102 protein-coding genes and 1 tRNA gene (1 of these 103 only partly in view) are annotated in these 112,745 nt (G+C 70.5%); 61 read left to right on the forward strand and 42 right to left on the reverse strand.

All coding sequences use genetic code 11. The annotated features are described in order from the left end of the window. Nucleotides 1-637, forward strand: the 3' portion of a protein-coding gene (locus AC1ROY_RS18420) for an ABC transporter ATP-binding protein (protein ID WP_493150318.1). Its footprint begins 320 nt before the window's first position; 637 of the gene's 957 nt are visible here — the last part of the coding sequence; the start codon falls outside the window, past its left edge; its stop codon occupies nucleotides 635-637. Next, nucleotides 634-1,770 (forward strand): ABC transporter permease, encoded by a 1,137-nt coding sequence (locus AC1ROY_RS18425; RefSeq protein ID WP_493150319.1) that lies wholly within the window; start codon nucleotides 634-636, stop codon nucleotides 1,768-1,770. Before AC1ROY_RS18420 ends, AC1ROY_RS18425 begins: the two co-directional genes overlap by 4 nt. Nucleotides 1,771-2,372: 602 nt before the next feature. Here the strand turns inward: AC1ROY_RS18425 and AC1ROY_RS18430 are convergent. From AC1ROY_RS18430 to AC1ROY_RS18440, 3 genes are all read right to left on the reverse strand, one after another. Beyond that, nucleotides 2,373-3,446, reverse strand: a complete 1,074-nt coding sequence (locus AC1ROY_RS18430; RefSeq protein ID WP_493150320.1) for an alkene reductase — start codon at nucleotides 3,444-3,446, stop codon at nucleotides 2,373-2,375. A 58-nt stretch (nucleotides 3,447-3,504) separates the two neighbouring features. Continuing rightward, a complete protein-coding gene (locus tag AC1ROY_RS18435; RefSeq protein ID WP_493150321.1) occupies nucleotides 3,505-3,846 on the reverse strand; it encodes a winged helix-turn-helix transcriptional regulator in 342 nt (113 codons plus the stop codon). A gap of 72 nt (nucleotides 3,847-3,918) precedes the next feature. Then, nucleotides 3,919-4,578, reverse strand: coding sequence for a TetR/AcrR family transcriptional regulator (locus AC1ROY_RS18440; RefSeq protein ID WP_493150322.1), 660 nt, complete (start codon nucleotides 4,576-4,578; stop codon nucleotides 3,919-3,921). Between the two features lie 166 nt (nucleotides 4,579-4,744). On the opposite strand from AC1ROY_RS18440, the gene AC1ROY_RS18445 reads away from it, so the two are divergent. Both AC1ROY_RS18445 and AC1ROY_RS18450 read left to right on the forward strand, forming a co-directional pair. After that, nucleotides 4,745-5,929, forward strand: coding sequence for an HlyD family secretion protein (locus AC1ROY_RS18445; RefSeq protein WP_493150323.1), 1,185 nt, complete (start codon nucleotides 4,745-4,747; stop codon nucleotides 5,927-5,929). Between the two features lie 23 nt (nucleotides 5,930-5,952). Beyond that, nucleotides 5,953-7,548 carry a DHA2 family efflux MFS transporter permease subunit gene (locus tag AC1ROY_RS18450; RefSeq protein WP_493150324.1) on the forward strand — a complete coding sequence of 532 codons (1,596 nt, stop codon included), beginning with the start codon at nucleotides 5,953-5,955 and terminating at the stop codon, nucleotides 7,546-7,548. Nucleotides 7,549-7,569: 21 nt separating this feature from the next. Here AC1ROY_RS18450 and AC1ROY_RS18455 read toward each other — a convergent pair whose 3' ends face one another. After that, nucleotides 7,570-8,277 (reverse strand): substrate-binding domain-containing protein, encoded by a 708-nt coding sequence (locus AC1ROY_RS18455; protein WP_493150325.1) that lies wholly within the window; start codon nucleotides 8,275-8,277, stop codon nucleotides 7,570-7,572. Between the two features lie 136 nt (nucleotides 8,278-8,413). Here AC1ROY_RS18455 and AC1ROY_RS18460 point away from each other — a divergent pair, with 136 nt between their 5' ends. Then, on the forward strand, nucleotides 8,414-9,079 hold the full coding sequence (locus AC1ROY_RS18460) for an aspartate/glutamate racemase family protein (protein WP_493150326.1): 666 nt from the start codon (nucleotides 8,414-8,416) through the stop codon (nucleotides 9,077-9,079). 55 nt (nucleotides 9,080-9,134) lie between these two features. Here the strand turns inward: AC1ROY_RS18460 and vapC are convergent, their stop codons facing one another. The 5 genes from vapC to ispH all read right to left on the reverse strand — a co-directional run bounded on the left by vapC (nucleotide 9,135) and on the right by ispH (nucleotide 12,292). Next, nucleotides 9,135-9,536, reverse strand: a complete 402-nt coding sequence (gene vapC / locus AC1ROY_RS18465) for a type II toxin-antitoxin system VapC family toxin (protein ID WP_493150327.1) — start codon at nucleotides 9,534-9,536, stop codon at nucleotides 9,135-9,137. Next, nucleotides 9,533-9,775 carry a type II toxin-antitoxin system VapB family antitoxin gene (locus tag AC1ROY_RS18470; protein ID WP_493150328.1) on the reverse strand — a complete coding sequence of 81 codons (243 nt, stop codon included), beginning with the start codon at nucleotides 9,773-9,775 and terminating at the stop codon, nucleotides 9,533-9,535. Before AC1ROY_RS18470 ends, vapC begins: the two co-directional genes overlap by 4 nt. Nucleotides 9,776-9,905: 130 nt before the next feature. Next, complete coding sequence (gene rnhA / locus AC1ROY_RS18475; RefSeq protein ID WP_493150329.1) at nucleotides 9,906-10,355, reverse strand: ribonuclease HI; 450 nt, start codon at nucleotides 10,353-10,355, stop codon at nucleotides 9,906-9,908. Beyond that, the gene (locus tag AC1ROY_RS18480; protein ID WP_493150330.1) at nucleotides 10,348-11,325 is read right to left on the reverse strand and encodes a homoserine kinase; all 978 of its coding nucleotides are present in this window, start codon (nucleotides 11,323-11,325) and stop codon (nucleotides 10,348-10,350) included. The genes rnhA and AC1ROY_RS18480 overlap by 8 nt, the downstream gene beginning before the upstream one ends. A 4-nt stretch (nucleotides 11,326-11,329) precedes the next feature. Further along, the gene (ispH, locus tag AC1ROY_RS18485; RefSeq protein ID WP_493150331.1) at nucleotides 11,330-12,292 is read right to left on the reverse strand and encodes a 4-hydroxy-3-methylbut-2-enyl diphosphate reductase; all 963 of its coding nucleotides are present in this window, start codon (nucleotides 12,290-12,292) and stop codon (nucleotides 11,330-11,332) included. An 89-nt stretch (nucleotides 12,293-12,381) separates the two neighbouring features. Here ispH and AC1ROY_RS18490 point away from each other — a divergent pair, with 89 nt between their 5' ends. After that, entirely contained in the window at nucleotides 12,382-12,918 is a 537-nt protein-coding gene (locus AC1ROY_RS18490) for a hypothetical protein (RefSeq protein ID WP_493150332.1), read from the forward strand. Nucleotides 12,919-13,029: 111 nt separating this feature from the next. Further along, complete coding sequence (locus AC1ROY_RS18495) at nucleotides 13,030-13,812, forward strand: Fic family protein (protein ID WP_493150333.1); 783 nt, start codon at nucleotides 13,030-13,032, stop codon at nucleotides 13,810-13,812. Between the two features lie 24 nt (nucleotides 13,813-13,836). On the opposite strand, the gene AC1ROY_RS18500 is transcribed toward AC1ROY_RS18495, so the two are convergent. Beyond that, nucleotides 13,837-14,565 carry a DsbA family protein gene (locus AC1ROY_RS18500; protein ID WP_493150334.1) on the reverse strand — a complete coding sequence of 243 codons (729 nt, stop codon included), beginning with the start codon at nucleotides 14,563-14,565 and terminating at the stop codon, nucleotides 13,837-13,839. 154 nt (nucleotides 14,566-14,719) lie between these two features. Between AC1ROY_RS18500 and AC1ROY_RS18505 the strand changes: the two genes are divergently transcribed. Next, nucleotides 14,720-16,195 (forward strand): gamma-glutamyltransferase, encoded by a 1,476-nt coding sequence (locus tag AC1ROY_RS18505; protein WP_493150335.1) that lies wholly within the window; start codon nucleotides 14,720-14,722, stop codon nucleotides 16,193-16,195. Next, a complete protein-coding gene (locus AC1ROY_RS18510) occupies nucleotides 16,192-17,361 on the forward strand; it encodes a pyridoxal phosphate-dependent aminotransferase (protein WP_493150336.1) in 1,170 nt (389 codons plus the stop codon). Before AC1ROY_RS18505 ends, AC1ROY_RS18510 begins: the two co-directional genes overlap by 4 nt. Before the next feature lie 6 nt (nucleotides 17,362-17,367). Here AC1ROY_RS18510 and AC1ROY_RS18515 read toward each other — a convergent pair whose 3' ends face one another. Then, nucleotides 17,368-20,808: an autotransporter domain-containing protein gene (locus tag AC1ROY_RS18515; protein WP_493150337.1), complete on the reverse strand. Its 3,441-nt coding sequence runs from the start codon at nucleotides 20,806-20,808 to the stop codon at nucleotides 17,368-17,370. Between AC1ROY_RS18515 and AC1ROY_RS18520 the strand changes: the two genes are divergently transcribed. Beyond that, nucleotides 20,807-21,043 carry a hypothetical protein gene (locus AC1ROY_RS18520; protein WP_493150338.1) on the forward strand — a complete coding sequence of 79 codons (237 nt, stop codon included), beginning with the start codon at nucleotides 20,807-20,809 and terminating at the stop codon, nucleotides 21,041-21,043. The genes AC1ROY_RS18515 and AC1ROY_RS18520 overlap by 2 nt on opposite strands. Nucleotides 21,044-21,331: 288 nt before the next feature. Here the strand turns inward: AC1ROY_RS18520 and AC1ROY_RS18525 are convergent, their stop codons facing one another. Continuing rightward, nucleotides 21,332-21,982 (reverse strand): MlaC/ttg2D family ABC transporter substrate-binding protein, encoded by a 651-nt coding sequence (locus tag AC1ROY_RS18525; protein ID WP_493150339.1) that lies wholly within the window; start codon nucleotides 21,980-21,982, stop codon nucleotides 21,332-21,334. Nucleotides 21,983-21,990: 8 nt separating this feature from the next. After that, nucleotides 21,991-22,800, reverse strand: coding sequence for an MlaA family lipoprotein (locus AC1ROY_RS18530; protein ID WP_493150340.1), 810 nt, complete (start codon nucleotides 22,798-22,800; stop codon nucleotides 21,991-21,993). Nucleotides 22,801-22,994: 194 nt separating this feature from the next. Here AC1ROY_RS18530 and metF point away from each other — a divergent pair, with 194 nt between their 5' ends. Continuing rightward, nucleotides 22,995-23,933 (forward strand): methylenetetrahydrofolate reductase [NAD(P)H], encoded by a 939-nt coding sequence (gene metF, locus AC1ROY_RS18535; protein WP_493150341.1) that lies wholly within the window; start codon nucleotides 22,995-22,997, stop codon nucleotides 23,931-23,933. 9 nt (nucleotides 23,934-23,942) lie between these two features. Here metF and AC1ROY_RS18540 read toward each other — a convergent pair whose 3' ends face one another. Genes AC1ROY_RS18540 through AC1ROY_RS18550 form a run of 3 tightly spaced genes read right to left on the reverse strand, consistent with a single transcriptional unit; the run spans nucleotide 23,943 to nucleotide 25,544 of the window. Beyond that, entirely contained in the window at nucleotides 23,943-24,299 is a 357-nt protein-coding gene (locus AC1ROY_RS18540) for a VOC family protein (protein WP_493150342.1), read from the reverse strand. 30 nt (nucleotides 24,300-24,329) lie between these two features. Further along, entirely contained in the window at nucleotides 24,330-25,169 is an 840-nt protein-coding gene (locus AC1ROY_RS18545; RefSeq protein WP_493150343.1) for a helix-turn-helix transcriptional regulator, read from the reverse strand. A 51-nt stretch (nucleotides 25,170-25,220) separates the two neighbouring features. Further along, nucleotides 25,221-25,544, reverse strand: coding sequence for a hypothetical protein (locus tag AC1ROY_RS18550; protein ID WP_493150344.1), 324 nt, complete (start codon nucleotides 25,542-25,544; stop codon nucleotides 25,221-25,223). A 413-nt stretch (nucleotides 25,545-25,957) separates the two neighbouring features. Here AC1ROY_RS18550 and AC1ROY_RS18555 point away from each other — a divergent pair, with 413 nt between their 5' ends. Together AC1ROY_RS18555 and AC1ROY_RS18560 are read left to right on the forward strand one after the other, a co-directional pair. Beyond that, nucleotides 25,958-26,446 (forward strand): hypothetical protein, encoded by a 489-nt coding sequence (locus tag AC1ROY_RS18555; RefSeq protein ID WP_493150345.1) that lies wholly within the window; start codon nucleotides 25,958-25,960, stop codon nucleotides 26,444-26,446. Nucleotides 26,447-26,676: 230 nt separating this feature from the next. Then, the gene (locus tag AC1ROY_RS18560) at nucleotides 26,677-27,159 is read left to right on the forward strand and encodes an anthrone oxygenase family protein (RefSeq protein ID WP_493150346.1); all 483 of its coding nucleotides are present in this window, start codon (nucleotides 26,677-26,679) and stop codon (nucleotides 27,157-27,159) included. On the opposite strand, the gene radC is transcribed toward AC1ROY_RS18560, so the two are convergent. The 4 genes from radC to AC1ROY_RS18580 all read right to left on the reverse strand — a co-directional run bounded on the left by radC (nucleotide 27,160) and on the right by AC1ROY_RS18580 (nucleotide 30,616). Beyond that, nucleotides 27,160-27,894: a RadC family protein gene (gene radC / locus AC1ROY_RS18565; protein ID WP_493150347.1), complete on the reverse strand. Its 735-nt coding sequence runs from the start codon at nucleotides 27,892-27,894 to the stop codon at nucleotides 27,160-27,162. A gap of 36 nt (nucleotides 27,895-27,930) precedes the next feature. Next, nucleotides 27,931-28,815, reverse strand: coding sequence for a LysR family transcriptional regulator (locus AC1ROY_RS18570; RefSeq protein ID WP_493150348.1), 885 nt, complete (start codon nucleotides 28,813-28,815; stop codon nucleotides 27,931-27,933). 53 nt (nucleotides 28,816-28,868) lie between these two features. Continuing rightward, the gene (gene map, locus AC1ROY_RS18575) at nucleotides 28,869-29,675 is read right to left on the reverse strand and encodes a type I methionyl aminopeptidase (protein ID WP_493150503.1); all 807 of its coding nucleotides are present in this window, start codon (nucleotides 29,673-29,675) and stop codon (nucleotides 28,869-28,871) included. A 62-nt stretch (nucleotides 29,676-29,737) separates the two neighbouring features. Beyond that, nucleotides 29,738-30,616, reverse strand: a complete 879-nt coding sequence (locus tag AC1ROY_RS18580; protein ID WP_493150349.1) for a methyltransferase domain-containing protein — start codon at nucleotides 30,614-30,616, stop codon at nucleotides 29,738-29,740. A 64-nt stretch (nucleotides 30,617-30,680) separates the two neighbouring features. Between AC1ROY_RS18580 and AC1ROY_RS18585 the strand changes: the two genes are divergently transcribed. The 19 genes from AC1ROY_RS18585 (at nucleotide 30,681) to AC1ROY_RS18675 (ending at nucleotide 50,164) form a co-directional block, all read left to right on the forward strand. Then, nucleotides 30,681-31,295, forward strand: a complete 615-nt coding sequence (locus tag AC1ROY_RS18585; RefSeq protein WP_493150350.1) for a cysteine dioxygenase family protein — start codon at nucleotides 30,681-30,683, stop codon at nucleotides 31,293-31,295. Continuing rightward, nucleotides 31,295-32,830, forward strand: a complete 1,536-nt coding sequence (locus AC1ROY_RS18590; RefSeq protein WP_493150351.1) for a rhodanese-like domain-containing protein — start codon at nucleotides 31,295-31,297, stop codon at nucleotides 32,828-32,830. The genes AC1ROY_RS18585 and AC1ROY_RS18590 overlap by 1 nt, the downstream gene beginning before the upstream one ends. 176 nt (nucleotides 32,831-33,006) lie before the next feature. After that, on the forward strand, nucleotides 33,007-33,765 hold the full coding sequence (locus AC1ROY_RS18595) for a ComF family protein (protein WP_493150352.1): 759 nt from the start codon (nucleotides 33,007-33,009) through the stop codon (nucleotides 33,763-33,765). A gap of 51 nt (nucleotides 33,766-33,816) precedes the next feature. Then, nucleotides 33,817-33,954: a hypothetical protein gene (locus AC1ROY_RS18600; protein ID WP_493150353.1), complete on the forward strand. Its 138-nt coding sequence runs from the start codon at nucleotides 33,817-33,819 to the stop codon at nucleotides 33,952-33,954. Nucleotides 33,955-33,991: 37 nt separating this feature from the next. Continuing rightward, entirely contained in the window at nucleotides 33,992-34,249 is a 258-nt protein-coding gene (gene grxC / locus AC1ROY_RS18605; RefSeq protein WP_493150354.1) for a glutaredoxin 3, read from the forward strand. 94 nt (nucleotides 34,250-34,343) lie between these two features. Then, nucleotides 34,344-34,826, forward strand: coding sequence for a DUF1178 family protein (locus AC1ROY_RS18610; protein ID WP_493150355.1), 483 nt, complete (start codon nucleotides 34,344-34,346; stop codon nucleotides 34,824-34,826). Further along, a complete protein-coding gene (locus tag AC1ROY_RS18615) occupies nucleotides 34,823-35,758 on the forward strand; it encodes a DnaJ C-terminal domain-containing protein (RefSeq protein WP_493150504.1) in 936 nt (311 codons plus the stop codon). Before AC1ROY_RS18610 ends, AC1ROY_RS18615 begins: the two co-directional genes overlap by 4 nt. Beyond that, nucleotides 35,755-36,021 carry a chaperone modulator CbpM gene (locus AC1ROY_RS18620; RefSeq protein ID WP_493150356.1) on the forward strand — a complete coding sequence of 89 codons (267 nt, stop codon included), beginning with the start codon at nucleotides 35,755-35,757 and terminating at the stop codon, nucleotides 36,019-36,021. The genes AC1ROY_RS18615 and AC1ROY_RS18620 overlap by 4 nt, the downstream gene beginning before the upstream one ends. Before the next feature lie 114 nt (nucleotides 36,022-36,135). Further along, nucleotides 36,136-36,681: an ANTAR domain-containing response regulator gene (locus AC1ROY_RS18625; protein WP_493150357.1), complete on the forward strand. Its 546-nt coding sequence runs from the start codon at nucleotides 36,136-36,138 to the stop codon at nucleotides 36,679-36,681. 184 nt (nucleotides 36,682-36,865) lie between these two features. Then, entirely contained in the window at nucleotides 36,866-37,897 is a 1,032-nt protein-coding gene (locus AC1ROY_RS18630; protein WP_493150358.1) for a CmpA/NrtA family ABC transporter substrate-binding protein, read from the forward strand. After that, nucleotides 37,894-39,144: a CmpA/NrtA family ABC transporter substrate-binding protein gene (locus AC1ROY_RS18635; protein ID WP_493150359.1), complete on the forward strand. Its 1,251-nt coding sequence runs from the start codon at nucleotides 37,894-37,896 to the stop codon at nucleotides 39,142-39,144. Before AC1ROY_RS18630 ends, AC1ROY_RS18635 begins: the two co-directional genes overlap by 4 nt. A gap of 3 nt (nucleotides 39,145-39,147) precedes the next feature. Continuing rightward, nucleotides 39,148-40,011, forward strand: coding sequence for a nitrate ABC transporter permease (gene ntrB / locus AC1ROY_RS18640; protein WP_493150360.1), 864 nt, complete (start codon nucleotides 39,148-39,150; stop codon nucleotides 40,009-40,011). Nucleotides 40,012-40,024: 13 nt separating this feature from the next. Continuing rightward, nucleotides 40,025-40,813, forward strand: coding sequence for an ABC transporter ATP-binding protein (locus AC1ROY_RS18645; protein WP_493150361.1), 789 nt, complete (start codon nucleotides 40,025-40,027; stop codon nucleotides 40,811-40,813). Continuing rightward, nucleotides 40,813-42,009: an NAD(P)/FAD-dependent oxidoreductase gene (locus tag AC1ROY_RS18650; RefSeq protein WP_493150362.1), complete on the forward strand. Its 1,197-nt coding sequence runs from the start codon at nucleotides 40,813-40,815 to the stop codon at nucleotides 42,007-42,009. Before AC1ROY_RS18645 ends, AC1ROY_RS18650 begins: the two co-directional genes overlap by 1 nt. Beyond that, nucleotides 42,009-43,715 carry a NirA family protein gene (locus tag AC1ROY_RS18655; protein WP_493150363.1) on the forward strand — a complete coding sequence of 569 codons (1,707 nt, stop codon included), beginning with the start codon at nucleotides 42,009-42,011 and terminating at the stop codon, nucleotides 43,713-43,715. Before AC1ROY_RS18650 ends, AC1ROY_RS18655 begins: the two co-directional genes overlap by 1 nt. Next, a complete protein-coding gene (locus AC1ROY_RS18660) occupies nucleotides 43,712-45,226 on the forward strand; it encodes a sulfite reductase subunit alpha (RefSeq protein WP_493150364.1) in 1,515 nt (504 codons plus the stop codon). The genes AC1ROY_RS18655 and AC1ROY_RS18660 overlap by 4 nt, the downstream gene beginning before the upstream one ends. A gap of 58 nt (nucleotides 45,227-45,284) precedes the next feature. Beyond that, nucleotides 45,285-47,834, forward strand: coding sequence for a nitrate reductase (locus tag AC1ROY_RS18665; RefSeq protein WP_493150505.1), 2,550 nt, complete (start codon nucleotides 45,285-45,287; stop codon nucleotides 47,832-47,834). Then, a complete protein-coding gene (gene cysG, locus AC1ROY_RS18670) occupies nucleotides 47,804-49,159 on the forward strand; it encodes a siroheme synthase CysG (RefSeq protein WP_493150365.1) in 1,356 nt (451 codons plus the stop codon). Before AC1ROY_RS18665 ends, cysG begins: the two co-directional genes overlap by 31 nt. A 54-nt stretch (nucleotides 49,160-49,213) precedes the next feature. After that, entirely contained in the window at nucleotides 49,214-50,164 is a 951-nt protein-coding gene (locus tag AC1ROY_RS18675; RefSeq protein ID WP_493150366.1) for a Bug family tripartite tricarboxylate transporter substrate binding protein, read from the forward strand. A 23-nt stretch (nucleotides 50,165-50,187) separates the two neighbouring features. Here AC1ROY_RS18675 and AC1ROY_RS18680 read toward each other — a convergent pair whose 3' ends face one another. From AC1ROY_RS18680 to AC1ROY_RS18695, 4 genes are all read right to left on the reverse strand, one after another. Continuing rightward, nucleotides 50,188-50,628 carry a DNA polymerase III subunit chi gene (locus tag AC1ROY_RS18680; RefSeq protein ID WP_493150367.1) on the reverse strand — a complete coding sequence of 147 codons (441 nt, stop codon included), beginning with the start codon at nucleotides 50,626-50,628 and terminating at the stop codon, nucleotides 50,188-50,190. Between the two features lie 54 nt (nucleotides 50,629-50,682). Then, entirely contained in the window at nucleotides 50,683-51,663 is a 981-nt protein-coding gene (locus AC1ROY_RS18685; RefSeq protein ID WP_493150368.1) for an NADPH:quinone reductase, read from the reverse strand. Nucleotides 51,664-51,731: 68 nt separating this feature from the next. Beyond that, nucleotides 51,732-53,117, reverse strand: coding sequence for a leucyl aminopeptidase family protein (locus tag AC1ROY_RS18690; protein ID WP_493150369.1), 1,386 nt, complete (start codon nucleotides 53,115-53,117; stop codon nucleotides 51,732-51,734). 4 nt (nucleotides 53,118-53,121) lie between these two features. Next, complete coding sequence (locus AC1ROY_RS18695) at nucleotides 53,122-54,594, reverse strand: leucyl aminopeptidase (RefSeq protein ID WP_493150370.1); 1,473 nt, start codon at nucleotides 54,592-54,594, stop codon at nucleotides 53,122-53,124. A gap of 90 nt (nucleotides 54,595-54,684) precedes the next feature. On the opposite strand from AC1ROY_RS18695, the gene AC1ROY_RS18700 reads away from it, so the two are divergent. Together AC1ROY_RS18700 and AC1ROY_RS18705 are read left to right on the forward strand one after the other, a co-directional pair. Continuing rightward, nucleotides 54,685-55,458: a 3'(2'),5'-bisphosphate nucleotidase CysQ family protein gene (locus AC1ROY_RS18700; protein ID WP_493150371.1), complete on the forward strand. Its 774-nt coding sequence runs from the start codon at nucleotides 54,685-54,687 to the stop codon at nucleotides 55,456-55,458. 52 nt (nucleotides 55,459-55,510) lie between these two features. Then, a complete protein-coding gene (locus AC1ROY_RS18705) occupies nucleotides 55,511-56,467 on the forward strand; it encodes an L-threonylcarbamoyladenylate synthase (protein ID WP_493150372.1) in 957 nt (318 codons plus the stop codon). Between the two features lie 52 nt (nucleotides 56,468-56,519). Here the strand turns inward: AC1ROY_RS18705 and AC1ROY_RS18710 are convergent, their stop codons facing one another. Then, nucleotides 56,520-56,825: a hypothetical protein gene (locus AC1ROY_RS18710; protein ID WP_493150373.1), complete on the reverse strand. Its 306-nt coding sequence runs from the start codon at nucleotides 56,823-56,825 to the stop codon at nucleotides 56,520-56,522. Nucleotides 56,826-56,973: 148 nt separating this feature from the next. On the opposite strand from AC1ROY_RS18710, the gene AC1ROY_RS18715 reads away from it, so the two are divergent. The 13 genes from AC1ROY_RS18715 to AC1ROY_RS18775 all read left to right on the forward strand — a co-directional run bounded on the left by AC1ROY_RS18715 (nucleotide 56,974) and on the right by AC1ROY_RS18775 (nucleotide 71,497). Then, complete coding sequence (locus AC1ROY_RS18715) at nucleotides 56,974-58,401, forward strand: FAD-binding oxidoreductase (RefSeq protein WP_493150374.1); 1,428 nt, start codon at nucleotides 56,974-56,976, stop codon at nucleotides 58,399-58,401. Nucleotides 58,402-58,432: 31 nt separating this feature from the next. Beyond that, complete coding sequence (gene lptF / locus AC1ROY_RS18720; RefSeq protein WP_493150375.1) at nucleotides 58,433-59,563, forward strand: LPS export ABC transporter permease LptF; 1,131 nt, start codon at nucleotides 58,433-58,435, stop codon at nucleotides 59,561-59,563. After that, a complete protein-coding gene (gene lptG, locus AC1ROY_RS18725; RefSeq protein WP_493150376.1) occupies nucleotides 59,560-60,684 on the forward strand; it encodes an LPS export ABC transporter permease LptG in 1,125 nt (374 codons plus the stop codon). Before lptF ends, lptG begins: the two co-directional genes overlap by 4 nt. Nucleotides 60,685-60,763: 79 nt before the next feature. Then, nucleotides 60,764-63,163: an LPS-assembly protein LptD gene (locus AC1ROY_RS18730; protein ID WP_493150377.1), complete on the forward strand. Its 2,400-nt coding sequence runs from the start codon at nucleotides 60,764-60,766 to the stop codon at nucleotides 63,161-63,163. Nucleotides 63,164-63,246: 83 nt separating this feature from the next. Continuing rightward, a complete protein-coding gene (locus AC1ROY_RS18735) occupies nucleotides 63,247-64,587 on the forward strand; it encodes a peptidylprolyl isomerase (RefSeq protein ID WP_493150378.1) in 1,341 nt (446 codons plus the stop codon). Beyond that, nucleotides 64,580-65,437 carry a 16S rRNA (adenine(1518)-N(6)/adenine(1519)-N(6))-dimethyltransferase RsmA gene (rsmA, locus tag AC1ROY_RS18740; protein ID WP_493150379.1) on the forward strand — a complete coding sequence of 286 codons (858 nt, stop codon included), beginning with the start codon at nucleotides 64,580-64,582 and terminating at the stop codon, nucleotides 65,435-65,437. The genes AC1ROY_RS18735 and rsmA overlap by 8 nt, the downstream gene beginning before the upstream one ends. A 13-nt stretch (nucleotides 65,438-65,450) precedes the next feature. Beyond that, complete coding sequence (locus AC1ROY_RS18745; protein ID WP_493150380.1) at nucleotides 65,451-66,332, forward strand: MBL fold metallo-hydrolase; 882 nt, start codon at nucleotides 65,451-65,453, stop codon at nucleotides 66,330-66,332. A 237-nt stretch (nucleotides 66,333-66,569) separates the two neighbouring features. Next, nucleotides 66,570-66,863 carry a hypothetical protein gene (locus AC1ROY_RS18750; protein ID WP_493150381.1) on the forward strand — a complete coding sequence of 98 codons (294 nt, stop codon included), beginning with the start codon at nucleotides 66,570-66,572 and terminating at the stop codon, nucleotides 66,861-66,863. A gap of 1 nt (nucleotide 66,864) precedes the next feature. Further along, a complete protein-coding gene (locus AC1ROY_RS18755) occupies nucleotides 66,865-67,086 on the forward strand; it encodes a hypothetical protein (RefSeq protein ID WP_493150382.1) in 222 nt (73 codons plus the stop codon). Nucleotides 67,087-67,156: 70 nt separating this feature from the next. Next, entirely contained in the window at nucleotides 67,157-68,128 is a 972-nt protein-coding gene (locus tag AC1ROY_RS18760) for an RluA family pseudouridine synthase (protein WP_493150383.1), read from the forward strand. Further along, entirely contained in the window at nucleotides 68,125-70,509 is a 2,385-nt protein-coding gene (locus tag AC1ROY_RS18765) for an AsmA family protein (RefSeq protein ID WP_493150384.1), read from the forward strand. Before AC1ROY_RS18760 ends, AC1ROY_RS18765 begins: the two co-directional genes overlap by 4 nt. Nucleotides 70,510-70,526: 17 nt before the next feature. After that, nucleotides 70,527-71,225 carry an ATP12 family chaperone protein gene (locus AC1ROY_RS18770; protein ID WP_493150385.1) on the forward strand — a complete coding sequence of 233 codons (699 nt, stop codon included), beginning with the start codon at nucleotides 70,527-70,529 and terminating at the stop codon, nucleotides 71,223-71,225. Continuing rightward, entirely contained in the window at nucleotides 71,222-71,497 is a 276-nt protein-coding gene (locus AC1ROY_RS18775; protein ID WP_493150386.1) for an acylphosphatase, read from the forward strand. Before AC1ROY_RS18770 ends, AC1ROY_RS18775 begins: the two co-directional genes overlap by 4 nt. Here AC1ROY_RS18775 and AC1ROY_RS18780 read toward each other — a convergent pair. After that, nucleotides 71,494-72,462, reverse strand: a complete 969-nt coding sequence (locus tag AC1ROY_RS18780) for a Bug family tripartite tricarboxylate transporter substrate binding protein (RefSeq protein ID WP_493150387.1) — start codon at nucleotides 72,460-72,462, stop codon at nucleotides 71,494-71,496. The genes AC1ROY_RS18775 and AC1ROY_RS18780 overlap by 4 nt on opposite strands. 148 nt (nucleotides 72,463-72,610) lie before the next feature. Here AC1ROY_RS18780 and AC1ROY_RS18785 point away from each other — a divergent pair, with 148 nt between their 5' ends. After that, nucleotides 72,611-73,867, forward strand: coding sequence for a M20/M25/M40 family metallo-hydrolase (locus AC1ROY_RS18785; protein WP_493150388.1), 1,257 nt, complete (start codon nucleotides 72,611-72,613; stop codon nucleotides 73,865-73,867). Here AC1ROY_RS18785 and AC1ROY_RS18790 read toward each other — a convergent pair. Then, on the reverse strand, nucleotides 73,849-75,597 hold the full coding sequence (locus AC1ROY_RS18790) for an ABC transporter ATP-binding protein (RefSeq protein WP_493150389.1): 1,749 nt from the start codon (nucleotides 75,595-75,597) through the stop codon (nucleotides 73,849-73,851). The genes AC1ROY_RS18785 and AC1ROY_RS18790 overlap by 19 nt on opposite strands. Nucleotides 75,598-75,878: 281 nt before the next feature. Here AC1ROY_RS18790 and AC1ROY_RS18795 point away from each other — a divergent pair, with 281 nt between their 5' ends. After that, entirely contained in the window at nucleotides 75,879-77,276 is a 1,398-nt protein-coding gene (locus AC1ROY_RS18795; RefSeq protein WP_493150390.1) for a DEAD/DEAH box helicase, read from the forward strand. Nucleotides 77,277-77,331: 55 nt separating this feature from the next. Here AC1ROY_RS18795 and AC1ROY_RS18800 read toward each other — a convergent pair whose 3' ends face one another. Further along, complete coding sequence (locus AC1ROY_RS18800; protein ID WP_493150391.1) at nucleotides 77,332-78,282, reverse strand: tripartite tricarboxylate transporter substrate binding protein; 951 nt, start codon at nucleotides 78,280-78,282, stop codon at nucleotides 77,332-77,334. A gap of 125 nt (nucleotides 78,283-78,407) precedes the next feature. On the opposite strand from AC1ROY_RS18800, the gene AC1ROY_RS18805 reads away from it, so the two are divergent. Then, nucleotides 78,408-79,571, forward strand: a complete 1,164-nt coding sequence (locus AC1ROY_RS18805) for a mandelate racemase/muconate lactonizing enzyme family protein (protein WP_493150392.1) — start codon at nucleotides 78,408-78,410, stop codon at nucleotides 79,569-79,571. On the opposite strand, the gene AC1ROY_RS18810 is transcribed toward AC1ROY_RS18805, so the two are convergent. Continuing rightward, nucleotides 79,568-80,491, reverse strand: a complete 924-nt coding sequence (locus tag AC1ROY_RS18810) for a cation diffusion facilitator family transporter (protein WP_493150393.1) — start codon at nucleotides 80,489-80,491, stop codon at nucleotides 79,568-79,570. The two genes, AC1ROY_RS18805 and AC1ROY_RS18810, sit on opposite strands and share 4 nt — an antisense overlap. 65 nt (nucleotides 80,492-80,556) lie before the next feature. Next, entirely contained in the window at nucleotides 80,557-81,276 is a 720-nt protein-coding gene (gene lipB / locus AC1ROY_RS18815; protein WP_493150394.1) for a lipoyl(octanoyl) transferase LipB, read from the reverse strand. A gap of 20 nt (nucleotides 81,277-81,296) precedes the next feature. Here lipB and AC1ROY_RS18820 point away from each other — a divergent pair. Continuing rightward, nucleotides 81,297-81,382, forward strand: a tRNA-Leu gene (locus tag AC1ROY_RS18820). A 207-nt stretch (nucleotides 81,383-81,589) separates the two neighbouring features. Here AC1ROY_RS18820 and AC1ROY_RS18825 read toward each other — a convergent pair. The 6 genes from AC1ROY_RS18825 to AC1ROY_RS18850 form a co-directional block, all read right to left on the reverse strand. Next, nucleotides 81,590-82,513: an ABC transporter permease gene (locus AC1ROY_RS18825; RefSeq protein WP_493150395.1), complete on the reverse strand. Its 924-nt coding sequence runs from the start codon at nucleotides 82,511-82,513 to the stop codon at nucleotides 81,590-81,592. Further along, nucleotides 82,479-83,438 (reverse strand): ABC transporter permease, encoded by a 960-nt coding sequence (locus AC1ROY_RS18830; RefSeq protein ID WP_493150396.1) that lies wholly within the window; start codon nucleotides 83,436-83,438, stop codon nucleotides 82,479-82,481. The genes AC1ROY_RS18825 and AC1ROY_RS18830 overlap by 35 nt, the downstream gene beginning before the upstream one ends. Nucleotides 83,439-83,451: 13 nt before the next feature. Then, nucleotides 83,452-85,254, reverse strand: a complete 1,803-nt coding sequence (locus AC1ROY_RS18835; protein WP_493150397.1) for a peptide ABC transporter substrate-binding protein — start codon at nucleotides 85,252-85,254, stop codon at nucleotides 83,452-83,454. A 166-nt stretch (nucleotides 85,255-85,420) separates the two neighbouring features. Then, complete coding sequence (locus tag AC1ROY_RS18840; RefSeq protein WP_493150398.1) at nucleotides 85,421-86,767, reverse strand: LLM class flavin-dependent oxidoreductase; 1,347 nt, start codon at nucleotides 86,765-86,767, stop codon at nucleotides 85,421-85,423. 11 nt (nucleotides 86,768-86,778) lie between these two features. Then, complete coding sequence (locus AC1ROY_RS18845) at nucleotides 86,779-88,137, reverse strand: LLM class flavin-dependent oxidoreductase (RefSeq protein WP_493150399.1); 1,359 nt, start codon at nucleotides 88,135-88,137, stop codon at nucleotides 86,779-86,781. A gap of 166 nt (nucleotides 88,138-88,303) precedes the next feature. Next, nucleotides 88,304-89,224, reverse strand: coding sequence for a LysR substrate-binding domain-containing protein (locus AC1ROY_RS18850; protein ID WP_493150400.1), 921 nt, complete (start codon nucleotides 89,222-89,224; stop codon nucleotides 88,304-88,306). A 350-nt stretch (nucleotides 89,225-89,574) separates the two neighbouring features. Here AC1ROY_RS18850 and AC1ROY_RS18855 point away from each other — a divergent pair, with 350 nt between their 5' ends. The 8 genes from AC1ROY_RS18855 (at nucleotide 89,575) to AC1ROY_RS18890 (ending at nucleotide 99,226) form a co-directional block, all read left to right on the forward strand. After that, on the forward strand, nucleotides 89,575-90,543 hold the full coding sequence (locus AC1ROY_RS18855) for an ABC transporter permease (protein ID WP_493150401.1): 969 nt from the start codon (nucleotides 89,575-89,577) through the stop codon (nucleotides 90,541-90,543). Nucleotide 90,544: 1 nt separating this feature from the next. Further along, entirely contained in the window at nucleotides 90,545-91,504 is a 960-nt protein-coding gene (locus tag AC1ROY_RS18860) for an ABC transporter permease (protein ID WP_493150402.1), read from the forward strand. Then, nucleotides 91,476-92,519, forward strand: coding sequence for an ABC transporter ATP-binding protein (locus AC1ROY_RS18865; protein WP_493150403.1), 1,044 nt, complete (start codon nucleotides 91,476-91,478; stop codon nucleotides 92,517-92,519). The genes AC1ROY_RS18860 and AC1ROY_RS18865 overlap by 29 nt, the downstream gene beginning before the upstream one ends. Further along, a complete protein-coding gene (locus AC1ROY_RS18870; protein WP_493150404.1) occupies nucleotides 92,516-93,502 on the forward strand; it encodes an ABC transporter ATP-binding protein in 987 nt (328 codons plus the stop codon). Before AC1ROY_RS18865 ends, AC1ROY_RS18870 begins: the two co-directional genes overlap by 4 nt. Before the next feature lie 19 nt (nucleotides 93,503-93,521). Then, a complete protein-coding gene (locus AC1ROY_RS18875) occupies nucleotides 93,522-95,246 on the forward strand; it encodes an ABC transporter substrate-binding protein (protein ID WP_493150405.1) in 1,725 nt (574 codons plus the stop codon). 61 nt (nucleotides 95,247-95,307) lie between these two features. Further along, a complete protein-coding gene (locus AC1ROY_RS18880; RefSeq protein WP_493150406.1) occupies nucleotides 95,308-96,651 on the forward strand; it encodes an LLM class flavin-dependent oxidoreductase in 1,344 nt (447 codons plus the stop codon). Next, a complete protein-coding gene (locus tag AC1ROY_RS18885; protein WP_493150407.1) occupies nucleotides 96,648-96,878 on the forward strand; it encodes a type II toxin-antitoxin system HicB family antitoxin in 231 nt (76 codons plus the stop codon). Before AC1ROY_RS18880 ends, AC1ROY_RS18885 begins: the two co-directional genes overlap by 4 nt. An 80-nt stretch (nucleotides 96,879-96,958) precedes the next feature. Beyond that, on the forward strand, nucleotides 96,959-99,226 hold the full coding sequence (locus AC1ROY_RS18890; RefSeq protein WP_493150408.1) for an NADP-dependent malic enzyme: 2,268 nt from the start codon (nucleotides 96,959-96,961) through the stop codon (nucleotides 99,224-99,226). A gap of 3 nt (nucleotides 99,227-99,229) precedes the next feature. Here AC1ROY_RS18890 and AC1ROY_RS18895 read toward each other — a convergent pair whose 3' ends face one another. The 5 genes from AC1ROY_RS18895 to AC1ROY_RS18915 form a co-directional block, all read right to left on the reverse strand. After that, entirely contained in the window at nucleotides 99,230-100,285 is a 1,056-nt protein-coding gene (locus AC1ROY_RS18895; protein ID WP_493150409.1) for an extracellular catalytic domain type 1 short-chain-length polyhydroxyalkanoate depolymerase, read from the reverse strand. Between the two features lie 115 nt (nucleotides 100,286-100,400). Next, nucleotides 100,401-101,165 (reverse strand): hypothetical protein, encoded by a 765-nt coding sequence (locus AC1ROY_RS18900; RefSeq protein ID WP_493150410.1) that lies wholly within the window; start codon nucleotides 101,163-101,165, stop codon nucleotides 100,401-100,403. A gap of 10 nt (nucleotides 101,166-101,175) precedes the next feature. After that, nucleotides 101,176-104,079, reverse strand: coding sequence for a CHAT domain-containing protein (locus AC1ROY_RS18905; RefSeq protein WP_493150411.1), 2,904 nt, complete (start codon nucleotides 104,077-104,079; stop codon nucleotides 101,176-101,178). Nucleotides 104,080-104,083: 4 nt separating this feature from the next. Beyond that, nucleotides 104,084-108,871 (reverse strand): beta strand repeat-containing protein, encoded by a 4,788-nt coding sequence (locus AC1ROY_RS18910; RefSeq protein ID WP_493150412.1) that lies wholly within the window; start codon nucleotides 108,869-108,871, stop codon nucleotides 104,084-104,086. 16 nt (nucleotides 108,872-108,887) lie between these two features. Further along, nucleotides 108,888-110,567 carry a ShlB/FhaC/HecB family hemolysin secretion/activation protein gene (locus tag AC1ROY_RS18915; protein WP_493150413.1) on the reverse strand — a complete coding sequence of 560 codons (1,680 nt, stop codon included), beginning with the start codon at nucleotides 110,565-110,567 and terminating at the stop codon, nucleotides 108,888-108,890. Nucleotides 110,568-110,857: 290 nt separating this feature from the next. On the opposite strand from AC1ROY_RS18915, the gene cnbZ reads away from it, so the two are divergent. Beyond that, nucleotides 110,858-111,625: a 2-amino-5-chloromuconate deaminase CnbZ gene (gene cnbZ / locus AC1ROY_RS18920; protein WP_493150414.1), complete on the forward strand. Its 768-nt coding sequence runs from the start codon at nucleotides 110,858-110,860 to the stop codon at nucleotides 111,623-111,625. A gap of 49 nt (nucleotides 111,626-111,674) precedes the next feature. After that, nucleotides 111,675-112,334: a PAQR family membrane homeostasis protein TrhA gene (trhA, locus tag AC1ROY_RS18925; protein WP_493150415.1), complete on the forward strand. Its 660-nt coding sequence runs from the start codon at nucleotides 111,675-111,677 to the stop codon at nucleotides 112,332-112,334. 7 nt (nucleotides 112,335-112,341) lie between these two features. Here the strand turns inward: trhA and AC1ROY_RS18930 are convergent, their stop codons facing one another. Beyond that, the gene (locus tag AC1ROY_RS18930) at nucleotides 112,342-112,536 is read right to left on the reverse strand and encodes a hypothetical protein (RefSeq protein WP_493150416.1); all 195 of its coding nucleotides are present in this window, start codon (nucleotides 112,534-112,536) and stop codon (nucleotides 112,342-112,344) included. Nucleotides 112,537-112,745: the final 209 nt, after the last annotated feature.

Raw genomic sequence — 112,745 nt, forward strand, 5'->3', positions numbered from 1 at the left:
GCGGCTCTACGGCCTGCCGGACCGGAAAGCGAAGGTGACGCGGGCGCTGGACCGGCTCGGCCTCGCGGATCGGCGGAACCAGCTGGCGGGCTCGCTCTCCGGCGGCTGGAAGCAACGGCTGGCGCTGGCCGCCTGCATCCTCCATGAGCCCGACCTGCTGCTGCTCGACGAGCCCACCGCCGGCGTGGACCCCAAGGCTCGCCGCGCCTTCTGGGACGAGATCCATGAGCTCGCCGCCGGCGGCATGACCGTGCTGGTCAGCACCCACTACATGGACGAGGCCGAGCGCTGCCACCGCATCGCCTATCTCGCCTACGGCAAGCTCATGGCCAACGGCACGGTGGAGGAGGTGGTGCAGGGCGCCGGCCTCTCGACCTGGCACGTCTCCGGGCCGTCGCGCCGCATCGCGACGCTGGCGCAGGAGCTCGACGGCCGGGACGGCGTGGAGATGGTGGCGCCCTTCGGCGCGACGCTGCACGTCAGCGGTTCGTACGGCGAAAAACTCGACGCCGCGGTCGCGCCCTATAAGGACGAGGCCGGGCTGGAGTGGAGCCGGGGCGAGCCCTCGCTCGAGGACGCCTTCATCCATCTGATGGACCGGTCGCAGGACAATTTCGCCCCGGAGAACCGCGCGTGATCCCGCGCTTCTCGCTGGCCCGCATGGGCGCGATGATCCTGAAGGAATTCATCCAGATGAAGCGGGACCGGCTGACCTTCGCCATGATGGTCGGCATCCCCATCATCCAGCTCACGCTCTTCGGCTATGCGATCAACGCCGATCCGCGCCAGCTGCCGACCGCCGTGCTGGGCTACGAGAACGGGCCGGCCAGCCGCGCCATCGTGGCTGCACTGCAGAACAGCACCTATTTCCGCGTGACCGTGCTCGCGCAGGACACGGCGGAGGTGGACCGGCTGCTGGACCGCGGCCAGGTGCAGTTCGCCGTTGAGATTCCCACCACCTTCGAGCGCGACTTTCTCCGGGGCGAGCGGCCCGCGCTGCTGGTCATGGCCGATGCGACGGATCCGGCGGCGACGGGGCCCTCCGTCGGCGCGCTGCAGGTCATCGTGGACAACGCGCTGGCGCCGCTGCTGGACGGCACGCTCTCGGGCCTCGCGCCCGGTGCCGCGGCGGCCGAGGTGCGCATCCATCGCCGCTACAACCCGGAGGGGATCACCCAGTACAACATCGTGCCGGGGCTGATGGGCACCATCCTTACCATGACGATGATCATCATGACCGCGCTCGCCATGACGCGCGAGCGCGAGCGCGGGACGATGGAGAACCTGCTCGCCATGCCGGTGCGGCCGATCGAGGTGATGGTGGGCAAGCTCGTGCCCTTCATCGCGGTGGGCATGGTGCAGGTGGGCGTGATCCTGACGGCGGCGCGGCTGCTGTTCCACGTGCCGATGATGGGCAACCCGGCCGTGCTGGCGGCGGGGCTGCTGGTCTTCATCGTCGCGAACCTGGCGGTGGGATTCCTCTTCTCGACGGTGGCGAAGAATCAGCTCCAGGCCATGCAGATGAGCTTCTTCTTCTTTCTGCCCTCGATCCTGATGTCGGGCTTCATGTTCCCCTTCCGCGGCATGCCGGACTGGGCGCAGGTGATCGGCGAAGGGCTGCCGCTGACGCATTTTCTGCGCGTCGTACGCGGGGTGATGCTGAAGGGGATCGGCATCGCGGACGCATGGACGGATGTGTGGCCGATGCTGGCGTTTTTGCTGGCCGTGTCGGTGCTGGCGATGCTGCGATACCGGCAGACGCTGGATTGAGCGGTCCAGGAACGCATCGCGGCTGGTTGGGGCGAGGACGTTGAAAGGCCGCTAACCAGCCATTGACGCACCGTTCGGTATCCTCCCTACGAATTCGGCAGGGAATGCAATGAATACCGCCAACCGCGTGCTGCGCTTGCGGTGCCGCCTCCATACGCTGTCGGGGTGATTCATGGTCTATCTCGCGATCGGCGGTGCGCTCGGCTTTGGCGTGATGCGCCCCCAGACCGATGAGCCGACCTGCCTGCCTTACCGGGAGGTCTTCGGCCTGATCACTTCGAATTGCCCGCTGCAGGCGGTGGACTTCTTTTGGAGCGCGGTGATTGGATTTCCGTATCTCCTGCTGCTCCTCCCGGCCGCGGCCTTCGCTATGTTCGGATCCGCGATCAGCCAGCCCAGCAATCTGCTGGACGGCTTCGTCTGGCTATTCTGGTCGATTCCTCTGGGGCTGATTTTTGTGGGCGGGCTTTCGATACTGGCTGCCACGGCGGCGGATGGTCGCATGGATCACCGCCGCCGCCATAGGATTGCAAATCATCATTATCGGCCTGCTCCTGTGAGCCTCAGGAGGCGGAGCCCATCGAGGATTGTCCGGGCTTGGCTCAGGCTGTCGCAGCGAGCGACAGCACTGGGTAGTCGTTGTACCCCGTCGCATCCGGGCTATAGATCGTCTCGCTCACGAGCGGATTCAGCGGCGCGTTTCGCCGGAAGCGCTCCACCAGGTCCGGATTGGCGATGAAGAGCCGCCCGAAGGACGCCGCATCGGCCTCGCCCCGCTCGATGGCCGCCTCCGCCGCCTCCTGCGTCAGCCCCTCGTTGATGATGTAGGCGCCCTTGAAGATCTTCCGCACGACCGGCCCGATGGCCGCGTCGCCGCGATCCAGCGCCTCGCGCCCGAAGATGAAGGCGAGCTTCCGGGCGTTCAGCTGCTCGGCGACATAGGCGAAGAGCGCGCGCGGGTCACTGTCCTTCATCGAGTGCGAGCTCGACATCAGGTTTAGGTGCACGCCCACGCGGTCGGCCGGCCAGACCTCGAGGATCGCGTCCACCGCCTCCAGCAGCAGGCGCGCGCGGTTCTCGATGGAGCCGCCATAGCGGTCGGTGCGCTTGTTCGACCCGTCATGCAGGAACTGGTCGAAGAGGTAGCCATTGGCCCCGTGCAGCTCCACGCCGTCGAAGCCGGCGCGCCTGGCGTTCTCCGCACCCTTGCGCACGTCCGCGACGATGCCGGGGATCTCGTCGGTCTCCAATGCGTGGGGCACCGGGAAGGGCCGCACGGGCCGCAGCACGTTGACGTTGCCCTCGGCCGCGATGGCGCTGGGCGCGACCGGCGGATGCCCGTCATGGAAGCTGGGGTCGGAGATCCGCCCGACATGCCAGAGCTGCGAGACGATGCGTCCGCCCGCCGCATGCACGGCCCGGGTGACCTCGGTCCAGCCCTGCACCTGCTGCTCGGACCAGATCCCGGGCGTGTTCGGATAGCCCACGCCCTGCGGACTGACCGAGGTGGCCTCGGTGAGGATCAGACCGGCGCTCGCGCGGGCGGCATAGTGCTCGGCCTGCATAGGGCCGACGGCGCGCTGGTCGAAGGCGCGCATCCGGGTGAGCGGCGCCATGACGATGCGGTTGGGCAGATGGAGCGCGCCGATCTGCACGGGGTCGAATAGGCTGGGCATGGGAATTCTCCGTTGCGCTGCCCGAATGGCGGCGCCTGGTGCTGGGGAAGGGTTGGATTCAGTCGGCCTCGGACTGGGGCGGCCCCTGGGCATGCTGGCGGCCCCAGGTGTTGAAGGCCTGCAGGACCGGCTCGAAATCCCGGCCCGCCTGCGTCAGCACGTATTCATGGCGCGGCGGCTTATCCGAGTAGGGCCGCCGCTCCAGCAGCCCTTGCTCCACGAGCCAGTTGAGGCGTCGCGTCAGGGTGTTGGTACCGATGCCCAGGCTCTTCTGGAACTCGTCGAAGCGCGTCATGCCCCGATGGGCCTCGTGCAGGATGAGGATGCTCCACCACTCGCCCACCATCTCCAGGCTGCGGGCGATCGAGCACGGCATGTCCTTGAAGCAGGTACGGTGCATCAGGCGGCCGGGGTTTCGGGAGTTACTTCCATGATGGAAGTAGATAGGTCGGCCCGGGCCAGCGACAAGGACTCACGCCTCCAGCGCTCGACGGCACCCGTCGAGGAACAGGCGCGCACAGGCCCTGGCCCGCGCGGCGATCTCGGCCGTATCCGGCGCGGCCCGCTCGCCCATCATGACGGCCCGCTGCGGCTCCATGAGCATCATGCCGCGCAGCATGCCCGTCGCCGCCGGGAGGTCGTCGAGCGCGATCAGGCCGCGTTCGCGCTGCATCCGCAGCCATCCCTCCATGGCCTCCGTCGTCCGGCGGACGGCGGCGTCGTGGAAGGTGGCGGCGATCTCCGGGAAGCGGTCGCTCTCGCTGAGCACCAGCCGGTAGATCGCGATGGTCTCCTCGTCCAGCGTGAGGGTCCCGAAGGCGAGGAGCACGCGCTCCAGCGCCTCTCCGACCGGCAGGGTCTCGAAGGCCGCCTCGTCGAGCTCCAGGATGAAGCGCGAGATCCGCTCGGACACGACGCTGCGGAACAGCTCCGCCTTGGTCGGGATGAGGCGGTACATGGTCTTGGTCGAGACACCGGCGCGCTGCGCCACCGCGGACATGCTGGCCCCGGCATAGCCGCTCGCGTGGAATTCTTGGCGCGCCGCCTCGATCACCAGCCGCCGGGTCTCGTCGTCGGGGCGGAGCTGAGGCCGCCCGCGAGAGCGTCGGGGCGCCTCCACATTTTCGCTCACCGGCATTTTCCCAATTCCATTGACAGATCCGTCCGCCGAACCACATTGGGAAAATAGGAATTTTCCTATCTTAATTCAACTCTCATCGCCGCGACCACTTCGTCCAAGGCCCGCCGCGGCGGCTTCGCTAAGTCCCACCCCGGATGCGCGCAGAAGGAAGCGGATCATGAGTCAGCATCAGGATGTCCTCGCCGAGCAGGCGCCCGGAACCCGGCCGGAGCTTCTGACCCTCCGGGCCTACCGGGACGCCTCCACGCCGACGGAGCAGGCGCCTGCGCCGACCGGATGGCGCCGGTTCCGCCCGCTGATCCTCGCCGGCATGGGCTTCCTGGCCCTAGCCGGCGCGGGCGCCCTCGGCTGGAAGTACTGGACCGACTGGCGCTTCCAGGTCTCGACGGACGACGCCTATGTCCAGGCGGACAACACCACCATCGCGCCGAAGGTGGCCGGCTATCTCTCCGCCGTGCTGGTCGCCGACAACGAGGCGGTGCGCGCCGGCCAGGTCCTGGCCCGGATCGACGACCGCGATTTCCGGGTCGCGCTCGACCAGGCCAAGGCCGGCGTCGAGGCCGCCGAGGCCAATGTCGCCATCAAGCAGGCCTCGATCTCCGCCCAGCAGGCTGCGATCGACGCCGCCCGCGCCACCATCACCGTCGACCAGGCGAACCAGAGCTATGCCGAGCAGCAGGACCGGCGCTATTCGGCCCTCGCCACCTCGGGCTTCGGCAGCGTCCAGAACGCGCAGCAGGCGGCGGCCGGCATCGCCTCCGCCCGCGCGACGGTGACGCGCGACACCGCGGCGCTCAACAGCGCCACGCAGCAGCTCGGCGTGCTGCAGGCCGAGCTCCGGCAGGCCCAGGCGGCGCTCGACAATGCGCGCGCCGCTCAGGCGCAGGCCGAGCTGAACCTCTCCTACACCACCATCACCTCGCCCATCGACGGCGTGGTCGGCAACCGCACGCTGCGGCTCGGCCAGTACGTCCAGGCGGGCACGCAACTGATGGCCGTGGTGCCGGCGGCAGCGGCCTATATCGTCGCGAACTACAAGGAGACGCAGCTGACCGAGGTGCGCGCCGGCCAGACGGTGAGCATCAGCGTCGACATGTTTCCCGGCCGGGTCTTCCATGGGCGCGTCGACAGCCTGGCGCCGGCCAGCGGGCAAGAATTCGCGCTGCTGCCGCCGGACAACGCCACCGGCAACTTCACCAAGATCGTCCAGCGCATCCCGGTGAAGATCGTCCTCGACCGCGCCTCGCCGGAAACCCTCGTGCTGCGGCCGGGCATGTCCGTCATCCCCTCGATCGACACCCGCACCGAAGCCAGCGCCCCCGCCCTCGTGCCGTCGCACTGAGCCCGGGCGGCGAGGAGGCTGCCATGTCCGCCACCACATTCGATGCCGTGCCGGCGCCGGCTCAGACTCCTGGCGAGCGGGCGAGCCGCACCGCCTGGATCGCCGTGGGCGCCAGCATGATCGGCGCCTTCATGGCGATCCTGAACATCCAGATCACCAACGCCTCGCTGCTCAACATCGAGGGCGGCATCGGCACCGGCGTCGACAACGGCGCCTGGATCTCGACCTCCTACCTGATCGGCGAGATCATCGTGATCCCGCTGACCGACTACCTCAGCAAGGTCTTCTCCTTCCGGCGCTACATGCTGGTCAACGCCATCCTGTTTCCCCTCTTCTCGATGGCTTGCGCCTTCACGCACGACCTCGGCTCGATGATCCTGATGCGCGGTCTGCAGGGCTTCGCCGGCGGCATCCTCATCCCGATGGCCTTCACTTTGGTGCTGACCAAGCTGCCCAAGCCGCAGCAGCCGATCGGCCTCGCGCTCTTCGCGCTCTCCGTCACCTTCGCGCCGGCCATCGGCCCGACCATCGGCGGCTACCTGACCGAGAACTACGGCTGGCAGACCATCTTCTTCGTCAACACGCCGCCCAGCATCATCATGGTGATCGCGCTCTTCCTCACGCTGGAGAAGCAGCCGATGCGGCTCTCGCTGCTGAAGGAGGGCGACTGGGCCGGCATCGTGACCATGGCGATCGGCTTGGCCTCGCTGCAAACCGTGCTCGAGGAGGGCAACAAGGACGACTGGTTCGGCTCGCCCTTCATCACCGAGCTCGCCATCGTCGCGGCGGTGTTCCTCACCGCCTTCATCGCCATCGAGCTGACGGTGCAGAAGCCGCTGGTGAACCTGCGGCTGCTGAAGCGGCGGAACTTCGGCGTGGGCGTCTTCGTCAACGTGCTGGTCGGCTTCGCCCTGTTCGGGACGGTCTATATCCTGCCGCAGTATCTCGGCCAGGCGCAGGGCTACAACGCCGAGCAGATCGGCAACGTGCTCGCCTGGACCGGCCTGCCGCAGCTCCTGCTGATCCCGCTGGTGCCGATGCTGATGCGACGCTTCGACGCGCGCTACATCGGCGCCTTCGGCATCGCGATCTTCGCCGCCAGCTGCTTCATGAACACCACGCTCTCGGGGAACAGCGCGGGCGACCAGTTCCTGATCCCGAACATCGTGCGCGCCATCGGCCAGGCGCTGGTGCTGACGCCGATCAGCGCCATCTCCACCGCCGGCATCGCGCCGAGCGAGGCCGGCGCCGCATCGGGCCTGTCGAACATGCTGCGCAACCTCGGCGGCGCCGTGGGCACCGCGACGCTCGCGACCATCCTGACCAAGCGCGAGCAGTTCCATTCGAACATCATCGGCCAGTCGGTTACGCTCACCCGCGATGAGGTCCGCCAGCGGATCGAGCAGCTGACCCAGTACTTCACGTCGCATGGCGTGACGGACCCGGCGCTGGCCCAGCACAAGGCGATCGCGGCGATCGGCGCGCGGGTGCACCAGCAGGCGCTCATCATGGGCTTCAGCGACACCTTCGCCGTGATCGGCGTGCTGCTGGCGATCGCGGCCGTGGCGCTGCTGTTCGCGCAGAAGGTGAAGGGCGGGGCGGGCGGCGGCGCGCACTGACGCGCGCCGCTCCCCCTGCGATCAGGCCGGGTCGACGCCGCTCTTCAGATAGGCCGCATTCGCCTGCTCGCCGCGCAACCCCGCCAGGAACGCCTCCGCCGCAGCGCGCTGCGTCGAGGCCGCCATCATCGCCGCCGAGAAGGAGGAGACCTGCTGCAGCTCCTCCGGGTACTTTCCCACGACCTCGATCCCATCGACGACCAGCAGCTCGCTCACCTGCTGCACGGCGAGATCCGCCTCGCCGGTCGCCAGCTTCTCGGCCGTGAATCCGGCCGGGATCACCGTGGCCTTCCGGCGGACCTCGTCGGCGATGCCGAGCTTCTCGATGATCGACTCGAAGTGGATGCCGCTGGCGCCGGCGCGCGAATAGGCGACGGAGCGCGCGCCCAGCAGCGCCGCCCGGAACTCCTCGACCGTGCCCACCGGCGGATGCGCCGCGCCCCGCGGCACGGCCACGCCGAGGCGGGAATGCGCCACCTCCACCCGTGTCGCCGGATCGACCTTGCCTTCCGCGATCAGCTTGTCCATCGCGTCCCGGATGAGGACGAGCACGTCCGCCTGCTCGCCCGCCGCGACCTTCGTCATGATCAGCGTCGTCGGCACCCAGGCGACGTCCACCTTGCTGCCGGTCCGCGCCTCGTAATCCGCGATGATCCCGCCCTCGAAGGCGCCACGCACGGCGAGGCCGGACAGGATCCGGAGCGTCACGCCGGATGTGGGGATTGCCATGTGTCTGTCGCCTCCGAGGGATGATCTGGCCCCCGACGATCCACAGGCGCCATCATCGGTCAAGCCGAGCGCTTTCAGGTCTGGGTGTTTGGCGCCATAAATGGGCATCGAAACGTCCTCAACGCGAAGGTCGCCCATGCCCCGCATCGTGCTCCTCCACGCGACTCCCGTCGCCATGCAGCCGATCCAGTCCGCCTTCGCCGAGCGCTGGCCCGAGGCGGAGACGGTCAACCTGCTGGATGACGGCCTCTCGATCGACCGCGCGCGCGACCCTGACCTGACGGAGGCGATGATCGAGCGCTTCGTGGCCTTCGGGACCTACGGCTACCGCATGGGCGCGGACGGCATCCTCGTGACCTGCTCCGCCTTCGGCCCGGCCATCGACCGCCTGATCGCCGCTCTGCCGATCCCCGTGCTGAAGCCGAACGAGGCCATGTTCCAGGCGGCGATCGCCCAGGGAACACGGGTCGGCATGCTGGCCACCTTCGCGCCCTCCGTCGGCACCATGACCGACGAGTTCGACGAGTTCGTCGCGCGCAGCGGCAAGCCGGCGAGCCTCGACACGATCTTGGTGGCGGATGCGATCGCCCTGCTGAAAGGGGGCGACGTGGAGTCGCACAACCGCCTTGTCGCCGCGCGGGCGCCGGAGCTCGGGGAGCATGACGCCATCATGCTCGCGCACTTCTCCACCTCCCGCGCTGCCGAGGCAGTCCGCGCGGTGGTCGGTGTTCCCGTGCTGACGGCGCCGCACGCGGCCGTGGACCGCATGCGCGAGATGGTCGAGGCGCGGAAGGCGGCCTGACGGCGTCGCCCGCCACCGCCCTGCCGAAGATCTATCGTCGCCGGCGAAATGAGTTTCAGGGCAGGGCCACGATCCGCAGATCCAGGTGCTGCGCGATGTGACCGAAGTCGCGATCGGCGTGCAGCAAGCTGTATCCGTTCACAATGCAGAAGCTTGCAATGATCATGTCGATCGTCTTCCGCACGGTGACGCCGTGGCTGCGCAGAAAGCGGTAATGCCCGGCAGCCTGATAGGCTAGGTCGGCGCCGCCCATGGGTAGGACGGTGAACTGGTTGAGCAGGGAGTGGTAGAGGGTGGCTCTGCTCTCCGACGCCGCGCCCTGAAGCAGTTCCATCATCACCAGGTCGCCCACGACGATGTCCTCGACCCCGAAGAAGGCGCGGAGCTTCCGGACATGGGCGAGATTGCCTTGGTCACGCCAATGGTCGATCCAGACCGAGGTATCGACCACGATCACGCGGGCTTGTCGTTCCTCACCTCACGGGCGGCACGCATCTCCGCGAGATCGCCGTCCCATCCGATTCCGGCCATGGCCTCGCCGGCCGTCTTCTGGCGCGCCAGGCGAACGGCGGTGCGCAGGGCGGCCTCGACGGTTGCGCGCTGTGTGGTCTGACCGGTGGCCGCCATGGCCTCCTTCATCAGCTCCTGATCGATCTCGATGTTCGTGCGGGTTACGGTCCCCACTTGCACCTCCATGTGTATCGATGCGAAATATATACACCGCGCCGCGGTGCTTCAAGGACGCCAGCCTCTTCCGCGGCGATCACCACTCCAGGCGGCCGTCGGAATCAGTGCCACGCGCGGCCAGCCTTCAGCGGGTGCGGGCCTAAACCCGCAGCGACTCCCGCGCCTGCGTCGCCAGCACGTCCGCCCGCTCGTTCATCGGGTGCCCCGAATGGCCCTTCACCCAGAGCCACTCCACCTCATGCGGCTTGGCCGCCGCCAGCAGCCGCTGCCAGAGCTCGTGGTTCTTCACGGGCTCCTTGGCCGAGTTGCGCCAGCTGTTGCGCACCCAGCCCTTGATCCAGCGCTCCATCCCGTTGCGCACGTATTCGCTGTCCGTGTGCAGGGCCACGCGGCAGGGGCGCTTCAGCGCCTCCAGCGCCTCGCAGGCGGCGGTCAGCTCCATGCGGTTGTTGGTCGTGGCCGGCTCGGCGCCGGTCAGCTCCTTCTCGACCGAGCCGAAGCGCAGGATGGCCGCCCAGCCGCCCGGCCCCGGATTGGGCTTGCACCCGCCATCGGTGAAGATCTCGACGAAGTCGCGGCTGTCAGGCACCGATCGCCTCCGGTCCCGTGGCCAGCGCGAAGAAGCGCAGCTTGTAGAGATATTCCAGCGGGTCCTTGCGCGTGACCATGGCGCCCTTCGGCGTATTCACCCAGTCGTAGAGCCGCGTCAGCAGGAAGCGTATCGCGGCCCCCCGGCACAGCACCGGCAGTGCCGCCCGCTCGGCCTCGCTCATCGGCCTTCGCGCCGCATATTCCCGCAGCAGCGCCCGTGCCTTCGTGACGTTGAAGCTGCGGTCGGCCTCGAAGCACCAGGCGTTCAGGCAGACGGCCACGTCATAGGCCAGCAACTCGGTGCAGGCGAAGTAGAAGTCGATCAGGCCGGAGACGTGCGGCCTGCCGCCCTCTTCCAGGAAGAAGACGTTGTCCGGGAAGAGATCCGCATGGATCTGCCCGACCGGCAGGGTTCCCTCGGCCGGCCATGCCGCGAGGATGCCGGCAAGCGCCGCATCCAGTTCCGCGATCAGGCCGGGCTGTACGCCCTCGCCATCCGTGCGGCAGGCGTCGAGCAGCGGCGCCCAGGCCGCGACGCCGAGGCTGTTGGGCCGGGGCGCCGCATAATCCTCCCCGGCGACGTGCAGCCCGGCCAGCGCCGCGCCGAGTGGCCCGCAATGCTCCACCCGCACCCGCCGCGGCCAGACGCCCGGCAAAAACGTGCAGATCGCCGCCGGCCGGCCCGCGAGCTCGCGCAGCGCCGCGCCGTCGCGCCCCGGCACTGGCATCGGCGCCGAGAGCCCGCGCGCCACCAAATGCTGCATCAGGTTGAGGAACCAGGGCAGCTCCTTCGGATCCACGCGCTTCTCGTAGAGGGTGAGGATGTAGTCCCCCTCCGTCGTCTTCAGCGCGTAGTTGGAGTTCTCCACCCCCTCCGCGATGCCACGGAAGGCCAGCAGGTCGCCCAGGGGATAGTCCGCGAGGAACGCGCGCAGCGCCTCGTCCGAAACCTCGGTGTAGACGGCCAAGGGACTATACGGTCGCCGGCGTGGCTAGGGCGGCGGGCAGCTTGAAGATGATCTTCTCCTCCGCCACCACGATCTCCTCGATCTCGAGCGTGTAGCGCTCGCGCAGGCGCGCCAGCACCTCCTCGACGAGGACCTCCGGCGCGCTGGCGCCGGCCGTGATGCCGACGCGCGAGATGCCGTCCAGCGTGGAAAGATCCAGGTCGCGCCCGCGCTGCACCATCACCGCCTTCGCGCTGCTGGCCCGGCCCGCCACCTCGACCAGCCGCACCGAGTTGGAGGAGTTCGGCGCGCCCACGACGATCATCATCTCGACCTTGGGCGCGATCTCCTTCACCGCGGCCTGGCGGTTGGTGGTCGCGTAGCAGATGTCCTCCTTCGCGGGCGCCGCGATATGGGGGAAGCGGTTCTGCAGGATCGCGACGATCTCCGCCGTGTCGTCCACGGAGAGGGTCGTCTGGGTGATGAAGGCGAGCGGCCGGTCGGCCGGCGGCTCGACCGTGCGGGCCTGCTCCTCGTCCTCCACCAGCGTGACGGCGCCGGGCGGCAGCTGGCCCATGGTGCCGATCACCTCGGGATGGCGGGCATGGCCGATCAGGATCAGGTGCCGGTCGCGCGTGAAGTGGTGCTCGGCCTCGCGATGGACCTTGCTGACCAGCGGGCAGGTGGCGTCGAGGAAGAACATCTCGCGCCGCTCGGCCTCGGCCGGGATCGACTTGGGCACGCCATGCGCGGAGAAGACCACGGGCTGGCCGTCGTTGGGGATCTCGTCGAGCTCCTCCACGAAGACCGCGCCCTGGCGCTCAAGAGCCTCGACGACGAAGCGGTTGTGGACGATCTCGTGGCGCACGTAGACCGGCGCGCCGTAGCGCTTCAGCGCCTCTTCGACGATCTTGATGGCCCGGTCCACGCCGGCGCAAAATCCGCGCGGGCCGGCGAGAAACACGTGAAGGGGGGGCTTAACGGCCATGCGGTGCGGAATCCCAGGCGAGGTGCTGGCCCCCAGACTATCGCTTCGGCCCGATCGGTGCCAGACGGAGCGCGAATGGAGGGGTAAGCATGCGTCTGGCCTATGTGGCGCCGCTGTTCCTGGCGGCAATGGGGGTGTCCGGCTGTCAGCCGACCCGGATCGAGGACCTGCTGGTGTCCTGTCCCACCCTGACCCTGCCGGCGGACCTTGCCGACCTGACGCGCTACCGCGAGGGCTCGCCGCCCGACCTTTCGAGCGTGGTGCTGGACGCCAAGGTGACGGCGGTGGACGCCAATTGCCGCCGCGGCCGCCGCGACCAGAGCGTGGACGCGACGATTTCCATGCGATTCCAATTGGATCGAGGCCCGGCGGCGCCGACGCGCGCGGTGCAGATCCCCTGGTTCATCGCGCTGCTGGACAATGACAATAATGTCATCAACCGGCAGACCTTCATCCTGCCGGCGCAGTTCGGCGCCAACACGACACGCGCCGCTGTAAGCTCGCGGCCGGTGGAGATCAGCTTCCCGGTGGGGCAGGAGCGCCGGGCGCAGGACTACCGGATCATGGTGGGCTTCCAGCTGACCGAGGAAGAACTGGCGCTGAACCGACGAAGAGGGCCGCGCTGAGCGCGGGACAATTCAAGCGCCGATCCTGGCCTCTCCCATCGAGGCGTGGGGGCGGAAGCCGAGTGAATATTTCTCGAGCAATTCGTCCAGATTGAGCGAAATTCGTCCCTTATGGCCCATCGTTCCGACCACGACATCCTGACGCGCATTGCCGCGAAGAAGGCCGAGCTGGACCAGCTTCGCGCCCGGACCCCCACGCGCCCGACCAATTTCGAGCACAGCCAGGATCTTGAGCTCACCTACACGTCCAACGCCATCGAGGGGAACACCCTGACGGCGGGCGAGACGGCGCTGGTCGTCGAGAAGGGCATCACCATTGCGGGCAAGCCGCTCAAGGATCACCTCGAAGCCGTCGATCACTTCGAGGCGCTGCGCTACGTCCGGGAACTGGCCGGGCGCCACGTGCCGCTCACGGAAATGGATGTCCGCGGCCTGCACCGGCTGGTGATGCTGCGCTCGGCGCCGGAGATCGCAGGGCGCTACGCGGATCAGGGTCGCTATGTCCTGACGGATTCGGGCCGTCATGCCTTTCCGTCGCCGGCGGAGGTTCCGGCGCTGATGGGGGATTTCGCCGCCTGGCTGGGTGCGGCCGGCGCTTCGCCGGCCACGGCCTTCGCCGCGCATCTCCGCCTCGTCGGGATCCACCCGTTCAACGACGGCAACGGCCGGACGGCACGGCTTCTGATGAATCTGGTTCTGATTCGGGGCGAGTATCCGCCCGTCGCCGTGCGCCCGGTCGATCGTCCCCCCTACATCGCGGCCTTGCAACAGGCGCAGGCGCGCGGCGACGACGCCGGCTTCAACCGGCTGCTGCACGAGCGGCTGGAGGCGAGTCTCGACGAGTATGTCGACGCCTTCCGCGAGGCGCTCCCGGCTCCAGGCGCCCCTGAGTGAGATGCTGCCCCGCGGCGGCGGGCGCTAACCCCGTGCCGCGGCCGTCAGCCGCTGCAGCTCGGCGAGATCCACCGCGCCCGGCACCAGCGTCGTCCCGATGATCAGCGCCGGCGTGCCCTGGATGTCCAGCGCGCGCGCCAGCTCCAGGTTCCGCCCGATCCGCGCCTGGATCGATGGGTCGTCCATGTCGCGCCGCAGCCGCGTCCAGTCGATCCGCACGCGCTCCGCCTCGCGGCGCAGCACCGTCTCCGTCGGCTCCTCGCGCAGCCGCATCAGCGCGTCGTAGAGCGGCACGTAGAGGCTCTGCCGCTGCGCCGCCATCAGCGCCCGTGAGGCCACCACCGAGCTCGGCCCCAGGATCGGCAGGTCCTTCAGCACCACGCGCACGTCGCGCTCGCGCTGGAGCAGCTGGTCCATGGCCGGATGCAATTGCTTGCAATAGCCGCAGCGGGCGTCGAAGAACTCGACGAAGGTGACGCGCCCCTGCGGGTTGCCCTTCACGGCGTCCGACGGGTCGCGGAACAGTTGCTCGGCACGCGCGTTGATCGCGGTCGCCAGGACGGAGCTCCGCTCGGCCTGCTCGGCCTGCTCCAGGCTGGCCATGGCGTCGCGCAGGATGCTGGGATCCTCGCGCAGCGCCTGGCGCAGGAGCTGCAGCACCTCGGCCCGCTGTTCGGGGCTCAGCGTCTGGGCCATCGCGGCCCCCGGCAGCAGGGCGGCGCCCAGCGCCACAAGTCCACGTCGCGTCATCATTCGCCTCTCGCGCAGCGGCGCCAACATCCTCTCTCCGGACGCCCGAGGCAATTCCTGGCCCGCGGCGCGGCCTCGGTTGCCCGGGGGGACGAAGGCGTCTAATCCCCGTCGACCGGCCGGAATGCCGCCATCGAGGGAATCGAGCGCCACCCGCATGAACACGACCGCCAGGACCGCCACGCCCCGCCGCCCGACCCTCGGGAAGGCCCTCGCACTGGTCGTCGCCGGGCTCTCCCTCACCGCCTGCGAGACGGCAGGGAACCTTGCTTCCGGCATCGTCGGCAGCAGCATCCAGGCGGGCACGCCCGGCTTCGTCTCCGGCTTCCTGGGCGGCGCCGCCGGCGAGGAGCCGGTCGCCGTGGCCACCGCCCGCAACGTCCTCTCCGCCGGCGGCAATGCGGCGGACGCGGCCGTGGCGGCGGCCTTCGTCATGGCCGTGACGCTGCCGTCCCGCGTCGGCCTGGGCGGCGGCGGGGCCTGCCTCGTCTACAATCGCCTGCGCAACGATGTGGAAGCGATCTCCTTCCCGCCCGGCGCCCGCGCCAGCACCCCGGTCAACGCCGACCGCCCGGCCGCCGTTCCCCTCTTCGCCCGTGGCCTCTTCGCGCTCCAGACGCGCCTGCCGAACGGCCGCCCCTTCGAGGAGCTGATCGGCCCGGCCGAGCAGGCCGCCCGCTTCGGCATTCCCATGTCGCGCGCGCTGTACTCGGACCTGACCGCCGTGCAGGCGCCGCTCTTTGCCGATCCCGAGGTCCGGGCCGTCTTCGGGCGGGGCGGCAGGGTCATCCCGGTCGGCGACAACTTCCAGAACCCGCCGCTGGGCGGGACGCTTGCCGCGCTGCGCATCTCCGGCGTGGGCGACCTGCACCAGGGCGGGCTGGCGCGCCGGCTCGAGGAGGCCTCGGGCCAGATCGGCGCCGGCACCATCACGGTCGCCGAGCTGCGTGCCGCCCTGCCGCAGCTCCTCCGCCCGGTCATCGTGAACGGCCGCAGCGGCGACCGCATCGCCTTCCTGCCGCCGCCGGCCGATGGCGGCCTGGCCGCCGCCGCGGCCTTCCAGTCGCTCCAGGCGGGCCAGTCGCCGGACGCCGCCCAGGCGCGGGCGATGGCCGTGGCCTCGGCGATCCGCGCCCGCGGGGGCGACCCGATGGCCATCCTCGCCGCGACCGACCTCCCGGGCGGCGGGCTCGGTGACCTGCCGGCCAGCGCTGGCCTCATGGTCTACGACCGCAACGGCAATGCGGTGACCTGCGCCTTCACCATGAACAACCTCTTCGGCACGGGCCGCATCATGCCGGGGATGGGCTTCCTGGGCGCCGCGGCGCCCAATCTCGGCCGCGTCCAGCCGCCGCTGCTCTCGGCCGCGATCGGCTGGAGCCCGAACCTCCGCGCCTTCCGCATGGCCGTCGCCGGCTCGGGCCAGCAGGCCGCGCCGATGGCGGTCGCCGGCCCGGTCGCGGCGCAGATGCTGCGCGATGCCGGACCGGACACGGTGATGCAGACGGTGCCAGATCCGGGGCGGGCGCAGGTCGGCATGTGCCCGCGCTACCTGCCGGGCTATCAGGCCCTCTGCACCACGCTGACCGATCCGCGCGGCACCGGCGTGGCGCTCGGCGCCACCGACCGGTGACCCTCAAGACGGGGAGGGGGGCCGAGGCCCCGCCCTTCATCGTCATGGACGTGATCGCGGCCGCCAATGCGAGGGCCGCGAGCCTGCCGCCCTCCGCGCCCGGCATCCTGCGCATGGAGGTGGGCCAGCCCGGCTCCGGCGCGCCGGCCGGCGCCATCGCGGCGGCCATGGCGGCGCTGCAGTCCGGCCACCCACTCGGCTACACCGAGGCTTTCGGCCTGCCGCCGCTGCGGGCCCGGATCGCGCGGCACTATCTCGAGCATTACGGCGTCACCGTCCCGCCCGCGCGCATCGCGGTGACGGTCGGCGCCTCGGGCGCCTTCCCGTTGGCCTTCCTCGCCGCCTTCGACCGCGGCGACCGGGTGGCCATGGCCGCGCCCTTCTACCCGCCCTATGCCAATATCCTGACGGCGCTCGGCATGGAGCCGGTGCTGCTGGAATGCGGGCCGGAGACACGCTTCCAGCCGAGCCTGGCCATGCTGGAGGCGCTCGATCCGCTGCCCGACGGCCTCGTGGTCGCGAGCCCATGCAACCCCGCCGGCACCATGCTGACGCCCGACGAGCTCGCCGCCATCGCCCGTTGGTGCCACGCGAAGGGCGTTCGGCTGGTCTCGGACGAGATCTACCATGGCCTCTCCTGGGGCACGGTCGCCGAGAGCACGGCCGCCGCCTTCAGCGACAGCGCGATCGTCGTCAACAGCTTCAGCAAGTACTGGTGCATGACGGGTTGGCGCATCGGCTGGCTGCTGCTGCCGGAGGACCTCGTCCGCCCGGTCGAGTGCCTGGCGCAGAACATGTTCATCTCCGCGCCGCACGTGGCCCAGGTGGCGGCCGAGGCGGCGATGGACTGCATGGAGGAGTTGGAGGCGAAGAAGGCCGCCTATGCCCGCAGCCGCGCCCGCCTGCTGGAAGGCCTGCCCAAGGCCGGCTTCGACCGGATCGCCGCGGCCGACGGCGCCTTTTACCTGTGGTGCGACGTCTCGCACCTCACCAATGACAGTGTGCAGTTCACCGCGCGCATGCTGGAGGGCGCGGGTATCGCTGCGACGCCGGGCGTGGATTTCGACCGCGCGCGTGGCGGCCGCTTCCTGCGCTTCAGCTATTGCGGCGCCGAGGCGGACATGGCCCAGGCGCCGGAGCGGCTCGCGGCCTGGCTCGGGCGGTAGCCTCCCTTACCAGGTGAAGCGCAGGCCGCCCGTGACCGCCTGGACGGAGCCGGATTCCCGGATGTCCGCGGCGTAGTTCACGAAGACCGCCAGGTTGTGCGGCAGCTTCACCGTGGCACCGGCGCCGGCCAGCAACACGTCGCGGCCGGGCCGCGCGCTGGTCACGCGATATCCCGCGGAAGGCGCCCCGAGGAAGGCCGCATTCGTGATCGCGGTGGCGTCGCCGAAGTCGTGCGCGTAGCCGAGCCGCAGCGACGGAGCCACCGAGATCCCCTCCGAAAGAGCGATCTCGCGGTCCACCCGGATGCTGGCCGAGGTGCGGACCGCATCGATGCTGGTCCGGTTCACGGCCAGGCCGAGCCCTCCGGCGCCGGTCTCGGCCAGAGCGTCGCGGCCGGTGTGGTCGAGGCGGACCGCCACCGAGGGCTCCAGCCGCCAGCCCTGAAGCATGTAGGCGGTGCCGAGCCGCGCCTGGGCGGAGACGCCCGACCCATCCACCCGGCCACGGGCGCCGACGCCGAAGATGCCGAGGTCGCGCCGCGTCGTGTCGCCCGTCATGTGGCCGCCGAGCTGGCCGTCCAGGAAGTAGCGCCCCAGCGAGAGGCTGCCATAGGCGATGAGATGAACCGCGTCGGTGTCGGTCTTGGCGCTGGTCCCGCGCGAGGTGAACCTCCCGTCGGTATGCCCCACGGCCAGGCCGAGGACGGCATTCTCGACGCGCATGTCGGCGCCCGCGATGAAGCCGGCAGTGTTGCCGGAGAAGCCAGGCGCGGCGCCGGAATAGACACGCTGGTTCTGCCCCAGCGCGCGGATCCAGGCGGTGCGGCCCCGCCCGTCGGCCAGGGTGGTCGCCCGCCCGCCGGAGGTGTCGCCGCCGCCTCGCAGGCCGGAGAGCTGGTCGTCCACCGCGCCCCCCACGAGGCGCTGGGTCTCCCGGTCGGCCAGGATCTGGTCGCCGTAGGCTGTGCCGGCGAGCCGGTCGAGCGTGGGCGCGATGGCGGCGCCGGAGAGCTGGTACAGCCGGCCGAAGGCGTCGCCGAGGCCGGCGCCCGGACGGACACCGGGGATGGGGCGCAGCGCGTCGAGCGCCGCGCCGACCGCCACCTGGTTGTCGGTCTGTCCGAGGCCGAGCGCCGCATAGGAGCTCGGCGCCAGCGCCAGGGAGACGGTCTGTGCCGTGTAGACGGCCTCGAAACGTGTCCCGGCCGGGAGGCCGGCGCCCGGCTGCGCGATGCCCGAGAAGGAGCCGAGCGCGCCGCCCTGCGCCTGAACCACGGTGAAGGTCTGGCCGAGGCTCGGCGTGAAGCTGTTGGTGGCGGAGCCGGTGATGCCGCGGAGCATGGGCTGGATCGTCCCTGCCGCCGTGAAGCTGTTGCCCGCGCCCTGCACGATCACGCGGCCGTAATTGCCGGCGCCGCTGCCCGTGCCGGTGCCGTCGATGTCCAGCGCGAGGGTGGAGCCCGGCTGCATCGTCACCGGCGCGTTGAAGGTCAGGGTGCCGGGCGAGTTGCCGGGGTAGAGCGTGCCGGAGACGAAGGTCGGCGCGTTCACGATGCCCGAGCCGCGCAGCACGCCGCCGGGCTGGACCTGGATCTGCTGGGCCGAGACCACGCCGTTGTTGGCGAAGGTGCCGTTGCCGACCACCAGCGTGCCGTTCACCTCGGCGTCACTGGAGAAGAGCACGTTGCCGGCGCCGGTCTTGCTCAGCTGGCCGTTCAGCGTGATCGGTCCGAGCAGCGAGACCAGGAAGCCGTTGGTGTCGATGAGGCCGCCGCCGCTCGTGACGAGGATGGGCCGGTTGGAGGTGATGTCGGCCAGCGCCTGCAGCGTGCCGTTGTCGAAGGTCAGGCTGCCGGTGCTGGCGCCGAGCGCCGCGTCGTCGGCGATCCGGAGGGTGGCGCCGCGGATGACGGTGCCGCCGCTATGGGTGTTGGCGCCGGTCAGGGTCAGCGCGCCGCCACCGGTGACGACCAGGCTGCCGGAGCCGCTGATCGTGCCCGCATAGGTCCCGGCCGAGCCCTGGTTGAAGACCAGGGTGGCGTTGTTGACGATCGATTGGCCGCGGATCGTGGAGGTATCTCCAATCAGGGTGCCGCTCTGGATGCTCCAGTTCTGGTCGGCGAGCCCGCCGCCGCTGCCGGAGGTCAGGGTCCAGGTGCCGTCGCCGGTCTTGGTGAAGAGGCTGAAGCCCTGGTACTGGCCCGCGGCCGCGCTCGCGGTGCCGACATAGGCGGTGCCGTTGAAGGAAAGCCCGCGCTGCGCCGGGGTGCGGTCGATCTGGCTGACGTCGAAGCTCGCGCTGCCGGAGCCGCCGAGGGTCAAAGTGTTGGTGCCGATGGTCGACAGGCCGTCCCCGGAGGTGCCGCCGGTCACCAGCCCGGTGATGGAGGAGCCCGGCAGCACGATCAGCGTGCTGTTGCCCGTGCCGAACCGGATGGCGGTGCCTCCGCCGGTGGTGGCGATGCTGCCGGAGTTGGTGAGGGTCGCGGCGGCGGCGCCGGTCACGATGGCGGCGCCGGTCGCGGTGATGCTGCCCGTGTTGCCGATGGAGACGCTGCCGGAGGCGGCGTCGGCGGTGATGCCCATGGCGCCCGACAGGCTGCCGGCGTTCTGGACGGAGACCAGCCCCCGCTGCGTCCAGGCATAGATGGCGGAGTCGTTGGGAGCGATGATCGTCCCGGTCGCGGTATTGGTGACCGTGACGTTCCCCCAGCCGGCCTCGCCCGTGTCGAAGCCGGCCTGGGCGTTGATGCCCTGGTAGGAACCGCCCGGGGTCGCGAGGCGCGTCTCGATGCGGCCGCTGTTGGTGGCCGTGGCGTTGCCGGTCTGCGACGCGGCCTGCATGCCGATGTTGTTCAGCGCCAGCAGCGAGCCGCTGTTGCTTGTGACGACGTCGCCGTTGTTCGACCAGGCGATGGCCGCTTGCTTCGTCGTCGAGGTGACCGAGCCCGAGTTCACGATGGTCGCGGTGCCGTTGTAGTCGATGGCCCGGATGCCCGCGAGATAGGCCGACACCGTGCCGCTGTTGGTGATCGTGACCGGAACCGGCGAGGTGTTGCTGAACCCGCCATCGGCATAGAGGCCGCGGTTGTCGGTGGAGGTCACGAGGCCTGAATTGGTCAGGCTGACGGAGCCGTTGTTGGTCGTGGCCGTCAGGCCGTCGGCACCGGTCGCGGTCACCGTGGCGGCGCTGTTGACCACGATGTTCCCGCCCCACTCGTTCCGCACCCAGAGGCCGCCGAAGCCGCCGTTGGAGATCAGCGTCACGTCGGGGCCGAGCGTGACCGAGACGTCGACGACGGGCCCGCCCGGGATCGTGGAGGCGACGACGATCGCGCTGTAGCTCGGCGAGTCGATGGTCGTGTTGTTGACGATCAGCGTCTCGGTGAGGGGACCAGTCGAGGGGTCGGCGGGGACCAGGTTCAGGTAGCCGCCCGAGACGTTCATGTCGCTGATGATGGCGGTGACGCTGCCGGAGCTCGGCCGGATGTCGATCGTGCCGCTGTTGCAGCTGATCAGGGCGTCACCGGGGGTGACCTCGCAGCCGGCCTGGACCGTTTCGGGCGCCGCGAGGCAAGCGGCGGCCAGGACGACAAGACTCGCCTTGGGGGAGCGTTTACTCCGAATTCGATGCCGGCGACCGCAATTCAAGGCAAGTTTCGGCATGTCGGAATTCTTCTGACCCGCGTTGTTTCGTCCCGGGTATAAGTCGTAAAGCTTAAAATATTATGATCAAGAGGGGTTTGTTACGATATTTTCGAATTTTGGCGGATATATATTTCGTCCTCATGGAGGGCGAAGAAATATATAACTGGTAAAATTATGAAGGACGGTTGGAGAAAAATCCCCGTCCAGACGACGACGCGCCTCGGCACCTGGCACCTGTCCGGCGCTGGCCACGACGATTTGAAGCGGAGAGGAGGCGACGGCGCCGTTGGCCCGGCCGGGGATCGACGCCGAAGGGCTGGCCTCAGGACCGCTGCTGGAGCTGCTGCAGCTGGTTCCGCATCGCCGTCAGCAGCGCCGAGACCTGGTTCCCGCCGCGCTGGATCACCGCGCTGTACTCGCTGCGCTGCGTGAGCCGGAGCGATGTCCCCTCCGCCACGAGGTCCACGATGCGCGGCTGGCCGCCCACATCGGCCACGCGCCAGTCGAGGTTCATGGCCGCGCTGTTCGGCCGCTCCACGACGGTGGTGACCAGCGTGTCGTCCTCGGTGCGCTGCTGGCTGCGGCCGAGCGCGAAGCGCACGCCCTGGTACTCGCCGAAGCGGGCGGCCAGGTTGCGGATCAGCGTCTCCTCGAAGAGCCGCAGGTATTCCTGCTGCTCGGCCGGGGAGGCGACGCGCCACCAGCGGCCCAGGATGAAGCGCCCGGTGCCCTCCATGTCCACGGCCTGGCGCAGGATGTTCGCCACGCGCTCACGCCGCTGCGGCGGGGTCATGGTGGGGTTGTTGAGCACGCCGACCAGGGCGTCGCCCGTCGTCTGGATGAAGGCGGTGGCGCGGCCGGTATCCATCTGCGCGGCCGCCGCGAAGGTCCTGGCGAAGGGCAGGGCCGCCAGGAGGGCCAGCAGGGCGCGGCGCGTCGGGCGCGCCTCGTGCCGGAAAGCTGTCTTGGTCATTTCAGGCCTCAGGGGGCAGTTGGGTTGCGCGGAGGCACGGGGACGCCCACGCCGATGCCGTAGCCGGTGCCGCCGGCGGCGTCAGGCGCCGTGAAGCCGGTGCCGTGGATCTCGGCATTGCGGCGCTGGCGATAGGCGCTGCGCAGCGTCGAATAGGGATCGAGCGAGGAGCGGTTCAGCTCGTCCAGCGCATCCAGCACGCCCTCGCGCGCATCGATGAGGGCGATGCCGGCATGCGCCCAGCGCAGCGCCTCGACCACGCTGCCCTGGCCGAACCAGAACCAGGGGCTCGCCACCGCATCCACGCCGAAGCCGAACAGGTCGCGCGGGTTGGACGGGCCGAGGACGGGCAGGAAGAGGTAGGGCCCCTCGCCGACGCCCCAGACCGCGAGGGTCTGGCCGAAATCCTCGCTATGGCCGGGGATGCCGAACTGCCAGTCCGCGACGTCGATCAGCCCACCGATGCCGAGCGTCGAGTTGATGAGGAAGCGCGCGGCGGTGTGGGCCCCGCGGTCCACATTGCCCTGCAGCACGTCGTTCATCAGGATGGTCGGTGCGCGCAGGTTGCCGAGCGCGTTGCGCACGCTGGTACGGACCGGCTGCGGGAGCACGAACCGGTAGGCCTGCGCGGCGGGCCGCAGCGCCACCGTGTCGATGGCGTCGTTCACCGAATACATCGCCCGGTTGAAGGGCTCGATCGGGTCGTTGTTCGCGCGGAATTCCTCCAGCGCCTCGGGGTCGCTGGCTGGCGGGCGCGCCGCGCAGCCTGCCAGCCCGACGAGCAGGATCGCTGAAGCCAGGAGGGGAGCAAAGCGCATGGGCGAAACGGGACCTTTCAGAGCGAGCTTCCTAACCCGGACGAAGTCATGCCGTTTCAGCTTCATGCACATTTTCGCGAGCCACAGCAAGTTGCTCAACATGAAGGCCTAAAGGACGCGCCCCCCGTCCGGAGCCTGTCCCTGACATGGCGAGCCCCTTGCATTAAGGAAGGGGGGACGCCAAAGCTTCGTTCATGGACGCCTCGCCCCCCAACACCCTGGAACGCTGGCTGACCGGACCCCGGGTCGGTACGCTGCCCTCGCCGTCGAGCCTGCCGGCGCCCAAGCTCTCCTTCGAGTTCTTCCCGCCGAAGAACGAGAAGCTGGAGGCCGACCTCTGGACCTGCATCCGGCGGCTGGAGCCGCTGGCGCCGCGATTCGTCTCCGTCACCTATGGCGCGGGCGGCTCCACACGGTCCCGCACGCACGACACGGTGGCGCGTCTCGCGAAGGAGACCTCGCTGACACCGGCCGCGCACCTCACCTGCGTGGGCGCCACGCGCGACGAGGTGGACGAGGTGGCGCGCGCCTATTGGGACGCGGGCGTTCGGCATATCGTCGCCCTGCGCGGCGACCCGCCGGCCGGCGCCTCCACCTACGAGCCTCATCCGGGCGGCTATGCCCAGGCGGAGGATCTGGTCCGCGGTCTGCGCCGGATCGGCGATTTCGACATCAGCGTCGGCGCCTATCCGGAGGTCCATCCGGCCGCGACCTCCGCCGTGGCCGATCTCGACTTCCTGAAGCGGAAGATCGACGCGGGCGCGAACCGCGCCGTTACACAATATTTCTTCGACACCGACGTCTACCTGCGCTTCCTGGACCGCTGCCACGCGGCCGGCATCAGCGCGCCGATCGTGCCGGGCATCATGCCGGTCACGAACTTCGCCAGCGTGAAGCGCTTCTCCGCGATGTGCGGCGCCTCGGTGCCGGGCTGGCTGGCGAAGCTCTTCGAGGGGCTGGACGAGGATGCCGACACCCGCCGGCTGGTGGCCGCGACGGTCGCGGCCGAGCAGGTCCGCATCCTGCAGGCCAACGGCGTGGACGAGTTCCACTTCTACACGCTGAACCGACCGGACCTGACCTACGCCATCGCGCATATCCTGGGTGCCCGGCCGGTCGCCGCCACGGCCTGAGGCCGCGGATCAGCCGGCCTTCATGCAGACCGCCTCGACGTTGTTGCCGTCGGGATCGATCAGGAAGGCGGCGTAGTAGGCCGGTCCGTAGTTGGGCCGGGGTCCCGGGGCGCCATTGTCCTTGCCGCCCGCCGCGAGCCCGGCCGCGTGGAAGCGATGGACGGCCTCGTGGTCCGCCGCCTTGAAGGCGACATGGGCGCCGCCCGCCGCCGCCTCGTCCTCGCTCAGCCAGAGCGCCTCGTCGCCCGAGCCGTAGCCCGTGCCGTCCTCGGCCAGGGATTTGTGCCCGAGCGCGCCCATGACGGCTCCATAGAACCGCGCGGCGGCGGCGGTGTCGCGGACCTTCAGTCCCACATGATCGTACATGGCAGATGCCTCCTCGTTGCTGGGGAGGGGTTAGATCGCCCTGGACGAAGGAACTTGGTAAATCTTGCGATCGGCGCTCCGCCGGAAGGCGCGGGGCGACATGCCGGCCGCACGGCCGAAGGCGCGCACGAAGTTGGAGAGGTCGGCATAGCCGGCCTCGAAGGCCACCTCCGTCACCGGCATCTCCGTCTCGCCCAGGAGCTTTGCCGCCCGGTCCAGCCGCACGCGCAGCAGGTACTGGTGCGGCGTGACGCCGAGGGTGCGGGAGAAGATCCGCAGGAAATGGAAGGGGCTGAGCCCGGCCTGGGAGGCGGCATCGCCAAGGCTCGCTTCCTCGCCGGCCTGCGCCTCCAGCCAGAGCGCGGCCGAGACGGCGAGGCGCCGCTCGCGGGGGCTGGGCGCGCGGCGGGCCGAGCGGCCGCGGCGGCTCAGCTGCCGGAAGCGCGCGACGGCGAGCAGGGCGGCCTCCTCCAGCCCGAAGCGGTCGCGCTGACGGGCGCGGGCCTCGACGAGGCGGCCGAGCACGGGCATCTCCGCCGTCGGCGGCAGGGTGCCGATGCCCCATTCCGCCTCGCCCAGCATGTCGATGGTGCCCAGCGCGATCTGCACGGAGAGGCAGCGGTCGCCATGCGGGTGGTGGACATGGCTGCAGGTGAAGGCGCGCCCGGGCGCGCCCACCAGCACCGAGCCGCGGACCAGGTCGAAATCCTCCCGGCCGCAGCGGCAGGAGAAGCTGCCAGCACGGACGAAGGCGAGCGAATGATGCGTGTGATGCTCGACCACCGCCGGCGAATCCGCCCCCGCCGCGCAGAGCACGTCCACGACCTGGACCAGGTCGGTGCGGAGCAGGGGCATGGCGGTCAGCGTCAAGGGGGCGGCCTCTCCCGAAGGGCCGATTCTAGAGCTTCGGTGTGCTTCGAGTCAGCCCTGTTCTTCGGCATTCACCAGGATGGAGAGCACCTGGACGCGCTCCGGCAGCTCGATCAGGAACTCCTCGTCGCGCGGCAGGTGGTGGATGCGCGTTGGGTCGTCGCCGGCGAAGACGGACATGGCGCCGATGCTTTCCCAATAGGAGATGGTGACGAACTCTGTCTCTGTCGCGCGGTCCTCCCGGAAGAGCTGGACGGCCAGCGCCTTCTCCTCGAGCGGCGCGATGCCGGCCTCGCGCAGATAGGGCTCATAGGCGTCGGCCTTCGCGCGCGTGGTGCGGCCGCGCCAGATGCGGGCGATGGTGGCTTCCGTCACGTGGCTTCCCTCCTCGCGGGGCTGGAGGGCCTGGCGTCGGCGGAACATGGGGAGGACTGGTTGACGAATATACATCGGCTAGTCCCGGTCCGTTGGAGACATGCGTGGCATCTCGTTCCCCTTTCGGCGCCCTGGAAGCGGGCATGGCAAATAGGTTAACGGGCCGGGAAAGAAGGCGTTGCTGCGCCCTGTGAACGGATCAAAGCCCGGTTTCCACGGCAGGTGATGCAGCGCGGCCGGGAAATGCCCGTGCTCGCCCGACCGCTTCACGCAGGCCTCACGGGGATTTTACGGGCGCCTCCTATTCATCCGTTCGCATGATCTCCGGGTCCTTGCCGTCGATGGCCAGCGCCATCGACGGCATTTCGTCCTTCCTTGAGGCGAGGCCGGCCCGGTGACGGATGGAGGAACCCATGATGCCCAGCCGCCACACCCTGCCTGCCCGCGCGACGCCACCCATGCCGATCATGCGGCGGATGGGCTTTTTCGTTGGCCTGTCCCTCTGCATCCATATCGCCTGGATCGCTTCGGCCGCGGCGCAGAATCGCGCCAGGCTCGAGGATGCCGCCCGTTGGGCCGTGCGATCGGCGATCCCGGATGGGGTCGATGACTGGCCAGTCTTCACCGACATGCGCCTCCAGCCCCGGGTCGATTCCGCCGGGCGGGCGGTTGTCGTGGTCTGCGGCACCCTGGAATTCGCTGATCCCTTGGCGGGGCGGACATACTTCGTGGTCCTGCTCGCCCCGGATGCCCGCGAATGGCGGGAATCCCTCGGGCCGCCCGTCTTCTTCGGGCCTCTTCGCGCCGAGGGTTCCGTGCCGATCGCGGTGCTTTGCGACGGGGCTGGACCCCAGCCACCCTCGGACGCCGATCTGCACACCGCCGTGGCTGCCCCGCCGTAACCCCGGGATCAGGGCCGCTCGTCGGGTAGTGGCAGCGATGGCTCGCAACTGCCGGAGCAAACCGGTCGTTTGGGGATCGGGCCGTCCGCGTATGGAGACGAGGCGGGAACTCGATCCCCTTTTTCGAGGCGTCTTGGGACACGCATTGCAATGGGTTAACGAGCGGGCCGGGCGCAGGTTGTCCGAAGGCGAACGGTGTCCGGAACGAAAAGGCGGGGAAACGCGCATCGATGAACCATCTCGTTATCATCCTGCTCTGGTTCTCCGTCCTGGGCTGCGGGGTCTTGGCGGGGGTCTATTTCACCTTCTCTGGCTTCGTCATGGCGGCGCTCGGCCGGCTCGAACCAGCCGCGGCGGTGGCGGCGATGGTCTCGATCAACCGGACGATCCTGCGCTCGGCCTTCATGCCACTTTTTCTGGCGACGACGGGCTCGGCCGTGGCGCTGGCCGTGCTGGCACCCTTCCACTGGGACGAGCCGGAAACCCTGCCGATGCTCTTGGGGGGCCTGATCTACGTGACCGGGATGTTCGCCTGCACGGTCGCCTTCAACCTGCCACTGAACGATGCGCTGGCCGAGGCCGATCCCAAGGGTTCCGGGGCCGGCGCCGCCTGGGCTGGCTACCGGCGAGACTGGACGCGATGGAACCACGTGCGGACGGCGTCGGCTGCGATTGCGACCGCCTGCTTCGTCGCCGCGCTCAGGGCGGCCTGATCAGAGGAGCCCCTGGGCCCGCATCGAGAAGGGCATGCCGCGGCCGATGACGAGATGGTCGTGCAGCGCGATCCCCAGCGCGGCCGCCGCGGCCTTGATGTCGCGCGTCATGGCGATGTCGGCATGGCTCGGCGTCGGGTCGCCGGAGGGGTGGTTGTGCGCCAGGATCAGCGAGGAGGCGTGCAGCTCCAGCGCGCGGCGCACCACCTCGCGCGGATAGGCCGGCGTGTGGTCCACGGTGCCGCGGCCCATCACCTCGTCGGCGATCAGGCGGTTCTTCACGTCGAGGAAGAGGACGCGGAAGTGCTCCGTGCGCTCGCGCGCCATGGCGGCGGTGAGATAGGCGACCAGGCTGGCGCTGTCGCTCAGCACGGGCTGGCTTTTCACCACCGCCTCGCCCAGCCGCAGCGCCGCGGCCTGCACCGTGCGCAGCGCGGCGATCCCGGCCTCTCCAAGCCCTTCGATGCTGCGGAGCTCGGCCGTGGTCGCGCTGAGCGCGCCGGCGAAGCTGCCGAAGCGGGCGAGCAGCATCTTCGCGATGGGCTTGGTGTCGCGCCGGGGAAGGGCCAGGAAGAGCACCATCTCGATGAGCTCGTGGTCGAGCAGCGCCGAGGGGCCGGCCTCGATCAGCTTCTTCCGCATCCGCGCGCGATGGCCCTCGGCGCCAGGCGATGCGTTCGGCGCCTCGATCGGGAAGAGGCCCCCGGCCTCGTCGAGGCCCCGTTTCGCGGACATGCGGTCGATTCCTGACGAGTCAGGGAAAGGATCGCATCAGGCCCGCATCGCTTCAATCACCGCGCGCAGCCCGGCCGACATGTTCCTTCGGCTCGGATAGTAGAGGTGGAACCAGTCCTCCGGCGCGCACCACTCGTCGAGGCAGCGGATCAGCGTGCCATCGCGCAGCTCGCGCTCGGCACGGTTCTCCCAGACATAGGCCAGCGCCCCGCCGGACAACGCGACCTGGACCATGAGCTCGTGGTCGTCAAGCGAGACCGGGCCGGTGGGGTGGAAGGCGAGGGCCTCGCCGTTGCGGGCGAACTCCCAGGCGTAGGGCGTGCCGTTCGGGTAGATGTTGCGGATGCAGGCGTGCCCTTCCAGCTCGCGCGGGGTCTTCGGCGCGGGGCGGCGGGAAAAGTAGTCCGGCGAGCCCACCACGGCGAAGCGCAGCCGCGGCTTGATCCGGATGGCGATCATCCCCTCGCGCAGGCTCTCGCCGAGGCGGATGCCGGCGTCGAAGCCCTCCTCGACGATGTCCACCAGCCGGTCGGTCGCGACCACCTCGATCTCCAGCCGCGGATTGTCGCGGATGAGGGGGCCGATGATGCCGCCGATCAGGAAGGGCGCGATGGAGTTCGGCACGTTGATCCGCACCTTGCCGAAGGGCGTGTCGCGGAAGCGGTTCAGCGCGTCCAGCGCTGCGCCGATCTCGCCGAAGGCCGGGGAGAGCTGGGCGTGCAGCATGCCGCCCGCATCGGTCAGCGAGACGCTGCGGGTGGTCCGGTTCAGCAGCCGGAGGCCGACGCGCTCCTCCAGGTTGCTGACCGCATGGCTGATGGCCGACGCCGTGACGCCCCGCTCCTCCGCCGCGCGGCGAAAGCTGCGGTGTCGGGCGACGGCGTCGAAGGCTGCCAGCTCGGAAAGGTCCGTCGCGCGCATTGCTGAATCCTACTCACCTTCCGGCGGAGGATTGGCAGCTTAGCGCGCGGCAATCAGATCGCGTAGGGCGGCTTGGTCAGCCCGCCGGGCGAGAGGGTGAAGATCTCGCAGCCCGTCTCGGTGATGCCGACCATGTGCTCGAACTGCGCCGAGAGGCTGCGGTCGCGCGTCACGGCGGTCCAGCCGTCGTCGAGGATCTTCACCTCGGGGCGGCCGGCATTCACCATCGGCTCGATGGTGAAGAACATGCCCGGCGCCAGCTTCGGGCCTTCGCCCGGGCGGCCGAAGTGCAGCACGTTCGGCGGCTCGTGGAATTTCCGGCCGATGCCGTGGCCGCAGAAGTCGCGGACGATCGAGAAGCGGTGCTTCTCCGCATAGACCTGGATGGCGTGGCCGATGTCGCCGAAGGTGTTGCCCGGCTTGGCCATGGCGATGCCGCGCATCATCGCCTCGTAGGTCACGTCCATCAGCAGCCGCGCCTTGGTGCTGGCGGCGCCGGCCACGTACATGCGGCTGGAATCGCCGTGCCAGCCGTCGAGCAGCGCGGTCACGTCGATGTTGAGGATGTCGCCGTCCAGCAGCACGCGCTCGCCCGGGATCCCGTGGCAGACCACGTGGTTGATCGAGATGCAGGAGGACTTGGTGTAGCCGCGATAGCCCAGCGTGGCAGGTACGGCGCCGCGCTCCACCATGTAGTCGTGGCAGAGCTGATCGAGCTGGCCGGTGGTCACGCCCGGGCGCACATGCTCGGTGATCATGTCGAGACAGGCGGCCGCCAGCGCGCCGGCGCGGCGGGCGCCCTCGAAATCCTCGGGCGTGTGGCGGGTGATGCGGCGCGATTCGGCGCCCTGGTTGTCCATCTCGAAAAGGTCCGGCGTGTACTCTGGTTGCAATGCAAAGATGCGCCCCGGGGGCGCCCGGTTCAACCCGGTTTCTCGCCGGCCTTGATCTCGACGCTGCCAAGGGCCTCCGCGAGGCGGGCATTGGCGCTGCCGGGACGGGCCGGCTTCTGCTGGCTCTCGTGGGGGCTCCATCCGGTCATCACCAGGAGGCGGAGCTCCATGTCGAGGTCGAGGCGCGAGAAGGCGAGGGGGAAGAATTCGCGCGGCGGAATGCGGGAATCCCGTGCGTTGACGGCATTGCTCTCCCCCGCTGCGCGCAGGTCGGAGACCAGGGCCAGGGGGTTCCGATAGATCATCGGCAGCCGATCCTGGTCCGCGACGGGGATCGCGAAGCCGGCGCGCTGCAGCAGCCCGGCGAGGTCGCGCAGCTCCGGGAAGGGGGAGACGCGGGGCGAGACGCCGCCGCGGGTCTCGGCCTCGGCGGCGTTCAGTGCCTCGCGCAGGCCCTGCAAGGTGCCTAGCCCGGGGAGGGAGGCGAGGAAGAGCCCGTCCGGAGCAAGCGCCTGGCGGATCTGGATCAGCGCGCCAGGCAGGTCGTTCACCCAGTGCAGGCTGAGGCTGGCCACGATCAGGTCGAAGCTGCCGGGCGCGAAGGGCAGCCATTCCTCGTCACCGGCGACGGCCAGGCCGCCGGCGCGGCGTGCCATGGCGGAGGAGAGGTCCATCGAGACGACGAAGGGGATGCCGCGCGCGCGCAGCGCCGGTGCTACCGCGCCGCGCCCGCCCAGATCCAGCGCCCGGGAGAAGCGGTGGGTGGTGTCGTCCAGCCGGTCGAGCAGGCTCACGGCCGCCGCGTCCAGCACGGGCGAGACCTTGCCGATGGTGGCGGCCGCCCGCTCGCGGCGAAGGGCCACCAGGGCGCGGTCGAAGATGTCGGGCGGGTTTTCCACGTCCCTCATCTGCGACTGGTGGCGCGGGGACGCAAGCGGGACTATCGTTCCCGGAATTCCGGAGGAGCCTCAGATGAACACGATGGATGTGAAGGCGGCCCGCACCGCCGCCGTGGCCGCGACGATTGGCCGCATTCGTGAGATCGAGTCGAGCATGGGCGTCACCCGCCCGGCCCTGGAGCGCATCCGCGCGGAGCTGATGACGCTTGCCGCGCAGGAGCATCTCTTCCCCAGCGCCGAGTTCCCGCCGCCGCCGAACGGCGAGAAGGGCAGCAACCGATACATGCTGCAGGAGGACGAGAACAACCGCTTCGCCCTCTACATGAACGCGCTGAACCCCGGCAATTCGACCAAGCCGCACGACCACACCACCTGGGCCTGCGTCGTGGCCGTGGACGGGCAGGAGCTGAACAAGGTCTACGAGCGCCTGGACGACGGCAAGGATCCGGAGCGCTGCGAGATGCGCGTGAAGGAGGAGATCATGGTGGAGCCGGGCCGCGGCATCTGCCTGATGCCGGAGGACATCCACTCCATCCACACCACGGGTGACCGGCCGACCCGGCACCTGCACATGTACGGGCTGGCGCTGGAGAAGCTCGACGGCCGCCGGGCCTTCGACGACCAGACCGGCGTGGTCTCCTACTACAACAAGAACTTCATGAAGCCGACCTCGGGCGCGAAGGCCTGATGCGTTTCGTCACGGCGGCCGACCTCAAGGCCTGGATTTCCCGCGGCGGCGAGCTCGCGATCCTCGACGCGCGCGAGGAGGGCGAGTTCGGCCATGGCCATCTCTTCTGGGCCGTGCCCTGCCCGCTCTCGAAGAAGGAGCTGCGCGCTCGCGCCCTGCTCCCGCGCAAGGCCACCCGCTTGGTCTGCGTGGACGGCGGCGAGGGGCATGCGGCCAAGCTGGCAGAGTACCTCACTTCCATCGGCTACACCGACGTCCATGTGCTGAAGGGCGGCACGCCGGCCTGGAAGGCGGCGGGTTACATCGTCTTCACCGGAGTCCACGTGCCGTCCAAGGCCTTCGGCGAATGGGTCGAGCACCATTACGGCACCGAGAGCCTCGACCCGCCCGAGCTCCAGGCGCTGGTCGATTCCGGCAAGCCGATGGTCATCCTCGACAGCCGTCCGATGGATGAATACGTGAAGATGACCATCCCCGGCGCCGTGAACGTCCCGGGCGGCGAGCTGGCCTACCGCATCGGCGACCTCGTGCCCGATGCGGGCACCACCATCGTGGTGAACTGCGCCGGCCGCACCCGCAGCATCATGGGCGCCGAGAGCCTGCGCCGCGCCGGCGTGCCCAACCGCATCGTCGCGCTGCGCAACGGCACCATGGGCTGGGAGCTGGCCGGCTTCACCGTCGAGCGCGGCCAGACCCGGACCTATGATCCCGGCACGCCGAAGAGCGCCGATCTGGCCCTGCGCCGCGCCTCTGCCTTTGCCTCCGAGAACGGCGTGAAGGTGATCAGCCGCGCCGCCGCCGAGGCCATGCTGGCCGACGACAGCCGTACCACCTATGCGCTCGACGTCCGTGCGGCCGAGGAATACGCGGCCGGCCATATCCCCGGCTTCCGCCACGCGCCGGGCGGGCAGCTCGTGCAGGCGACGGACCAGTGGGTCGCGGTCCGTGGCGCCCGCGTGATCCTCGCCGACGACGACACGGTCCGCGCCCGCATGTCGGCCGCCTGGCTGCGCCAGATGGGCGGCTGGGAGGTCTATGTCGTGCAGGACGCGATGAAGGGCGCCACCGTCTCCGGCGCCTGGAAGCCCGAGGCGCCAGAGGTGAAGCCGGCCCCGACGGTCACGCCCCAGGCCCTGGCTGCCGAGACGGGCGTGACGGTGGTGGACCTGGCCCGCTCCATCGACTTTCGGGCCGGGCACATCCCGGGCTCGGTCTGGGCGGTGCGCGGGCGCATCCCGAAGATCGACGGGCCGGTGGTGATCACCGCGCCGGATCCGATGGTGGCGCATCTCGCCGCCGCCGAGGTGCCGAGCGCGCGCGTGTTGGAGGGCGGCGTCGCCGCCTGGAAGGCTGCCGGTCTGCCCGTCGCCGCCGATCGCCAGACCCCGCCGGACGAGGCCTGCGTCGACTGGTACCTCCGCCCCTATGACCGGAATTCCGGCATCGAGGCGGCCATGCACGAGTACCTCTCCTGGGAGATCGATCTCGTCCACGAGGTCGAGCGCGACGGCGATTCGCGCTTCGGCGCCTGGTAGCCGCGTCCGATGATCGGAGCGCGGCTTCGCGCGGAGGTCTGAATCGGCCGCGCCGCGAACCCTCGTCCGATGATCGGAGCGCGGCTTCGCGCGGAAGTCTGAATCGGCCGCGCGGCGAACCCTCGTCCGATGACGGGAGCGCGGCTTGGCGCGAAGGTCTGGATCGGTCGCGCCGCGTGCTCAAGCGTCTGGGCGCCGGGCTTCTCAACGCCCTGCTGCCGCCCATCTGCCTCACCTGCGATACCCCGGTCGGCGAGCAGGGCGGGCTGTGCCCCGCCTGCTTCTCCCGCCTTTCCTTCGTGACCGCGCCGCTCTGCGAGGTCTGCGGCGTGCCCTTTCCGCATGACGGCACCGGGTCGCGTCAGCCGGAGGGCTTCTGGTGCGAGGCCTGCGTGGCTGCGCCGCCGGCCTTCTCCGCCGCCCGGGCCGCGCTGCGCTACGACGACGGCGCCAAGGCGCTGATCCTCCCCTTCAAGCACCGCGACCGCACCGAATTGGCCCGCCCGCTCGCCCGCCACATGGCCCGCGCCGGCGCCGATCTGCTCCGCACCGCCGACCTGCTGGTCCCGGTCCCGCTGCACCGCTGGCGGCTGTTCCGGCGCCGGCACAACCAGGCGGCGCTGCTGGCCGCGCAACTCGCGCGGATGTCGGGCAAGCGCTTCGATCCCATGCTGCTGCGGCGCGTGCGCGCCACGAAGCCGCTCGGCGAGCTGGGCGCGCGCCAGCGCGAGGTGGCGCTGGTCGGTGCCTTCGGGCTGGCGCCCAGGGCAGGGCGGAAGCTCGCGGGCCGCCGCGTCTTGCTGATCGACGACGTGCTGACCAGCGGCGCGACGGCCGATGCCTGCGCGCGGGTGCTGCTGCAGGGCGGGGCGGCCGCGGTGGCGGTGCTGGCCGCAGCGCGCGTGCCGGATCCCAGGATCGAGCGGCCGTCTTAATCGCCGATTAACCTCTCTCTGCCAGTCTGGTGGCGGCAACAGGAGGCGTTCATGCCCTTCGACGGAAAAACTCCGCCGCCGCGCTCCCAAGGGCGCAACCACGATTGGCGCGGCTTCCTGATCGGGCTCTTCGGCGTGCTGGGCTTCGCCTTCGGCATGGCCGTCCTGACGCAGGAGCTTGCGTGGTGACTTGAAACTCCCGCCCGGCAGATCTCTTATAACACGCATGGCACAGGTTGAAATCTACACCCAGGACTTCTGCCCCTATTGCGACCGGGCTCGCGCCCTGCTCGAGCGAAAGGGCGTCGAGTTCCGGGAAATCGACGCCCCGCGCGGCAGTCAGGCCCGCAAGGACGCGACCGAGCGCTCGGGCGGCCGCACCACCGTCCCGCAGATCTTCGTCAACGGGCAGTCCATCGGCGGCTCGGACGAGCTCTCGGCGCTGGATCGCGCCGGCAAGCTGGACGCCCTGCTGGCGGCGTGAAAAACGCCCATCTTGTCAGGCATGTATATGCCTCCCCATGTGGAGAGCAGATGACCGATTGCCATTCCGGCCTTTCCGGTCGAGGTTCCAGGGAATGATCCGCTTTTCTCTCCGTTGCGAGAACGACCACCAGTTCGAGAGCTGGTTCAAGGACGGCGCCGCCTATGACCGCATGGCCGAGGTGGGCCTCGTCGAATGCCCGGTCTGCGGCGACGCGCATGTCTCCAAGGCGCTCATGACGCCCGCCGTCGCCAAGGCGCCCGGCGTGAAGGGCCGTCCCGAGGTCGAGGCGCCCGCGAAGGTCCCCGCGCCCACGCCGCCCGCCGATGGTCCGCGCCACGCCGCCGGTCCCATGCCCGCGCAGGTCATGGCCCTCCTGCAGCGCATGCGCCAGGAGATCGAGACGAACTGCGACTATGTCGGCCCTGAGTTTGCCAAGGAGGCCCGCCGCATCCATGACGGCGAGGTCGAGGCGCGCGGCATCTACGGCGAGGCCAGCGACGAGGAGGCGGAGGCGCTCCGCGACGATGGCATCGACATCGCGCGGCTGCCCTGGGTTCCGCGCTCGGACGGCTGATGGCGGAAGATCCTTACAAGGTTCTCGGGGTTCCGCGCGACGCGACGCCGGAGGCGATCAAATCCGCCTACCGCAAGCTCGCGCGCAAGCACCATCCCGACCTGAACCCCGGCAAGCCTGAGGCCGAGGAGAGGTTCAAGGCCGCCTCGGCCGCGAACGACCTCCTTTCCGACCCGGAGCGTCGCGCCCGTTACGACCGCGGCGAGATCGACGCCGAGGGCCAGGAGAAGGCGCCGCCCGGCTTCAACGCGGGCGGCGGCTATCGGCGTTACGCCGAGGAGCCCCACGGGGCGCGCTACGGCGCGGCGCCGGAAGGCATGGACCCCGGCATGTTCGAGGACATCTTCGCCGATATCTTCGAGGCGCGGCGTCGTGCCGAGGCAGGACCGCGCCGCGGCATGGACGAATCCTACCGGCTGAACGTCGCCTTCCTCGACGCGGTCAGCGGCGCCACGCGCCAGCTCACCCTGCCGGACGGCAAGGCGCTCAGCGTGAAGATCCCGCCCGGCGTGGTGTCCGGCCAGGTGCTGCGCCTGCGCGGCCAGGGCCAGCCCGGCCGCAACGGCGGCCCGGCCGGCGACGCGCTCATCGAGCTGGAGGTCGCGGAGCACGAATTCCTCAGGCGCGACGGCAACGATCTGCGCATGGACCTGCCGGTGACGCTGAAGGAGGCGGTGCTCGGCGGCCCGGTGGTGGTGCCGACGCCTCACGGCTCGCTGCGCGTGAACCTGCCCGCGGGAAGCGACAGCGGCCGCACCATCCGGCTGCGCGGCAAGGGCGTCGCCGAGCACGGCAAGCGCCCGGCCGGCGATCTCTTCCTCACCCTGCGCGTGACGATCGGCAAGCCCGACGCCGCGCTGGAGGATTTCCTGCGCGGCTGGGAGCCGGAAAACCCGGAGGACCCCCGCGCCGGCATGGAGTTCGGGGAATGATCACCCTCGACATCCTCTGCGCCCGCTTCGTCACGCTCCGCGAGGACGATCTCCGGCGCTGGATCGGTGAGGGCCATGTCCGCGCCGAGCGGCGCGAGGGCGACCTCGTCTTCGAGGAGATCGACGCCGAGCGCGTGCGCCTCATCCTCGAGCTGCGCGACGTGATGCAGGTGAACGAGGAGGCGCTGCCCGTCGTCCTCTCCCTGCTGGACCAGCTCTACGCCCTGCGTCGCCGCCTGCGCACCCTTGGCGCGCTGGACTGACCTTCCCCGTCTGGCCCTTCCCCTGCCTGGCCCCGACGTTGCATGTTGCACCGCGGGGGAATGTCGGACGGCGTGGCTTTCTGACCGGGGGCATGGGCGCTGCGGGTCCTGTTGGTGGATGGTGAGCCTGAGCGCGCGGAGGCGGTGCGCCTGGGTCTGGAGGCGGCCGGCTGCACTGTCGTGGCGATCGCGCCCGACGTGGCGGAGCTGACGGCGCGCGTCCGAGCCAGCCAGGCCGACGTCATCGTCTGCGATCTCGACGACCCCCAGCGCGACGCCCTCGAATCCATGCGCGCCCTGAACCGCGACGAGCCGCGGCCGGTCGTCCTCTTCGCCGAGCGTGGCGATCCCGAGCAGATCGAGGCGGCGCTGGAGGCCGGTGTCGCCGCCTATGTGGTGGAGGGGCTGGCCCCGGCCCGGGTGCGGCCCGTGCTGGAGGTCGCGATCCGCCGCTTCCGGGCCCACGAGGCGCTGCGGGCCGAGCTGGCCGAGGCGCGCGCCACCCTGGAGGAGCGCGACCTGATCGGCCGGGCCAAGCGCCAGCTCATCCGGGACGAGGGGCTGTCCGAGCCCGAGGCGCACCGCCGGCTCCAGCGCATGGCCATGGAGCGACGGCTGAAGCTGGGCGCGATGGCCGCCGCCTATCTGTCCAAAAAATAGGCAATAAGGCGGACATCGAGCCCGTTCGTGCCGAAGCGCCCAATCGGCGTGCAAGATTCCGCTTGATCGATCCCCGCGCGCCGGATATCTGCCGAGACACGGGCGGGATGCAATGGCGCATCCCAGGCAAGCCCTCCTTCCCACCGACGGTCCATGACGGCCCGTCCGAGTTGCGGATTCGAGCTTGCCCAACGCGCCCGACCTCTCCGTCTCCCGGCTCCGCTCGCCCGCGCGCGTCATGCGCCTCGGCTTCGTGCGCCTGTTCGACGCGGCACCGCTGGTCGTTGCCGAGGAGCTGGGGCTCTTCGATGCCGTCGGCATCCGCGTGGCGGTCACGCCCGAGCGCTCCTGGTCCGCGGTGCGCGACAAGCTGGCCTTCGGTGCGCTGGATGGCGCGCAGCTCCTCGGCCCCATGCCGATCGCGCTGGCCGCGGGGCTGGGCGGCGTCGAGGCCCGGGTGCACATCGCCTGCGGCCTGTCCCGCAACGGCAACGGCATCACCCTCTCCACCGCGCTGGCCGCCGAGCCCGACCTCGCGGCCGCGCTGAAGACGCGCGCGGCGGCGGGCAGGCCAGCCACCTTCGCCGTCGTCTTCTCCTACTCCGCCCAGCACTACCTGCTGCGCCGCTGGCTGGTGAAGCAGGGTGTCGACCCCGAGGCGGATGTCCGCTTCACCGTGATCCCGCCGCCGCGCATGGCCGCGACCCTGCTTCAGGGCGAGATCGACGGCTTCTGTGCCGCCGCCCCCTGGGGCGCCGCGGCCACGCTCATGGGCGCGGGCCGCACCGTCGCCGGCACGGCCGAGGTCTGGCCGAACCATCCGGAAAAGCTCTTCGGCTTCGGCGACGAGTACCTCAGCCGCCACCGCGAGGAGGTCGTCGCCGCGACCGCCGCCGTCATCGCCGCCGCGCGCTGGCTGGACGACCCTGATAACCGCGAGGCGGCACTCGACATGCTCTCGCAGCGCGAGCTCTGGGACCTCGACCGCGCGACGGTCGCCAGTGCCTTCGACCCGATCCACCGCATGCATTTCCGCGCTGCCACGATGCCGCGCCGCGAGGAGGCGGCCTGGTGGCTGCGCGAGATGCGCGCACTCGGCCACATCCCCGCCGAGGTGCCCGACGCGGCCGCGCTGGCCCCCTTCGGCGACGAGCTCTGGCACGAGGCCGCCGCCCGACTCAACGAACCCGAACCTGCCCTGGAGCCCATCCCATGAGCGTCACCCGTCGTTCCACTCTTGCCGCCACCGCGCTGCTGGCTGCCGCGCCGCGCGGCGTCTTCGCCCAGGGCTCGACCACGCCGGAGGTGCGCAAGGCGACCCTCGGATACATCGCGCTGACCGACGCCGCGCCGTTGATCGTCGCGAAGGAGAAGGGCCTGTTCGCCAAATACGGCATGCCCGATGTCGAGGTCGCCAAGCAGGCGAGCTGGGGCGCCACACGCGACAACATGGTCCTGGGCGGCGGTTCCGGCGGCATCGACGGTGCGCATCTGCTCACGCCCATGGCCTATCTGCTGCACACCGGTCGCATCGTGCAGAACAACCAGCCCGTGCCCATGGCGATCATGGCGCGGCTGAACGTGAACGGGCAGGCGATCTCGGTCGCGGAGAAGCACAAGGCCCTCGGCGCCCGGCTCGACGCCACGCCCCTGAAGCGCGTCTTCACCCCCGAGAGCAAGGTCGCCATGACCTTCCGCGGCGGCACGCACGATCTGTGGATCCGCTACTGGCTGGCCGCCGCCGGCATCGATCCCGACCGTGATGTCTCCAACATCGTCGTGCCGCCGCCGCAGATGGTGGCGAACATGCGCGTGGGCACGATGGACGCCTTCTGCGTGGGCGAGCCCTGGAATGCGCAGCTGATCAACCAGCGCCTCGGCTATTCCGCGCTGATCACGGGCGAGCTCTGGAAGGATCATCCCGAGAAGTGCTTCGCGCTGCGCGCCGATTTCGTCGAGCGCAATCCGAACGCCACGCGCGCCATGCTGGCCGCCGTCATCGAGGCGGCGCAGTGGTGCGACGTCGCGGCCAACCAGCCCGAGCTGGCTGCCATCCTCGGTCGCCGCGCCTGGTTCAACGTGCCGCCGGCCGACATCCTGCCGCGCATGCAGGGCATCGTCGATTTCGGCGATGGCCGCACGATCACCAGCACCGACCTGACCATGAAGTTCTGGCGCGACCATGCCAGCTACCCCTTCATGAGCCATGACCTCTGGTTCCTCACCGAGGACATCCGCTGGGGCGTGCTGCCGCCGGACACCGACACGGCGGCGCTGGTCGGCCAGGTCAACAAGGAAGCGATCTGGCGCGAGGCGGCGGCGCGCGCCGGCGTCGCGCAGGGCGACATGCCGCGCGGCACGAGCCGCGGCCGCGAGACCTTCTTCGACGGCAAGGTCTTCGATCCCGAGAACCCGCAGGCCTATCTGCAAAGCCAGTCCATCAAGCGCATGGGAGGCGCCTGAGCCATGAACGCCGGAGCCAAGCCGCTTCCCGCCCCACCCGCGATCTCCCGGCCGGTACCGGTCCTCTTCAAGGAGGACAGCCGTCTCGTCACCATGGCGCGCAACGTGCTGCCGCCGCTGGTGGTGATCGTGGTGCTGGGCCTCGTCTGGCAGGTCGTGATGAGCATGCCGGGCGCAGCCCTGCCCTCGCCCACCAGGGTCTGGGCGGATGCGCACGAGCTGATCCTCGACCCTTTCTTCGACAATGGCGGGCTGGACAAGGGGCTGTTCTGGCACCTCATCGCCTCGCTCTCGCGCGTGGGGCTGGGCTTCGCGCTGGCGGCCGTCGCGGGCGTGCTGACGGGGCTGCTGATCGGCACCTCACAGCTCGCGATGCGCGGGCTGGACCCGCTCTTCCAGGTGCTGCGCACGGTGCCGCCCCTGGCCTGGCTGCCGCTCTCGCTGGCCGCCTTCCGCGAGGCGCAGCCCTCGGCGATCTTCGTCATCTTCATCACCAGCGTCTGGCCGATCATCATCAACACGGCAGTCGGCGTGCGGAACGTACCGCAGGACTACCGCAACGTAGCGGCGGTGATCCGGCTCAAGGGCCCGTCCTACTTCCTGCGGATCGTGCTGCCGGCGGCGGCGCCCTTCATCTTCACGGGGCTGCGCATCGGCGTCGGGCTTTCGTGGCTCGCCATCGTTGCTGCGGAAATGCTGATCGGTGGCGTCGGCATCGGCTTCTTCATCTGGGACGCGTGGAACAGCTCCAACCTCTCCGACATCATCGTGGCGCTGATCTATGTGGGCCTGACCGGCTTCATCCTCGACCGCCTCGTGGCGGTGGCGGGGCGCATCGTCACCCGCGGCACTTCCGCGGCGACCTGAGGGGATCACGGACATGAACGCGAATTTCCTCGAGATCTCCAGCCTTTCCGTCGCCTTCCCGCGGGCGCCGATGCCGGTGCTGAACTCGGTCGAGCTGCGCATCGCGGAGGGCGAGTACGTCGCCGTCATCGGCCATTCCGGCTGCGGCAAGTCGACGCTGCTCAACGTCATCGCGGGTCTGCTGCCGGCGACGATGGGCGGCGTAGTGCTGGAAGGACGCGAGGTGTCCGAGCCCGGTCCGGATCGCGCCGTGGTGTTCCAGAACCATTCGCTGCTGCCCTGGCTCACGGCCTACGAGAACATCCGGCTTGCCGTGGACCAGACACTGTCGAAGACCATGAGCCGCGCGGAGCGGCATGGCTGGACGCTGCACAACCTCGCGCTCGTGCGCATGGACCACGCGAAGGACAAGCGGCCCGCCGAGATCTCCGGCGGCATGAAGCAGCGCGTGGGCATCGCGCGCGCTCTGGCGATGAAGCCCAAGGTGCTGCTGCTGGACGAGCCCTTTGGCGCGCTGGATGCGCTGACGCGCGCGCACCTTCAGGACGAGGTGATGCGCATCCATGCCGCGCTCGGCACGACGGTTGTGATGATCACGCATGACGTGGACGAGGCGGTGCTGCTCTCGGACCGCATCGTGATGATGACCAACGGGCCGAACGCCACGATCGGCGAGATCCTGGACGTCGACCTGGAGCGGCCGCGCGAGCGTCTGAAGCTCGCGCATGATCCGCGCTTCATCGAGTTGCGGGCCTCCGTGCTGGAGTTTCTGCACGCGCGGCATGCGCAGCCGGCGCTCTGATGAAGATCCTGGTCATAGGGGCGGGGCCGGCCGGCACGCGATGCGCTGTGCGCGTCGCGGAGCGGGATCCGGCGGCGGAGGTCACGCTCTGCGGGGCCGAGGCAGCGCTGCCCTATGACCGGGTCGGATTGTCGAACCTCCTGGCGAACGAGAAGACGGTGCCGGACCTGATCACCCATGACCTCATGGGCCTGCGCGAGCGGCGCATCCATTTCCGGCCCGCGACGCCGATCGCGGCACTGGACCGCGAAGCGCACGAAGCCGTGACCCTCAGCGGCGAGCGCATTCCCTATGACCGCGCGGTGATCGCGACCGGCTCGCGCGCCGTCCGGCTCCCGGTGCCGGGCGCGGAGCTTCCCGGCGTGCTGACCTACCGCACGATGAACGATGTCCGCGCCATGCTGGCGGCGGCGCGGCGCGGCGGCTCCGCGGTGGTCGTCGGCGGCGGGCTGTTGGGCCTCGAGGCCGCGGCTGGCCTCGCGCTGCGCGGCATGAAGGTGACCGTGCTGCATGTGATGGACTGGGTGATGGAGCGGCAGCTCGATGCCGGCGCCGGCGCGCTGGTGGCGCGGCGCATGGGGCTGCGCGGAATCTCCTTCGCCATGCCGGCGCAGCTGGCCGCCATCGAGGGCGAAGAGCGCGTGACGGACGTGCGGCTCGCGGATGGCCGCGTGATCAAGGCGAGCATTGTCGTCATGGCCGTCGGCATCCGGCCGGACACGGCGATGGCCAAGGTCTCCGGCCTCGAGGTGAATCGCGGAATCGTCGTGGACGGATGCATGCGCAGCTCGGACCCCGACGTGCTCGCCATTGGCGAATGCGCGGAGGTGGAGGGCCGCATCATCGGCCTCGTCGCGCCCGCGCTGGATCAGGCGGAGATCGCGGCGGCGAGCCTCGCCGGGGAGAGCCGGCGCTGGTCGGCGCGCGCCGATGTCGCGGCGCTGAAGGTCTCGGGCACCGCCGTCTGGTCCGCGGGCGAGATCGGCGGCGAGGGCGAGACCATCACGCTGCGCGACGAGGAGGAGGATTGCTACCGCCGCCTCACCCTGCGCGACGATCGGCTCGTCGGCGCCGTGCTCTATGGCGACGTTGCGGACAGCGGCTTCTACCTGGACCTCATCGCGTCCCAGCGTCCGATCGGCCGCCTGCGCGCGGCGCTGGCGCTGGGGCCCGCCTTTGCCGGAGGGCTTTCCTGATGGAAGGCCCCGGCTTCTCGCCCGAGCAGCAGAACTACCTCAAGGGATTCATGGCCGGCGTCGAGGCGCGGCGTGGCGCGCTCGCGCCCCAGGGCGAGGGAGGCGCTCCGCCGGATGCGCTGCGCGCCGCACAGGACCGCACGATGGCCGAGGGCGGCACGCTGGTGCCGCAGGAGGAGGTGAAGCGCGAGAAGCACCCGCTCGACCGCTGGGACGAGGTGACGAAGCGTGCCGAGGCCGGGGTCTTTCCGAAGCCGATGGAGGATTTCGTCGGCCGCTATCACGGGCTCTTCTTCGTGGGCCCGGCCGAGAACGCCTTCATGTGCCGGCTGCGGATTCCGGGCGGCATCGTGACGGCCCACCAGGCGCGCGAGGTCGCCGCGATCGCGGAGGAATGCGGCGGCGGATACGTGGACGTCACCACCCGCGCCAACCTGCAGATCCGCATGATCCCGGCCGGCAGGGCCGCGGAGGTCGTGATGCGTCTCGGCGAAATCGGCCTGCTGCCGCGCGGCACGGGGGCGGACAACATCCGCAACATCACGGCCTCGCCGACGGTGGGCATCGACCGGAACGAGTGGGTGGACACGCGGCCCATCCTGCGCGCGCTGCACCACCACATCCTGAACACGCGCGACCTCTTCGGCCTGCCGCGAAAATTCAACATCAGCATCGACGGCGGCGGCTCCATCGGCGTGCTGGAGGAGACGAACGACATCGCGCTGAGCGTGGTGCGGATCGGCGAGGAGCTCCGGTTCCGCCTCGGCCTCGGCGGGATCACGGGGCATCACGATCTGGCGACGAGCAGCGACGTGGCGCTGCTGCCTTCCGAGATCGTGAAGGCCTGCGACGCGATCCTGCGGACCTTCATCGCGCATGGCGATCGGACCGACCGCAAGAAGGCGCGGCTGAAGTACCTGCTCGACAGGTGGGGCCATGCCCGCTTCCTCGAGGAGGTCGAGAATGTCCTCGGTGCGAAGCTGCCGCGCTTCGACGTGGCGTCCATGCAGCGCCCTCCGGCGACGGACCGGCTCGCGCATGTCGGCGTGCATGCGCAGCGGCAGGAGGGGATGCACTATCTGGGCGTCGTGGTGCCGGCGGCGCGGATCGGCGCGGACCAGCTGCGTGGGCTTGCCGACCTTGCGCAGCGCCAGGGCCATGGCGAGCTGCGGCTGACGGTCTGGCAGAACCTGCTGATCCCGGGCGTCGCGGATGTGCCGGCGGCGCTGGAGGCGCTGGCTGCGATCGGCTTCACCACCGATGCGTCCAGCCTGCGCGCCGGCCTGGTCGCCTGCACGGGCAGCGTCGGCTGCAAGTTCGCGGCGGCCGATACCAAGGGTGACGGCCAGAAGATCCTCGCCTGGCTGGAGGAGCGCATCGCGCTCGACGTGCCGCTGAACATCCACCTCACCGGCTGCCACCACTCCTGCGCGCAGCACTACATCGCCGATCTCGGCCTGCTCGGCGCGAAGGTGGAGCGCGGCGAGGACATGCTGCCGGGCTACGACATCCATGTCGGCGGCGGCTCGGGCGCGGAGGCGAAGATCGGGCGGCTGATCCGCCCCGCGGTCGTGGCGGAGGAGGTGCCGCCGTTGCTGCTGAACCTGCTGCGTCACTTTCGGGAGGAGCGCGAGCCCGGTGAGGGCTTCCAGGCCTTCTGCGCGCGGCACGAGGACGCCGTTCTCAACGGGATGCTTGAGGCATGAACGCGATCTCGCAGAGCTTCGGGCCGCCCGGCATTCCCGTGATTCCGGAGAGCGCCCCCTTCAGCGCCGAGCAGCGTGCCTGGCTCAACGGCTTCTTCGCCGGCCTCTACGGGGGTTCTTCCGCGCCGGCCCATGCCTCGCCCGCGCCCGCCGCGCCGGCGGAGGACTTCCCCTGGCACGATCCCGCGTTGGAGCTGAAGGAGCGGCTGGACCTCGCCGAGGGCCGCTCGCTGCCGCGCCGGCTCATGTCCGCCATGGCGCAGCTGGATTGCGGGCAGTGCGGCTATGTCTGCAAGACCTACGCGGAAGCGCTGGCCGAGGGCCGCGAGAGCTCCACGGCCCTCTGCCAGCCCGGCGGCAAGCCGACGCGCGAGGCGATCAAGGTGCTGATGGCCGACGCGAAGCCGGCCGCGGCGCCTGCCGCGCCGGTGGCGGTGAAGCCGTTCGGCGAGCCCGCGCGCGTGCTGCTCTCGGAGCGGCTGACGGGCGAGGGCAGCGGCAAGGATGTCCGCCGCATCGTGATCGACCTGTCGGGCACCTCCGTGACTTACGAGCCGGGTGATTCGCTGGGTGTGGTGGTGCGCAACGATCCGGCGCTGGTGGAGGCCTGCCTCGCCGAGCTCGGCGTATCCGGCGACGAGGCGCTGCGCGAAATGCTCGCGGCCGAGCGCGACATCGCGCGGCCGCTCGACCGCACGCTCGACCTGCTGGCGGGTGCGGCGAGGGAGCCGAAGCAGGCGGCCGCCCTGCGCGCGCTCGCCGATGGCGACGACGGCGCGGAACCCGATGCGGCGGACCTGCTGGACCTGCTGCGGAGCTTCCCGTCGGCGCGCCCGCCGGTTGCCGATCTCGTCGCCTCACTGCCGACGCTGAAGCCGCGGCTCTACTCCATCGCCTCCTCGCCGCGCGCCGTGCCCGGCCGCGTGGAGCTCTGCGTCGGCGTGGTGCGCGATGAGCGGGGCGGCCGTGTGCGGGACGGCGTCGCCTCCTGCCACCTGGCCTTCCGCGCGGAGATGGTGCCGACCTACGGCCAGACCTCCCACTTCCGCCTGCCCGAGCGGCCCGAGACGGCTGTCATCATGGTCGGCCCCGGCACCGGCATCGCGCCCTTTCGCGCCTTCCTGCAGGAGCGCGCGGTGCGAGGCCTCAAGGGCCGGAGCTGGCTCTTCTTCGGCGACCGCCACGCCGCCACGGACTTTCTCTTCCAGGACGAGATCGAGGCCTGGAAGAACGACGGCACGCTGGCGCGGCTCTCGCTCGCCTGGTCGCGCGACGGCAAGGCCAAGGACTACGTGCAGCACCGCATGATCGAGGAATCCGTCGACCTCTGGCGCTGGCTGCAGGACGGCGCGCATTTCTACGTCTGCGGCGACGCCAGCCGCATGGCGAAGGACGTGGACGCGGCGCTGCGTCAGGTCGCCATGCGCGAAGGCAACATGGACGCCGACCAGGCGCGCGACTGGATCGTGGCCCTGGCGAAGCAGGGCCGCTACCAGCGGGACGTATACTGATGCTGGCGGGGCAATTCACGCTTCGAGGCTTCGCCGCTCCAAGATCGGGCCGGGCGTGATGGATGGCACGCTGCGTCCTGCCACGCGCACGACCTGCCCCTATTGCGGGGTGGGTTGCGGTGTCCTCGCGACGCCGGAAGGCAGCGTGCGCGGCGACCCGGAGCACCCCGCCAACCAGGGCCGTCTGTGCAGCAAGGGTACGGCGCTCGGCGAGACGATCGGGCTGGAAGGCCGCCTGCTGCACCCGATGGTGCGCGGCAAGCGCGCAAGCTGGGACGCCGCGCTGGATGTCGTTGCTGAAGGATTTCGGACGGCACTCACCGAGCACGGGCCGGAGGGCGTCGCCCTCTACGTCTCGGGACAGCTGCTGACCGAGGACTACTACGCCGCCAACAAGCTCGCGAAAGGCTTCCTGGGCACCGGCAACATCGACAGCAACTCGCGCCTCTGCATGGCGAGCGCCGTCGCCGGCCATCGCCGTGCCTTCGGCGAGGACCTCGTGCCCGGCGTCTACGACGACCTGGAGCAGGCGGATCTGGTCGTGCTGGTCGGCAGCAACCTCGCCTGGTGCCATCCCGTGCTGCACCAGCGCCTGCTGACGGCCAAGGCGCTGCGGCCCGCGATGCGCATCGTCGTCGTGGACCCGCGCCGCACCAGCAGCTGCGAGTCGGCCGACCTGCATCTCGCGCTGCGGCCGGGCAGCGACGTTGCGCTCTTCCTCGGCCTGCTCGCGCATCTCGATGGCGTGGGCTTCCCGGTGCCGTCGGCCGTGCGACACACCGTCGACGTGCCGGGGCTGACCGGCCTCGGCCCCGATCTCCTCGCGCGCTTCTACGCGGATTTCGCGCGCACCGAGCGCGTGGTGACGCTCTGGAGCCAGGGCGCCAACCAGTCCAGCGCCGGCACGGACAAGGCCAACGCCATCATCAACTGCCACCTCGCCACCGGCCGCATCGGCCGCCCTGGCATGGGCCCCTTCAGCATCACTGGCCAGCCCAACGCCATGGGCGGGCGCGAGGTGGGCGCGCTGGCCAACATGCTCGCCGGCCATCTCGATGCCGAGAATCCGGCCGAGGTCCAGGCCCTGCGCGATTTCTGGGCCGCGCCGAACCTCGCGACGAAGCCGGGCCTCAAGGCCGTGGATCTCTTCCGCGCCGCCGAGGCCGGCCGCATCGGCGCGATGTGGGTGATGGCGACGAACCCGGCGATCTCGCTGCCCGATTCCGCCATGGCGCGTCGCGCCCTCTCGCGCGTCCCGATGCTCGCCGTCTCCGACTGCCACGCCGGCACCGACACGGCGGAGTATTCCCATGTCCTGCTCCCTGCGCTCGGCTGGGGCGAGAAGGACGGCACGGTCACCAACAGCGAGCGCGTCATCAGCCGCCAGCGTGGATTTCTGGCGCATCCGGGCGAGGCGAAACCCGATTGGTGGATCATCGCGCAGGTCGCGAAGCGCCTCGGATGGGGCGAGCACTTCGCTTGGTCGAAACCTGCCGAGATCTTTCGCGAGCACGCCGCCGTCACATCGCTCGCGCGCCCGGCGAAGCGCGTCTTCGACCTCTCCGGCCTGACCGATCTCGGCGACGCCGAGTATGCGGCCATGGCGCCCATCCAATGGCCCGTGCCGCGCGAGGGCGCCTCGGGCGGCCGCATCTCGCCGCCCTTGCAGCGCCTCGTTCCCACGCCCTTCCGGGCGCCGGCCGGCGACGGTGCGATGATCCTGATGACCGGCCGCCTGCGCGACCAGTGGCACACCATGACGCGCACCGGCCGCGTGCCGCGCCTCATGTCGCACGTGCCGGAGCCCCTGCTCAGCCTCAACCCGTCCGACGCGGACGGCATGGAGGACGGCGCCCTGGTGCGCGTCGTCAGCGCATGGGGCGAGGCCGTGCTGCGCCTCTCCCTCGACGCCGGCATTGCGCGGGGCACCTGCTTCGCGCCCATGCACTGGACCGGCGCCTTCTCGCCGCGCGCCCGCATCAACGCCGCCGTGACGCCGGCCGTGGACCCGATCAGCGGCCAGCCCGAGCTCAAGCTCACCCCCGTCACCCTCGCGCCCTTCACGCCGCGCTGGCACGGCTTCCTGCTGGCGCGGAAGGCCCTCGGCGCAGGGCTCGGCGACTGGTGCGCGGTGGCGCCGGTGGGCGAGGGGGTCTGGCGCCACGAGATCGCCGGCAGCGATCCCGATGCCTTCGCGGGCCTGGTCGCGACGCTGGGCGAGGGCGCGCCCACCCTCGCGCTGCATGCCGATCTCGCCGGCGAGCACCGCGCCGCCTGGATCCGCGGCGGCGCGCTGGTCGCGGCGCTCTTCCTCGGCCCGGACCATCTTCTGCCGCCGCGCGAATGGCTCATCTCGCTCTTCGCCGCCGAGGCGATCGGCGGCGCCGCGCGGCGGGCCCTGCTGGCCGGGGTGCTGCCCGACGGGCCGCTGCCGTCGCCCACCATTTGCGTCTGTCACGGGGTGAACGCGGCTACGATCCTGGCCGCCATCGAGGCCGGAGCCCAGGATGTCGCGGCCATCGGCGCCGCCACCCGGGCCGGCACGGGCTGCGGCAGTTGCAGGCCGGAATTGACCGCATGCCTCGCGAAGCCGAAAATCCCCGCCTGATGCGCCATTTCCCCGCCTTTCTGAATCTTGCGGGCCGGCCGGTGCTCCTCCTGGGACAGGGCGAGGCGCTGGCCGCCAAATCCGCGTTGCTGCACGCCGCCGGCGCGGAGCTGCGCGAGGCCGTGCGCTTCACGGAAGTCTCGCTGGACGGCTGCGCCCTGGCCGTCGCCGCCGGCGCGCCGGAGGAGGATCTGCGCGCCCTGCACGCGGCCTGCCTGCGCCGCGGCATCCCCGTGAATGTGGTGGACCGGCCGGAGCTCTGCAGCTTCATCACGCCCGCCATCGTCACGCGCGACGACATCACCATCGGCATCTCCACCGGCGGCGCGGCGCCCGTTCTCGCGCGGCTGATCCGCCAGAAGGTGGAGGCCGCGCTGCCGCCGCTCATCGGGCGCGTCGCCGCGCTGGGCCGGCGCTTCCAGCAATCCGTCCGCGCGCGCCTGCCGAGCCTGCCCGCCCGCCGCAGCTTCATGGAGCGCGCCCTGACCGGCGAGCCCGCGGAACTCGCCCTCAGCGGCAGGCAGGGCGAGGCCGAATCGGTTTTCGCCCGGATGCTGGAGCAGGCCGACGCCACGCCGCGCGGCTTCGTCCAGCTCGTCGGCGCCGGGCCGGGCGCGGCGGACCTCCTGACGCTGCGCGCCCTCCGCGCCTTGGGCGAGGCCGACGTCATCGTCCACGACCGCCTCGTCAGCGCCGAGGTGCTGGACCTCGCCCGCCGCGACGCGCGCCGCATCTTCGTCGGCAAGAAGCGCGCGGCGCATTGCGTGCCGCAGGAGGGCATCAACACCCTCCTCGTCGAGCTGGCGCGCGAGGGGCTGCGCGTGGTGCGCCTCAAGGGCGGCGACCCCTTCGTCTTCGGCCGTGGCGGCGAGGAGGCCCAGGCCCTGGCCGCCGCCGGCATCCCCTTCGAGGTCGTGCCCGGCGTCACCGCGGCGCTCGGCTGCGCGGCCCAGGCCGGCATCCCCCTGACCCATCGCGACGCCGCGCAGATGCTCACCTTCGTCACCGGCCATACGCGCGAGGGCCGGCTGGACCTCGACTTCGCCGCGCTGGCCCGCTCGCGCCAGACACTCGCCGTCTATATGGGCCTGACGACGCTGACGGCGCTGCGCGACGGCCTGGCGCGCGAGGGCTTCGATCTCGCCACGCCGGCCGCCCTGATCGAGCGCGGCGGCTCGCCGCAGCAGCGGGAATTGCGCGGCAGCCTCGCCGAGGTCGTGGCCCAGGCCCCCGGCTGGGCAGGCGACGGCCCGATCCTGCTGCTGCTCGGCGAGGCGGTGGCGATGGGCGCGCTGCCCATGTCCCAGGCCGCCGCGAAGGTCTGACGCCCCCCTGCGCGCCCGCGAGGATCGGGCCTATAGAGGGCGCGGGAGGAACTCATGAAGCGTCGCCTGTTCACCGCCGGACTGCTGTCCGCGCCCGCCATCGCCCGCGCACAGACCGCGCCCTTGCGCCTCATCGTCCCGGCTCCGCCCGGCGGCAGCACCGACATCCTGGCGCGCGTGCTCGGCGAGCGGGCCGGGGCGCTGCTGCACCAGCCGGTCGTGGTGGACAATCGCGGCGGCGCCGGCGGCATCATCGGCACCGAGGCGGCGGCGCGCGCGGCCGCCGACGGCAACACGATCATCCTCGGCCACAACCAGACCCACGCCTCCAACCAGTGGATGACGCGCAGCCTGCCCTATAACGTGGTGGACAGCTTTTCGCCGATCGCGCGGCTGGCGACGGTGCATCACGCCACGGTGGTGCCGGCCAATTCCCCGGCGCGGGACATGGATGGGCTGATCGCACTGGGGCGCGGCGGGCGGCGGGCCTCCTACGCCTCCTCGCAGGCCGGCTCGGCGAGCCATGTGATCGCCGAGACCTTCGTGCGGCGCTCCGGGATGGACGCGGTGCACGTGCCCTATCGTGGCGGCGGGCCGGCCACGACGGACACGGTGGCGGGCGTGGTGGATTTCTACGTCTCGACCTGGCCGGGGGTGGTGGCGCTGGTGCGCGAGGGGCGGCTGCGGGCGCTCTCCATCGGAGCGCCGGCACGGCTCCCGGATTTTCCGGATGTGCCGACGGTGGCGGAGGCGGGCGTGCCCTACATGGCGGTGGATGCCTGGTTCGGCCTCTTCGCGCCGCGCGGCGTGGAGCCTGGGCGGATCACGCGGCTGTCGCTGGCCTTCCTCGACGCCCTGTCCCAGCCCGACGTGGCCGCGCGCGCGGTGCAGGCGGGGCTGAACGCGGCGCCGATGGGGCCGGTGGATTTCGCGGTCTTCCAGCTGGAGGAGGTGCGCCGCTGGCAGGAGATGGCGACGCTCACCGGGATCATGATGGAGAGCTGAGGCTCCGATCGGCGGAAGGCGGACTACGCCTTCTTCTCCCAGCCCTTCGGGGTCTGCTGCCAGTAGGCGAGCGTGTGGCCCGCCTCCTTGGCGGCCTTCCAGCGGCGGCGTGCCGCCGCGACGGCGTTCTCGTCGCCGCCGTCGAACAGGTCGAAGGCCCGCGCGTAGTCGCCGAGATGCGTGCTCTCCGTGCCCTCGGTCAGGAAGAGATGCGCGGCGCCGTTCGCCGGCGGCCCGTCATGGACGGTCAGGAAGATCGGCTGGTCGGCCGGTTCGCGCGTGCCGTGCGGCAGCCAGTCGGGCTCGGGGCTGAGCCAGAGCGCATCGTCCAGCGACTTCATCCGCTCCTCGCTTGCGCAGAGCACCTGCGCGCGCGCCGGAATCGCCAGCACGCGGCCGAGCAGGCGGGGCAGCGCCTGCTCCAGCGTGCTGCGGGTGAGGTGGTAGAAGCCGATCTCTGTCACGCTCTTCTCCGCGCGGTCGGGAGGGTTGGTGTGGCGGCTGCCGACCGCGCGCGGTCAATCCAGCTTGAGTACCACATTCCCCATCACGGTGCCCGCCTGCACCAGGTCATGCGCCGCTGCGCATTCCGAAAGCGGCAGGGTCGCGGCGACCTTGTGCTGCAGCCCGCCCTCCGCGAAGAAGCGCGCCAGCAGCGCCTCGCACTCCGCGCGCGGGCCGGCGGACAGCTCGTAGACGATGAAGAAGCGGATCGCGTATCCGCCCAGGATCATCGGGCCGAAATTCACCGGGACCTCACGCTCGTTCGAGCCATAGGCGACGCAGATCCCGTCCGTCGCGAGGATCGCCGGCAGCAGCGCGATATTGCCCGAGAGGTCCACCTCCACCACGCGGTCCACGCCGCGGCCGCCGGTCAGTTCCTTCACGCGTGCCGCGACGTCTTCGCGGCGGTAGTCGATGGTGGCATCGGCGCCGGCGCCGCGGGCGTGCTCGGCTTTCGCGTCCGAGCTGACCGTCGTGAGCACCTGCGACGCGCCGAGCCGCTTGGCGAACTGGATCGCGTAGTGCCCCACGGCCCCCGCGCCGCCGGCGACCAGCACGGACTTGCCGGCCACGCCGCCATCCGTCGTGACGGCGCGCAGTGCCGTGAGCGCGGGAATGCCGAGGCAGGCGCCAGCCCCGAAGCTCAGCGAATCCGGCATGGCCACGGCCTGCGCGGAGGGCAGCGCGATATACTCCGCCGCCGTGCCGAAGGGCCGCTTCCACTGCCCGTTCCAGATCCACACGCGCTGGCCGAGGCGCGACGCATCCACCCCGGCGCCGAGCTTCTCGATCACGCCCGCGCCGTCGCTGTGCGGGATGACCCGTGGCGCGGCCATCGGGCGCGAGCCGGCGCGCGTCTTCCAGTCCGAGGGGTTCACGCCGGAAACATGGACGCGCACCAGCACCTCGCCCGCGGCGGGCTCCGGAGCGGGCATCTCGCCATAGGCGAGGACCTCGCGCGCAGGCCCGTTCCGCTCGTACCAGACCGCCTTCATGTGCCTTCTCCCTTTGCAAGACCGAATTCACGCACGGGGTCGAAGCGACCCCGCGCGACCAGCCTCGATCAGACCCGGTGGGGGTCCTCGAAATGTCGTTCCACCAGCGCGTCCAGCAGGCGCACGCCGAAGCCGGTCGGCATGCCCTTGGCCGCGAGCAGATCATCCGTCTCTGCCGTGTCCATGCCCGCGATGTCGAGATGCGCCCAGGGCAGCGTGCCGACGAACTCGCGCAGGAAGGCCGCCGCATTGGAGGCGTCCGAGACGAAGCGGGTTCCACCCGGCACGCATTGCTTCAGGTCGGCGATGTCGCTGTTCAGCTCCTCGCGGTGCCGCTCGCCGATGGGCAGGGGCCAGAGCCGCTCGCCCACCGCCTCGCCGGCCGCCGCGACGGCCGCGCCCAGCGCCGCGTCGTTGTGGAACAGCCCGCCGCGGTGATGGCCGAGCGCGGTGATCACGCTGCCGGTGAGCGTCGCAAGGTCCAGCACCGCCTGCGGCCGATAGCGCGTGGCGGCGAGGTGCAGCGCGTCGGCCAGCACGAGGCGGCCTTCGGCATCCGTGTCCACGACCTCGACGGTGCGGCCGCTCATCATGCGCAGCACGTCACCGGGCCGGTAGCTCGATCCGCTGGTCATGTTCTCCGCGATGGCGAGGATCGCGACGGCCGGGCAGGGCGAGTTCCGCCGCGCGAGCGCCAGCATCGCCCCCGCGCAGGCCGCCGCGCCCGCCATGTCGGCGCGCATCGCCTCCATGCCGGCCGCTGATTTGATCGAGATGCCGCCGGTGTCGAAGCACAGCCCCTTGCCGACGAAGGCCACCGGCGGCGCGCGGAAGTCGCCCTTCCAGCGCAGGATCACGATCCGCGGCGGTACGGCGCTGCCGCCGCCCACGGCCAGGATCCCGCCCGCGCCGAGCTTTCTCAGCGCGGACCGGCCGAGCTCCTCGACCTCGATTCCCTCGCCCTCCAGCCGGCGCAGCCGCTTCGCGAATTCCCGGGGCGTGAGGCGGTTGGCCGGCTCGGCCACCAGCTCGCGCGCCAGCAGCACGCCGGACAGGCCGGCCGCGGCCCGCGCCCAGGTGGCGGCAAAGGCCTCGGGATCCTCGACCAGCAGGTCCAGCCGGCGCGGTCCGGGCGAGCGGTGCGACTTCAGCCGCTCGAAGCGCCAGGCGCGCAGCACGGCGCCGACGCCGAGGCCCACTGCGAACTGCGCCGGCAGCCCGCGCGCATCCAGCGCCACGCGCGTCGGCGAGCCCGCCGCCGCGATGCAGGCGGCACCCACGCCCTCCCACTCCGCGGAAGTGGCGGCGTGATTCGCGCCCACCCATCGCTCCTGCGGCGAGAGTTCCAGCACCTCGTCGCGCCGGCCCGAAAAGCCGGAGGGATGCGGCGTGCCCTCGGCGATCGGGCGCAGCAGGACGGCGCCCTTCGATGGCTCGCGCCGCAGCTTCAACAAGGGGTCAGCCCTCGTAGTGATCCGCGACCAGGCGATCCAGCATCCGCACGCCGTAGGCCGTGGCGCCCTTGGGGATGGTCGGCGCGTCCTTGCTGCTCCAGGCGGTGCCGGCGATGTCGAGATGCGCCCAGGGCCGGCCCTGCACGAAGCGCTGGATGAACTGCGCCGCCGTGATCGAGCCGCCGGCCCGCCCGCCGCCGACATTCTTCATGTCGGCGATGTCCGACTTGATCTGCTTGTCGTAGGCCTCGCCCAGCGGCATGCGCCAGGCGGCCTCGCCCGTCGCGGTGCCGGCCGCGAGGATGCGCTGCGCCAGCTCCTCGTCGTTCGAGAAGAGGCCCGCATGCTCGTGGCCGAGCGCCACGATGATGGCGCCGGTCAGCGTGGCCAGGTCCACCATGAACTTCGGATCGTACTTCTCGATCGCGTAGTGGATCACGTCGGCCAGCACGAGGCGGCCTTCCGCGTCGGTGTTGATCACCTCGATGGTCTGGCCCGAGGCGGAGGTCACCACGTCGCCGGGGCGCTGGGCGTTGTCGCCGGGCATGTTCTCGACGAGGCCGATGAGTCCCACCGCGTCCACCTTCGCCTTGCGGCCGGCCAGGGCGGCCATGAGGCCCGTCACGGTGCCGGCGCCGGCCATGTCCCACTTCATGTCCTCCATGCCGCCGGCCGGCTTGATGGAGATGCCGCCGGTGTCGAAGGTCACGCCCTTGCCGATGAAGCAGACCGGCTTCTCCGCCTTCTTCTTCCCGCCGGTGAGGCCGTTCCAGCGCATCACCACCATGCGCGCCTCGTTGATGCTGCCCTGCGCGACGCCGAGCAGCGCGCCGAAGCCGAGCTTCCTCATCTCCTTGGGGCCGAGCACGTCGACATCGAGGCCGAGCTTCGTCAGCTCCTTGCAGCGGTCGGCGAACTCGGCGGGGAACAGCACGTTCGGCGGCTCGGAGACGAGGTCGCGGGTGATGAAGATGCCCTGCGCCACGGCCTTCATCGGCGCATAGGCCGCCTTGGCCTCGCCATGGCCGGCCGTCGCGATGGTGATCTTCTCCAGCTTCGGCTTGTCCTCGGGCTTCTCCGTCGTGCGGTAGCGGTCGAAGCGGTAGGCGCGCAGCGCGGCGCCCATGCCGAGGGAGGCCGCCTGCGTCGCGGTCAGCCCGTCGGCCGCGACGGTGCAATGCGCCTCGCCCGAGACCTGGGGCCACAGGCCGCCGCCCAGCTTCTCCGCATCGATGCCGGCGGCGGGGCCCATGCCCATCACCAGCAGCTTGGTCACGGTGACGACGGGCGCCCAGAGCGTGACCGTCTGGCCCTTCTTGCCCTTGAAGCCCGCGGCATCCAGCGCGCGGGTCAGGCCCCCCTCCATCTCGGTGTCCAGCTGCGCGGCGAGGCCGGCCGGGGCGGCGCCTTCGGGGATCAGCAGGACGAGCGCGCCGGCCTTCGGGAGGGCCGGCTTGGCGAAGGCGATGTCGAGCATGGGGCGGTTCCACGACTTTCCAGTGTCGTAACCGACAATAGGGTCGCCCTCGCCTTGCGTCATCCCATGCCGCGGCGATAGACCCGGGAGATGGATCTGACCGCCCTGCTCGAGCTCGCCGCGGGACTCGCCCGCGATGCGGGCGGGGCCATCGAGGCCGTGCGCCGCGCCGGCTTCGTCATCGAGCGCAAGGGCGACGCCAGCCCCGTGACCGCGGCCGACCGCCTGGCCGAGGGCGTCATCACCGAGGGGCTGCGTCAGGCCCGGCCGGGCTGGCTGGTGGTCGGCGAGGAGGCCTGCGCCGAATCGGGCATGCCCGCGCCGGAGGAGACCTTCTGGCTGGTGGATCCGCTGGACGGGACCCGCGAGTTCGCCGACGGCCGGGACGAGTACGTGACCTGCATTGCGCTGATCGCCGCGCGGCGACCGTTGCTGGGCGTGGTCGGCGTGCCCTCGAAGGGCGATATCTATGCCGGGATCGTCGGGCAGGGGGCCTGGGTAGAGCGCGGCGGCGAGCGCCGTCCCATCGCCGCCCGGTCCCCGCCGGCGGAAGGCCTGCACCTGCTCGACAGCCGCTCGCACCGCGACGACGCGGCGACCGCGGCCTTCTGCCGGGATCTGCATATCGCGCGGACGACGCGGATGGGCTCGGCGCTGAAATTCGCCTGGATGGCGGAGGGCCGGGCGGATGTGATGCCGCGGCTCAGCTCCGGCATCATGGAATGGGACACGGCGGCGGGGCAGGCCCTGCTGGAAGCGGCGGGTGGTCGGGTGGTGGATGCCGCCGGCGAGCCGCTGGCCTATGGCAAGCCGGGCTACCGGAACCCGGGCTTCGTCGCCTGGGGCGCGATGCCGCGGGTATGAAGCGCCGCCGGTTCACGCTTCCGCGCTTTGCCCTTTGGCGATCGGAGGCGATGTGACGGTGCTCCTCGACGACCCGCTGGACGCCGCGGCGCTGATCCGCGCCGGGGAACTCGTCGCCTTCGCGACCGAGACGGTCTACGGCCTCGGCGCCGACGCGCGGAACGGCCGGGCGGTGGCCGGCATCTTCGAGGCCAAGGGCCGGCCGCACTTCAACCCGCTGATCTGCCACTTCCCCGACGCGGAAGCCGCCTGGGCCGAGGTCCGTCCGGACGATCGCGCCCGCGCCCTCGCCGAGGCCTTCTGGCCCGGTCCCCTCACCCTTGTCCTGCCGCGCCGGGCGGATTGCCGGGTCGACCTGCTGGCCGGGGCCGGGCTCGACACGCTGGCCGTGCGGGTGCCGGCTCATGAGGGCGCGCTGGCGATGCTGCGCGCGGCGGGAACGCCGGTGGCCGGGCCTTCGGCCAACCGATCCGGCCGGGTAAGCCCGACCACGTCGGCGCATGTGATGGAGGAACTCTCCGGCCGGATCGCCGCCGTGCTGGAGGGAGGCGACTGCGAGGTCGGCGTGGAATCCACCGTGCTGGACCTGGCGGCCGGCGGGGCGGCGCTGCTGCGCCCTGGCGGGGTGCCCGTCGAGGCCATCGAGGCGGTGATCGGGCCCGTGGGCCGGGCCATCCCGCTCAGCGCGGCGGCCGGGCGCTCGCTGCGCAGCCCGGGGATGATGCTGTCGCATTACGCGCCCGTGCTGCCGGTGCGGCTGGACGCCACCGAGGTCAGGCCGAACGAGGCGCTGCTGGCCTTCGGCCCGCCTTTGGCTGGGGCGGGAACGGTCTATCAGCTCTCCGCGACGGGGGATCTCCGCGAGGCGGCCTCGCGGCTCTTCTCGGGGCTGCGGGCGCTGGACGTCTCGGGGATGAGTGGCATCGCCGCCATGCCGATCCCATCCGAGGGGCTGGGTGCGGCCATCCGGGACCGCCTGGCCCGCGCCGCCGCGCCCCGCGACGCCTGACAGGATATCACCAAAAAGGTGAAGCGCTCGCCCGGCCGGATCCGGGCGTCAACTATCGCGTGACGGCGCGGTAGTGCTCCTGCGGGTCGTTGGCGCAGTCGCGCTTGAGCGGACGCAGGCGTTCCGCGTTGTAGGCGTGGCCTATCCGGGTCTGCAGCGCGATGGCTTCGTCGATCGACTGGTTAAAGCCCTCGCAGCCTTCCAGGCGGTTGATCACGCGGGGATCGTTGGACGACTGGTAGTAGCTGTTGCCCTGGGCCGGGCCGCGGGGCTTCTGCCACCAGTTCACCACCGCGAAGCCGCCCGCCGCGAAGACGACGAAGACGACGAGAATGCCGATGAGGCGTCCGGGGGCCATGACGATTTGTTTCAATCCGAGGATGCGTCTGACTTTTTTAGCAACTCCGGGGCCGCCTGCAATCCCGAAAACCATGCCATCGCGGATTGTCACGCACCGTCACCACGGGGAGGATGGAGTGATCCCCGCGCCCGGCTATAACCCCCCGATGCCCGACGACCTCCGCCCCCCCGGATTGCTCGACGCCTTCCGCGCCATCCTCGGCCCCAACGGAATGCTGACCGCCGATTCCGACCTGGAGCCCTATCTCGCCGACTGGCGCGGCCTCTACCGCGGCCAGGCCATGGCCCTGCTGCGCCCGGCCAGCACCGAGGAGGTCTCGGCCTGCGTGCGGCTCTGCGCGGAGCACGGCATTGCCATCGTGCCCCAGGGCGGCAACACCTCCATGGTCGGAGGCGCCACGCCGGAGGCGCGCCCCGGCCAGGTGATCCTCAGCCTCGCCCGCATGAACCGCGTGCGCGACGTCGACACGGCCGACATGACCATGACGGTGGAGGCCGGCCTCGTGCTGGCCAAGGCGCAGCAGGTGGCGGCCGAGCACGGCACGCTCTTCCCGCTCAGCCTGGGCGCCGAGGGATCCGCGATGATCGGCGGGTTGCTCTCCACCAATGCCGGCGGCAACACCACGGTGCGCTACGGCAATGCGCGCGAGCTGATGCTGGGTCTCGAGGTCGTGCTGCCCGACGGCGGCGTGATCAACGGGCTCCGCCGCCTGCGCAAGGACAATACGGGCTACGCGCTGCGCCATCTCTTCGTGGGGGCGGAGGGCACGCTCGGCATCATCACGGCGGCCGTGCTGCGGCTCTTCCCGGCCGCGAAGGAGACGGCGACGGCCCTTTGCGCCGTGCCCTCCGAGGACGCCGCGCTGGCGCTGTTCCGCCGCTTCCGCGCCGCCGACGAGGGCGCCGTGCGCGCCTTCGAGTACATGTCGGGCATCGGCATGGGGTTGGTGATGGACAACATCGAGGGCGCGACCCTGCCCGTCGCCGCCGGCTTCGGGCATTTCGTGCTGGTGGACCTCTCCGCCTCCCGCGAGGGCGCCGGGTTGCGCGCGCTGATGGAGCAGGTGCTTGAGGCAGCCCTGGAGGCGGGCGAGGTGCTGGATGCCGCGCTGGCGGAATCCGAGGCCCAGCGCGCCGCCATCTGGCGCCTGCGCGAGGAGCATCCCGAGGCCCAGAAGCGCGCAGGCGCCAGCGTGAAGAACGACGTCTCCGTGCCGGTCTCCTCGGTCCCCGAACTGATCCGCCGTGCCTCGGCCGACCTGGTCACGCTCATCCCGGGCAGCCGTCCCGTGCCCTTCGGTCATATGGGCGACGGCAACATCCACATGAACCTGGAGCAGCCGCCGGAGATGGCGGCCGCCGATTTCCTCGCCCGCGCGCACGACATCATGGACTGCGTGAACGCCATCGTGCGCGACCTCGGCGGCAGCTTCAGCGCCGAGCACGGGGTGGGCCGCCTCAAGACCGACATGATGGAGGCCTGGCGCGGCGGCGCCGAGCTCGCGGCCATGCAGGCCATCAAGGCCGCACTGGACCCGAAGGGGATTATGAACCCCGGCAAGGTGCTGCCCTGATGACCGGCAGCGTGATCGACCCCGGGGCCGCATGAAGCGGATCGACGTCTACATCATGCGGCAGCTCGGGCTGTCGCTGATCGCCGTCACGGTCGGGCTGGCCGCGCTGGTCTGGCTCACCCAGTCGCTGCGCTTCATCGAGCTGGTGCTGGACCGCGGCCTCTCCATCTGGGTCTTCCTCGAGCTGACCGGCCTGCTGCTGCCGAGCTTCTTCGGGGTCATCCTGCCGATCACCGCCTTCGTGGTGACGCTCTTCACCTATGTGCGGCTGGCCTCGGACCGCGAGCTGGTGGTGATGCGCGCGGCGGGCCTCTCCAACTGGCAGCTCTCGAAGCCCGCCCTGGGCATCGCGGGCCTCGCCATGGCGGTCTGCTTCCTCCTCAACATCTGGATCACCCCGGCCTCGCACGAGGCCTTCCGCGAGTGGCAGTTCGAGATCCGCAACCAGATGGCCGGCCTGCTGCTGCAGGAAGGCGTGTTCAGCGCCGTGGGCGACGATCTCACCGTCTATGCGCGCGACCGCGACTCCCAGGGCACGCTGCGGGGCATCCTGGTGCATGACACGCGCGAGCGTGGCGCGCCGGTCACCATCCTGGCCGAGACGGGCCGCATCACCACCACGCCGCAGGGCCCGCGCGTGACGCTGTTCAACGGCCAGCGCCAGCAGGTGGAGCGTGTGACGCAGCCCGACGGCACCAGCACGTTGCGCCTCTCGGTGCTCTCCTTCCAGGAGAACAGCCTGGACCTCGCCCGCGCCAACCGCGCCGAGGGCCAGCGCTTCCGCAACGCGCAGGAGCGCAGCCTCGGCGAGCTCTTCCATCCGGAGGAGGGCGTCTCGATCCGCGACCGCGGCCGCTTCCTGGCCGAGGCGCATCAACGGCTGAGCGGCCCCTTCACCGCGGTCAGCTTCTCGCTGCTCGCCCTCGCGGTGGCGCTGACCGGCCAGTTCCGGCGCTTCGGCGGCGGCTTCAACCTCTTCGCGGGCTGCATCATGATGGTGGGCCTGCTGGCGCTCGGCCTCGGCATCGGCAATCTGGCGGCGCGGTCGTCGGTCCTGTTGCCGCTGATCTGGGTGCATGCCCTGCTGCCGGGGCTCGTCTCGGCCTGGGTGATCTCGGGCATGCCGGGCGTGCCCACCCAGATCCGCGGCTACGCCCGATGATCATGGCGCGCACCCTCACCCTCTATATCGGCCGGCGCTTCCTGACGGCGACGGCTGCCATGCTGCTGGCGCTGACCCTGCTGGTCTCGATGTTCGACTTCATCGAGTTGCTGCGCCGCGCCGCCACGCGGCCGGACGCGACCTTCGGCCTTGTCGCCTCCATCGCCGGGCTGCGCATGCCCTTCGTGGGTATGCAGATCCTGCCTTTCGCCATCCTGCTAGGCGGCATCATCGCCTTCTGGCGGCTCACCCGCTCCTCGGAGCTGATCGTGGCGCGGGCCGCGGGCATCTCGGCCTGGGGCTTCCTGTCCGGCCCGGTGGTCGTGGCCATGCTCTTCGGCACGACCGCCATCATGGCCGTCTCGCCCGTCTCCTCCGCCATGCTGGCGCGGGCGGAGCGGCTGGACGCCTCCTTCCTGCGCGCCGGCGGCGGCGTGACGGCGCTGGCCGGCGGCCGGCTCTGGCTGCGCCAGGCGGATCGCGGGCTGGACACGAACGGCGTCGCCATCCTGTCCGGCCGGCCGGCGCGGTTGCTCGGCACCGACCGGGCCGCCGAGTTCGTCCTGGCCGACGTGACCGTCTGGCGGCTCTCCGCCGGGGACCAGAGCCTCGGCCGGATCGAGGCGCCGCATGCGCGGCTGGCGCCCGGCCGCTGGATCCTCGACGACGCTGTGCTCTTCGGCCCCGACCGCCTGCCCCGGCCGGCGGCCACCATCGACCTGCCGACCGACCTCACGCCGGACCGCATCGAGAACAGCTTCGCCTCGCCCGACACGCTCTCCCTCTGGGCGCTCCCCGGCTTCATCGCGGTGCTGGAGCATGCGGGCTTCTCGGCGCTGCGGCACCGGCTGCAGTTCCAGTCCATGCTGAGCACGCCGGCATTGGCCATGACCATGGCGCTGCTGGCGGCGGGCTTCTCCATGCGCAACACGCGGCGCGGCGGCGTGGCGCAGAGCATTGCGGCGGGCGTTGCGGCCGGCTTCGGCCTCTTCGTGCTGGATCGCATCACCGGCGAGTTCGGCGAGGCGGGGACGCTGCCCGTCTGGCTGGCAGCCTGGGTGCCGACGGCGGCGGGGCTGCTCCTGGCCCTGGCTTTGTTGCTCCATCTGGAGGATGGGTAAGGGCATGCTGCGTCCGCCCCCCGCCCGACGGCCGAGCCTCCCCCGTTTCGCGCGCCGGAGACTCCGGCGCCGCCAGGCGATGCAACTCGGGCTCCGGCCCACCCGCCGGGCCTGGAGGGATGCGGGCTTCGTGGCCGCCCTGCTGCTGGCCCTTGCCGCGCCGGTAGGCTCCGAGGCACAGCAGGGCTCGTCCTCCCTCCTGGTCGACCCCCAGCAGATGGGCGACACGCTGCGGAGCCTGGCGCCCCCGCCGCCCAGCCCGGCCGAGGCCGCGGCGGCGCCCGCCACGCCCGCCCCTGCCGCAACAGGAACCCCTGGGGCTTCCCGCAACGACGACGGCCCCGTCACCTTCACCGCGGACGAGGTGGAGTATGACCGGGACCGCGAGCGCGTGGTCGCCCGCGGCCATGTCGAGGCCTGGCAGAACGGCCGCTTCCTGCGTGCCGACAGCTTCACCTACGACCGCAACACGCGAATCGCCGTGGTGCAGGGCAATGTCCAGATCATCGAGGCCGACGGCCAGATCTTCTACGCCGACGAGGCCGAGCTCGGCGAAGGCTTCCGCGACGGCGTGCTGACCGAGGTCCGCGCCCGCCTCGCGCAGAACGCGCGCATGGCCGGCACCGGGCTGCGCCGCACCGACGGCACGATCAACGACATCGCCCGCGTGGTCTATTCCTCCTGCAACCTCTGCGCCGAGGACCCGACTCGCGCGCCGCTCTGGACGATGAGCGCCCGCCTCGCGACGCAGGACCGCAACACGCAGCGCATCTCCTACCGCGACGCCACGATCCGCATCGGCGGCGTGCCGGTGCTCTACACGCCCTTCTTCTCGCATCCGGATCCGCAGACGCCGCGCGCCTCGGGCTTCCTCTTCCCGACGATGGGCTACACGCGCTTCCTCGGCGCCTTCGCGCAGACGCCGTATTTCTGGGCGATCGACGACCAGTCGGACCTGCTGATCACCCCGACCATCGCGCAGAAGGTGCTGCCCAATCTCGGCATGGAATATCGCCGCCGCTTCAACAACGGCGAGCTGCAGGTCCAGGGCTCGATCGGCTATTTCGACAACGAGGCCGCGCTCCGCCTCGGCGCGGGGGCCAACGAGCAGATCGCGGAGCGGCTGTCCGGCCATATTTTCTCGCGCGGGCGGTTCAATATCGACGAGAACTGGCGGGTCGGCTTCGACCTGAACCGGGCCTCCAGCGACTCCTACCTGCGTACCTTCCGCTTCGAGTACCGCCGCGTCCTCACCAGCCAGGTCTTCGCGGAGGGCTTCTGGGGCACCGAGGCCTATGCGCGCATCGACAGCCGCGCCTACCAGGGCCTGCGCAGCACGGACGACACGACCCGCATCCCCTACGTCGCGCCGAATGCCTTCTTCGAATACGCGCCGCGCAAGCAGATCGCCGGAGGCTGGCTCACCACCGATGTGGGCCTGCTGGGCCTGACCCGCGAGGTCGGCACCTACAGCCAGCGCCTCTCCACCCGCGCGACCTGGGAGCGGCCCTTCTATGACGGCTTCGGCAGCGTCTGGACCCTGCGCGGCCAGGCCGACGCGCTGGGCTACTACGCCGGCGGGCAGGACATCTCGCCCACCAACCTGCCGGCCGCCAACGGCACGCATGCGAACGCCAACTTCCGCGCGGCGATGGACTGGCGCATGCCCTTCATGCGCACCGCCGGCGAGTGGGGCACGCAGACGATCGAGCCGCGGGTCCAGCTCGTCACCGGCCCGAACATGGGCCACCAGCTGCGCTTCCCGAACGAGGACAGCCTGGACTTCGAGTTCACCGACGCGAACCTGTTCCAGCTCAACCGCTTCACCGGCCGCGACCGGCTGGAGGGCGGCACGCGGGTGGACGGCGCGCTGCGCACCACCTGGAACTTCGTGAACGGCGGTAGGGTGGAGGGCCTCGTCGGCCGCTCCTACCGCATCGCCGGCACCAACAATCTGCCGGCCGGCCAGGGGCTGGACGAGCGCGCCTCGGACTGGGTGGGCCGGGCGACCTTCTCGCCGGTCTCCTGGGTCGAGATCCTGGGCCGCGCCCGGCTGGACGGCGAATCCGGCCAGCACCGCGCGAGCGAGGCGGTCGCCAGCGTCCAGCTCGGCCGGGTCGGCCCCCTCGACAACGCCTATCTGAGCGCGGGCTACATGTACCAGCGCCCGCAGCCGCTGCTCTTCACCAACGACCAGGGCCGCAACGAGGTCTCCGTCGGCGGCGGCGCGGAGTACCGCACCCCCGGCGGCGGCATCTACCGGGCCAATGTCTCGGTCCGCTACGACCTGAAGCTGGAGCGGCCGGTGCTTGTCCAGGGCCTGGTCGGCTACGAGGACGAGTGCTTCATCCTGGAGGGGCGCCTGATGCGGCGTTACGCCCAGGACATCAACACGCATCAGGACTTCGTCGGCAACACCGTCTTCCTGGTCCGGCTGGGCTTCAAGACGGTCGGCGACTACTTCTTCCGCGCCATCTGAGGGGCGGGAGCGGCTTTGCACATGCAGATTGACCCCACCTGCCGGTTGCCCCCCGGGGAATCTGCATTATGAGACATCCGATCATGCCCCGTTCCCTTTCCTCATGCCGCTCCGCGGCGGGCCTCGCCGCCCTGCTGGCCCCGCTCCTGTGCCTCGGGGCCCTCCCCGTGGCGGCGCAGCGCGTCCCCGCGGCCTCGCCGCCGGCTGCGGCTCCTGCTGCGCCGGGCACGAGCAACCGCATCCTGGCGGTGGTCAACGGCGACGTGGTGACCCAGGCCGAGGTGAACTCCCGCGCGCGGCTCTTCGCCATGAACACGGGCGTCGCGATCTCGCCCGAGGTCGTGGACCGGCTCCGGCCCCAGGTGCTGCGCCTCGCCATCGACGAGAGGCTGCGCATCCAGGAGGTGCAGCGGCGCCGCATCGCGGTGAGCGACAACGACATCGCCGAGGCGATCGGCGACATCGAGCGGCGCAACAACCTGCCCCAGGGCGCGCTGCGGGCACAGCTGCGCGGGGCGAACATCCAGCCGCGCGTGCTGTTCGACCAGGTCCGCGCCCAGATCGGCTGGGGCCGGCTGCTGCGCCAGATGCTGGGCCCGCTGGCCGAGATCAGCGAGCAGGACATCCAGGGCGCCATCGCCAACCACCGCGCGCGCCAGGGCCAGACGGAATACCTGGTCGGCGAGATCTTCATCCCGGTGGACGACCCCGCGACCGAGGGCGAGGTCAACCGCTTCGTGGACGAGGTGGTGGGCCAGCTCCGCCGCGGCTCGCCCTTTCCGGTGGTGGCGACGCAGTTCAGCCAGTCGCAGACGGCGGTGCAGGGCGGCGACCTCGGCTGGGTGACCGCGACGCAGCTGGACCCCGAGGTGGCCTCGATCGTCGACCGCATGCCGCCGGGCGCGATCAGCAACGCGATCCGCGTCGCCGGCGGCTTCCAGATCGTCACGCTGCGCGGCAAGCGCGAGGGCGGGCGGATCCAGAACTCCACCATGCTCTCGATCCGCCAGCTCTTCCTGCCCTTCGCCAGCCGGCTCGACCCACAGGCGCCGACGGACGCGCACCGCGCCATCCTGGAGCGGGCGCAGCGGCTTTCGACGACGCTGCGCGGCTGCGAGCAGATGGACGCGCAGCCCCGCACCAGCGACCGGCCGGCCGATCCCGGCCCGATCCGGCTCGAGGCGCTGAACCCGCCGCCGCTGCGGCAGATGCTGGCGACGCTGGCGATCGGCCGGCCCAGCCAGCCCGTCATCTCGCCGGACGGCATCCTGATCCTGATGGTCTGCTCGCGCGAGCAGGCGCAGCAGGAGGAGTTCACCGCCGACGCGGCCCGCCAGCAGATCCTGCGTGACCGCGTGGAGGTGCTGGCGCGCCAGCTCCAGCGCGAGCTGCGCCGGCGCGCGGTGATCGAGACGCGTGCCTGACCTGACTCCGCTCGGGGAGGTCGTCGGCCGCTTCGGGCTGGATGCGCGCAAGGCGCTCGGGCAGCATTTTCTCCTGGATGAGACGGTCTGCGCGCGCATCGCGCGGCTGCCGGGAGACCTGACGGGCCGCCAGGTTCTGGAGGTCGGGCCGGGGCCGGGCGGGCTGACCCGGGCGCTGCTGGCGACGCCGCTCGCGCATCTCACCGCCGTCGAGCTGGATGCGCGCGCGCTGGCAGCGCTGGCGGAGGTGGAGGCGGCCTTTCCGGGACGCCTCACGGTGCTGCAGCAGGACGCCATGAAGTTCGACGGCGCGGCGCTGACCGCGCCGCGCCAGGTCGTCGCGAACCTCCCCTACAATGTCGGCACGCCGCTGCTGATCGGCTGGCTGCGTCAGGCCGGGTCCTGGGAGCGGATGACGCTCATGTTCCAGGAGGAGGTGGCGCTGCGCATCGTGGCGCCGCCGCGCTCCGAGCATTACGGCCGCCTCGCGGTGCTGGCGCAGTGGGTGGCGCATTGCGCGATCGGGCTGCGCCTGCCGCCTGGCGCCTTCCGGCCGCCGCCCAAGGTGCATTCGGCGGTGGTGGTGGTGACGCCGCATGCCGGGCAGCCGGAGCCTGCGCTGTTCCGAGCGATGGAGCGCGTGACGGCGGCCGCCTTCGGGCAGCGCCGCAAGATGCTGCGCGGCTCGCTGAAGTCGCTGGGCTCGTCCGATGCATTGCTCGCTGGATGCGGTATCGCCGGCGAGCGCCGGGCGGAGGAACTCTCAGTCGCCGAATTCGACAGCCTCGCGAAAGCTGTCCGTGCTCGTCTGGACGATGGCGGCGCACCGATCCAGGATGCCCCCGAATAGGGAAGGATCATCCATGAAGCGCCTCCAGATCGGCGATGTCGCCATCACCAGCATCATCGAGCGCGACGGCCCCTGGCGCCGTCCCGAGGACTTTTTCCTGGGCTACGACACCGTAGCCAAGGCTGCGGACATCGCCCAGCTCGAACCCGAAGTGTTCGAAAAATCCTCCGGCAAGATGGTCATCACCTACCAGACCTTCGTGGTGCGGACCCCGAAGCACGTCGTCCTGATCGACACCTGCACGGGCGAGGACAAGGGCTACGGCCCGCCCATGGACTTCCCGAAGCAGCCCTGGCTCGACAACCTCGCGGCCGAGGGGCTCACGGTGGAGGACGTGGACTACGTCTTCTGCACGCACCTGCACATCGACCATTGCGGCTGGAACACCAAGCTCGTGAACGGCGAGTGGGTGCCGACCTTCCCGAACGCGAAATACATCTTCCACAAGGGCGAGTACGCCGAATGGGAGAAGCTGGCGAAGGAGGGCGTGGACAAGCCCGGCGGGGCCGGCGGCGTGTGGAAGATGAACTGCGAGCCCATCGTGAAGGCCGGCCAGGCGCTGCTGGTGGACGAGAGCTTCACCCTGGATGACACGATCGGTCTGATCCTGACGCCCGGCCATTCCCCGGGGCATGTCTGCGTGGACATCAAGAGCGGCGGAAAGCGCGCGATCGTCGCCGGCGACATGATGCACCACCAGCTGCAATGCATCGACCCGACGATGTCGACCATCTTCTGCTGGGACCCGAAGCAGGCCGGCGAGAGCCGTAAGACGGTCTTCGAGGAGGTCGCGGGCACCGACACGCTGCTGCTGCCGATCCACTTCCCCACGCCCACGGCCGGGCGGCTGGCCAAGGCCGAGAAGGGCTACAAGTGGAGCTTTCTCCGCAACTGAGCCGGCAGGACCGGTTCCACCAAAGGGTGCGATCGACGGATAATCTTCCCTTCATGGTGGGGCTGAATCTGGGCTCCGGGTGTCGCATCCCGGAGACCCTTCGTGCCCACCACCGGCCCCGTCAGCGCCCGCCTTTTCATCTGGTATCCGCATGAGAAGGAGAACGACCCGGGCGAGTTCCACATCGGCCATGCGAGCCTCTACCTCGGCAATTAGGAGGTGGGGCGCCGCTATGAGATGGCGCTGGACCCGAACTCGCCGCAAGGCGTGATCCCCAGCGCGCTGGAGCAGTCGCTGGGCCTCTGGGACATCCATTTCAAAGACAATTATGTGAGCTGGTGGCCCGCCGAAAACGGCCGCAACGCGCGACCGAAGCTCGGCCTTTACGCGGATGTCAACGCCGAGCGCAGCGAGCCCCCCGTGGTCTACGGACCTCTATGGCCTCGACCTCGTGAAGATGCGTCAGCGCTGGAAGGAGATCCGCGACAAGCGCGACGCGCGCTACGATCTGTAACGCAAGAACTGCGCTGACATGGTGCACCGCGTGCTGATCTCGGGCGGCGCGCTGGGGCGGCTGCCGCTGATGCTGCGCGGCGGGCATTCGGCGAACGTCATCGCGACGCCGAAGAAGGTGGCGCAGCTCGGCAACGCGCTCCGCGACGCGGGCTGGGCGATCAAGACCAAGGCCGGCAACTGCCCCTCGAAGAGCGACGTCGCCCGTCTCGTCGGCCCGTTCATCGGCATGGTCCGCTGAGGGGCGCCCTGCGCGCCGGGCATGGCGACCTGATCGCGCTCCAGGGTTGCTTGGGTGTAGAAGGGCGGCCATGTCCGTCCAGACCCTCACCGTGCCGCCCGCCGAGGCCGACACCCGCCTCGACCGCTGGCTGAAGCGGCGCTACCCGGCACTCACCCAGGGGGCGCTGCAGAAGATGCTGCGCACCGGCCAGATTCGCGTGGACGGCAGGAAGGCCGAGGCCAACACGCGCCTGGCCGCCGGCGCCGAGCTCCGCGTGCCGCCCATGCCCACCCAGCCGGCGCCCAAGGCCGAGCCGAAGAAAATCCCCGACGCCGTCGCGGCCGAGATCCAGTCCCGCGTGCTCTATCGCGACGACAGCGTGATCGTGATCGACAAGCCCCCCGGCCTCGCCGTGCAGGGCGGCCCCGGCATCACCAAGCACCTCGACGGTATGCTGGAGGCGCTGGCCTATGACGGCGAGAAGCCGCGTCTCGTCCACCGGCTGGACCGCGACACCTCCGGCGTCCTGGTCGTCGCCCGCACGGTCTCCGCGGCGGCCTTCCTGGCGAAGGCCTTCCGCGGCCGCGACATGGAGAAGACCTACTGGGCCATCGTCGTCGGCCAGCCCGAGCACGCGGCCGGCCGCATCTCCATGCCGCTCGCGCGCGAGAACGGCCCGCGCGGCGAGCGCACCGTGGCGGCCGCGCCCGGCGAGACCGGCCTGCGCTCCGTCACCGACTACCGCACGCTCGACGTCGCCAAGCGCCGCGCCGCCTTCCTGGAGATGAAGCCGCACACCGGCCGCACCCACCAGCTCCGCGTCCACTGCGCCGAGGGGCTGAAGACGCCCATCCTCGGCGACGGCAAGTATGGCGGCGAGGCCGCGCACCTGGAGGGCCTCTCAGGCGCCCTGCACCTGCATGCACGCTCGCTGCGCCTGCCGCATCCCGAGGGGGGCACGCTCGAGGTCAGCGCCGTCCCACCCCCGCATTTCGAGGCGACGATGGGCTTCTTCGGCTTCGACAACCCTGCCCCCTACAAGCCGAGGCGCGTGAAGTGAAAAAGATCCTGCTCATCGTCGCGGCGATCGTGGTCGCCATCCCGGTCCTGGCGATCGGCGGCTTTCTGCTGTTCTTCGACGCCGACACCTTCCGGCCGCGCCTCGCCCAGGCGGTGCAGAACGCCACCGGCCGGGAGTTCCGCATTGAGGGCCCGCTGCGCCTCAGCCTGGCGCTGACGCCGACCGTGTCCGTCGACGGGCTCGTGCTGGCCAATATCCCCGGCGGCAGCTCGCCGGAGATGCTGCGCGTGGCCCATGCCGAGCTGCGCCTCGGCCTGATCGCGCTGATCGGTGGACGGGTCGAGGTCGCCAGCCTGACGCTGGAGGGCGGCCGCCTGCTGCTGGAGAAGCAGAACTGGCAGTTCGGCCGGGCGCCCGTGCCGGCCCCCGCCATGCCGGCCCCCGCCGCCGCGCCGTCGAGGCCGCTGATCCTCGACATCCGCGGCGCCACGCTGAAGGACTGGATCGTCACCTATGAGGGCGAGGAGATCCGCATCCCGCAGGCCCGCCTGACGGGCACCGGCGCGGATGGGCCGCTCGACCTCACGGCCACCGTCGTCGCGCGCGGGACCGAGGCGCTGGTCGAGGGCCGCGTCGGCGCGCCGGGGCAATTCGCGGCGACCAATCCCTGGCCCTTCCGGCTCTCGGCGGTGCTGCCCGGCGGACGGATATCGGCCGAGGGCCGGAAGACCGGCGGCGACTGGCAGGCCGTGCTCTCCGCCGATATCCCGCGGCTGGACGCGCTCAGCTCCGTCGCCGGGCGCGCCCTGCCGCCGCTGACCGGCATCAACCTGCGCGCCCAGGCGGGGCTGGTGGGCGGCGCGCTGCAGGTCAGCGGGATCGAGGGGCGCATCGGCGGCGGCGAGTTCGCCGGCATCACGCTGACCGGCGCCACCTTCACCCAGGCCTCGCTGCAGGGAACGCCGCAGATCGACGCGAATGGCAGCTATCGCGGCCAGCCCGTCACGCTGCATGCCGAGTTCGTGCCGATGGCGCTGCAGACCGGCGAGCCCAGCCCGGTGACGTTGCGTCTGGGCGCGGCCGGCGCGACGCTGTCCGTCTACGGCTCCTGGCCCGGCGACCTCGTGGTGGAGGCCAATGCGCCGGACCTCGCCGCCCTGGCGCCGCTACTGGAGCAGCCGCTGCCGCCCCTGCGCGACGTCTCGCTGCGGGCCAACGTGACGTCGCTGGGCGACCGCTTCGCCGACGGCGCGCGGATCGGCGGGATCGCCTTCGCCTCCTCGGGCGGCCAGATGGCCGGCGGGGTGGAGCTGCGCTGGACACCGCGCCTTTCGCTGAAGGGGGGCGTGACCTCGGCCCGGATCGACCTTGCAGCCTTCCGCGCTGCGCCGGCCGTGCCCGGTGCTCCGGGGCCGGCCGCGCCCGCGCCGGCTCCCGCGCCCGCGACGCCCGCTTCGGGCCGGCTCATCCCGGACATCGCGATCGACGTCACGCCCTTGCGGCTCTTCGATGCGGACCTGACCTTCGACCAGGTCGAGCTGCGCCAGGGCGATACGGTCCTGCGGCAGGTGAGCGGGCATCTGGTGAACCAGGCCGGCGTCGCGCGGCTCGATCCCTTCGCGGTGACGCTGCCCGGCGGAACGCTCAACCTCCGCATCGCGGCCGATGCGACGGCCAGCCCGCCGGCGCTCCAGGTCGCGGGCGGCGGGCAGGGGCTCGATCCCACGGCGCTGCTGGGCGCTCTCGGGGTCACGAGCCCGCTGGCCGGCCGCACCGACCTCGACATGGACCTGCGCGGGCAGGGCACCACGACGCGCGCCCTGGCCGGGACGGCGACGGGCCATCTCGGCCTCGCCGTGACGGACGGGAGGCTCTCCGGCCGCCCGGCGGCGGTGCTGGCGCAGATTCCGGGCGTGGGCGGCGACATGGCGCTCACCTGCCTCGCGCTCCGCGCCGACGCGGATCGCGGCATCGCCACCATGCAACCGCTCTACCTGGAGGGCACGCCCGGCCGCATCGGCGGCGAGGGCACCCTGAACCTGCGCGACGAGACGCTCTCGATGCGCTTCACGACCGACCTGCGCGTCGGCGGTGTGCGGCTGCGCGCACCCGTGCCGCTGACCGGGACGCTGGCCGCGCCGCGGCTGGAGATGGCGGGCGTGGCGCAGGGCGCGCTGTCCGGCGAGCTCGGCGACCGGCTGGAGCGCGCGATCCCGGGCATCGGCGGACTCCTGCCGCAGCAGAGCGGCGGCCCGGCGCTGCCTGATTGCGCCACGGCGCTGCGCGCCGCGCGCGGCGGAAGGGCGGGACCGGCTCCGGCAGCGGCTGCCCAGCCGCAGCAGCAGCCGGCCCAGCCGCCTGCCGCCGAGCATCGGCAGCCCGCGTTGAACAACCTGTTGCGCGGAATCTTCGGACGCTAGTTTAGGCTGAGGCACCGATGAAGCGATTCTGGGACCACGCCGCCTGCGTGGAAGAGGGCGATGGCTTCGCCATCCATCTGGACGGGCGGCCCATGTGCCTGCCCGGCGGCGGGACGCTCCGCGTCGCGACGCGCGAGCTCGGCGAGGCGCTGGCCGCCGAATGGCAGGCGGCCGGCGGCGCCAGGGACGGCGAGATGTCCTGGGAGGATGTGCCGCTCACCCGCCTCGCCGGCACCGCCGCCGAGCGCATCGCGCCCGCGCCCGAGGCCACGATCGAGGCGATCGCGAAATACGCGGAGACCGATCTCCTCTCCTACCGCGCAGAGGACCCGGATCTCGCCGCCCGGCAGCGGGTGGCCTGGGACCCGTGGATCGAATGGGCCGCGCGCGAGCTGGGCGCGGAGCTGCGCAGCACCATCGGCATCATGCCCATCCGGCAGAGCGCCGAGGCGATGGACGCCCTGTATCGCGCGGTCGCGGCGCTCTCGCCCGTGCGGCTCTCGGCGCTGGGCGTGCTGGTGCCGGCACTGGGCAGCCTCGTGCTGGGCCTCGCCGTGGTGCGCGGCGTGCTGGCGCCGGAGGAGGCGCACCGCATCGCCCTCACCGACGAGCTCTTCCAGGAGGAGCGCTGGGGCCTCGACTGGGCGACGGAAAACCAGCGCGAGAAGGTCGCGGCCGATCTTGCGCTGGCCGCTCGGCTGGCGGCGCTGGCATGACGGCGAACCTGATCCGCGTCGCCGGCCGGGTGCAGGGCGTGGGCTATCGCGACTGGCTGATCCGCGAGGCCCGGCGCCACGGCATCTCCGGCTGGGTGCGCAACCGCAGCGACGGTACGGTGGAGGCCCTGCTCTCCGGCGAGCGCGATGCGCTCCAGGCTGTGCTCACCGCCTGCCGGCGCGGGCCGCCGGCCGCGCAGGTGACAAGCATCGAGGAGAGCTTCGCGGAAGCGCCGGAGGAGCCGGGCTTCACCCGGAGACCGACGCTTTAATTGCCCACCGTGATGTTCTGCGCGCGGATCAGCGCGCCCCAGCGGTCGCGCTCGGCGGCCACGCGGCGGGCGAAGTCGCCGCGCTCGTTGGGCAGATAGATCAGCCCCTGATCGGCGAGGAAGCGCTGCGTCTCCGGCGCGTTGGCGACGCCCACGTATTCGTCGTGCAGCCGGTCCACGATCGGCGCCGGCGTGCCGGTGGGCGCGATCACGCCGTACCAGGTGGAGACGTCGATGTCGTAGCCCGATTCCATCAGCGTCGGCACATCGGGGAGCTGGGGCACGCGGATCGGCGTCGTCACCGCGATGGCGCGGATGGAGCCGTCGCGGATCTGCGGGAGCATGGAGGGCAGCGTGTCGAACATCGCCTGGATGTCGCCGCGCAGCATGGCGGGCAGGCTCTCGTTGGTGCCGCGGAAGGGGATGTGCTCCATCGCGATCCCGTCGCGCTGGCGGAAGATCTCGAAGATCAGGTGCTGGGCGGTGCCGACGCCCACGCTGGCGTAGTTGCTGCGGCCGGGGCGGTTCTTCACCCAGGCGATGAACTCTGGGACCGTCCGCACCGGCACGTCGTTGGCGACCACCAGCACGAGCGGCGAGGCGGCGAACATCACGATGGGGATGAGGTCTCGCCCGGCCTCGTAGGGGATGTCGCGGAAGAGGTGCGGGAAGATGGTCAGCGGGCCGAGATTGCCCATGCCGATGGTGTAGCCGTCCGGCGCCGCCCGCGCGACCTCGGCGACGCCGATGCGCCCGCCGGCGCCGGACCGGAAATCGTTCACCAGCGGCTGGCCCAGCGCGCGGCCGACGGGATCGTTGAAGGCGCGCGCGATCAGGTCGTTCAATCCGCCCGGCGGCCAGGGCACGATGAAGCGGATGGGCTTGGTGGGCCAGGCCGGCGTTTGGGCGACGGCGGGCGCGGCGAGCAGCAGGGCGGGTGAGGCGAGGAGGGTGCGGCGGTTCATGGCATGGACTATCGCCCGCTGCATGGCATGGGAAAAGCGGGCTCTTGGAGGGCCTCGCCAGGCCGTCGCATGATCACCCCGTCAAACGGAGACGCTCCATGCCCGCACCGACCCCTTCCCGGATCCCAGGGCGCAGCGAGGCCGCGGCGTGATCGATCGCCCGGCCTTCCTGGCGGCCGTTGCGGCGCGGCGTGGTGCCATCGTCGACGCGACGCTGCGGCTGATCGCGGCGCCTTCGCCCAACCCGCCGCTGGACTCGCGCGCGGCCGCCGCCGTGGCCGCGGCACTGATCCGCGAGGCCGTGCCGGGCTGCCCGATCGAGGTGATCGAGACCGGCGACGATATCGTGAACCTCGTCGCCGTGCTGAAGGGCAGGGCGCCCGGCCGCCGTGTCGTGCTGAGCGGGCATCTCGACACCTATCCGGTGCTGGAGGACCTGCCCTGGACCGTCGACCCGCTGAAGGGAACCGTGCGCGACGGCCGCATCTATGGCCGCGGGGCCTGCGACATGAAGGGCGGCATCGCGGCCTCCATCGCCGCCTTCGCCGAGCTGGCGGAGCATCGCGCGCACTGGTCCGGCGAGGTGGTGCTCGCGCTCAGCGGCGACGAGGAGAGCATGGGCGAGCGCGGCGCGAAGTGGCTGCTGGAGAACCGTCCGGAGGTCCGCGGCGATGCGGTGCTGATCGCCGATGTCGGCTCGCCTGACGTGCTGCGCTTCGGCGAGAAGGGCTTTCTGTGGTTCGAGGTGGAAGCGCAGGGAAAGCCGGCGCATGGCGCGCATGTGCATCTCGGCGAGAACGCGATCGAGCGGCTGATCGCCGCGCTGCGGGCGATCTTCGGTCTGCGCGATCTGCCGGTGGATGCGCCGCCGCAGATCACGGCGGCCATCGCAAGGGCCGCTCCGGTCTCGGAGGTGCTGGCCGGTGCCGGCGAGTCCACCACGCTCAACACCGTGACCGTGAACATCGGGCAGATCGAGGGCGGCATCTCGCCCAACCTCATCCCGGCGGCGGCGCGCGCCCGCGGCGACATCCGCCTGCCCGTCGGCGTCACCTGCGCGCGGGCCGAGGCCTTTCTGCATGAGGCGCTGGATCCGCTGCCCGGCATCGCCTGGCGGATCACGCGCCGCATCGAGCCCAGCTTCACTGATCCGGACCACCAGCTCGTCCGCCTCGCCGTCGCCGTGGCGGCGGAGGTGCGCGGCAGGGCGCCCGTGGTGAACATGCGTGTCGGCGGTTCCGACGCGCGGCTGTTTCGGGCCGCGGGGCTGCCCACCATCGTCTATGGGCCGACACCCTTCGGCATGGGCGGCGCCGACGAATCCGTTGTCATCGAGGAGCTGGTCGCCGTCGCCGGCGTCCAGGCCCTCACGACGCTGGACTTCCTTCAGAGCTCCGCGAACTGAGCCGTGTGCAGGCCGCGGTAGATGCCGCCGGCCTCGATGAGCTCACGGTGCGAGCCCTGCTCCACGATGCCGTTCTCCGTCACCACCAGGATGCGGTCGGCGTTGCGGATCGTCGCCAGCCGGTGCGCGATGACCAGCGTGGTCCGCCCCTCGGCGAGCTCGGCCAGCGACTGCTGGATGGCGCCCTCGGTCACCGTGTCCAGCGCCGAGGTCGCCTCGTCCAGGATCAGGATGGGCGGGTTCTTCAGGAAGATGCGCGCGATCGCCAGCCGCTGCTTCTGGCCGCCCGAGAGCTTCACGCCGCGCTCGCCGATCACTGTGTCGAGCCCCTGCGGCATCTCGGCGATCACGCCGTCCAGCCGTGCGCGCCGGGCTGCCTCGCGGATCTCGGCCTCGGAGGCGCCGAGCCGGCCATAGGCGATGTTCTCCCGGACCGTGCCGGCGAAGAGGAAGACGTCCTGCTGCACGATGCCGATCTGCCCGCGCAGCGATTCCAGCGTCATGTCGCGGATGTCGATGCCGTCGATGGCGATGCGGCCGGCATCCACCTCGTAGAAGCGCGGCAGCAGCGAGCAGATCGTCGTCTTGCCCGCGCCCGAGGGGCCGACCAGGGCCACCGTCCGGCCCGCCTCCACCTGCAGGTCGAGGCCGCGCAGGATCGGCCGCTCCGGCGTGTAGCCGAAGCTCACCTGCTCGAAGCGCAACTCGCCGCGGAGGTTCTTCACGGGCTTCGCGTCAGGCCGGTCCACGATGTCCGGCTCCGTCGCCATCAGGTTCAGGTAGGAGCGGAAGCCGGCGATGCCGCGCGGATAGGTCTCGATGACCGAGCTGATTTTGTCGAGCGGCCGGTAGAAGACGCCGACCAGCAGCAGGAAGGCCACGAAGTCGCCCGTCGAGAGGCCGCCATGCACGATCATGACGGCGCCGGCCAGCATCACCGCCACCTGCACCAGCCGCATGCCGAGGTAGCTCAGCGTCTGGCTCACCGCCATGTTGCGGTAGGCCTCGAGCTTGGTGGTCTGGTAGCGCTCGTTGTCGCCGGCGAAGAGGGCGCGCTCGTGCGCTTCGTTGGCGAAGGCCTTCACCACGCGGATGCCGCCCACAGCCTCCTCGATGCGCGCGTTGAAGGCGCCGACACGGCCGAACTGCGCCTGCCAGTTCTGCGTCATCCGCCCGCCGTAGCGCGCCACGATCCAGGCCATGACCGGCACGATCACCGCAGTGATCAGCGCCAGCGTCGGGCTCACCAGCACCATCAGCACGAAGGCGCCGAGGAAGGTGAGGATGGCGATCAGCAGGTCCTCCGGACCGTGATGCGCGACCTCGCCGATATCCTCCAGGTTCTTGGTGACGCGGCCCACCAGGTGGCCGGTCTTCTGGCTGTCGTAGAAGCGGAAGGAGAGCTTCAGCAGGTGATCGAAGGCGCGGCGGCGCAGCTCGGTCTCGATGGCGATGCCGAGCACATGGCCCCAATAGGTCACGATCGCCATCAGCGCGGCATTGGCCACATAGACGGTGAGCAGGGCAAGCACGGCCAGGACGATGAGCTGCATGTCCTGCTGCGGCAGCAGGTGGTCGATGAAGACGCGCACGGCCATGGGGAAGCCGAGCTCCAGCATGCCGGACAGCGCGGCGCAGCCGAAATCGAGCATCAACAGGCGCTTGTGCGGCCGGTAGAAGGCCAGGAACTGCTTCAGCATCGGTGGAAGGGCCCTTCGGCGAAGGCTCATGCCGGATTCGCGGCCGGATGCCCAACGCCCGTTGCGCATGTCAGCCTGCGGAGGCCCGGCGCAATCCGTCCTTGCTTTTCCTTTCGCAACGCAGCATATGGTGGCCATCGACGCGGGCCCACATGCTCGCCAGGGTCCGGCCGCGTGAGCGGCGCCGCGAATACGGGCAGCCGAACTGCCGGACCTTCCGATGCTGTCTCCCGGAACAACCCAGCCACGCGGGGTGTCCATCCCCGAACTTCCACGGCCGCGAATGCGCGCGCCGTGCAGCTGGAATTATCATGACCACTTTCGCTGAGCTGAACCTCAACCCGCTCCTCCTCACCGCGCTGGAGCAGGCCGGCCACACCACGCCGACGCCGATCCAGGCGCAGGCCATCCCCCCGGCCATGCAGGGCCGCGATATCCTCGGCATCGCGCAGACGGGCACCGGCAAGACCGCCGCCTTCGCCCTGCCGATCCTGCACCATCTCGCCGAGGGCGGCGGGCGCCCGCCGCGCGGTGGCTGCCGCGTGCTGGTGATCTCGCCGACGCGCGAGCTCGCCTCGCAGATCGCCGAGTCCTTCAAGAGCTACGGCCGCCACATGGGCTTCTCGGTCGCCACCGTCTTCGGCGGCGTCGGCCATGCGCCGCAGCAGCGCAACCTGGCGCGCGGCGTCGACGTGCTCGTCGCCACGCCGGGCCGCCTGATGGACCACATGCAGACGCGCCACGCGCGGCTGGACATGACCGAGGTCCTCGTCCTCGACGAGGCCGACCAGATGCTCGACCAGGGCTTCTTCCCGGTCATCACCAAGATCGTCGCCCAGGTGCCCAAGCAGCGCCGGACGATGTTCTTCAGCGCGACCATGCCGCCGGCCATCGCCAAGCTGGCCGACGCCATGCTGACCGACCCGGTCCGCGTGGAGGTCACACCCGTCGCCACCACGGCCGAGCGCGTGAACCAGAAGGTGATCATCCTGGACGGCGCTGCCAAGCGCGGCGTCCTGGCCGGCATCCTCCGCGGCGAGGGCGTGGGCCGCGTGCTGATCTTCGCCCGCACCAAGCATGGCGCCGACAAGATCGTGAAGAGCCTCGAGGATGACGGGCTGCGCGCCAATGCCATCCACGGCAACAAGGGCCAGTCCCAGCGCGAGCGCGCCCTGGCCGAGTTCAAGGCCGGCCGGGCGCCGATCCTGGTCGCGACCGACATCGCCGCCCGCGGCATCGACGTGCCGGAGGTGACGCATGTCATCCAGCACGAGCTGCCGGAAGTGCCGGAGACCTATGTGCACCGCATCGGCCGCACGGCCCGTGCCGGTGCCTCGGGCCAGGCCATCGCGCTGGTGGCGCCGGACGAGGTCGGGCTGCTGCGCGCCATCGAGCGGACGACGCGCCAGAAGATCGACACCGAGGACCGCCGCGCGAACCCGACCATCCCGCTGAACGAGAAGGCCACGCCGACGCGCCCGCAGCGCGGCCGGGGCGGCCAGCCGCAGTCTCAGCAGCATCGCGGGCCGAAGCGCGAGCATGGCGGCCACGCCGGCGCGCGCTCCGATCACGGCGACCGCCAGGATCGCCCGAGCCGGCCGGCGCAGGAGCAGCGTTCCTACGTGAAGCCGATGAGCGATGGTGGGCGGAAGCGTCCGGCTTCGCCGGGCAACTCCTCGGGCCGCAGCTTCATGGCGCGCGGCCGGTAACTTACCGGACAGATACGGGAAGCGGCGGCCCTGCGAAGGGCCGCCGTTTTTCGTTTCAGCCCTGGACGCGCGCCTGCGCGGCCCGGAAGGCCACCATGGTCTCGTTGAGCACGGCGTGCAGCTCGTCCCCGGCCAGCCCGTCGGCGATGTAGCAGTCTTCCTCCGCCTTGGCCTGGTACTCCGGCGAGAGGATGGCCTCGCGGTACAGCGCGACGACCGGCCGCCGCATCGCCTCCGGCAGTCCGGCCGGCGCGACCAGGTAGGTCATCTGGATCATCCGTCCGTAGGGGTGCACCGCGAGCCCCGCCTCGGCCACCGTCGGCACGTCGGGGAGCTGCCGCAGCCGCTGCGTGTCGAAGACGGCCAGCACCCGGATCTGTCCGCTGCGCACCTGTCCGAAGACGTCGTTCGGCTTGGCCAGCCCCATGTCGAGATGCCCGCCCAGCAGCTCGTTCGTCATGCGAGCGGCGCCGGGATAGCCGACATATTCGATGGTCCCGCCCGTCTCGGCCGCTACCGCGGCGAGGCGCAGATGCCCCATCGTCCCGCGTGCCCCGGCCGAGCCCGCCGTCACGCCCGCCGGCCGCTTGATGGCCGCGATCACATCCTGCATCGAGCGGAGCGGGCTGTTGTGGCCGACGATGAGGATCGAGGGGTCCTCGGCGACGCGCACGAGTGGCAAGAACTGCTCGGGCCGCAGCGGCACCTCGCCCGTCGCCATCTGCGCCAGCAGGCCGGAGGAGGCGAGGCCCAGCACCGTCCCATCCGCACGCGACTGCGCCAGCCGCGCCATGCCCACCACTGTCCCGCCGCCCGTGGCGTTCTCGATGACGAGGCGATGGCCCTTCGCCTCCAGCAAGGGCTGCAGGCGCCGCGCCAGCAGGTCGGTGGCGCCGCCGGCGGCGAAGGGGATGATCATGCGCATCTCGACCGGAGCGGATTGCGCGCGGGCACGGCCGGCCGCGAAGAGCCCGCCTGCGCCGGCCAGGACATGGCGTCGGAGCATGGAGATTTCCTTTCCCTGGTCCGGGCCTCTGCGGGCCCGATTTGGCGATTGTAGCGACACCGGCACGATTGGCAGCCCCTAAAATCGGGCGCAGGATTTCCTCATAAGAAGCTCGGGGAAGCTCCATGAAAGTCACGGATGTCACGGTCTTCCGGGCGGATTTCGCTGCCTTCAAGGAGGGCGCGAAGCAGGCCGTCCTCGTCGTCCAGGTCGAGACGGACGAGGGCATCTCGGGCGCGGGCGAGATCGGCCTCGCCTATGGCCAGGGCGGGCGCGGCGCCGCCCTTGTGCTGCTGGAGCTGGCCCAGTCGCACGTGATCGGGAAGGACCCGTTCCGCACCGAGGCGATCTTCGACTCGATGACGCGCACCACTTTCTGGGGCCACGCGCGCGGCGCCATCTTCGGCGCGGCGGCCAGCGCGCTCGACCAGGCGCTGCACGACATCAAGGGCAAAGCGCTCGACGTTCCCGTGCACGAGTTGCTGGGCGGCGCCTGCCGCGAGGAGCTGCGCCTCTACTGCAACGGCTGGTACCGCGGCGCGACCTCGGCGGAGGCCTATGCCGAGGCGGCCCGCAGCGTCGTCGCGCGCGGCTACGACGCGATGAAATTCGACCCGATGAAGCTCGACGCCTCGGGCCATGCCGCGCATCCCAACCGGAACCTCGACCGTGACCTGGAGAAGCTCGCCGTTGCCCGCGTGGAGGCGGTGCGGGAGGCGGTCGGCGACGCGGCCGACCTCTGCATCGAGCTGCACGGCAATATCTGGCCCATGGACAGCATCCGCTTCGGGCAGCGCATCAAGCCCATCCGGCCCTTCTTCATGGAGGAGGTGGCCGATGCGGAGGACGCCACGGCCGCCGCCGAGGTCGGGCGCGCCACGGGCATCTCCATCGCGGGCGGCGAGCGCCTCGTCACATCGGGCGATTTCCGCCGCTTCTTCGAGGCCAAGGCACTGCACCTGGCACAGCCCGACATGGGCATCGCCGGCGGCTTCACGGGGGTGAAGGCCATCGCGCATCTCGCGGCGGCGCATGGCGTCTTCATCCAGCCGCACAATTGCGGCGGGCCCATCTCGACGGCCGCCTGCGTGCAGCTCTCGCTTTCCGTGCCGAACTTCCTCATCCAGGAGCTCTTCCCGGTCTGGCCGGAGGATGACCGCCTCGACCTCGTGGAGGCGCCGCTGGAGAAGACCGTCGTGAAGGGCCGCATGCCGCGTCCGGCGGGCCCCGGCCTCGGCGTGACGCTGAACGCCGACTACCTGAAGCGCTGCGAGAAGATCGGGAGCTAGATTCCGATCGCCCGTGGAATCACGAGGATATGCGCGCCGGGGATCACCTGGCGGATCTTCTTGGCCATCTCCTCGGCCAGCTGGTGGACCTCGCCGATCGACCGGCTGGGCGCGAAGCCGACCTCGATCTCGATCCAGGCGTCGCTCCCCTGGGTCCGGGTCCGCACCGCCAGCAGCTCGTCATAGGCCTCGAAGCTCGCGGCCAGGGCCCGGTTGATGGTGGCCTGCTGCCGGTCGCTCAACGCCCGGTCGATCAGGTGCGGCAGGGATTCCTGGATCAGCCGCGCGCTGAAAGTCAGCATCACCGCGACGACGACCAGCGTGCCGGCGAGGTCCGCCCAGCCGCCGATCCCCTCGGGGCCGAGCCAGGCGTTCACGATCACCGCCACCGCGACCAGCGCCGAGGAGATCACCTTCGACAGCCGCGACAGCAGCTGCCCGTTGACGATGATCGAGGTCCCGCCCCGGCTCGCGCGCCAGAGCATGAGGAAGACCCAGGTGTTGATGCCGAGGTTCGCCAGCCCCGCCAGGGCGCCGAAGGCCATGCCCGTCGCCGACTGCTCCTGCACCACGCCGAAGCGCTGCGCGACGCCGGAGAGCAGCCAGAGTGCCCCCAGGATCATGGCGATGCCGACGACGAGGTTGGCGAACTGCTCGAGCTTGCGGGTGCCGTAGTCGTAATCCGCGATGGTGCCGCGGTTGATCCGGCGGAGCAGGACCAGCAGCACTGTCTCCAGCAGGATGAGCAGCCCGCCGCGGACGCATTCGCCGAGCAGCGTCAGCGAATTGCCCCAGAGGGCGGTGACCAGCGTGACCGTCCAGATGAAGGCGTCGAGCAGACAGCCGGTGAGGATCGCGCGCTCGCCCTTGAGGGCATCATCGGAGAGGGCGCCGTGCGCCGCGCGAGGTGAGGCGGACAAAGAATACAACTCCAGGATGCAATCCGATTCAGAATTCGGACAATTCATCCTGTAACGTCAATGATCTAAATTAGGGAAGTTGTATCTGATATCGATTCGATCTGGACCGGCTCCGATTCCCCGAACACCTCGGCCCAGGCCGCCATCAGCGCGGCGTCGGCCTCCTCCATGGTTGCGAGGATGCCGAGGTCGTGCAGGCTGGTGACGCCGTGCTCGGCGATGCCGCAGGGCACGATGCCGCCGAAATGGCCGAGGTCCGGCTCCACGTTCAGGGCGATGCCGTGCCAGCTCACCCAGCGCGTCACCCGCACGCCGATGGCGCCGATCTTGAACTCGGCGCCCCCGGGCTTCACCACCCAGATGCCGACGCGCCCCTGCCGGCGCTCGCCGCGGACATTGAAGCGGTCGAGCGCCCGGATCATCCATTCCTCGAGCCCATGTACATAGGCGCGGATGTCGCGCGCCGGCACCGGCCCATGCGGCTTCTGGAGGTCCAGCATCACATAGGCGGTGCGCTGGCCGGGGCCGTGATAGGTCCATTGCCCGCCGCGGCCGGCCGCGAAATGCGGGAAGCGGTGGTCGATCAACTCCTCCGGCTTGGCGCTGGTACCGGCGGTGTAGGTGGGGGGGTGCTCGACCAGCCAGACGGCTTCGGAGGCCGTGCCGGCCCGGATGCCGGCGACCCGGGCCTCCATGGCGGCCAGGGCGTCCGGGTAGGCAGTCAGCCCGTCCGAGACGGCCCATTGCAATTCCGCGGCGGGGTCGGTTGAACCGTTCGGGATCATGCGCTACACGGCCCCCGTCTGCGGTCGTGGTGGAATGGTAGACACGCCAGCTTGAGGTGCTGGTGGGGGAAACCCCTTGGAAGTTCGAATCTTCTCGACCGCACCATTCCCAATCGCCTGAACCATCTGCATTGCCGGCTGAGGTAAGGCCGTTCCCCCCGGAATTCCAGCCGGGAGGTCCGAGCGGCAGCCATTCTGCTGCCGCGGCGCTGGAGCTTGATGCGTTCGCCGTCGCTCACGCATCGCGCTCCAGTCTTTTGTTTGACCGCGGGATTCAGACCTCCGGCGCCTTCGCGCCTCCGGTCATCCCGCTCTAAGGCACATGCCTTGGGTCCATCGCGTCCCGCAGCCCGTCGCCCACGAAGTTGATGCTGACCACCGTCAGGAAGATCGCGAGCCCCGGCGCAAGCGCCCAGTGCGGCGCGAAGTCCAGGTTGTCCTTGGCGTCGAACAGCAGCCGCCCCCAGGTCGGGATGTCCGGCGGGAAGCCCAGGCCGAGGAAGGAGAGCGTGCTCTCCGCGATGATGGCGGCGGCGACGTCGATGGTCGCCGCCACGATGACGGGCCCCAGCGCATTGGGCAGGATGTGCCGCAGCACCAGGCCCAGCGACGTGGCGCCGCTCGCCCGCGCGGCGTCCACGAACTCCTTTTCCCTGAGATAGAGGAACTGGGCGCGCACTAGCCGCGCCACCGGCATCCAGTTGAACGCCCCGATGACAGCGACGACCAGGATGAACACGCCCATCTCCGGCCCCACGATCGCGGTCAGCGGCTGGCGGAAGAGGTAGATGATCAGCAGCAGCAGCGGCAGCTGCGGCAGGGAGAGGAACAGGTCGGTCAGCCACATCAGCCCGGCGTCGACGGCGCCGCCTGCCATGCCCGAGACGCTGCCGACCAGGATGCCGAGGCTGAGGGCCACGAGCATGGCCGTGAAGCCGACCGCGAGCGAGATGCGCCCGCCATAGAGCACCCGCGCCAGCAGGTCCTGCCCGAGATCGTCGGTGCCGAGCGGATGCGCGAGCGACGGCCCCTGCAGGGTCGCGGTGAAGTCGATCTCGTCGATCGGCGTGGTCCAGAGCAAGGGGCCGACGAGCACCGCGAGGATGAGCAGCAGCAGCACCGCGGTGCTCGCCGCCGCCAGGCGATGCCGGCGGAAGCGCCGCCAGGCATCCCGCCAGGGCCCGATCTCCTGGCGGGGGGCCTCAGCGGTAGCTGATGCGGGGATCGAGCCAGCCATACAGGATGTCCGCCACAAGATTGAAGAAGACGACCAGGCAGGCGAAGACGAAGGTCACGCCCATGATCACCGGGGTGTCGTTGGCCAGGATCGCGGTGATCAGCAGCGAGCCGATGCCGGGCACGCGGAAGATCTGCTCGGTGACGATGGCGCCGCCGAAGACGCTGGGCATCTGCAGCGCCACCAGCGTCACCACCGGGATCATCGCGTTGCGCACCACGTGGTGGATGGTCACGGAGGATTCCGGGAGGCCCTTGGCGCGCGCGGTCGTGACATGGTCCATGCGGATCGCCTCCAGCACGGCGGAGCGGACGTAGCGCGTCCAGGAGGCGCCCTGGAACAGGCCCAGCACCAGGATCGGCATGATCGACTGCCGCGCCATCTCCCACCACCAGCGCCAGCCGGCGGCGTCGATGTTGGTGCGGAAGACGAAGGGCAGCCATCCCAGATGGATCGAGAACAGCAGGATCATCAGCAGCCCCGTGAAGAAGGTGGGCAGCGAAAAGCCGACGAAGGCCAGGGTGTTCGCGATCTGGTCGAAGAGGGAATAGGGCCGCCTTGCGGCATAGACGCCGACCGGCAGCGCGATGCACAGCGCCAGGATCTGCGAGGTGCCGATCACCGCGACCGTCACCGGCAGCCGCTGCAGGATCAGGTCGTCCACGGGGATGCGGCTGACGAAGGAGTAGCCCCACTCGCCCCTCAGCATCGAAGTGAGCCAGGCGAGGTAGCGGAGATGGATGGGGTCATCCATGCCGAGGCTCGCGCGCAGATGCGCGCGCACGTCGGGCGGGATGGCGGGGTTGGTCGCCATCTCCTCGAAGGGATCGCCCGGGGCCAAAGCGAGCACGGTGAACAGGATCACGCTGATCGCGAGCAGGCTCGGGATCGCGATCAGCAGGCGGCGGATGACGTAGCGGGACACTCTGCGCGCGCGCTCAGCTCGTGCGGTACCAGTCGCCCAGAAGCCATGTCGTGCCGTCCCAGGCGCTCAGCACGGGCCGCAGGTTGTTCAGGCTGGCGCTGACGGTCGGCCGCTTCACCAGCGGGATGACGTGGTTGCTGTTCACCACCAGGTCGTTCATGCGGATGAACATCGCCGCCCGCTTCACCGGATCGAGCTCCCCCTGCGCCTGGCGGAACAGGCTGTCGTACTCGTCGCTGCGGAAGCGGACGATGTTGCGCCCCTGCCAGTTGTTCGCCTTGGACGAGCATTCCCAGGAGACGTACTGGTTCATGAAGCGCTCGGGATCCGCCTGGGTCATGGTCGTGGTGTACATCTGCATGTCGGCGTAGAGCTTCACATAGGTGTCGGGATTGGCGATGTCCGACGAGAAGAACACCGAGGCGGTGACCGACTTCAGCTCCAGCTCGATGCCGGCGCGCTGGGCCGCCTGCTTGTAGATCGCCTGGGTGCGCTGGCGCGGCGCGTTGACCGAGCTCTGGAACAGGAATTTCAGACGCACCCCATCCTTCGTGCGGATGCCGTCCCGCCCGCGCGCCCAGCCGGCGCGGTCGAGGATGTCGTTCGCCTTCTGCAGGCTGAACTCCCAGCGCGTGTTCGGCGAGACGAAGCGCGGCGGGTTGTTCAGGAAGTTGGAGGTGGCGGGGCCGCCGCGACCGTAGATGTGCTGCTCGAGCGCGCCGCGATCGATCAGCAGGGACATCGCCTCGCGCACGGCGGGATCGCGGAAGGCCGGATGCTCGGTGCGGATCGAGGATCGCTCGCCGTCCACCTCCCGGTTCGGATCGGTCGTGTTGAGCTGCACGAACTCGATGTTGCCGTTGTCGATGATGTTGATCTTGCCCCGGCTGCCCTCCTCCAGGCGCCGGAGGATGGCGTCTTCGACCTGCAGGCTCCAGGCATAGTCGTAGTCGCCGGTCTGCAGCACGGCCCGGGCCGCCGAGGCCGCGTCGCCGCCGCCCTTGATCTCCAGCGTGTCGAAATAGGGCCGGTTCTCGCGGTGGTAGTTCGGGTTCAGCTCGGCGCGGAGGTTGTCCCCCGGCGCGAAGGCGACGAACTTATAGGCGCTGGTGCCCACCGGACGCAGGTTGGTGGGCGCGTCGCGGCCATTGGCGCCGGCATAGTCCTTGAACAGGTGCTTCGGGATGAGCTGCCCCTGGGAGGCGACGAAGGCGTCGGCCCAGAAGGGCGAGGGCTGGGCGAACTCCACCCGCACGGTGAAGTCGTCCACCTTCACGACATTTACGTCGCGGTAGGAGCCGGAGGTGACCGCGGCCACCGCGGGATTTTTCGCGTATTCCCAGTTGAAGACCACGTCGTCGGCCGAGAAATCCTGGCCGTCATGCCATTTCACGCCGCGCTTCAGCTTCCAGGTGATGGCGCGGCCATCGGCGGAGATGCCGCCATTGTCCGTGGAGGGGATCTCCGCCGCCAGCACCGGATACAGCGTGCCGTCGGTGGCCCAGCCGGCCAGCGGCTCATAGAAGACGCGGCTGGCATCGTTGTTGGTGGTGCCGGAGCCGAAATGCGGGTTCAGCAGGGTCGCCGCCTGCCAGTACAGGATCTTCAGCGCGCCGCCGCCGCCCCGCCGGGAGGGCGCATAGGTGGGGACCGAGCCGGACTGGGCGGCGGCCGGGGCGGCGCCGGTGATCGCCAGCAGCTGCGTCGCCGCGGGCGCGGCGAAGCCGAGCGCCGCCATGCGCTTCACGAACCCCCGGCGCGACAGCGTGCCGCGCTTCACGCGGCCGATCATCTGCCGCAGATCGTCTTCCGTCATGCCAAGCCCTCCAGCCTGGCCGCGAGGCTATAGGAGGGGTGAGGCGGCAGGCCACGGAAAATGCAGGGTCTTTGGCATGGGCTTTGGAGCCGCCGCGCGTGAAACGCCCGCGAGCGGGGCAGTTTCGGGATCAGCCCGCCCTCAATCCCGACAGGGTGGCCCGCGCCTATTCCGCCGCCGCGGCCCTCCGCCTCGCCGGATGCTCCGGCCGCGCGAGGCCCAGATTCTCCCGAAAGGTCCTACCCTCGTATTCCTTATGGAACAGGCCGCGGCGCTGCAACTCCGGGATCAGCTGCTCGAAGACCTCCTCCACCGGCTCCGGAAAGAAGGGCGGCAGGATGTTCCAGCCGTCGCAGCCATGATGGACGAACCAGTCCTCCATCTCGTCGGCGATGCTGGCCGGCGTGCCCACGAAGACATGGTGCCCCGAGGCCGAGCGCTGATTGATCAGCTCGCGGATCGTGATGGTCTTGCCCTCGAGCTGCCGTGCCAGCCGCTCATGGGCGCTCTTCACGCTGTTGGTGTCGGCCAGGAGCTTCGGCACGGGACCGTCGAGGTCGTAGCCGCTGAGGTCGCCGAAGGAGGGGATCAGCGCCGCCAGGCCCAGCTCGGGATGGATCAGCTCCGCCAGCCGGTCGGCGCGGTTCTGCGCTTCCTGCATCGTGCGGCCCATGATCGGCATGATGCCCGGCATCACCAGCGAGCTCTCGGGCGTGCGGCCATGCGCGGCGAAGCGGCTCTTCACGCTGGCGTAGAAGGCGACGGCGTCGTCGCGCGACTTCTGCATGGTGTAGATGATGTCGGCCGCGCGCGAGCCGAGATCCTGTCCCGGGCCGGAGGATCCCGCCTGCGCGATGACGGGATAGCCCTGCACGGGCCGGCGGACGTTCAGCGGGCCGCGCACCCGGAAATGCTCGCCGTGGTGATGCGGCGTGTGCATTTTGGCAGGGTCGAAATATTGCCCGGTCGCCTTGTCGCGGATGAAGGCGTCGTCCTCCCAGCTGTCCCAGAGGGCGAAGACGACGTCGACGAACTCCTCGGCGCGCTTGTAGCGCAGGGCGTGCTCGAGCAGGGCGTCGCGGCCGAAGTTCAGCGCCTCCTGCTCGGACCAGGAGGTGACCACGTTCCAACCGGCGCGCCCGCCGCTGATCTGGTCCAGCGAGGCGAATTTGCGCGCGATGTGATAGGGCTCGTTGAAGGTGGTCGAGGCGCTGGCGATGTAGCCCATGCGCTCCGTCACCGCCGAGAGCGCGGCCATGATGGTGAAGGGCTCGAAGACGTCGATGCGGCTGTCGTAGCTGAGCTGCTCCTCGTCCTTGGCCGAGCTGCGCACGGCGATGCCGTCGGCCCAGAACATGAAGTGGAACCTCGCCGCCTCGGCCTGCTGGGCCAGGCGTTTCCACAAGGCGAAGTCCATGGAGGAGGCCAGATGCGCCTCCGGCATCCGCCAGCCGCCACTATGCGCGCCGTTGCCGACGAGGTTGAGGCCGAGCTTCATCTGGCGTTTGGTCACGCGGCGATATCCTATTCGGCGGCCGAGGCCTGGGCCGCGCGCTGGGCGGCGTAGCGGTTGATATGCGGCTTGAGGCCGAGGTTCTCGCGCAGAGTCCCGCCCTCATAGGCCTTGCGGAACAACCCGCGGCGCTGGAGCTCCGGCGTGATGAATTCCACGAAGTCGTCGCAACTGCCGGGAAGGTAGGGCGGCAGCACGTTGAAGCCGTCGCAGGCGCCGGCCTCGTACCATTCCTGCATGCCGTCGGCGATCTCCGAGGCCGTGCCGATGAGATAGAAGCCGCCGCCCACGATCTGCGTGTAGAGCTGGCGGATGGTCAGGTTCTGCGAGCGCGCACGGTGCATGACGCGCTCGGTGCTGCTGCGCATCTCGGAGGCGCGCTGCGGCTCCGGCACCGGGCCGTCGATGTCATAGCCGCTGAGGTCGCCCAGTGCGGCATAGACGCGCGCCAGCCCGACCAGCGGATCCGTCAGGGCCTGCAGCTTGTCGAATTTTTCCTGCGCTTCCTCCCGCGTGCGGCCGACGATGGTGCGGACGCCCGGCATGATTTTCAGGTCGTCCCAGTCGCGGCCATACTTGGCCAGCCGCCCCTTCACATCGTCGTAATAGGCCTTGGCCGCCGTGAGGGAATCCTGCGCGGCATAGACGACATCCGCCGTCGCTGCCGCGATCTCCCGCCCGGGCTCCGAGGCGCCAGCCTGCACCATGATCGGCCGGCCCTGCGGCATGTTCGAGACGTTGAGGGGGCCGCGGACCTGGAAGTGCTTGCCGCGATGATTGAGCAGATGCATGCGGCTCTCGTCGTAGAACAGGCCGCCGGCCTTGTCGTAGATGAGGCAGTCCGGCTCCCAGCTGTCCCAGAGGCCCTTCACCACCTCCACGAACTCGGCGGCGCGCTCGTAGCGCGTCTCGTATTCGAGGTGCTCCTCGCGGTTGAAGTTCTTTGCCTCCGCCTCGGACCAGGAGGTGACGATGTTCCAGCCCGCGCGCCCCTTGCTGATCAGGTCCAGCGTCGCGAACTTGCGGGCCACGTGATAGGGCTCGTTGTAGGTCGTGGACGCCGTCGTGACCAAGCCGATGTGCTTGGTGAGCACGGCCAGTGCCGGCAGCAGCGTCAGCGGCTCCATCTCCACCAGCTCGTAGCCCGAGCGCGCGAGCGAGCCGCGCGGCTCGTCGCGCTCGCGCAGGCCGATGCCGTCGGCGAAGAAGATCATGTCGAAGAGACCGCGCTCGGCCATCACGGCGTTGTGCGCGTAGTGCTCGAAGCGCAGCGTGCCGTCGGCCGGCACGTCCGGGTGCCGCCAGGCGGCCGGATGGTAGCCGAGCCCGCGGATCGACATGCCGAGCTTCATCATTCCTGGACGTGCCATGCTCATCTTCCTCAGGCGTCGATCGCGCCAAAAAAGCTCTGCAGCAGCGCCAGGCGCCGCCCTGTTGTCCGCGAGCGATGGCCGGACAGCCGGCCAGAGGGTGAGAGACAACAAAAAAGCATGAACGGCCGGCGCGGCGCAAGGCCGAAGCGAAATGAATTCCCGTTCACCCCGTCAGATCCGGCAGCAGGCGGGACATGGTGGCCTCCTGCCGGAGCACGGCAATGAACTCCTCCACCGTGCGGGAGCGCGGCATCCCCGAAGGGAAGACCAGGGCGACGGGGTAATCCAAGCGCGGCTCGAAGCGGCGCAGCACGATGTCGGGGTCGCGCAGCGCCGTCACGGTGAAGGGATCGAGCAGCGCGATGCCGACGCCCTGCCCGACCAGCCGGCACAGCACCTCCGCTGAGGTGGCCTCGGCCAGCTCGCGCACCATGATTCCGGCGATGCGCAGCATCGCGTCCAGCTTCACCGCGATGTGGCTGCGCGCGCCGTGGTTGATGAGGTTCTGTTCGTGCAGGTCCTCTGGCCGGATCACCGCCCGCGCCGCGAGCGGATGCGACGCCGGCAGGGCGCAGACGGCGTCCAGCTTCGGCAGCGGCTCGATGTCGAGGCCGGGATAGTCGGCCGGGGCATAGGCGATGCCGAAGTCGAACTGGCGCAGTGCCACCCGCTCCAGCACGGTGGGCGCGATATGGTTGTGCAGGGCGACGTAGGTGTCGGGATGGTCGCGCAGGAAGCGCGCCACCAGCCGCGGCAGGATGCCGTGCGCCGGGCCGGCCATGGCGATGATGCGCAGATGGCCGCGCCGCACGCGCTTAATCTCATGCGCCGTGTGCTCGATGCGGCCCAGGCCGACGAAGCTCTGCTCCACCTCCCCGAACAAGAGGTTGGCCTCGGCATTGGGCACGATTCCGTTGCCGCGCGGCTCGAAGAGACGGAGCTGCAGGATCTCCTGCATGTCGCGCATGAGACGGCTGACCGCAGGCTGGGTGAGTCCCAGCATCTCCGCAGCCCCGGAGATGGACCCCCGCAGCATGACGGCCCGAAAAGCCTCGATCTGTCGGTGGGTCAGGCGGCGGTTCATGGGCCTTCATAACATTGAGGTATGAAGCTTGGCAAAATGAGCATTTGATTCAGATCAATGCATGCCTAGGCTCTTCCATTGCAGCCGGGAGAACCGGCGCATTAGGGGTGATTTGCTCAGCGTGCGGCAGGCTCCACGAGAGGGAGATGTCGTGTTGGACCATGCCATGCGTCAGGACGCGGCCTTGCGGCCGCCGACCGCTCCTGCCGATTCGCCGACAAACGAGATGGACATGGCGTAGCGCAAGCGCGTCAAATCCAGGAGCGCTGCCGTCCCCGAGGGTGAGAGCGAGGGGGCGGCGGCGCCTCCGAGACCACGCCGCATCGACGCCCGCCCTGTCAGGAGACTTCATGGGGACAGCACGCTACATCGCTCGAAGGCTGATCTTCTCCGCCTGCCTGATCCTTGGCGTCAGCGTGATCCTCTTCGCGATGATCAACGCGATCGGCAATCCGATCGAGATCCTGCTGGCCGAGCGGCCCGGCATCACCGACGACATCATCGAATCCGTCAGCAAGTACTACGGCCTCGATGGCAGCGTCACCGACCGCTACTTCACCTGGCTCTGGAACATCGTGAACCTCGATTTCGGCACGAGCATCATCTACAACCAGCCCGTCTCGGAGATGCTGACCGCCTATGGGCAGGAGACGCTCAAGATCCAGGTCCCCGCCATCCTCATCGCGCTGCTGATCTCGGTGCTCATCTCCGTGGTGGCGGCGACGCGGCAGTACAGCCGGCTCGATTTCGGCGTGATCGCCGGCGCCATGCTGGGGCATTCGCTGCCGGGCTTCTTCGTGGGCATCCTGCTGATCCTGGTCTTCTCCTACTGGCTCGGCATCCTGCCCTCCTACGGCGCCTTCTCCACGCGAAACCTGCTGATGGACAGCTATGTGATCGATGGGCTCTGGCACATGGTGCTGCCCGTGAGCATGCTCGTCTTCTTCAACACCGCGACGCTGACCCTGCTCATGCGCTCCTCGCTGGTGGAGGTGCTGCGGCAGGACTTCATCACCGCCGCCCGCGCCTCAGGCCTGCCGGAGCGGCGCGTGGTCTTCGGGCATGCGCTGCGCAACGCCTTCATCCCCGTGCTGACCTATCTCGGCATTCTCTTCGGGCTGATGCTGGGCACGGCGCCGGTGACGGAGACGGTCTTCACCTGGCCGGGGCTGGGCGCGCTCTACATCATGGCGATCCAGCAGCTCGACTATCCGCTGATCATGGGGGCGACGATGGTCATCACCTTCATGCTGGTGGGCGCGACGTTGCTGACCGACATCGCCTATGTCCTCATCGACCCGCGCATCCGGCTCGCCTGAGATGGACACGCAGGTCGCTCCCGATCCCATCCCCTCTGCGGTGCCGGAAGCCAGCCTTGCGGTGCCGTTGCGCCCGCCGGGCATCTGGCGGCAGGGCTGGTACCGCTTCCGCCGCAACCGCGGCGGCATGCTGGGTCTGGCGCTGGTGGCGCTGGTCGTGATCGTCGCGATCCTCTGCCCCTTCGTCGCGCCCTACGCGCCGACCGACCAGGAGGCCATGCTTCGCGGCGCCTCCCGGGCCGCGCCCAGCTGGGCGCATTGGCTGGGTACCGACCGCAACGGCTACGACGTGCTGAGCCGCATGCTCTACGGCGCCCCCACCGCCCTGGCCGTCGGGCTCGGCGCGATGTTCATCGCCTCCATCATCGGTGTGATCATCGGCGGAATCTCCGGCTATGCCGGCGGCCTGATCGACGAGTTCCTGATGCGCTTCGCCGAGTTCTTCATGGTCATCCCGGTCTTCATCGTGATCCTGGCCGTGGTGCGGCTCTTCGGCATCGTCGTGGTCGGCACCTGGCTGGAGAGCGTGCCGCACCTCAACCTCATGACCATCATCGTGCTGCTCGGCTGCTTCGAATGGCCGCCGATCGCGCGCATGGCGCGGGCCGAGTTCCTGCGCCTCAAGCACGCGGAATTCGTCGAGGCGGCGGTGGTCATCGGCTCGACCAAGCGTTCCATCCTGCTGCGGCACATCCTGCCCAACGCGCTGCCCTCGCTGATCGTGCTGGTGGCGCTCGGCATCGGCGGCGCGATCCTGGCCGAGACCATGGTGAGCTTCCTGGGGTTCGGCGACCCGCGCGCCGTCTCCTGGGGCCAATCCCTCTACTTCAACTACGAGGCGCTGAAGGTGGCACCCTGGGCCGTGCTCGCCCCGGGCGGCGCGATCTTCGTGACGGTGCTGGGCTTCAACCTTCTCGCGGACGGACTGACCGATGCTTTCAACCCTCGCCTCCGCCGGTAGCCCCGCGCCAGTGGCCGATGCGAGGCCGCTCGTCGAGGTACAGGACCTCAAGGTCCACTTCTTCACGCGCGAAGGCGTGGTGCGGGCGGTGGACGGCGTGGACTTCCGGATCAACGCCGCGGAGACACTCGGCATCGTCGGCGAATCCGGCAGCGGCAAGACGGTCTCGAGTCTCGCCTTGCTGCGGCTGGTGCCGCCGCCGGCGAGGACGGTGGGCGGGCGCATCCTCTTCGAGGGCGAGGACCTGCTGACGAAATCGCCGAAGCAGATGGCGGCGATCCGCGGCCGGCGCATCGCGATGATCTTCCAGAATCCCGCGACCTCGCTGAACCCGATCTATTCCATCGGCAAGCAGCTGTCCGAGATCATCACCTGGCACGAGAAGGTACCCCGCAGGCAGGCCGAGGAGCGGGTGGCGGAGCTGCTCAACCTCGTCGGCATCACCGATCCGGTCACGCGGCTGCGGCAATATCCGCACGAACTCAGCGGCGGCATGAAGCAGCGCGTCGGCATCGCGCGCGCACTGCTCTGCAACCCGGCGCTGGTGCTGGCCGACGAGCCGACCACCGCGCTCGACGTCACCATCCAGGCGCAGATCCTGGAATTGCTGGCCGACCTCCAGAAGCGCTTCCGCATGTCCATGGTGCTGGTGACGCACGACATGGGCGTGGTCGCCCGCATGGCGACCCGCATCACCGTCATGTATGCCGGCCGCGTCTGCGAGACGGGTGATGCCGCGACCATCTTCAACGCGCCGCAGCACCCCTACACGCGCGCCCTGCTGGAGAGCATGCCGCGCGTCGACCAGGCCTATGAGCGCGGCGCGGGGAAAAAACTGCCGACCATCGCGGGCCGTCCGCCGAACCTGCTGAACCCGCCCTCCGGCTGCCGCTTCCACGACCGCTGTCCCGAGGCGATCGCCGATTGCCAGCGCCTCCTGCCCATCGAGACGGAAGTGGCGCCGGGCCATACGGTGAGCTGCATCCGCCGCGGCAGCCAGGGGATTGCGGTATGACCGCGCTGCTGGAAGTCGACAGCCTTTCCAAGCGCTATCCCGTCACACGGCGCGGGCTGTTCCGCGCGCGGCAGACCGACGAGATCCGCGCCGTCGACAACGTGTCCTTCCGCGTCGAGACGGGCGAGACGCTCGGCCTCGTCGGCGAATCCGGCTGCGGCAAGACGACCACGGCGCGCGCGATCCTCAACCTGGTCGAGCCCAGCGAGGGCATCGTGCGCTTCCAGGGTCGCGACATCGTGCCGCTCTTCAAGGAGGGCGACCGGCAGAAGGTCCTGCAGGTGCGGCGCTCGCTGCAATACGTCTTCCAGGATCCATGGCTTTCGCTGAACCCGCGCTGGACCATCGGCGAGACGCTGAAGGAGCCGCTGCGCGTGCACCGCCCGGAGGCCCCGGAGAGCTGGGACGCACGCATCGCGGAACTGCTGAACATGGTCGGGCTGGAGCCGCACCACGCCTGGCGCTACCCGCACGAATTCTCCGGCGGCCAGCGCCAGCGCGTCGGCATCGCGCGCGCGCTGGCGATCGAGCCGCAGCTGCTGATCCTGGACGAGCCGGTCTCCTCGCTCGACGTCTCGGTCCGCGCGCAGATCCTGAACCTGCTGGTCGAGCTGCAGGACCGGCTGGGGCTCGCCTATCTCTACATCTCGCACGACCTCGGCTCGGTGCGCTTCATCAGCACGCATGTTGCGGTGATGTATCTCGGCAAGCTCGTCGAGATCGGCGAGGTGGACGCGCTCTTCACCCGCCCGCGGCACCACTACACGCGCGCGCTGATATCGGCGATCCCGGTCCCGAGCCCCGGCGCGGAGAACACCCGCATCGTGCTGCAGGGCGAGGTGCCGAGCGCGCTGCGCCGGCCCTCCGGCTGCCCCTTCCACCCGCGCTGCGCCGCCGCGCTGCCGGTCTGCTCCGAGATCGAACCGATGCTCGCGCCCTCCGGCGATGGCGAGCATCGGATGGCCTGCCACAACCCCGCATGATGGGAGACGAAACATGTCCTTGAGCAGCAAACGCCGGGCCCTGATGCAGGCCGCCGCGGCCTCCGCCGTCACGGCGGCCGTCGGCCCCGCGTCAGCGGCGACGCCCTTCTTCAAGCTCTATCTGATGATCCCGAACAACCAGCCGGCCCGCATGATCTGGGGCACGCTGGCGGCGCAGCAGATGTCGCGCATCGGCATCGACGTGGTCTCCAGCTTCGTGCCCTTCACCGTGATCGGCCCGCGGCGCTCGCGCGGCGACGGCAAGCCGCATCCCGAAGGGGGCTGGGACGCCTATCTGGAGCGCTACTACTACAATGCGATCACGCCCACGCCGAACACGCTGTTCCACAGCCGGCTGATGCCGCCGAGCGGCCAGAACTTCTACTACGTGAACGACCCGCAGCTCGACGCGGCGATGGACAGCATGGCCTCCACCATCGATCCCGCGCAGCGCATGGGTGCCTACCGCGCCTTCGAGCAGCGGTGGTACGATATCGAGCCGATGACGATCCTCTTCTACCCCGAGGACGTCATCGCCGTGAATCCGAAGCTGCGCGGCTTCGATACCACGACCTTCAACCCGGTCTTCTATCCGAACCCGGAGAAGTGGACGATCGAGGGCGGGGGCAACAACGCCACGGCGGCCTTCGCCTCCTGGGCGCCGCCGAGTTCGCTGATTCCGATGTACACGATCGGCTACAATGAATCGAACATCTTCGGCCCCGTCTACAACCGGCTCTACGAGTACGACAGCTGGGAGACGAAGCGGCTCGTCCCAGCGCTGGCCACCGGCCACACCATGTCGGAGGACGGCAAGCACTGGGTCATCTCGCTCCGCCAGGGCGTGAAGTGGCACTCCGGCGAGGAGTTCACCGCCGAGGATGTGAAGTTCACCTGGGACGTCTTTCTCAACAAGGCCTATGGCTCCCCGATCCAGGCCGCGACCGAGCAGCTGCTGGGCGGGCCGAACGCCTACCGGATCACCGGCAAGCACGAGATCACCGTCGACCTGCCGGCCTACAACATGCTCTTCTTCGACTGGCTGCTGGGCGCGCAGGCGATCATCCCCAAGCATGCCTATGAGAGCATCCGCCCGGAGGGCCTGCGCGGCCACACCGCGGGCAACTGGCTCGGCCGCTACACCGTCCGCACCTCGGCCGGCCGCAGCTACACCGCGATGGGCGGCATCGGCACGGGCCCCTGGATCGCGCAGGGCTACGACCCGCAGCGCCGGGCGTACAAATACGTGCGCAACGAGGAATACTGGAAGCCGCACACCGGCAATGTGAAGACCTTCTACGTGGTCAACATCCAGGGCACGGATTCCGTGCTCTCCGCGCTGCGCGCCGGCGAGATCGACGCGCACGACCCGATGTACGACATCGGGCCGGTGGTCAGCACGATCGACCCGTCCTGGGGCAAGGTGCAGACCTTCGACAGCTTCAAGTGGCAGCACATCTGCTACAACCTGCGGCACCCTGTCTTCGGCACGGGTGTGGACACGCCGCTGGGCCGGCGCGATCCCTCCAAGGCGGCGGAGGCCGCCGCGTACATCCGCAAGGCCATCAGCCACGCCATGCCGCGCGAGCAGATCGTCAAGGAGATCGCCGGCGGCTACGGCAAGGAAGGCACCGTCCCGATGCCCTTCTCGGCGCCGGAATACGATCACGACATCCTGAAGCCGATCGCCTACGACCTCGATATCTCCCGGCAGTACATGCAGCGCGCCGGCTACGAGTACTGACACCGACACGGCGCCGCCGGCCCGGCGGCGCCTCTTCCAGCGAAGCGATGAGACCTGAACGATGACCAAGCCGATCAGCCTCGGCCTTTCCATGCGCTACCTCGGCTACCACGCCGCGGCCTGGCGGCATCCCTCCGCCGATCCCGACGCGGCCTCCAAGTTCAGCCACTACAAGTACATCGCCCAGACCGCCGAGAAGGCGAAGATCGACATGGTCTTCCTGGCCGACGGCATCGGCCTGCGCACCCCAGACACGCCGCCCGGCGCTCTCCGCCGCTCGCATCAGACCTTCGAGCTGGAGCCGCTGACGCTGCTCTCCGCGCTCTCCTCGGTGACGTCGCATATCGGCCTCGTCGCGACGGCCTCGACCACCTACAACGAGCCCTATCACATCGCGCGCAAATGGGCCTCGCTGGACCATCTCAGCGGCGGCCGCGCGGGATGGAACATCGTCACCTCCTGGTCCGAGATCGAGGCCCGCAACTTCAGCCGCGAGAAGCACATGGACTACGACCTGCGCTACGAGCGCGCGGCCGAGTTCGTGGAGGTGGTGAAGGGGCTCTGGGACAGCTGGGAGGAGGGCGCCGGCGTCTTCGACAAGGCGAGCGGCATCCTGCTCGATCAGTCGAAGATGCACACGCTCCACCACAAGGGAAAGCACTTCCAGGTCGAGGGCCCGCTGACCATCCAGCGCACGCCGCAGGGCCGGCCCGTGCTGGTGCAGGCGGGCGCCGCGCAGCAGGGCATGGAGATCGCCGCGCGGAGCGCGGACGTGGTCTATTCCTCCCATTTCGAGATGGCCGCGGCGAAGACCTATTACGACGACCTCAAGGGCCGCCTGCCGAAATATGGGCGCGAGGCCGACAGCCTGAAGATCATGCCGGGCGTCACGCTCTTCATCGGCCGGACGCGGGCCGAGGCGCAGGCGCAGTACGACCAGCTGAACGACCTGGTCGCGCCGGAGCTCGGCCTTTCCTATCTCTACCAGCAGTTCGGCGACCTCAGCGGGAACGACCTCGACGGGCCGGTGCCCGAGCCGCCGGATCCGCGCATCAAGAGCATGGCCCAGAAGCTCCTCGCGCTCGCGCGGCGCGACAACCTCACGATCCGCCAGCTCTACGCCACCATCACGCCGGGCTTCGGCGGGCGCTGCCTGATCGGCACGCCGAAGGACATCGCGGACGACATGCAGGCATGGGTGGAGGCGGGCGCGGCCGACGGCTTCAACCTCTGCCCGCCGGTCCTGCCGCTCGGGCTCGACCAGACCGTGGAGCTGGTCCTTCCGGAGCTGCGGGCGCGGGGGATGTTCCGCACCGAATATGCTGGTTCGACGCTGCGGGAGAACCTGGGGCTCGCGCCGCCGGAGAACCGCTACGCGGCCCGAGCGTTGGAAAGGGCGGAATGAACGAATCCCTGAGCTATCCGGCCGAGCTGTCCGACAGCGTCGACGGCGTCACCATCACCTTCCCGGACTTCCCTGGCGTGCGCGCCTGGGGCGCGGACGAGGCGGAGGCGCTGCGGAACGGCGCCGAAGCCTTGCAGACCGCCGTCTGGAACGCCCTGAACGACGGCATGATCCTGCCCATCCCCAGCGAGCCGCATGAGCGCCCGATGGTCTCCGTGATGGTCTGAAGCGGCCGCATCCTGCCGGCCCCCAGGTTGCCACCCCGCCGCCCAGCGCGCATTTTCGGGATCCTGGAGGGCATTTGACTATGGATGACGATTTCCGCCGCGCCGCGCTCGACTATCACCGCCTGCCGCGGCCGGGGAAGCTCACCATCGAGCCCACCAAGCGCATGGCCTCCCAGCGCGATCTGGCGCTGGCCTATTCCCCCGGCGTCGCCGCCGCCTGCGAGGAGATCGCGGCCGACCCGGACAAGGCCTGGGACTACACGACCCGCGGCAACATGGTCGCCGTCATCACCAATGGCACGGCGGTGCTGGGCCTCGGCAATATCGGGCCGCTCGCCTCCAAGCCGGTGATGGAGGGCAAAGCGGTCCTTTTCAAGCGCTTCGCCGGCATCGATTCCATCGACATCGAGGTCGAGGCGAAGGAGAGCGACCACTTCGTCGAGGTCGTGGCGGCCCTGGAGCCGAGCTTCGGCGCCATCAACCTCGAGGACATCAAGGCCCCCGAGTGCTTCGAAATCGAGCGCCGCCTGCGCGAGCGCATGAACATCCCCGTCTTCCACGACGACCAGCACGGCACCGCCATCATCGTCGCCGCCGCCGTCCGCAACGGGCTGCTCGTGCAGGGCAAGCGGCTGGAGGACGTGAAGCTGGTCAACACCGGCGGCGGCGCGGCGGCGCTGGCCTGCCTCGACCTGCTCGTGGAAATGGGGCTGAAGCGCGAAAACGTGACGGTCTGCGACGTCGAGGGCGTGGTCTATGTCGGCCGCCCAGGCCTTGACCCCTACCGCGCGCGCTACGCCCAGGCGACCAATGCCCGCACCCTGCCCGAAGTGCTGGACGGCGCCGACATTTTTCTCGGACTTTCCGCGCCGAGGGTGCTGAAGGGGGAATGGCTGTCCAAGCTCGCCCCCAAGCCGCTGGTACTGGCGCTGGCCAATCCCGACCCGGAGATCTTGCCCGAGGCGGTCCGCGCGGCACGGCCGGACGCGATCGTGGCCACGGGGCGCACGGACTACCCGAATCAGGTCAACAACGTCATCTGCTTCCCCTTCATCTTCCGAGGCGCGCTGGATGCCGGCGCCACCACGATCAACGAGGCCATGAAGGTGGCTGCCGTCGAGGCCATCGCGGCCCTGGCGCGCGTCGAGGCCAGCGAGGTCGTCGCCGCGGCCTATGGCGGCACGGCCCCGGTCTTCGGCCCGGAATACATCATCCCGAAGCCCTTCGATCCGCGGCTCATCCTGGAGATCGCGCCGGCCGTGGCGAAGGCCGCGATGGACAGCGGCGTCTCGCGCCGCCCCATCGCCGATTTCGACGCCTATCGCGCCGACCTCTCCCGCTTCGTCTTCCGCTCGGGCAACCTGATGCGCCCGATCCAGGAGCTCGCGAAGACCGTCCAGGCCCGCGTCATCTTCGCCGAGGGCGAGGACGAGCGCACGCTCCGCGCCGTGCAGACCGTGCTGGACGAGGGCACCGCGCTGCCCATCCTCATCGGCCGCACCGAGGTGGTGGCGGCCAAGGTGCGCGCGCTCGGCCTGCGCATGGCGATCGGGGGCTCGGTCACGGTGCTCCACCCCGACGAGCAGCCGGAGCTCTTTGCGCCGCTGGTCGAGGCCTACAAATGCAAGGTCGGCCGGCACGGGGTGAACCCCACGGCCGCCGAGCGCCGGGCCCGCAGCCGCCCGAGCGTCGCGGCGGCGATGCTGCTGGAATCCGGCCAGGCGGATGCCGCCATCATCGGCGGGCTGGGCGACTGGATGCGCGAGTGGCAGCACGCGCTGGACTGCATCGGCAAGCGCGCCGATGTGGGCCGCGCCTATGCGCTCTCGGCCGTCATCACCCAGGGCGCCACGCTCTTCTTCGCCGACACGCACCTGCTGCTGGACCCGACGGCCGCGCAGCTCGCGGAGATGACGCTGCTGGCCGCCGAGGAGGTGCGCCGCTTTGGCATCGTGCCCAAGGTGGCGCTGCTGAGCCATTCCTCCTTCGGCGCCTCGGGCGCGCCCAGCGCGCGGAAGATGCGCGAGGCGCTGAAGCTGATCCGCGCCGCGGCGCCGGACCTCGAGGTCGATGGCGAGATGCATGGCGACGCCGCGATCGTCGAGGCCATCCGCGCCAAGGCGGTGCCGGACCCGAAGCTGGAGGGGATGGCGAACCTGCTGGTCTTCCCAAACATCGATTCGGCGAACATCGCCTTCAACCTGGTGAAGGCGGTCTCGGATGGGCTGCAGGTGGGGCCCATGCTGCTGGGGATGAAGAAGCCCATCCACGTGCTGGTGCCAAGCGTGACTGCACGCGGCATCGCGAACCTGGCGGCGGTGGCGGGGAGCCAGGTGCGGCGGGGGTGAATCCTACCGCATCAGGCCCGCCTGACGCAGCGCGGCTTCGATCGTGTGCAGGATTCCGCCAGTGGGCTCCGCAGCCGCTGCGGGCTTAGACCGGTCGCGGAATGCGCCGGCCGGCGCCAGCCCCCAGAATCGCGCGATGTGCCGCGTGGAGGAGATGCCCACATCCAGCATATAGGCTCCGGCCGTCTCGCCCGGCTCCGCGCCGTCGAGCGGCGTGCCGTGGCCCATGCCGGGGATGTCGGTGCGCTCGATCACCGCCCGGCCCTTGCGGTCGCACCAGACCTCGTGGGGAAAGCCGTCCACCGTCTCGCTGCGCGCCGGCCGTGCGCCGACGCCATGCAACCCGCGCCATTGCTCCAGGATCGCGTCCGCGTTGGACGGGGAGACCGTCCGGTCCGCGCTGCCCTGCCAGATCGAGATCGTCGGCCAGGGTCCCGCATGGTCCGAGGCGCCGCGGACCAGCGCCTCCAGCTGCGCCGGGTCTGGCAGGCCGTGGCCGCGCATGCGGTCGAAGGCCTGGGGCACGGTGCCCGCTACGCCGTAGGGCAGGCCGGCGATGATCGCACCGCCGGCGAAGACCTCCGGATAAGCCGCGAGCATCGTCGAGGCCATGGCGCCGCCCGCCGAAAGCCCGGTGACGAAGATCCGGCGGCGGTCGAGCCCGTGGTCCAGCACCAGCCGCTCGATCATCTGGCGGATGGAGGCGGCCTCGCCCTGGTCGCGTCGGGTGTCTTCCGGCTGGAACCAGTTGAAGCAGAGGTGCCCGTTGCTGGCCCGCTGCTGCTCGGGGAAGAGCAGCGCGAAGCCCTGCGCCTCGGCCAGGTGCGACCAGCCGGAGTGGTTGTCGTAGCCCGCCGCCGTCTGCGTGCAGCCGTGCAGCACGACCACGAGCGGCGCACGGGGCGGCAGGACGGCCGGGATATGGGTCCAGGCGCGCAGCGCGCCGGGGTTGGAGCCGAAGCCCGTCAGCTCCGTGAGGTCGCCGGGCGGCGCCTGGGCGGTGTCTCTTGCATGACGGAAGGCGGCCAGTCGGGCGATGGTATCGGACAGAGGCCGCATGAGAATTCCTTGAGAGCCGGAGTTCAGCAGGCGCCGGCCCGGTCATAACGCTTGGGAAACGCGATCGTTGTGCAGTGCAGCATAACGATTTGGGGACGCTTCCGCGGGAAATCCATCACTCCGCAGGTGAAAAGAGCGCCATCGGATCGCCAGCCAGCGCGACCTGCCCGTGATGCTCCAGCCGGATGGCCGGGTCGCACCAGACCTCGCCGCCGAGGGCGCGCCAGCGGGCACAGAACAGATAGTCCTCGCTGAGGTAGCGGCCCTCGCCGGGCGCGGGTTTCGGGTCGATCCCGGCCTCGAAGAAGGCGTGGGCCTGCCCTTCGTCGGTCTGATGCAGGGTCTCCGGATAGGCCTGGGCCAGCCGCTCCAGCACGCTCCGGTGGAGGAGGAGAAAGCCGGTGCCGATCGCCTCTGCCTCCACGGCACCGGTCGCAGCGTCGCGGCGCACGGTTGCGCCCTTTCCGCCCGGGAAGGTCGCGACCCAGTCCGCGGCGCCGAGCCGCTTGCTGCGGTAGAGCCCGCCGATCAGTGGCCGCCCGTGCCCCAGCAGCCGCAGCGCCGCATCCGCCCCGAAGCCGATGTCGCTGTCCAGGAAGAGCAGGTGCGAGGCGGAGGACCGCAGGAAGATGGCCGCCAGCGCATTCCGCCCGCGCGTGATGAGGCTCTCGTTGGTCAGGGTCGCCACCGCGAAGGGGAGGCCCAGCGCGAGGCAGGCCCGCTGCGTGTCCAGCAGCCCGCGCATCGCGGCCGCCGTCACCATGCCGCCGTAGCAGGGCATGCCGACCATGAGGCCCGTGCTCTCGATGGAGGATCGGAAAACCGGCGCCGCTTCGGCGATCCAGGGCGGCGCGGGGCGGTGTTCGAGCTGCAGCGGCATGCGCCGCAGCCTATCCGGCGCGCGCCGTCCGCGTCACGGTCGCCGGGCCCGGCCCGATCATTGCGAAGGGCGCCCAGAGCGCCGGGTGCCCGAGGCCCGCCGACCGCATCAGCCCGAGCTGCGCCTTGCGCAGCGCCTCGGCCGGCGCATCGCCGTTCCTGATGTTCTGGAGCGTGAAGAAGGCCACCCGCGCAGCGGCCACGTCGTTCACGTACCAGTGGGTCACCAGCAGTCCGCGCGCCCCGCTGAAGAAGAAGGCCCGTGCGAGGGTCGAGAGGCTCTCGCCCGCCGCCGCGCCGCCGCCCGAGTTGCAGGCCGAGAGCACGACGAGGTCGGCGTCGAGGTTGAGGTCCAGGATGGTGCCGGCCGTCAGCAGGGCCTGCGTCGCTGTCGGGCCGCTGCCGGGCGAGGCGATGATGGCCGGCTCCGTCAGGCAGGTGAGCTCGGCGGGCAGCACGCCATGGGTCGCGAAATGCAGGATCCGGTAGTCGCGCAGGTTGGCCGCCCGGACCGAGGAGACGGTGAAGGCGTCGCCGGTGCGGCGCTCGGCGGGGGTGGCGCCCATCACCGTCTGCGCGGCCTGGAGCTCGATCGCCGCTGCCGGCAGGCGCGTGAGGCTGGCCAGCCCCTGGCCGCAGCTCGGCGCGGCCGGGAAGGAGCGGGCGGCGAAGGCGACCGGCACAGGCCGTGGATCGCCGAAGCCGAACCAGGGCCGGGTCGCGACGGAATTGCCGGCCCGGCGCAGCGTCACGAGGCTCGAGGCCGCCGGCACATGCGTCACCGGCATCTTCTGCACCAGGAAGGCGACGTTCTCGTGCCCTTGGGGGGCCGGCGGCGCCGATGTCACGAGCAGGCCGTAGGGCAGCGAGAGCATCGGCCCTTCCGCCAGCGCGACCATGGATTTCGCCCGGCCCAGCGGCTCGGCGACGGCGCCGAACAGCGCCTGGTGCAGGGCATAGGCGGCGCCTGCCTCGAAGGGCCGGCGCGAGGTGCCGGATTCCGTGCTCGCCCGAATCCGCGCGACAAGCGCCGCGACCTCCGACGTGTCGGCGCCGACGCGCCCCACGCTCACGCTTCCGTCGAGCAGCACGAAGGTCCAGCCGCGGCGGTCGGGCGGCAGGGTGGTGGCGACCAGCGCCTCGCCCGGCGCCAGCGCGGCCAGCACGTCGGCCGCCGAGGAGACGGACTGCACGAGCTGGGCATAGCCGGGGGCAGCCGACTGCGCGGCGGCGTCGGCCTCGGCGGCGGCGCTCTCGGCCTCGTTGATCTGGGCGGTGAGGGCGCTCACGTCGCGTCCATCCGCGGCGGCCGCGTCGCGCTCGCGATAGCGGGTGGCCAGCGTGCGGTCGGCCTCGTCGCGGCGGCGCAGCGCCTCGGCCACGGCCGGATCGCGCGCGCCGGCGGCGAGGCGGGCGGCGGCGGTGGCGATCTGCGTCGTGGTCACGCCGCCCTGGCCGAGCTGCGCGGCCTCGAAGGCCTCCGCCACGCCCTCGGGCGTGCCGAGCGCGATGAAGGCGTCCACGCAGGGCGCGATGCGGCCGGGCGTCGTGCCCTCGCGCAGGTTGCGCAGCACGGCGGTGGCGTCGCGGCAGGGCCCCACCGCGCCGGAGGGCGAGAGGTTCGCCGCGCGCAGCAGCAGCGTCTCGGCGAGGGGGCGCGAGCGCGGGATGCCGCGCGCGAAGCGGGTCGCGGAGCGCCCGAAATCGGCGGCCGCGGCGCCGGAGCGGCCGGTGCCGGCGGCGACGGCGCCCTCGGTGCGGGCGATCCGGGCGGCGATGACGTCCGTGCCGCTGGCGGTGCCGGCGGCGACGAGCGACAGCCGCCCGGCCTCGGCGGCGGCCGTCTCGGCCTCGGCATAGCGGCCGGCGGCGCGCAGCACGGCGGCGGTGTTGCGGCGGGTCTCGATGAGGCCGATCAGCGCCCGGTTGGCCAGCGGATCGACCGAGGGCTGCGGGCTGCCCATCCCGGCGCGCAGCTCGGGTGGCACCCAGCGGGCATAGGCGGCGGCGCCCTCGGCGAGCAGGGCCAGCGCCTGGTCGTTCCGGCCGCGATTGGCCTCGTGCAGGCCGCGGTAATGGGCGAGGTAGGCGCCGGCCAGCGGCTCCGCGGCGCGCGGGGCGAGGGCGGCGGCGCGGGCGAAGAGGGCGTCGGCCTCCGGGAAGCGGCCCTGGTTGGAGAGCTGCAGCGCCAGCAGCACCATGGGCAGGAAGCGGTCCGGCGCATTGGCGCCGAGCGCCCGCTCCTGCAGGGCGAGGGCGGCGCGGTAGGCGGTCTCGGCGGCGACGAAGCGCTCGGCCTGGTTGGCGTCGCGGCCCACGGCCATCAGGCTCTCGTAGCGGCCGACGTCGCCGGTGGAGAAGGCCTCGCGCGCCAGGCGGGCGGCCATCTGGTCGATGGCGGCGGAGGGCAGCGGCGCGGCTTCGGCCGTGATCCGGCCGGAGAGCACGCCGATCGCACGCTCGGCCGAGGCCTGCGCGGGCAGGATGCCCTCGGCGAGCCAGATGCCGCCGCCCGATTGCGCGGCCATGGCGAAGGCCGGCCAGCCGCCGGCCCGGCGCCGGCAGTCCATGATCGCGGCCGGCTGGCCGCCGAGCGCCGTCGTCGCCCGCGGCGCGGCGCAGTCGAGCCGGCTGGCGAGGCCGGCGCGGGCCTGCTCGGCCGCCTCCAGCGGCGTCGCGCCCACGGCCGGGCGCACGCGCGCGCTGGGCGAGGACCATTCGCCGCACCAGACGTCGCCGCCCTGGCCGGAGCGCGAGAGCCGGCACTCCTCGCCGGAGGCGGTGGCGCCGAGCGCCAGCATCCCGGCCCCGCCGCCGGAGGGCACCGCCACATAGGCCGAGGGCGGCGGCGCGGCGCAGGCGCCGAGGGCGAGCAGGAGGAGGAGGCCGGGGCTCAGCGAGGGGGCGCGCGTCATGGGCTCAGAAATCCTCGCCGCGGATGTTGGGAGGCGCGAGCTCGCCCTCTTCCGAGCGGTCGCGGTAGAGGCGGAGGTTCAGGTTGGGCACGGGCGGCTGGAGCTGCTGGATCATCAGCGGCACCGGTTCCAGCACGACAACCTGAGTCGGCGGGTTCACCGCGGTGGCGAGATAGGGATCGCGCTGCCAGGGCACCGCGTTCGGCGTGCTCCCTCCACTCTCCGGGGGTGAGGGCGGAGGCGGAAGCACCGGCGGGGGCGGGGGCACGATGACGGGTGTGCAGACCGCGACGCCGATCGGGCAGTTGTTGAAGAGATAGAGGGCCTGGCTGGGCAGCGGCTCGCTCAGCAGCACGCCGCCCGAGGTGCCGCGCCGCCCCGCCGCCGCGGCCGGCCCGCCCGCGATGCCGGCGATGGTGCCGAAGAGGTTGGCGCTGGCCCCGCCGAAAACACTGAGCGCGCCGGCGGCCAGCGTGCCCGTGGTGGTGCCGCCCGCCCCGAGGAAGAGCTCAACCGGCGTGTTCCCGGCGTTCAGCCCGCCGAAGGTGATGCTGGGCGAGGTGATGCTCAGCAGGCTCCCCGACGCCGTGCCCGCCAGCGAGGCGGAGGTGCCGGCCTGGATGCGGATCGCCCCTGCGGCCTGCAGCAGCCCGTTGAGCGTGAAGACGTTGCTCTGGATGTTCAGGTCGCCGGTCCGCGCGATGGCCGAGTTGCCGTTCACCTGCAGCATACCGGTGGCCGAGAGGCGCCCGGCGGTGCCGGTGATGGTGCCGTCGATCCGGAGATCCCCGGTCTGCTCGATGTCGTAATAGTCGAAGGTGAAGAAGGTCCGCCCGACCCCCAGCGCCAGGCTCGACGAGGTGTTCCTGAACTCCAGCCGGCCGGCGACGCTGGACGAGCCGAAGCCGAAGACGGCATTCGGGCCGTTCAGCAGGGCGTCGCCGCCGGTCTGGAGCGTCAGCGTGAGGCTGGAGATGTATCCGGCGCCGCTCTCGATCAGGTCGCCGCCGGTGGTGAGCGAGACGGACGGCGCAAGGAGCCTTCCGGTCAGGGTTTGCGATTCCGTGGTGTTCAGGATGATCTGGGTGCCCGCCGAGAGATCGCCGATGACGGGCAGGTTGTTGTCCTGATCGAGCTGGATCAGGTTGCCTGCCTGGCCGGTCAGCTGGCCCGCGGACAAGGTCGTGCCTGCGCCCTGGACGATGCTGCCGGTGGCGCGCAGGTCGAGCGTGCCCGGGAAGCTGTAGTCGGCGGGGAAGTTGATCCCGCTCGCGGTCGTGGTCGTGGTCGTGAGCCCGTCGAAGGTCATGGCGCCAAGGCGGAGCGTGGCGGTGCTGATGCGCGACAGGGTGTCGGGCGAGAGCACGAAAGGCTCCGGCGCAGCGGTGACGTTGATCGCCATGCCGACATTGGCGTTGGGCGCGATCTCCACCAGCGGCGCGGTCACGCTGCCGGGCGGCGGCACCGAGATGCTCGGCAGGATCGTGAAGCTGTCGGCGCGGAAGCTCGCGCGCTCGGTCGCGACGATGTCGGCGCCGGGATTGACGGTCACCGCCCCGCCGGTGCGGACGGCGAAGACCTGCGCGTTGAATACCCCGCCCGCGCCGAAGGCGCCGATGGCGAGGTCGGAGGTACCGTTGTCCAGGGCAAAGGTGCCTGCCACGTCGACGCCGAGCAGCGTCGCCACGCTGTTCGGCGCGCCCAGGCCCGTTCCGTTCAGCATCGCGTTTCCACCGGACTGCACGGAGAGCGTGCTGCCGAGGATCCGCCCGCCCGTCTGCAGGATGCCGCCGGTGCCGGCGTTCAGCGTCACGGGACCGGTGTAGTCGGCATTGCCGACCAGGCCGCCGAGGCGGAGCGTGGCGGCGGAGGCCGGGTCGGGCGCGGCGGCGTCGAAGTCATAGCCGGCCTGGATCACGGTCGGCTGTACGTTGAAGTCGACGTTCTGGAAGTTCTGCACCGTGCTGCCGGCGGCGAGGTTGATGTCGCCGGTCGCGCGCAGCGTGGCGCCGTAGGCGCCCTGCACCGAGCCGGTCCCCAGCACGTCCAGGTCGCCCGTGACGTTCAGGGTGGTGGAGGCGTTGGAGCCGCGCACCGTGCCGCTGACCCGCAGAGACTGCGCATTGTTGATGAGGACGCCCGTCGTTCCGAAGACGTCGCCGAGCTCGTCGATCCGGTTCTGGCCCAGCAGCGAGACGGAGAGGACGTCGGTGGTCGCCTCGAAGAGAGGCGTGATCAGCACGCCGCTCTCGCCCTGGCTGATGTCGCTCGCGCTGATGAAGGTCGAGCCCTGGACCGTGGTGGTGCCCTGCAGGTCGATATCCGAGTTCGTCACGATCGCGAGGCGTCCGGCGACACTCGACGGAGCCAGGGCCCCGATGATGTTGCCCTGCGTGACGCCGCTCGAGACATCGGAAATGATCGGGATGTTCAGCAGCGCATCCCCGGCCGAATTGATGGTGAGGCTGTCGGTGAACAGGGTGCCGCCCGTCTGCACGATGCCGCTCGTGCCCGCGGCCATCTCCACGCTGTTGGCCGTGTTGTTGACGAAGCCGCCGTAGCCGCGGACGGTCCCGGCGAGCTGGATGCCGCCCGCCGCCGTGGGATCCGGCGCGCCGGTGCCGAAATCATAGCCCGCCTGCATGCGGACGGCCGGTGCGATGATGCCGCCCGTCGCCTCGACGACGATGTTCCCGGTGGCCCGCAGCAGGGCCTGCACGCCGTCCACGCCGCCGAAGCCGCCGCCGCCGCCCACGCTGCCCGCGATGGTGAGGTCGCCGCCCTCGACGTCGATGTGGGCGTAGGAGTTGGACGTGCCGCCGACCGTGCCGGTGACGCGCAGCGAGCGGATGTTGCGGAACTCGGCGCCGCCGGACGCCTCCAGGTTCTCCAGCGTCAGCACGCTATTGTCGTTCAGCAGCGCCACGTTGGTGCCGGAGTTGACGACGTTCAGCGTGCCGCCGACGAAACGGCCGTCGGTGTTGGTGGTACCGACATAGCCGGTCGCGGTGATCCGGTTGGTGTCGGACACCTGCACGAGCGCGCCGAGCTCGATGGAGGGGATGGAGGAGGCGAAGGGTGCGGTGAGGCTGATGTCGCCGCCCTGCGCGATGACCGAGGAATTGAGGCTCAGGGTGCCCGTGGCCGAGAGCGAGATGCCGCCGTTCTGGGTCAGCAGCGAGCCGGAGATGTCGATGTCGCGCCCCGTCATCGTCAGCGCGCCGCTGCTGATGGTGATCGGGGCGTTGATGAAGATGTCCGTCCCCGCCGTGAGCGTCAGGCCGCCGACGCTCGTCCGGTTGATCGCCGAGTTGACGGTGATTGTCTCCGTCGCCTGAAGCTCGATCGTCGCGTTGTTGAAGACGGGATCGTTGACAATGCCGGCGGCGATGACGGAGGTCGTCGGCGGGCTGGCGGAGCCGAGGACGGCCCCCGTGAAGTCCGCGGTCGAGGTGTTCACGCTGGGATCGCCGTCCGCGACGACGGTGATCGTGGTGGGATCGACGAGGAAGGTTCCGCCCCTCCCGTTCGGTCCCGCGCTCACGTCGACGCGGCCCATGATCGCGAGGCCCTGCTGGCCAGAGACCTCGATGAAGCCGCCATTGCCGCCCTCGCCTGCGCCGCGCGCGGAGAGCGCGCCGGCGTGGACGGTGTATTCGGACGAGTTGACGACGATCGTTCCGCCGTTGCCGCGCTCCGTGGCATCGGCGCGTACCACGGCGCCCTGGGCCACCCCGGTGCGGCGCGCGAGGCGCGTGGTGTTGCGCGGCGCCGTCGCTCCGATGGCGACCGTGCCGCCGCCAGTGCGGCCGGAGGCGTTCACCCGCGCTGTGGCATCCACCAGCGTCCGGTCGCCGAGGATCTGGATGTCGCCGCCTGCCGTGCCCGCGGCGCGGCCCTGGGCGCTCACCTGCCCCTCGATGCGCACGGCGCCGCCGTTGCCGGCCACCACCACGCGGCCGGTGCGGCCGGTCGCGGCATCGGTGTTCGCGGCGATGCGGCCGCCGGCGCGCACCAGGTCCTGCACGATGCCGTCCACGGCCTGGGCGGTCAGCACCACCGTGCCGCCGGTCGCGGTGATCGTGCCGGTGTTGGTGACCAGCGCCTGGCCGTTCGCCGGCGTCTGCCGGACGGGCGAGGTGACCTCGAGCGAGAGCAGCCCGTCGCCATGCAGGTCCACCACCGAGGTCTCGGCGCCGGCCAGCACCACGCGGCCCATGCGGGCGCGGATGACGCCGCGATTCGCGACCTGCGGCGCGACCAGCGCGGCCAGGCCGGCCTCGCGCACCGTGATGGTGCCGTTGTTCTCGATGCGTGCGTCGGGGCGGCCCGGCTGGTCGAAGTTCATGCGCCCGCCGCGCATGAAGGCCTCGTTGGTGATGTTCGCCGTGGAGACCACGAGGCCCGCCGCGTTCACCGTCGAGCCCTGGTGGAAGATCACGCCCGACTGGTTGACGATCGCCACCTGCCCGTTGGCCGTGATCTGCCCGGCGATCTGGGAGGGATTCGGCGTCACCACCCGGTTCAGCGTGACCGAGCTGGTCGAGGGCTGCTGGAACTGCACGGCCTGGTTCCGGCCGATGTCGAAGCTCTGCCAGTTGATCGCGGCGCGGTCGGTGGACTGGTTGATGACGGTGCGGCCGGCGTCACCGCCGATCGTGGCCGAGCCGGCGACGACCTGCCCGCCCTGCGGCCGTGCATTGGGCGCGGGCTGGGCCGATGCCAGCACAGGGAAGATGAGCGCGGTGCCCGCCAGCAGGGCGGTGCGGAAATTGGGGGAGGTGGCCGTCATGGGATCCTGTCCTCCGTCAGAAGCGCGCGAGCACGCGCCAGAAGAACGCGTCCTCGTGCTGCGCCGGAACGCTCGGGCCTGCCGGCTGGCGGGTGAAGCGCCTGACGCCCTCGAACTGCGCCTCGAAGCGCTCGTTCACCTGCATCCGCAGGCCGAAGCCGAAGGAGTGGAGCCGGCGGTCGGGGTCCGAGGCCTGGTTCTCGAAGGTCCAGCCGGCATCGGTGAAGACGTAGTAGGTCGGCGCCAGCCGCAGCCCGACGCCGAAGGCGTTGAGCTCATGCGTGGTCGAGAGCTGCAGCTCGCCCGAGACGGCGATGGCGTTGTCGCCCGTCACCTCGCCGGCGTAGAAGCCGCGGCCCAGCCGGTTGCCGCCGAGGTAGAATTTTTCCGCCAGCGGCAGGATGTCGTTGCTCCACTGGCCGGCCACCGTGCCCTGGAGCGAGATCATGGCACCCGACCAGGGCGAGAACAGGGCCTGGGTCCGCGTCGCCTCGCCGCTGATCTTGAAGAAATCGCCGGTCGCGCCGAGGCGCGAGGGGTTGCGGCCGAGCGAGCCGCCCACGCCCTGCGAGAGGCGCAGGCTCACGAAGTTGGTGGCCGGCCGCGCCTCGCCGGCGAAGAGATCGAAGGTGGTCCAGTCGGCACCCGCGCGCAGCATGCGCAGGCTGTCCTGCGAGAGGCGGGCGCGTTGGCCGTTGGTACCGTCCACCCAGATGTTGCTGTCGATCGTGTCGAAGGTGCCCACCAGGTTCAGCGTCTGCGAGCGGCGGCGGATCAGCGGGTAGGTCAGCGCGGCGCCGGCCACGGTGGAATCGCCCTCGTAGCCCAGGCTGCGCAGCACGCCCGAGGGGTTGGTCGTGCCATGGCCCGCATAGAGGCGCACCTGCAGGCCGGAGCCGCCGATATAGCCCCGCCAGCTCGCCTGGCCGAAGATCTGCGTCGTGGCGCGGGCATAGAAGAGCGCCAGCTCCGTCTGCTCGCCGAGCGAGGTGAAGGAGTTGAACTGCACCGCGGCGAGGCCCTGCTCGGGCCCGGAGAAGCGCGGGCCGCGGTTGTCCGCCGTGACATAGCCCGTCACCGCCCGGCGCGAGAGCTGCGCCACCAGCGAGAGCGCGCCGGGCGCGGTCCCGGCCGGCCGCAGCACGGTGCGGACGGTGAGGCCCGGGATGTCCTGCGCCAGCAGCAGCTGCCGCTCCAGCGTCGCGATGTCGAGCGGCTGGACGTTCACCAGCCGGTTCAGGAAGCGCAGCACCTGGGTGCCGACGGGCCCGACATCGCCGTCCAGCCGGACCTCGCTGATGAAGCCCTCGGCGATCTGGAAGCGCAGCGTGCCGTCGGGGCCGACCGTGGCGTCGGCGGTGACGAAGGCGAAGCCCCGCTCGCGGTAGAGGGTGACGATGGCGGCGCGGGCGTCCTCGATCTTCGCGATCGGGACCGTGGGGCCGGTCAGCGGGCCGGCGGCGGCGGCGAGCTCGGCCGGCGTGAAGGCGGTGGAGCCGAGGAAGGTGACGTCGCGGATGGCGACCTGGCCGGTGACACCCTCGGCCGGCCGGGCGGGGCCGGGCGGCGCCAGGCCGGGGCCGACACGGGGAAGGCTGGGCGGGGCGAGCTGCGGAATGGGCGTGCCGCCGGGTGGGACGATGCCGGGCGGCGGCACCTGCGCGAGCGCGCCGGTGGAGGACAAGGCCAGAAGCATTGCCGCGATCCCCGCGCCGCAGCGCAGAGACACCCCCCAAGACGTCCGCATGCAGTTCGACCCCCCGGCCCGGTTGAGTAACGCACGCCGTTCATTAGAAATTATATTCTTAATGATGGTACTCGATTCGTCGGCGGTGCAAGCCGGAGATCACTTCGGGCCGGGTTTTGTTCCGAATCTGTTGCGACCAGGGCACGGCACGCCTTCCGCCTGGCGGCGGGGCATGGCCTTCCGGCGCATCTCCCGGCTTAACTGAAGCAGGTGCTCCCCATCCGAAGGACGATGCGACGATGTCGGCTTCCCCAGCAGCGACCACCAAGCCCATGGAGGCGGGTGGCTACCGCTACATCCCCGCGGTGTTCCAGTACTCGTCGGGCGTCGCGGCGCTGCCGGGCTACCGGCTCGAGCGCGCGCGGTTCAGCCGGCTGCTGCCGATGAAGGAGGGCTTTTCGCGGATCAAGGCGCATCTCGAATCCCTCGGGCGGCCGCTGACGGCCTTCGCGGCCTGCGAGCTGCGCTCCGCGCTGCCCTTCACCGAGGACGGCTTCCGCGAGTTCAACATGGGCTATGCGCAGGTGCTGCGCGAATGGGGCGTCATGGAGGGCGACGACAATCCCGTCGCGCGCAGCAACGTCTGTCCCGAGCTCTCGCCGCCCAGCGAGTCCGGCTTCTACGCCTTCACCTACACCGTGCCTGACGCGAATGTCGGCCCGACCTTCCTGATCGCGGGCGGGGCGGAGCGGCGCGGCAGCGGGCCGCCCGCGGAAGCCATCGTGGCCTATGGCGACACCTCGCCCGAGGGGCTTCGCGCCAAGGCCCGCCAGACGCTGGGCGAGCAGGAACGCCGGCTGAAGGCCTTCGGCTTCGGCTGGGCGGATACCACGGCCGTGCAGGTCTATACGGTCTATGACCCGCATCCCTTCTTCCTGGACGAGATCACCGCCCGCGGCGCGGCGCAGAACGGCATCATCTGGTACCCCTGCCGGCCGCCCGTGCAGAAGATCGACTTCGAGATGGACTGCCGCGGGCTGGACCACGAGATCCTGCTGCGCGTGTAGCCCGGTGCGGCGCTTGATCGCGGCCGGCGGCAGGGCCGATGATGCCGGCATGACGAACTCCCGCGCCTTGCGGCCCGTCGCCTCCGCGGGCGCGCTGCTGGCCGATGCCTGTATTCACGTCCTCGGCGTGACGGCCTCGATCGCCGCGTGCGTGGCGCTGGTGGCCGTGATGCCCTGGCCCGCGGACGGGCTCGCGACGGTCGCGATCGGCCTCTACGCGATCGGGCTGGTCACGATGCTGGGCTGCTCGGCGGCCTACAACCTGGCCGCCGAGGGGCGGGGCAAGCGCGTCCTGCGCCGGCTCGACCATGCGGCCATCTTCGTGATGATCGCGGGGACCTATTCGCCCGTCTCGCTGCTGGGCATCGGCGGCGATTGGGGGTGGAGCGTTGTGTCGGTCGTCTGGGTGGGCGCGCTGATCGGCGCCGGCCTCAAGCTCTTCGCGCCGGGGCGGTTCGAGCGTGCGGCCATCGCGGCCTACCTGCTGCTGGGCTGGGCGGGGATCGTCGCCATCGTGCCGCTGGTGGCGGCGCTGCCGGCGCTGGATCTCGCTTTGCTGGGCGCGGGTGGGCTGCTCTACAGCCTGGGCGTCGTCGCCCATGTCTCGAAGCGGATGCCGTACCAGAACGCGATCTGGCACGGCTTCGTGCTCGCCGCGGCGGCGTGCCACTTCGTCGTGGTGCTGCGCCTCGCGGCCGGGATCGGGTGAGGCCGGCCTAACGCCGGGCCATGCCCTTCTTGATCTCGCGCTCGATCGCCGCCCGCTCGCCGGTGCCGACGCGCCGCACGATCTCCGTCACGATGGCGACCGAGAGGCGGTGCCGCTTCGCGATCTCCTGGACTTCCGTCGGGTCGAGCATCACGGGCTCCGGCGCCTTGGGCGCCGCCGCGGCCTTTGCCGGGTTCTTCATGGTAAATCCTGTTCCGAAGCCTCGCCCGGAGCGAGGGAATTGAAGCTGGGCTGTCCCGGCTGCGCCGCGGGACGTCACGGCTCTGGCGGGGGATACCGCGCCCATCGCCCCTGCGCCGGGACGGTATAGTCCCCGTTCGCTGCCCTGCGATAGGGGCGTCGCTGCCCTTGTCGCGGGGCTTTCCCCGCTGGCAACATCGCAGGCATGGA

It is taken from the genome of Roseococcus sp. GW821-FHT12F05, from assembly GCF_058806835.1.

Coding starts and splice junctions, on each gene's coding strand:
- AC1ROY_RS18770 (WP_493150385.1), top strand. CDS start 70,527: ATGAAGCGATTCTGGGACCACGCCGCCTGCGTGGAAGAGGGCGATGGC.
- AC1ROY_RS18710 (WP_493150373.1), bottom strand. CDS start 56,825: ATGGCCCCCGGACGCCTCATCGGCATTCTCGTCGTCTTCGTCGTCTTC.
- AC1ROY_RS18560 (WP_493150346.1), top strand. CDS start 26,677: ATGAACCATCTCGTTATCATCCTGCTCTGGTTCTCCGTCCTGGGCTGC.
- AC1ROY_RS18495 (WP_493150333.1), top strand. CDS start 13,030: ATGGCCCATCGTTCCGACCACGACATCCTGACGCGCATTGCCGCGAAG.
- radC (WP_493150347.1), bottom strand. CDS start 27,894: ATGTCCGCGAAACGGGGCCTCGACGAGGCCGGGGGCCTCTTCCCGATC.
- AC1ROY_RS18800 (WP_493150391.1), bottom strand. CDS start 78,282: ATGCTCCGACGCCATGTCCTGGCCGGCGCAGGCGGGCTCTTCGCGGCC.
- AC1ROY_RS18750 (WP_493150381.1), top strand. CDS start 66,570: ATGGCGCTGGACCCGAACTCGCCGCAAGGCGTGATCCCCAGCGCGCTG.
- AC1ROY_RS18890 (WP_493150408.1), top strand. CDS start 96,959: ATGGATGACGATTTCCGCCGCGCCGCGCTCGACTATCACCGCCTGCCG.
- AC1ROY_RS18675 (WP_493150366.1), top strand. CDS start 49,214: ATGAAGCGTCGCCTGTTCACCGCCGGACTGCTGTCCGCGCCCGCCATC.
- AC1ROY_RS18845 (WP_493150399.1), bottom strand. CDS start 88,137: ATGGCACGTCCAGGAATGATGAAGCTCGGCATGTCGATCCGCGGGCTC.
- AC1ROY_RS18775 (WP_493150386.1), top strand. CDS start 71,222: ATGACGGCGAACCTGATCCGCGTCGCCGGCCGGGTGCAGGGCGTGGGC.
- AC1ROY_RS18660 (WP_493150364.1), top strand. CDS start 43,712: ATGAACGCGATCTCGCAGAGCTTCGGGCCGCCCGGCATTCCCGTGATT.
- metF (WP_493150341.1), top strand. CDS start 22,995: ATGGACGCCTCGCCCCCCAACACCCTGGAACGCTGGCTGACCGGACCC.
- AC1ROY_RS18715 (WP_493150374.1), top strand. CDS start 56,974: ATGCCCGACGACCTCCGCCCCCCCGGATTGCTCGACGCCTTCCGCGCC.
- AC1ROY_RS18460 (WP_493150326.1), top strand. CDS start 8,414: ATGCCCCGCATCGTGCTCCTCCACGCGACTCCCGTCGCCATGCAGCCG.
- AC1ROY_RS18805 (WP_493150392.1), top strand. CDS start 78,408: ATGAAAGTCACGGATGTCACGGTCTTCCGGGCGGATTTCGCTGCCTTC.
- AC1ROY_RS18490 (WP_493150332.1), top strand. CDS start 12,382: ATGCGTCTGGCCTATGTGGCGCCGCTGTTCCTGGCGGCAATGGGGGTG.
- AC1ROY_RS18825 (WP_493150395.1), bottom strand. CDS start 82,513: ATGGCTGGCTCGATCCCCGCATCAGCTACCGCTGAGGCCCCCCGCCAG.
- AC1ROY_RS18895 (WP_493150409.1), bottom strand. CDS start 100,285: ATGCGGCCTCTGTCCGATACCATCGCCCGACTGGCCGCCTTCCGTCAT.
- lptF (WP_493150375.1), top strand. CDS start 58,433: ATGAAGCGGATCGACGTCTACATCATGCGGCAGCTCGGGCTGTCGCTG.
- cysG (WP_493150365.1), top strand. CDS start 47,804: ATGCCTCGCGAAGCCGAAAATCCCCGCCTGATGCGCCATTTCCCCGCC.
- AC1ROY_RS18430 (WP_493150320.1), bottom strand. CDS start 3,446: ATGCCCAGCCTATTCGACCCCGTGCAGATCGGCGCGCTCCATCTGCCC.
- AC1ROY_RS18795 (WP_493150390.1), top strand. CDS start 75,879: ATGACCACTTTCGCTGAGCTGAACCTCAACCCGCTCCTCCTCACCGCG.
- AC1ROY_RS18730 (WP_493150377.1), top strand. CDS start 60,764: ATGCAACTCGGGCTCCGGCCCACCCGCCGGGCCTGGAGGGATGCGGGC.
- AC1ROY_RS18445 (WP_493150323.1), top strand. CDS start 4,745: ATGAGTCAGCATCAGGATGTCCTCGCCGAGCAGGCGCCCGGAACCCGG.
- AC1ROY_RS18790 (WP_493150389.1), bottom strand. CDS start 75,597: ATGAGCCTTCGCCGAAGGGCCCTTCCACCGATGCTGAAGCAGTTCCTG.
- AC1ROY_RS18850 (WP_493150400.1), bottom strand. CDS start 89,224: ATGAACCGCCGCCTGACCCACCGACAGATCGAGGCTTTTCGGGCCGTC.
- AC1ROY_RS18645 (WP_493150361.1), top strand. CDS start 40,025: ATGAACGCGAATTTCCTCGAGATCTCCAGCCTTTCCGTCGCCTTCCCG.
- AC1ROY_RS18580 (WP_493150349.1), bottom strand. CDS start 30,616: ATGAGGGACGTGGAAAACCCGCCCGACATCTTCGACCGCGCCCTGGTG.
- AC1ROY_RS18855 (WP_493150401.1), top strand. CDS start 89,575: ATGGGGACAGCACGCTACATCGCTCGAAGGCTGATCTTCTCCGCCTGC.
- AC1ROY_RS18860 (WP_493150402.1), top strand. CDS start 90,545: ATGGACACGCAGGTCGCTCCCGATCCCATCCCCTCTGCGGTGCCGGAA.
- AC1ROY_RS18665 (WP_493150505.1), top strand. CDS start 45,285: ATGGATGGCACGCTGCGTCCTGCCACGCGCACGACCTGCCCCTATTGC.
- AC1ROY_RS18735 (WP_493150378.1), top strand. CDS start 63,247: ATGCCCCGTTCCCTTTCCTCATGCCGCTCCGCGGCGGGCCTCGCCGCC.
- AC1ROY_RS18530 (WP_493150340.1), bottom strand. CDS start 22,800: ATGCGCTTTGCTCCCCTCCTGGCTTCAGCGATCCTGCTCGTCGGGCTG.
- AC1ROY_RS18780 (WP_493150387.1), bottom strand. CDS start 72,462: ATGAACCGCCGCACCCTCCTCGCCTCACCCGCCCTGCTGCTCGCCGCG.
- AC1ROY_RS18500 (WP_493150334.1), bottom strand. CDS start 14,565: ATGATGACGCGACGTGGACTTGTGGCGCTGGGCGCCGCCCTGCTGCCG.
- AC1ROY_RS18865 (WP_493150403.1), top strand. CDS start 91,476: ATGCTTTCAACCCTCGCCTCCGCCGGTAGCCCCGCGCCAGTGGCCGAT.
- AC1ROY_RS18650 (WP_493150362.1), top strand. CDS start 40,813: ATGAAGATCCTGGTCATAGGGGCGGGGCCGGCCGGCACGCGATGCGCT.
- AC1ROY_RS18905 (WP_493150411.1), bottom strand. CDS start 104,079: ATGACGCGCGCCCCCTCGCTGAGCCCCGGCCTCCTCCTCCTGCTCGCC.
- trhA (WP_493150415.1), top strand. CDS start 111,675: ATGACGAACTCCCGCGCCTTGCGGCCCGTCGCCTCCGCGGGCGCGCTG.
- AC1ROY_RS18915 (WP_493150413.1), bottom strand. CDS start 110,567: ATGCTTCTGGCCTTGTCCTCCACCGGCGCGCTCGCGCAGGTGCCGCCG.
- AC1ROY_RS18900 (WP_493150410.1), bottom strand. CDS start 101,165: ATGCCGCTGCAGCTCGAACACCGCCCCGCGCCGCCCTGGATCGCCGAA.
- AC1ROY_RS18525 (WP_493150339.1), bottom strand. CDS start 21,982: ATGACCAAGACAGCTTTCCGGCACGAGGCGCGCCCGACGCGCCGCGCC.
- AC1ROY_RS18540 (WP_493150342.1), bottom strand. CDS start 24,299: ATGTACGATCATGTGGGACTGAAGGTCCGCGACACCGCCGCCGCCGCG.
- AC1ROY_RS18505 (WP_493150335.1), top strand. CDS start 14,720: ATGAACACGACCGCCAGGACCGCCACGCCCCGCCGCCCGACCCTCGGG.
- AC1ROY_RS18555 (WP_493150345.1), top strand. CDS start 25,958: ATGATGCCCAGCCGCCACACCCTGCCTGCCCGCGCGACGCCACCCATG.
- AC1ROY_RS18695 (WP_493150370.1), bottom strand. CDS start 54,594: ATGCTCGACATCGCCTTCGCCAAGCCGGCCCTCCCGAAGGCCGGCGCG.
- cnbZ (WP_493150414.1), top strand. CDS start 110,858: ATGTCGGCTTCCCCAGCAGCGACCACCAAGCCCATGGAGGCGGGTGGC.
- AC1ROY_RS18470 (WP_493150328.1), bottom strand. CDS start 9,775: ATGGAGGTGCAAGTGGGGACCGTAACCCGCACGAACATCGAGATCGAT.
- AC1ROY_RS18910 (WP_493150412.1), bottom strand. CDS start 108,871: ATGACGGCCACCTCCCCCAATTTCCGCACCGCCCTGCTGGCGGGCACC.
- AC1ROY_RS18685 (WP_493150368.1), bottom strand. CDS start 51,663: ATGAAGGCGGTCTGGTACGAGCGGAACGGGCCTGCGCGCGAGGTCCTC.
- AC1ROY_RS18450 (WP_493150324.1), top strand. CDS start 5,953: ATGTCCGCCACCACATTCGATGCCGTGCCGGCGCCGGCTCAGACTCCT.
- ntrB (WP_493150360.1), top strand. CDS start 39,148: ATGAACGCCGGAGCCAAGCCGCTTCCCGCCCCACCCGCGATCTCCCGG.
- AC1ROY_RS18885 (WP_493150407.1), top strand. CDS start 96,648: ATGAACGAATCCCTGAGCTATCCGGCCGAGCTGTCCGACAGCGTCGAC.
- AC1ROY_RS18870 (WP_493150404.1), top strand. CDS start 92,516: ATGACCGCGCTGCTGGAAGTCGACAGCCTTTCCAAGCGCTATCCCGTC.
- AC1ROY_RS18930 (WP_493150416.1), bottom strand. CDS start 112,536: ATGAAGAACCCGGCAAAGGCCGCGGCGGCGCCCAAGGCGCCGGAGCCC.
- AC1ROY_RS18585 (WP_493150350.1), top strand. CDS start 30,681: ATGAACACGATGGATGTGAAGGCGGCCCGCACCGCCGCCGTGGCCGCG.
- AC1ROY_RS18655 (WP_493150363.1), top strand. CDS start 42,009: ATGGAAGGCCCCGGCTTCTCGCCCGAGCAGCAGAACTACCTCAAGGGA.
- lipB (WP_493150394.1), bottom strand. CDS start 81,276: ATGATCCCGAACGGTTCAACCGACCCCGCCGCGGAATTGCAATGGGCC.
- AC1ROY_RS18880 (WP_493150406.1), top strand. CDS start 95,308: ATGACCAAGCCGATCAGCCTCGGCCTTTCCATGCGCTACCTCGGCTAC.
- lptG (WP_493150376.1), top strand. CDS start 59,560: ATGATCATGGCGCGCACCCTCACCCTCTATATCGGCCGGCGCTTCCTG.
- AC1ROY_RS18520 (WP_493150338.1), top strand. CDS start 20,807: ATGTCGCTGATGATGGCGGTGACGCTGCCGGAGCTCGGCCGGATGTCG.
- AC1ROY_RS18600 (WP_493150353.1), top strand. CDS start 33,817: ATGCCCTTCGACGGAAAAACTCCGCCGCCGCGCTCCCAAGGGCGCAAC.
- AC1ROY_RS18760 (WP_493150383.1), top strand. CDS start 67,157: ATGTCCGTCCAGACCCTCACCGTGCCGCCCGCCGAGGCCGACACCCGC.
- AC1ROY_RS18455 (WP_493150325.1), bottom strand. CDS start 8,277: ATGGCAATCCCCACATCCGGCGTGACGCTCCGGATCCTGTCCGGCCTC.
- map (WP_493150503.1), bottom strand. CDS start 29,675: ATGGACAACCAGGGCGCCGAATCGCGCCGCATCACCCGCCACACGCCC.
- AC1ROY_RS18610 (WP_493150355.1), top strand. CDS start 34,344: ATGATCCGCTTTTCTCTCCGTTGCGAGAACGACCACCAGTTCGAGAGC.
- AC1ROY_RS18435 (WP_493150321.1), bottom strand. CDS start 3,846: ATGCACCGTACCTGCTTCAAGGACATGCCGTGCTCGATCGCCCGCAGC.
- AC1ROY_RS18635 (WP_493150359.1), top strand. CDS start 37,894: ATGAGCGTCACCCGTCGTTCCACTCTTGCCGCCACCGCGCTGCTGGCT.
- grxC (WP_493150354.1), top strand. CDS start 33,992: ATGGCACAGGTTGAAATCTACACCCAGGACTTCTGCCCCTATTGCGAC.
- ispH (WP_493150331.1), bottom strand. CDS start 12,292: ATGGCCGTTAAGCCCCCCCTTCACGTGTTTCTCGCCGGCCCGCGCGGA.
- AC1ROY_RS18700 (WP_493150371.1), top strand. CDS start 54,685: ATGGATCTGACCGCCCTGCTCGAGCTCGCCGCGGGACTCGCCCGCGAT.
- AC1ROY_RS18620 (WP_493150356.1), top strand. CDS start 35,755: ATGATCACCCTCGACATCCTCTGCGCCCGCTTCGTCACGCTCCGCGAG.
- AC1ROY_RS18515 (WP_493150337.1), bottom strand. CDS start 20,808: ATGAACGTCTCGGGCGGCTACCTGAACCTGGTCCCCGCCGACCCCTCG.
- AC1ROY_RS18570 (WP_493150348.1), bottom strand. CDS start 28,815: ATGCGCGCGACGGACCTTTCCGAGCTGGCAGCCTTCGACGCCGTCGCC.
- AC1ROY_RS18835 (WP_493150397.1), bottom strand. CDS start 85,254: ATGACGGAAGACGATCTGCGGCAGATGATCGGCCGCGTGAAGCGCGGC.
- AC1ROY_RS18590 (WP_493150351.1), top strand. CDS start 31,295: ATGCGTTTCGTCACGGCGGCCGACCTCAAGGCCTGGATTTCCCGCGGC.
- AC1ROY_RS18755 (WP_493150382.1), top strand. CDS start 66,865: ATGGTGCACCGCGTGCTGATCTCGGGCGGCGCGCTGGGGCGGCTGCCG.
- AC1ROY_RS18745 (WP_493150380.1), top strand. CDS start 65,451: ATGAAGCGCCTCCAGATCGGCGATGTCGCCATCACCAGCATCATCGAG.